Source organism: Aeromonas sp. FDAARGOS 1415, from assembly GCF_019048365.1.
Classification (GTDB): domain Bacteria; phylum Pseudomonadota; class Gammaproteobacteria; order Enterobacterales; family Aeromonadaceae; genus Aeromonas; species Aeromonas taiwanensis.
In genome coordinates this window covers 2,140,001-2,255,343 of the sequence record NZ_CP077363.1, presented here as the reverse complement: position 1 = coordinate 2,255,343, position 115,343 = coordinate 2,140,001, and the positions used below count along the sequence as shown (strand labels likewise).

The 115,343-nt window shown below is 62.9% G+C and carries 87 protein-coding genes, 14 tRNA genes, 2 rRNA genes, 1 pseudogene and 1 riboswitch (2 of these 105 running past the window's edge); of the genes and pseudogenes, 46 read left to right on the top strand and 58 right to left on the bottom strand.

Translation table 11 applies throughout. The features are described 5' to 3' along the window. On the top strand, nt 1-409 hold the 3' end of the coding sequence (locus I6L45_RS10770; RefSeq protein ID WP_043762385.1) for an aminoacyl-histidine dipeptidase. 1,043 nt of this gene lie to the left of the window's left edge; the window shows 409 of its 1,452 coding nt (coding positions 1,044-1,452); the start codon falls outside the window, past its left edge; its stop codon occupies nt 407-409. Nucleotides 410-1,028: 619 nt separating this feature from the next. Here the strand turns inward: I6L45_RS10770 and I6L45_RS10765 are convergent. The 5 genes from I6L45_RS10765 to I6L45_RS10745 all read right to left on the bottom strand — a co-directional run bounded on the left by I6L45_RS10765 (nt 1,029) and on the right by I6L45_RS10745 (nt 7,156). Further along, nucleotides 1,029-2,030, bottom strand: coding sequence for an ABC transporter ATP-binding protein (locus tag I6L45_RS10765; protein WP_216982053.1), 1,002 nt, complete (start codon nt 2,028-2,030; stop codon nt 1,029-1,031). A 100-nt stretch (nt 2,031-2,130) separates the two neighbouring features. Then, nucleotides 2,131-3,168, bottom strand: a complete 1,038-nt coding sequence (locus I6L45_RS10760; RefSeq protein ID WP_216982052.1) for an ABC transporter ATP-binding protein — start codon at nt 3,166-3,168, stop codon at nt 2,131-2,133. Between the two features lie 10 nt (nt 3,169-3,178). After that, nucleotides 3,179-4,996 carry an extracellular solute-binding protein gene (locus tag I6L45_RS10755; protein WP_216982051.1) on the bottom strand — a complete coding sequence of 606 codons (1,818 nt, stop codon included), beginning with the start codon at nt 4,994-4,996 and terminating at the stop codon, nt 3,179-3,181. Between the two features lie 82 nt (nt 4,997-5,078). Beyond that, nucleotides 5,079-6,122, bottom strand: coding sequence for an ABC transporter permease (locus tag I6L45_RS10750; protein ID WP_216984199.1), 1,044 nt, complete (start codon nt 6,120-6,122; stop codon nt 5,079-5,081). An 8-nt stretch (nt 6,123-6,130) separates the two neighbouring features. Beyond that, complete coding sequence (locus tag I6L45_RS10745; RefSeq protein WP_043762394.1) at nt 6,131-7,156, bottom strand: ABC transporter permease subunit; 1,026 nt, start codon at nt 7,154-7,156, stop codon at nt 6,131-6,133. Nucleotides 7,157-7,893: 737 nt separating this feature from the next. On the opposite strand from I6L45_RS10745, the gene I6L45_RS10740 reads away from it, so the two are divergent. From I6L45_RS10740 to I6L45_RS10710, 7 genes are all read left to right on the top strand, one after another. Continuing rightward, nucleotides 7,894-10,500 carry a TonB-dependent siderophore receptor gene (locus tag I6L45_RS10740; protein ID WP_216982050.1) on the top strand — a complete coding sequence of 869 codons (2,607 nt, stop codon included), beginning with the start codon at nt 7,894-7,896 and terminating at the stop codon, nt 10,498-10,500. Nucleotides 10,501-10,602: 102 nt separating this feature from the next. After that, complete coding sequence (locus I6L45_RS10735) at nt 10,603-11,367, top strand: DUF3450 domain-containing protein (RefSeq protein ID WP_216982049.1); 765 nt, start codon at nt 10,603-10,605, stop codon at nt 11,365-11,367. Beyond that, nucleotides 11,364-12,737, top strand: a complete 1,374-nt coding sequence (locus I6L45_RS10730) for a MotA/TolQ/ExbB proton channel family protein (protein WP_043762400.1) — start codon at nt 11,364-11,366, stop codon at nt 12,735-12,737. Before I6L45_RS10735 ends, I6L45_RS10730 begins: the two co-directional genes overlap by 4 nt. A 10-nt stretch (nt 12,738-12,747) precedes the next feature. Beyond that, nucleotides 12,748-13,275 (top strand): MotA/TolQ/ExbB proton channel family protein, encoded by a 528-nt coding sequence (locus I6L45_RS10725; RefSeq protein ID WP_043762401.1) that lies wholly within the window; start codon nt 12,748-12,750, stop codon nt 13,273-13,275. Between the two features lie 67 nt (nt 13,276-13,342). Continuing rightward, nucleotides 13,343-13,750, top strand: coding sequence for a biopolymer transporter ExbD (locus tag I6L45_RS10720; RefSeq protein WP_005327075.1), 408 nt, complete (start codon nt 13,343-13,345; stop codon nt 13,748-13,750). A gap of 16 nt (nt 13,751-13,766) precedes the next feature. After that, on the top strand, nt 13,767-14,402 hold the full coding sequence (locus tag I6L45_RS10715) for an energy transducer TonB (protein ID WP_043808277.1): 636 nt from the start codon (nt 13,767-13,769) through the stop codon (nt 14,400-14,402). Nucleotides 14,403-14,413: 11 nt separating this feature from the next. Beyond that, nucleotides 14,414-15,649 (top strand): lipopolysaccharide assembly protein LapB, encoded by a 1,236-nt coding sequence (locus tag I6L45_RS10710; protein ID WP_043762404.1) that lies wholly within the window; start codon nt 14,414-14,416, stop codon nt 15,647-15,649. Nucleotides 15,650-16,133: 484 nt separating this feature from the next. Here I6L45_RS10710 and I6L45_RS10705 read toward each other — a convergent pair whose 3' ends face one another. The 7 genes from I6L45_RS10705 to gltX all read right to left on the bottom strand — a co-directional run bounded on the left by I6L45_RS10705 (nt 16,134) and on the right by gltX (nt 22,082). After that, nucleotides 16,134-19,139 (bottom strand): glycosyl hydrolase family 18 protein, encoded by a 3,006-nt coding sequence (locus I6L45_RS10705; RefSeq protein ID WP_216984198.1) that lies wholly within the window; start codon nt 19,137-19,139, stop codon nt 16,134-16,136. A 144-nt stretch (nt 19,140-19,283) separates the two neighbouring features. Next, a riboswitch (cyclic di-GMP riboswitch) is annotated at nt 19,284-19,368 on the bottom strand. Nucleotides 19,369-19,810: 442 nt separating this feature from the next. After that, a tRNA-Ala gene (locus I6L45_RS10700) sits at nt 19,811-19,886 on the bottom strand. Between the two features lie 66 nt (nt 19,887-19,952). Beyond that, a tRNA-Ala gene (locus I6L45_RS10695) sits at nt 19,953-20,028 on the bottom strand. 67 nt (nt 20,029-20,095) lie between these two features. Beyond that, nucleotides 20,096-20,171, bottom strand: a tRNA-Ala gene (locus I6L45_RS10690). 63 nt (nt 20,172-20,234) lie between these two features. Continuing rightward, nucleotides 20,235-20,310: transfer RNA gene (locus I6L45_RS10685), tRNA-Ala, on the bottom strand. Between the two features lie 28 nt (nt 20,311-20,338). Continuing rightward, nucleotides 20,339-20,414 (bottom strand) — tRNA-Ala (locus tag I6L45_RS10680). 252 nt (nt 20,415-20,666) lie between these two features. Beyond that, the gene (gene gltX / locus I6L45_RS10675; RefSeq protein ID WP_134697158.1) at nt 20,667-22,082 is read right to left on the bottom strand and encodes a glutamate--tRNA ligase; all 1,416 of its coding nucleotides are present in this window, start codon (nt 22,080-22,082) and stop codon (nt 20,667-20,669) included. Nucleotides 22,083-22,333: 251 nt separating this feature from the next. Between gltX and I6L45_RS10670 the strand changes: the two genes are divergently transcribed. The 3 genes from I6L45_RS10670 to I6L45_RS10660 all read left to right on the top strand — a co-directional run bounded on the left by I6L45_RS10670 (nt 22,334) and on the right by I6L45_RS10660 (nt 25,707). Further along, the gene (locus I6L45_RS10670) at nt 22,334-24,436 is read left to right on the top strand and encodes a methyl-accepting chemotaxis protein (protein WP_216982048.1); all 2,103 of its coding nucleotides are present in this window, start codon (nt 22,334-22,336) and stop codon (nt 24,434-24,436) included. Nucleotides 24,437-24,535: 99 nt separating this feature from the next. After that, the gene (locus I6L45_RS10665; protein WP_216982047.1) at nt 24,536-25,204 is read left to right on the top strand and encodes a LysM-like peptidoglycan-binding domain-containing protein; all 669 of its coding nucleotides are present in this window, start codon (nt 24,536-24,538) and stop codon (nt 25,202-25,204) included. 293 nt (nt 25,205-25,497) lie between these two features. After that, nucleotides 25,498-25,707, top strand: coding sequence for a cold-shock protein (locus tag I6L45_RS10660; protein ID WP_005297820.1), 210 nt, complete (start codon nt 25,498-25,500; stop codon nt 25,705-25,707). Between the two features lie 373 nt (nt 25,708-26,080). On the opposite strand, the gene I6L45_RS10655 is transcribed toward I6L45_RS10660, so the two are convergent. From I6L45_RS10655 to orn, 8 genes are all read right to left on the bottom strand, one after another. Further along, a tRNA-Gly gene (locus I6L45_RS10655) sits at nt 26,081-26,156 on the bottom strand. Nucleotides 26,157-26,180: 24 nt separating this feature from the next. After that, nucleotides 26,181-26,256: transfer RNA gene (locus tag I6L45_RS10650), tRNA-Gly, on the bottom strand. A 26-nt stretch (nt 26,257-26,282) separates the two neighbouring features. Then, nucleotides 26,283-26,358: transfer RNA gene (locus I6L45_RS10645), tRNA-Gly, on the bottom strand. A 24-nt stretch (nt 26,359-26,382) separates the two neighbouring features. Continuing rightward, nucleotides 26,383-26,458, bottom strand: a tRNA-Gly gene (locus I6L45_RS10640). Between the two features lie 26 nt (nt 26,459-26,484). Beyond that, nucleotides 26,485-26,560: transfer RNA gene (locus I6L45_RS10635), tRNA-Gly, on the bottom strand. Nucleotides 26,561-26,592: 32 nt separating this feature from the next. Beyond that, nucleotides 26,593-26,668: transfer RNA gene (locus I6L45_RS10630), tRNA-Gly, on the bottom strand. Nucleotides 26,669-26,704: 36 nt separating this feature from the next. After that, a tRNA-Gly gene (locus tag I6L45_RS10625) sits at nt 26,705-26,780 on the bottom strand. Between the two features lie 177 nt (nt 26,781-26,957). Then, a complete protein-coding gene (gene orn / locus I6L45_RS10620) occupies nt 26,958-27,503 on the bottom strand; it encodes an oligoribonuclease (RefSeq protein WP_043762411.1) in 546 nt (181 codons plus the stop codon). A gap of 91 nt (nt 27,504-27,594) precedes the next feature. On the opposite strand from orn, the gene rsgA reads away from it, so the two are divergent. The 6 genes and pseudogenes from rsgA (at nt 27,595) to I6L45_RS10590 (ending at nt 30,547) form a co-directional block, all read left to right on the top strand. Then, nucleotides 27,595-28,629: a small ribosomal subunit biogenesis GTPase RsgA gene (gene rsgA, locus I6L45_RS10615; protein ID WP_216982046.1), complete on the top strand. Its 1,035-nt coding sequence runs from the start codon at nt 27,595-27,597 to the stop codon at nt 28,627-28,629. A 28-nt stretch (nt 28,630-28,657) separates the two neighbouring features. Beyond that, nucleotides 28,658-29,530, top strand: coding sequence for an archaetidylserine decarboxylase (asd, locus tag I6L45_RS10610; RefSeq protein ID WP_216982045.1), 873 nt, complete (start codon nt 28,658-28,660; stop codon nt 29,528-29,530). Further along, nucleotides 29,527-29,790: a VF530 family DNA-binding protein gene (locus tag I6L45_RS10605; RefSeq protein WP_216982044.1), complete on the top strand. Its 264-nt coding sequence runs from the start codon at nt 29,527-29,529 to the stop codon at nt 29,788-29,790. Before asd ends, I6L45_RS10605 begins: the two co-directional genes overlap by 4 nt. Further along, nucleotides 29,789-29,890, top strand: a pseudogene (locus I6L45_RS10600) (VF530 family DNA-binding protein); the annotation flags it as partial. The gene I6L45_RS10605 and the pseudogene I6L45_RS10600, both read left to right, overlap by 2 nt. A 4-nt stretch (nt 29,891-29,894) precedes the next feature. After that, on the top strand, nt 29,895-30,146 hold the full coding sequence (locus tag I6L45_RS10595) for a DUF2960 domain-containing protein (protein WP_043762415.1): 252 nt from the start codon (nt 29,895-29,897) through the stop codon (nt 30,144-30,146). 2 nt (nt 30,147-30,148) lie between these two features. Next, nucleotides 30,149-30,547: a hypothetical protein gene (locus I6L45_RS10590; RefSeq protein WP_216982043.1), complete on the top strand. Its 399-nt coding sequence runs from the start codon at nt 30,149-30,151 to the stop codon at nt 30,545-30,547. Nucleotides 30,548-30,614: 67 nt separating this feature from the next. Here the strand turns inward: I6L45_RS10590 and I6L45_RS10585 are convergent, their stop codons facing one another. Further along, a complete protein-coding gene (locus I6L45_RS10585) occupies nt 30,615-31,109 on the bottom strand; it encodes a hypothetical protein (RefSeq protein WP_025325936.1) in 495 nt (164 codons plus the stop codon). 166 nt (nt 31,110-31,275) lie between these two features. Here I6L45_RS10585 and I6L45_RS10580 point away from each other — a divergent pair, with 166 nt between their 5' ends. Beyond that, a complete protein-coding gene (locus tag I6L45_RS10580; RefSeq protein ID WP_216982042.1) occupies nt 31,276-33,249 on the top strand; it encodes a bifunctional diguanylate cyclase/phosphodiesterase in 1,974 nt (657 codons plus the stop codon). A 122-nt stretch (nt 33,250-33,371) separates the two neighbouring features. On the opposite strand, the gene rraB is transcribed toward I6L45_RS10580, so the two are convergent. Then, a complete protein-coding gene (gene rraB / locus I6L45_RS10575) occupies nt 33,372-33,719 on the bottom strand; it encodes a ribonuclease E inhibitor RraB (RefSeq protein WP_197068428.1) in 348 nt (115 codons plus the stop codon). A gap of 419 nt (nt 33,720-34,138) precedes the next feature. On the opposite strand from rraB, the gene I6L45_RS10570 reads away from it, so the two are divergent. From I6L45_RS10570 to I6L45_RS10555, 4 genes are all read left to right on the top strand, one after another. After that, nucleotides 34,139-36,415: an immune inhibitor A domain-containing protein gene (locus I6L45_RS10570; RefSeq protein WP_216982041.1), complete on the top strand. Its 2,277-nt coding sequence runs from the start codon at nt 34,139-34,141 to the stop codon at nt 36,413-36,415. A 201-nt stretch (nt 36,416-36,616) separates the two neighbouring features. Then, nucleotides 36,617-37,081, top strand: a complete 465-nt coding sequence (locus I6L45_RS10565) for a hypothetical protein (RefSeq protein ID WP_216982040.1) — start codon at nt 36,617-36,619, stop codon at nt 37,079-37,081. A 156-nt stretch (nt 37,082-37,237) separates the two neighbouring features. Further along, nucleotides 37,238-37,313: transfer RNA gene (locus I6L45_RS10560), tRNA-Phe, on the top strand. A gap of 7 nt (nt 37,314-37,320) precedes the next feature. Continuing rightward, nucleotides 37,321-37,396 (top strand) — tRNA-Asn (locus I6L45_RS10555). Between the two features lie 59 nt (nt 37,397-37,455). Here the strand turns inward: I6L45_RS10555 and I6L45_RS10550 are convergent. Then, entirely contained in the window at nt 37,456-37,677 is a 222-nt protein-coding gene (locus I6L45_RS10550) for a hypothetical protein (protein WP_081843829.1), read from the bottom strand. 165 nt (nt 37,678-37,842) lie between these two features. After that, complete coding sequence (locus I6L45_RS20140; RefSeq protein WP_081843827.1) at nt 37,843-37,977, bottom strand: hypothetical protein; 135 nt, start codon at nt 37,975-37,977, stop codon at nt 37,843-37,845. Nucleotides 37,978-38,219: 242 nt separating this feature from the next. On the opposite strand from I6L45_RS20140, the gene I6L45_RS10545 reads away from it, so the two are divergent. After that, nucleotides 38,220-39,497 carry an alpha/beta hydrolase gene (locus tag I6L45_RS10545; RefSeq protein WP_216982039.1) on the top strand — a complete coding sequence of 426 codons (1,278 nt, stop codon included), beginning with the start codon at nt 38,220-38,222 and terminating at the stop codon, nt 39,495-39,497. Nucleotides 39,498-39,590: 93 nt separating this feature from the next. Further along, nucleotides 39,591-43,154 carry an ATP-binding cassette domain-containing protein gene (locus I6L45_RS10540; RefSeq protein WP_216982038.1) on the top strand — a complete coding sequence of 1,188 codons (3,564 nt, stop codon included), beginning with the start codon at nt 39,591-39,593 and terminating at the stop codon, nt 43,152-43,154. Nucleotides 43,155-43,290: 136 nt separating this feature from the next. Here the strand turns inward: I6L45_RS10540 and I6L45_RS10535 are convergent, their stop codons facing one another. The 6 genes from I6L45_RS10535 to trmB form a co-directional block, all read right to left on the bottom strand. Continuing rightward, nucleotides 43,291-43,500, bottom strand: a complete 210-nt coding sequence (locus tag I6L45_RS10535; protein WP_043762427.1) for a YgdI/YgdR family lipoprotein — start codon at nt 43,498-43,500, stop codon at nt 43,291-43,293. 109 nt (nt 43,501-43,609) lie between these two features. Next, on the bottom strand, nt 43,610-44,791 hold the full coding sequence (locus I6L45_RS10530) for a S8 family peptidase (protein WP_216982037.1): 1,182 nt from the start codon (nt 44,789-44,791) through the stop codon (nt 43,610-43,612). Nucleotides 44,792-44,915: 124 nt separating this feature from the next. Beyond that, nucleotides 44,916-46,208: a rhodanese-like domain-containing protein gene (locus I6L45_RS10525; RefSeq protein WP_210549006.1), complete on the bottom strand. Its 1,293-nt coding sequence runs from the start codon at nt 46,206-46,208 to the stop codon at nt 44,916-44,918. 26 nt (nt 46,209-46,234) lie between these two features. After that, nucleotides 46,235-47,155 (bottom strand): glutaminase B, encoded by a 921-nt coding sequence (gene glsB / locus I6L45_RS10520; RefSeq protein ID WP_167576899.1) that lies wholly within the window; start codon nt 47,153-47,155, stop codon nt 46,235-46,237. A 95-nt stretch (nt 47,156-47,250) separates the two neighbouring features. Continuing rightward, complete coding sequence (locus tag I6L45_RS10515; RefSeq protein ID WP_043762434.1) at nt 47,251-47,583, bottom strand: YggL family protein; 333 nt, start codon at nt 47,581-47,583, stop codon at nt 47,251-47,253. A 26-nt stretch (nt 47,584-47,609) separates the two neighbouring features. Then, nucleotides 47,610-48,323: a tRNA (guanosine(46)-N7)-methyltransferase TrmB gene (gene trmB, locus I6L45_RS10510; RefSeq protein WP_043762435.1), complete on the bottom strand. Its 714-nt coding sequence runs from the start codon at nt 48,321-48,323 to the stop codon at nt 47,610-47,612. A 260-nt stretch (nt 48,324-48,583) separates the two neighbouring features. On the opposite strand from trmB, the gene I6L45_RS10505 reads away from it, so the two are divergent. Further along, on the top strand, nt 48,584-49,651 hold the full coding sequence (locus I6L45_RS10505; RefSeq protein WP_216982036.1) for a M28 family metallopeptidase: 1,068 nt from the start codon (nt 48,584-48,586) through the stop codon (nt 49,649-49,651). A gap of 188 nt (nt 49,652-49,839) precedes the next feature. Further along, complete coding sequence (locus I6L45_RS10500; RefSeq protein WP_043762438.1) at nt 49,840-51,021, top strand: PLP-dependent aminotransferase family protein; 1,182 nt, start codon at nt 49,840-49,842, stop codon at nt 51,019-51,021. A 64-nt stretch (nt 51,022-51,085) separates the two neighbouring features. Here I6L45_RS10500 and I6L45_RS10495 read toward each other — a convergent pair whose 3' ends face one another. Then, nucleotides 51,086-52,627 (bottom strand): cyclic diguanylate phosphodiesterase, encoded by a 1,542-nt coding sequence (locus I6L45_RS10495; protein ID WP_216982035.1) that lies wholly within the window; start codon nt 52,625-52,627, stop codon nt 51,086-51,088. Nucleotides 52,628-52,815: 188 nt separating this feature from the next. Here I6L45_RS10495 and I6L45_RS10490 point away from each other — a divergent pair, with 188 nt between their 5' ends. Continuing rightward, a complete protein-coding gene (locus tag I6L45_RS10490) occupies nt 52,816-53,730 on the top strand; it encodes a TIGR01777 family oxidoreductase (RefSeq protein WP_216982034.1) in 915 nt (304 codons plus the stop codon). Between the two features lie 43 nt (nt 53,731-53,773). On the opposite strand, the gene I6L45_RS10485 is transcribed toward I6L45_RS10490, so the two are convergent. Both I6L45_RS10485 and I6L45_RS10480 read right to left on the bottom strand, forming a co-directional pair. Beyond that, nucleotides 53,774-56,227 (bottom strand): ABC transporter permease, encoded by a 2,454-nt coding sequence (locus I6L45_RS10485; protein WP_216982033.1) that lies wholly within the window; start codon nt 56,225-56,227, stop codon nt 53,774-53,776. Nucleotides 56,228-56,389: 162 nt separating this feature from the next. Further along, nucleotides 56,390-57,109: an ABC transporter ATP-binding protein gene (locus I6L45_RS10480; protein WP_043762443.1), complete on the bottom strand. Its 720-nt coding sequence runs from the start codon at nt 57,107-57,109 to the stop codon at nt 56,390-56,392. Between the two features lie 57 nt (nt 57,110-57,166). Between I6L45_RS10480 and I6L45_RS10475 the strand changes: the two genes are divergently transcribed. Further along, entirely contained in the window at nt 57,167-57,775 is a 609-nt protein-coding gene (locus I6L45_RS10475) for an arylesterase (protein WP_216982032.1), read from the top strand. A gap of 53 nt (nt 57,776-57,828) precedes the next feature. Here I6L45_RS10475 and I6L45_RS10470 read toward each other — a convergent pair whose 3' ends face one another. From I6L45_RS10470 to I6L45_RS10460, 3 genes are all read right to left on the bottom strand, one after another. Further along, nucleotides 57,829-58,773, bottom strand: a complete 945-nt coding sequence (locus tag I6L45_RS10470) for a chemotaxis protein CheV (protein ID WP_216982031.1) — start codon at nt 58,771-58,773, stop codon at nt 57,829-57,831. Between the two features lie 331 nt (nt 58,774-59,104). Beyond that, nucleotides 59,105-60,205 (bottom strand): porin, encoded by a 1,101-nt coding sequence (locus tag I6L45_RS10465; protein ID WP_043762447.1) that lies wholly within the window; start codon nt 60,203-60,205, stop codon nt 59,105-59,107. 315 nt (nt 60,206-60,520) lie between these two features. Beyond that, the gene (locus I6L45_RS10460) at nt 60,521-60,931 is read right to left on the bottom strand and encodes a CBS domain-containing protein (RefSeq protein WP_043762448.1); all 411 of its coding nucleotides are present in this window, start codon (nt 60,929-60,931) and stop codon (nt 60,521-60,523) included. A 146-nt stretch (nt 60,932-61,077) separates the two neighbouring features. Between I6L45_RS10460 and I6L45_RS10455 the strand changes: the two genes are divergently transcribed. From I6L45_RS10455 to I6L45_RS10445, 3 genes are read left to right on the top strand one after another with little or no spacing between them, the layout of a single operon-like run. After that, entirely contained in the window at nt 61,078-62,988 is a 1,911-nt protein-coding gene (locus tag I6L45_RS10455) for an ABC transporter ATP-binding protein (RefSeq protein ID WP_043762450.1), read from the top strand. Further along, nucleotides 62,981-63,442: a DUF2390 domain-containing protein gene (locus I6L45_RS10450; protein WP_216982030.1), complete on the top strand. Its 462-nt coding sequence runs from the start codon at nt 62,981-62,983 to the stop codon at nt 63,440-63,442. The genes I6L45_RS10455 and I6L45_RS10450 overlap by 8 nt, the downstream gene beginning before the upstream one ends. Next, nucleotides 63,436-64,290, top strand: coding sequence for a 23S rRNA (adenine(2030)-N(6))-methyltransferase RlmJ (locus I6L45_RS10445; RefSeq protein WP_216982029.1), 855 nt, complete (start codon nt 63,436-63,438; stop codon nt 64,288-64,290). The genes I6L45_RS10450 and I6L45_RS10445 overlap by 7 nt, the downstream gene beginning before the upstream one ends. 46 nt (nt 64,291-64,336) lie before the next feature. Here I6L45_RS10445 and I6L45_RS10440 read toward each other — a convergent pair whose 3' ends face one another. Then, nucleotides 64,337-64,579, bottom strand: coding sequence for a hypothetical protein (locus I6L45_RS10440; protein ID WP_216982028.1), 243 nt, complete (start codon nt 64,577-64,579; stop codon nt 64,337-64,339). A 180-nt stretch (nt 64,580-64,759) separates the two neighbouring features. Here I6L45_RS10440 and I6L45_RS10435 point away from each other — a divergent pair, with 180 nt between their 5' ends. Beyond that, the gene (locus tag I6L45_RS10435) at nt 64,760-65,122 is read left to right on the top strand and encodes a DUF2061 domain-containing protein (RefSeq protein WP_043762456.1); all 363 of its coding nucleotides are present in this window, start codon (nt 64,760-64,762) and stop codon (nt 65,120-65,122) included. Between the two features lie 114 nt (nt 65,123-65,236). After that, the gene (locus tag I6L45_RS10430) at nt 65,237-65,839 is read left to right on the top strand and encodes an MliC family protein (protein WP_043762457.1); all 603 of its coding nucleotides are present in this window, start codon (nt 65,237-65,239) and stop codon (nt 65,837-65,839) included. Nucleotides 65,840-65,903: 64 nt separating this feature from the next. Here I6L45_RS10430 and putP read toward each other — a convergent pair whose 3' ends face one another. The 8 genes from putP to I6L45_RS10390 all read right to left on the bottom strand — a co-directional run bounded on the left by putP (nt 65,904) and on the right by I6L45_RS10390 (nt 74,764). Beyond that, complete coding sequence (gene putP, locus I6L45_RS10425) at nt 65,904-67,412, bottom strand: sodium/proline symporter PutP (RefSeq protein ID WP_216982027.1); 1,509 nt, start codon at nt 67,410-67,412, stop codon at nt 65,904-65,906. A 274-nt stretch (nt 67,413-67,686) separates the two neighbouring features. Continuing rightward, entirely contained in the window at nt 67,687-68,613 is a 927-nt protein-coding gene (locus tag I6L45_RS10420) for a L,D-transpeptidase family protein (RefSeq protein WP_216982026.1), read from the bottom strand. A 182-nt stretch (nt 68,614-68,795) separates the two neighbouring features. Next, entirely contained in the window at nt 68,796-70,037 is a 1,242-nt protein-coding gene (locus tag I6L45_RS10415; RefSeq protein ID WP_216982025.1) for a mechanosensitive ion channel family protein, read from the bottom strand. A gap of 133 nt (nt 70,038-70,170) precedes the next feature. Next, the gene (locus tag I6L45_RS10410; protein WP_216982024.1) at nt 70,171-71,370 is read right to left on the bottom strand and encodes an acetate kinase; all 1,200 of its coding nucleotides are present in this window, start codon (nt 71,368-71,370) and stop codon (nt 70,171-70,173) included. Between the two features lie 164 nt (nt 71,371-71,534). Then, nucleotides 71,535-72,005: a YhcH/YjgK/YiaL family protein gene (locus I6L45_RS10405; RefSeq protein ID WP_216982023.1), complete on the bottom strand. Its 471-nt coding sequence runs from the start codon at nt 72,003-72,005 to the stop codon at nt 71,535-71,537. 306 nt (nt 72,006-72,311) lie between these two features. After that, nucleotides 72,312-73,418, bottom strand: coding sequence for a 1-acyl-sn-glycerol-3-phosphate acyltransferase (locus I6L45_RS10400; RefSeq protein ID WP_134697276.1), 1,107 nt, complete (start codon nt 73,416-73,418; stop codon nt 72,312-72,314). Nucleotides 73,419-73,617: 199 nt separating this feature from the next. Further along, complete coding sequence (gene rimJ, locus I6L45_RS10395; RefSeq protein WP_216982022.1) at nt 73,618-74,172, bottom strand: ribosomal protein S5-alanine N-acetyltransferase; 555 nt, start codon at nt 74,170-74,172, stop codon at nt 73,618-73,620. Nucleotides 74,173-74,209: 37 nt separating this feature from the next. Then, nucleotides 74,210-74,764, bottom strand: a complete 555-nt coding sequence (locus I6L45_RS10390; protein WP_216982021.1) for a GNAT family N-acetyltransferase — start codon at nt 74,762-74,764, stop codon at nt 74,210-74,212. A 349-nt stretch (nt 74,765-75,113) separates the two neighbouring features. Between I6L45_RS10390 and I6L45_RS10385 the strand changes: the two genes are divergently transcribed. Then, entirely contained in the window at nt 75,114-76,880 is a 1,767-nt protein-coding gene (locus I6L45_RS10385; RefSeq protein WP_216982020.1) for a M4 family metallopeptidase, read from the top strand. Nucleotides 76,881-76,931: 51 nt separating this feature from the next. Here I6L45_RS10385 and I6L45_RS10380 read toward each other — a convergent pair whose 3' ends face one another. Next, entirely contained in the window at nt 76,932-77,831 is a 900-nt protein-coding gene (locus tag I6L45_RS10380; RefSeq protein ID WP_216982019.1) for a LysR family transcriptional regulator, read from the bottom strand. 209 nt (nt 77,832-78,040) lie between these two features. On the opposite strand from I6L45_RS10380, the gene mdtH reads away from it, so the two are divergent. After that, a complete protein-coding gene (mdtH, locus tag I6L45_RS10375) occupies nt 78,041-79,234 on the top strand; it encodes a multidrug efflux MFS transporter MdtH (protein ID WP_043762477.1) in 1,194 nt (397 codons plus the stop codon). Between the two features lie 167 nt (nt 79,235-79,401). On the opposite strand, the gene I6L45_RS10370 is transcribed toward mdtH, so the two are convergent. The 3 genes from I6L45_RS10370 to I6L45_RS10360 all read right to left on the bottom strand — a co-directional run bounded on the left by I6L45_RS10370 (nt 79,402) and on the right by I6L45_RS10360 (nt 96,295). Next, on the bottom strand, nt 79,402-93,528 hold the full coding sequence (locus tag I6L45_RS10370) for an Ig-like domain-containing protein (protein ID WP_216984148.1): 14,127 nt from the start codon (nt 93,526-93,528) through the stop codon (nt 79,402-79,404). A 222-nt stretch (nt 93,529-93,750) separates the two neighbouring features. Beyond that, nucleotides 93,751-95,412, bottom strand: coding sequence for a putative transporter (locus tag I6L45_RS10365; RefSeq protein WP_216984147.1), 1,662 nt, complete (start codon nt 95,410-95,412; stop codon nt 93,751-93,753). A gap of 250 nt (nt 95,413-95,662) precedes the next feature. Then, nucleotides 95,663-96,295, bottom strand: a complete 633-nt coding sequence (locus tag I6L45_RS10360) for a hemolysin III family protein (RefSeq protein ID WP_216984146.1) — start codon at nt 96,293-96,295, stop codon at nt 95,663-95,665. A gap of 194 nt (nt 96,296-96,489) precedes the next feature. Between I6L45_RS10360 and I6L45_RS10355 the strand changes: the two genes are divergently transcribed. From I6L45_RS10355 to I6L45_RS10345, 3 genes are all read left to right on the top strand, one after another. Then, nucleotides 96,490-98,025, top strand: coding sequence for an aminotransferase class V-fold PLP-dependent enzyme (locus I6L45_RS10355; protein WP_216984145.1), 1,536 nt, complete (start codon nt 96,490-96,492; stop codon nt 98,023-98,025). Nucleotides 98,026-98,102: 77 nt separating this feature from the next. Continuing rightward, nucleotides 98,103-98,654, top strand: a complete 552-nt coding sequence (locus I6L45_RS10350; protein ID WP_210549763.1) for a septation protein A — start codon at nt 98,103-98,105, stop codon at nt 98,652-98,654. Between the two features lie 24 nt (nt 98,655-98,678). After that, nucleotides 98,679-98,975 (top strand): YciI family protein, encoded by a 297-nt coding sequence (locus tag I6L45_RS10345; RefSeq protein ID WP_043764228.1) that lies wholly within the window; start codon nt 98,679-98,681, stop codon nt 98,973-98,975. A gap of 83 nt (nt 98,976-99,058) precedes the next feature. Here I6L45_RS10345 and cysQ read toward each other — a convergent pair whose 3' ends face one another. Next, nucleotides 99,059-99,829: a 3'(2'),5'-bisphosphate nucleotidase CysQ gene (gene cysQ / locus I6L45_RS10340; RefSeq protein ID WP_216984144.1), complete on the bottom strand. Its 771-nt coding sequence runs from the start codon at nt 99,827-99,829 to the stop codon at nt 99,059-99,061. Nucleotides 99,830-99,995: 166 nt separating this feature from the next. Here cysQ and I6L45_RS10335 point away from each other — a divergent pair, with 166 nt between their 5' ends. The 3 genes from I6L45_RS10335 (at nt 99,996) to I6L45_RS10325 (ending at nt 102,930) form a co-directional block, all read left to right on the top strand. Continuing rightward, on the top strand, nt 99,996-100,316 hold the full coding sequence (locus I6L45_RS10335) for a helix-hairpin-helix domain-containing protein (RefSeq protein WP_216984143.1): 321 nt from the start codon (nt 99,996-99,998) through the stop codon (nt 100,314-100,316). Between the two features lie 94 nt (nt 100,317-100,410). Beyond that, entirely contained in the window at nt 100,411-101,322 is a 912-nt protein-coding gene (gene galU, locus I6L45_RS10330) for a UTP--glucose-1-phosphate uridylyltransferase GalU (RefSeq protein WP_210549766.1), read from the top strand. Nucleotides 101,323-101,535: 213 nt separating this feature from the next. Continuing rightward, the gene (locus tag I6L45_RS10325) at nt 101,536-102,930 is read left to right on the top strand and encodes a peptide MFS transporter (RefSeq protein WP_134697108.1); all 1,395 of its coding nucleotides are present in this window, start codon (nt 101,536-101,538) and stop codon (nt 102,928-102,930) included. A gap of 71 nt (nt 102,931-103,001) precedes the next feature. On the opposite strand, the gene I6L45_RS10320 is transcribed toward I6L45_RS10325, so the two are convergent. Then, nucleotides 103,002-103,973, bottom strand: a complete 972-nt coding sequence (locus I6L45_RS10320) for a response regulator (protein WP_216984142.1) — start codon at nt 103,971-103,973, stop codon at nt 103,002-103,004. 278 nt (nt 103,974-104,251) lie between these two features. On the opposite strand from I6L45_RS10320, the gene I6L45_RS10315 reads away from it, so the two are divergent. The 3 genes from I6L45_RS10315 (at nt 104,252) to I6L45_RS10305 (ending at nt 106,619) form a co-directional block, all read left to right on the top strand. Continuing rightward, nucleotides 104,252-104,926 (top strand): DnaT-like ssDNA-binding domain-containing protein, encoded by a 675-nt coding sequence (locus I6L45_RS10315; RefSeq protein WP_216984197.1) that lies wholly within the window; start codon nt 104,252-104,254, stop codon nt 104,924-104,926. Between the two features lie 72 nt (nt 104,927-104,998). Continuing rightward, a complete protein-coding gene (locus tag I6L45_RS10310) occupies nt 104,999-105,853 on the top strand; it encodes a DnaA/Hda family protein (protein ID WP_216984141.1) in 855 nt (284 codons plus the stop codon). A 130-nt stretch (nt 105,854-105,983) separates the two neighbouring features. Beyond that, nucleotides 105,984-106,619, top strand: coding sequence for an SDR family oxidoreductase (locus tag I6L45_RS10305; protein ID WP_216984140.1), 636 nt, complete (start codon nt 105,984-105,986; stop codon nt 106,617-106,619). Nucleotides 106,620-106,686: 67 nt separating this feature from the next. Here the strand turns inward: I6L45_RS10305 and I6L45_RS10300 are convergent, their stop codons facing one another. The 4 genes from I6L45_RS10300 to I6L45_RS10285 all read right to left on the bottom strand — a co-directional run bounded on the left by I6L45_RS10300 (nt 106,687) and on the right by I6L45_RS10285 (nt 111,518). Continuing rightward, complete coding sequence (locus I6L45_RS10300; protein ID WP_254204385.1) at nt 106,687-107,901, bottom strand: ABC transporter permease; 1,215 nt, start codon at nt 107,899-107,901, stop codon at nt 106,687-106,689. Further along, a complete protein-coding gene (locus I6L45_RS10295; RefSeq protein WP_216984139.1) occupies nt 107,898-109,034 on the bottom strand; it encodes an ABC transporter permease in 1,137 nt (378 codons plus the stop codon). The genes I6L45_RS10300 and I6L45_RS10295 overlap by 4 nt, the downstream gene beginning before the upstream one ends. Continuing rightward, on the bottom strand, nt 109,034-110,038 hold the full coding sequence (locus I6L45_RS10290; RefSeq protein WP_216984138.1) for an HlyD family secretion protein: 1,005 nt from the start codon (nt 110,036-110,038) through the stop codon (nt 109,034-109,036). The genes I6L45_RS10295 and I6L45_RS10290 overlap by 1 nt, the downstream gene beginning before the upstream one ends. Before the next feature lie 73 nt (nt 110,039-110,111). Beyond that, complete coding sequence (locus I6L45_RS10285; RefSeq protein WP_216984137.1) at nt 110,112-111,518, bottom strand: TolC family protein; 1,407 nt, start codon at nt 111,516-111,518, stop codon at nt 110,112-110,114. Between the two features lie 292 nt (nt 111,519-111,810). Here I6L45_RS10285 and dusB point away from each other — a divergent pair, with 292 nt between their 5' ends. Both dusB and fis read left to right on the top strand, forming a co-directional pair. Further along, the gene (gene dusB, locus I6L45_RS10280; protein ID WP_043764217.1) at nt 111,811-112,776 is read left to right on the top strand and encodes a tRNA dihydrouridine synthase DusB; all 966 of its coding nucleotides are present in this window, start codon (nt 111,811-111,813) and stop codon (nt 112,774-112,776) included. A gap of 25 nt (nt 112,777-112,801) precedes the next feature. After that, nucleotides 112,802-113,098, top strand: coding sequence for a DNA-binding transcriptional regulator Fis (fis, locus tag I6L45_RS10275; protein ID WP_005309538.1), 297 nt, complete (start codon nt 112,802-112,804; stop codon nt 113,096-113,098). An 82-nt stretch (nt 113,099-113,180) separates the two neighbouring features. On the opposite strand, the gene I6L45_RS10270 is transcribed toward fis, so the two are convergent. The 3 genes from I6L45_RS10270 to I6L45_RS10260 all read right to left on the bottom strand — a co-directional run. After that, a complete protein-coding gene (locus I6L45_RS10270; protein ID WP_216984136.1) occupies nt 113,181-113,813 on the bottom strand; it encodes a LysE family translocator in 633 nt (210 codons plus the stop codon). Nucleotides 113,814-114,112: 299 nt separating this feature from the next. Next, a 5S ribosomal RNA gene (rrf, locus tag I6L45_RS10265) occupies nt 114,113-114,227 on the bottom strand. A 125-nt stretch (nt 114,228-114,352) separates the two neighbouring features. Next, nucleotides 114,353-115,343: ribosomal RNA gene (locus I6L45_RS10260) — 23S ribosomal RNA — on the bottom strand; it runs 1,898 nt beyond the window's last position.

The following is a 115,343-nucleotide window of genomic DNA, read 5'->3' as shown; positions in this document are numbered from 1 at the left end:
CATCAAGACGCTCGAGGGGGAAGTCTATGTGCAGTGCCTGATCCGCTCACTCATCGACTCCGGCCGCGAGAACATCGAGCAGATGACCCGCTCCCTGTTCACCCTGGCCGGCGCCAGCTGCGAATTCACCGGCGCCTACCCGGGCTGGGCCCCGAATGTGGACTCCCCTGTGATGGCGCTGGTACGCAACAGCTACCAGACCCTGTTCGGCGAGATGCCGAACGTCATGGTGATCCATGCCGGTCTCGAGTGCGGTCTGTTCAAGAGCGCCTACCCGGAGTGGGACATGGTCTCCTTCGGTCCCACCATTCGCGGCGCCCACGCGCCGGGCGAGAAGGTGCACATCCCGGCGGTCGAACGCTTCTGGCAGCTGCTGGTCCACGTGCTGGAACATATCCCGGCCAAATAAGCGTTTTGGTCACGCCTCAAGATGCCCCGCCCCGTGCGGGGCATCTCGTTTCTGCCTCCCTCTCCGTCCGCTTCCTCCCGCCAGCCTCTCCTCCCTCTTCTCAACACCGGGGCTTGAAAGCGTATCCATAAGCAACCCTGAAATTGAAAACCTTTTCCATGATTTATGTAAATTTACAACACAAAAAGTTGATCCATGTCACACAAACCCCTAGGATCAAACCGTGACCCAGGTCACACACAACCCATGATGACCAATGATGAGGTGAATATATGTTTGAGAACCTGGCAGTGCTGTTCCACCTGAAGGGTGCCACCAGCAAGAAAGGCGTTGAAGAGAAAGTCACTTATGCGCCTGCAACCCGCAACTACTACTTCCGCTATGGCGCCTGATTTCGTTCGCCCGGAAGTTGAAGTTAGCAACGTAAATAAATTACAAAACAATCCAGCAATCCACACTACAGCTACCCCTTCGGGGCGCTGTCCCGCCCGGGCCAGATGTTCCACGGCCAAACCTGAACTCCAACCATGAAGATGGGGCCCACAGGCCCCATTTTTTTATTCCGTCTCCTCGATGTCGCCGGGTTTCGATACCGGCCGTGACGAGGTGGACACCGGTATCACACCGCCTTTCCCAGTGGTGCCGCCTCCGCCGGAGGCAAGGGGAAATGGCAGGCCACCTGGTGGCTCACCCCGCCGCATGACTCGAGCCCGGGTGAGGTGCTGCGGCACAGATCCGTCGCATAGGGGCAACGCTGATGAAAGTGGCAGCCACTCGGCGGCGAGATAGGGGACGGCACGTCCCCGGTCAGCAGGATACGCTGGTTGCGCCTGCGGGGATCCGGCACCGGAATGGCCGAGATCAGCGCCTGGGTATAGGGGTGACGGGGGGCCAGATAGAGTTCCTGGGCCTCGGCCAGCTCCACGATCCGTCCCAGGTACATGACCGCAATCCGGTCGGAGATGTGTTTGACCACCGACAGATCGTGGGCGATGAAGATGATGGCCAGGTTCATCTCCCGCTGCAGGGTGAGCAGCAGATTCACTATCTGGGACTGCACCGAGACGTCGAGGGCCGACACCGCCTCGTCACACACCAGCAGCTTGGGCTTGAGGGCGATGGCGCGGGCGATGCCGATACGCTGGCGCTGACCGCCGGAAAACTCGTGGGGGTAGCGATCCGCCGCACTGCCGGGCAGCCCCACCTTGTCCAGCAGATCCCGGACCCACTCCCGCCGCTGCGCCGCCGTGCCCTTGCCGTGGATGATGAAGGGCTCTTCCAGGATCTGCCCCACGGTGTGGCGGCCGTTGAGGGATTCTGCAGGATCCTGAAACACGATCTGCATCTCCTGGCGCAGGGAGCGCATCTCCCTGGGCGAGAGGTGGGTGATGTCTTTCCCCTCGAAGGTGATGGAGCCAGCGGTCGGCTCGAACAGCTTGAGCAGCGAGCGCCCCAGAGTGGATTTGCCGCACCCCGACTCCCCCACCAGGCCGAGCGTCTCCCCCTGCCTGAGATCGAAGCTGATGCCATCCACCGCATAGACGGTGTATTGCTTGCGCAGGAAGCCGCCCCCCATCTTGAAGTGCTGCTTCAGGTCCCGTATGGATAATAACATGCTCATCGTGCACGCCCCCGCTCGCCCGGGCCGAAGGATGGCCATGATTCCATGCCCTCCCCGCAGCCGAGCTGCCGTTTCCCATCCCGAACCGACAACAAGATGCTCATATGCTCAACTCCTTCCAGTGGTGGCAGGCCACGGCGTGGCGTTCGGTCAACGACTCGGTCACCGGTATGGTCTCCACGCAGAGTGCGGTGGCGTGGGGGCAGCGGTTGGAGAAGCGGCACCCCGCCGGCATCTCGTGCAGGGCGGGTACCTGGCCCTTGATGGTCTTGAGCAGGCTCTTTGGCACATCTTCCAGACGCGGGATCGAGGCCATCAGACCATGAGTATAGGGATGGCGCGGGTGGTCAAACAGCTCGAAGATGTCTGCCCGCTCCACCGCCCGGCCCGCATACATCACCACCACCTCGTCGCATAGCTCCGCTACCACCCCGAGATCATGGGTGATGAAGATGATGGCCATGCCGGTCTGGGCCTGCAGCGCCTTCATCAGATCCAGGATCTGGGCCTGGATGGTGACGTCCAGCGCCGTGGTCGGCTCGTCACAGATGAGCAGGTCGGGCTCACAGGCCAGGGCCATGGCGATCATCACCCGCTGGCGCATTCCCCCCGACAGGTTGTGGGGGTAGGCCGCGAAACGCTGGGCCGGCTCCGGAATGCCCACCTTCTGCAGCATGGCGATGGCGGCCTCCCGGCGCTGGGCCTTGCTGTAGTCGGGTCTGTGCAGCGAAAACACCTCCATCAGCTGATCCCCGACCGTCTGCACCGGGTTGAGCGCCGTCATGGGCTCCTGGAAGATCATGGAGATGCGGTTGCCGCGCACCCTGTACATCTGATCCGGCGGCAGGGAGAGCAGCTCCTCCCCCTGAAAGCGGATGGAACCCGCCACCACCTGGCCATGGGGCTTGGGCAGCAGGCCCATGATGGCGAGCGAGGTGACGCTCTTGCCACAGCCGGACTCGCCGACTATCCCCAGGGTCTGGCCGGGGGCGACCTGGAAACTGACCCCGTCGAGCACCTTTATCTTGCCGTCGTCGACGGCGAACTCCACCTCGAGATCGCGCACCTCGAGGATGGGGGCCTGGTGCGACCCCTCACGACCCCGGGTGCCGAGCAGAGGAGACTCTGTCGCTGCCATCGTCTCTCCCTCAATGATGTGCATAGGTCTTGTCGATCAGGGTGATGGGGGCAAGCGCCTTGTCCGCTTCCTTGGCTTGGCGGGTCTCCTCCTTCACCTTGGGATCGATCCAGAGCAGGCCGCCACTGCTGTGGGGGTAGCCGTCCATGGGCCAGTAGAGCTGATCCGGGGTGTTGCGGGTGGCGGGTACCTCGGGCAACATCACGTAGCGCCAGCTGCTGGCCCGCACATAGTTGAGCTGAACCCCGGGCACGAAGATGGCGAGATCATAGATGCGCTGCTGGATCTGGCGGGAGATCTCCGCACGCTTGCCCATGTCGAACTCGACGTTGTAGGCGTCGATAAGATTATCCAGCTCCTTGTCGGCCACGTTGAACAGGTTGTTGGTCTGGGGCTTGTTGGCGTTGTCCGAGTGGAACGACTCCCAATACTGCGGATAGAGGCCGCCCCCCCCCCAGCCGAGCCAGGCCGCCTCGTGTTTCTTCTCCAGCATCACCTTGAAGCCGGTGGCGCCGTCCACCAGGTTGAGCTCCAGATCCAGGCCAGCCTTCTTGGCCTCTTCCTTGAGCACAGTCAGTCGCTTGGAGTGCTCCTGGCTGGTGTAGGTGAGGGCCAGGGTCAGCCGCTCCCCCTTGTCATTCTGCAGTATGCCGTCCGGCCCCGGCTTGGCGTAGCCGCCCTTGGCGAAGTACTCCCGCGCCTTGGCGATGTCGTAGGCGCGCTCGGGCAGGGTCATGTCGGTGAACTCGCCAAAACCCGAGCCGAAGGTGGTGGCCCTGTCATAGTCGCCGCGCAGCACCGTCTCGATCATCTTGTCGAGGTTCATGGCGTGCTGGATGCCGAGGCGCACGTTGATGTCAGCAAGCTTGGGGTTGCTAACGTTGAGGTGAACCCCCTGCCCCCCCTGCTTGGTGTCGGTCATGGCCATCACCTTCTGCACATAGCCCTTCTTGTACTCCGGGGTCACGGCCTTCTCATGCCACCAGTTCGGCAGGATCATCTCGAAGGTGTCCAGCTCCCCCTTCAGGAAGTGGCGGAACGCGATGTTGTGGTCCCGGATCACCTGCACCTTGATGGTGTCGAGGTTGAACCTGTGCTGGTTGTAGCGATCGTCTTTTGCCCACCACTCCTTCTGCTTGCTGAAGGTCACGGACTTGCCCTTCTTCACGTCGCTCATCACATAGGGACCCGTGGTCGGCACCACGGCCCAGTTGTACTGCTTCACCCAGTTCGGGCCCATCTTGTAGTAGTGCTTGGGCTGGGGCCAGAGCTCTGTGGTGTTGAGGAGATCCAGCTTGGCCTTGCGGCTGCCCGCCTTCACCAGGATGGTGTGGTCGTCAATCTTCTCCACCGCCACCACCTCTGTGGTGTAGTAGTTGTTGAACCAGGGGCCCTTGATGTCCTTGGAGCGCATCATCTCGTAGCCGAAGGTGTAGTCATCGGCGGTGACGGGCTTGCCGTCCGACCATTTGGCGCGCGGGTCGAGCTTGAAGTAGACGGTCTGGCTGTCCGGCGCGATGGCCCAGGCACTCGCGAGGGAGGGGATGGGATTGCCCGTATTGGGGTGGAAGCTGATGAGCCTCAGCTGGTTGTCCAGGATGAAGGAGCGGAACGCGCCGTTGGAGTCGGGGCCCACGGTGCGAAACGTCAGCGGGAAGCTGTCCACGAACATGGTGATGCTGCCGCCAGGCAGCGCCTTGGGGGAGGCGAACACGGGGTCGGTGTCGTTGGTCTCCCACTTGAGATCCGCAGGCAGGCTGGCCGCCCACACCCAGGTCCCGTTAACCAGCAGAAAAAGTGCACCTATCCATTTGATTTTATTGTTCATATTTGACTTCCTGGTCATACCCCTTCACTGGGGGCTTCTCGATTAAGGGTCATCACTGTGCGGCCATACCTGGCGCCGCACCTCACTGATAGCGGGTAAACTTGCGCGGGTCGAACGCCTCCCGGATGGCCTCGCCGATGAAGGAGACCATGATGAGCACCAGACTCACCGCCGCCACCACCGAGCTCACGATCCAGATGGCGTCCAGGTTGTTGATCCCCTGGGAGAGCAGTTCTCCCCAGCTCGGGGTCGGCGGCGCCAGACCAAAGCCCAGATAATCCAGCGCCGTCAGGGTGGAGATGTTCCCCACCACGGCAAAGGGCGCCAGGGTGACGATCATCATCAGGGTGTTGGGCAGGATGTGGTTGAAGATGATGCGCCCCGTGCCCGCGCCCTGGGCCCGCGCCGCCATCACATAGTCCCGCGCCCGCTCCTTGTAGGTAAGGGTGCGCATGTACCAGGTGATCCCCATCCAGCCGAACAGCACGTTGATGCCCACAAACAGGCCGAAGTTCGGCTTGGCCAGGGAGACCAGGATCATGATGACGTAGAGGAAGGGCACCTGGGACCAGATCTCGATGAAGCGCTGCATCAGGAGGTCAAAACGACCGCCGAGGAAGCCCATCATGCAGCCGATGGTGACCCCGATGACATAGCTCGCCACCAGGGCGATGAAGGCAAAGCCGATGGCGATGCGAAAGCCGTAGACCAGGCGCGCCAGCACGTCGCGACCGCTGGTGTCGGTGCCGAGGAAGTGACGCTCCTCAAGGCTCGGGGCATAGGGCGGATAGGCCTCCTCCTTGAAGTCCTGCTCATAGGGATTCCAGGGCACCAGCGGCAGCAGCACCCAGTCCCCCTTCCCTTCCTGCTCAAGCTTGGCTTTCAGTTGGCGATAGTTGGTCTCGTACTCGTAGTCGAGCCCGAACTGCTGACCCGGGATCACGTCGCCATAGGTGGGGAAGTAGAGCTCCCCCTGATAGCTCACCGCCAGCGCCCGGCTGTTGACCAGGAGCTCCGCCAAGAGGGAGATGATCACCAGGGCCGAGAAGATGATGAAGGAGTAGTAACCGCGTTTTATCGATTTGAAACGCTTGAGTTTTTTTAGCGTTACCGGATTCAGGTTCATGTTCATGCTCACTCTCCAAACCGCACGCGTGGATCGACCAGGGCCACGCAGATGTCGGAGACGATATTGCCCACCAGCATCAGCAGGGAGGTGATGGCCAGAATGCCCATGACGGTGGGGTAATCCCGCTCCACGATGGCCTCGTAGCCGAGCAGGCCGATGCCGTCGATGTTGAAGATGGTCTCGATGAGGAAGGAGCCGCCGAAGAAGACGGTGAGCACTGACCCCAGGTGGCTCGCGATGGGGATCAGGCTGTTGCGCATGGCGTGATCGGTGACCGCCTTGCGAAACGGCAACCCCTTGGCCACGGCGGTGCGCACGTAATCCGCCGACAGGTTCTCCATCAGGCTGTTCTTCATGGTCATGGTGAGGATGGCGAAATCCCCGATGGCGTAGGCGATGAGGGGCAGCAGGGCGTGGGCGAAGACGGTGCGGATCTGATCCCAGCTGCTCTCCATGTATTCGAAATCGTCCCCGGGGAAGCCCCCCATGGGCAGCCACTCCAGATGGAAGGCGAAGACGGTGATGAGGAAGATCCCCACCACGTAGGCGGGCAGCGCATAGGCCATGTAGATGAGCATGGAACTGAGCGAATCGAAGCGGCTGTTGTGCCTGAGCGCCTTCGCCACCCCGAGCGGGATGGAGACGGCGTAGCTCAGCAGGAAGGTCGCGAGCCCGAAGAAGGCGGTCACAGGCAGGCGATCCTTGATGAGATCCCACACCGGCTCGTAGTAGCGGGTCGACTCGCCGAGATCCAGCACCGCCAGCTTCTGCAACCACTCCCAATAGGCGATCAGCATGGGCTTGTCGAGACCGTAGAACGCCTTGAGCTCCTCGATCTGCTCATCGGAGAGCGCCTGTGCCCCCTTGCTGCCACTGGAGCGACCGCTCTCGTTTTGCGAGACCTGTGCCTGGAGCAGCATGCGCTCGACCGGGCCGCCCGGCACGAAGCGGGTGATGGTGAAGACGAGCAGGGTGATACCGAGAAACGTCGGGATGATCAAAAGCATCCGACGTAGGAAATACGACAGCATGGTGGAACCTCGTCCTTGTTGTTCTTTTATGGCCAGTCACATCCGATGACGAGCCTATCCTTCCTGGCATTACTCACTGAATTGCCTGTTATCGGCAGACAATCCGGCTCGGTCACTGTAAAAGCTCTGCAACAAAAATCAAGTAGAACCAGGTCATTGCTCCTGGGAGTCACTTGCAGCACAACCCGCTGATATTTTTTTCCAAAAAAGCCAACTTCAATATAAAAAACTGCTACGCCCTGTCATGAAACTTGTTTTTAATAATTAAAATAATAATTAAATGCCTGTTTAAACAAACAAAAAACCAATACAAATCAATCACATAGCCATGGTGACATCCGGTGCCATTTTTACCTATATAGAGAAGAAGGGGAATGCCGGAACCTCCTGGCTGAACCCATACTGACTCCTTCGCCAATATAGATAAAAACACTGTAAAAATGTCGTTTTACGATATCGAACCAGACCCGACAGACGCCTTATCGATAAGTTCAAAAATAATAAATAAAATCGCAAAGAAGGGCCTTAACAACATCTTTACAAAACACGAGGCATTTCTTTCGGAATAAAACACCAAAAACAATCAAACAATTGCCCATAGTCATCTAATTAGTTCCGTCGCCCCCATCCTTGCCGCTCCATTTGACGTCAATCATCAAACCTTGATAAGCCTTACGCACCGCTCCAACGAGGGCGGTATGGAAGCAAACAAAAAACAATCAGGAAGGATACTAGCGATGCTTAGGAAAAGCAGACTCTCTGCTGCCGTCGCGTTTGCCTTGGCGAGCGCGGCAGTAGTGGCTACCCCTGTCCTGGCCGAAGAGGGCCAGAACGTCGAAAAACTGCAAAAAATCAAGGTCACCGGCTCGCGGATCTCCCGTGTCGATGTGGAAGGCGCCACCCCGGTCGTCTCCGTGACCAAGGCAAAAATCGAACAGTCCGGTCAGCAGACCGTCGCCGATTACCTCAAGCAGGCCTCCTACAACTCCTTTGGTGGCGTCTCCCCGGCTTCCGGCAGCTCCTTCCAGTCCCAATCCACCGTCGGCCTGCGCGGCCTGGGTTCAGAGCGTACCCTGGTCCTGCTGAACGGCAAACGGGTGGCGGGCTCCCCCACCATGGGCGGTACCTCCATCAACCTGAACACCATCCCCATGGCTGCCGTTGAGCGGGTCGAAGTCAACCTGGACGGCGGCTCCGCCATCTACGGTTCCGACGCCATCGGTGGTGTCATCAACGTGGTGCTCAAAGAGGGCTATGAAGGCCTGACCTTCCAGGGACGTCTCGGCTCCCCGACCGAAGAGGGTGGTGACGAGAAGAGCGGCTCCATCGTCGCGGGCGTTGCCGGCGAGAAGGGCTCCCTGATGGCGGTCTACGAGCACGACAAGAAGGACGTCATCTACAGCCGGGATCGCGATTATCTCTCCAAACAGGGCAACGATGCCCCCAGCGCCTATGGCCGCAACGTGGAAGGGATCACCGGCCTCGATGCAAACGGGGATCCCATCTGGAAATACGGTCCCCTGGCCGGCGCCACCAATGCCGATGGCACCTGTAAGTCCCCCTTCGTCGGGTTCGAGGACGGCTGTAACTTCAACTACGGCCAGGTGGCGGCTACCACGGCCTCCCGCAGCCGCGACACCCTGTACGTGAACGGTCGCTATCACATCAACGACAACGTCGACTTCGTGCCGCAGCTCATCGGCTCCCGGGTCGAGAGTTTCGGCCGCTTCGCCCCTGCCGCCGGCGCCTTCACCATCGATCCGGCCAACCCGAAGAACGCCCAGTTCTTCGCCGACAACGGCCTGGATGCCGCCGCCACCCAGGGGCTGGGTGAGGCAGCCTATGCCTACTACCGCTTCAACAACGTCGGCCCCCGCGACAACCTGGTCACCGACATGACCGGCAGCATGAACCTGGGCTTCGAGGGTACCATCACCACCGAAAGCGTCGGCGACATGCAGTGGAACGCCGGCTACATGTACTCCAAGACCGACAACAAGGAGAACGGCACCGGTTACGTCCTGAAGTCCGCTGCCCAGCAGGCAGTGGCCGACGGCAAGTTCGTCGGTGGCGAGTTTGATCCCAAGACAACGGCCTCCATGGCCGCCGACACCAGCCGCCGCTCCACCATGGACTTCTACCAGTGGTACGCCGGTGTCCAGTGGGACATGGGTGAACTGCCGGCCGGTCCGGTCAGCTGGTATGCGGGCGCCGAGTACAACGACTGGGTCTATACCGACAAGTACGATGCTCAGTCCGAGGCCGGCAACATCATCGGCTCCTCCGGCAACTCCTCCGGTGGTGTCCGGGATGTGACCGCCGCCTACATCGAGTCCCTGGTGCCCATCACCGAGCAGATCGAGCTGAACGTGGCCGGTCGCTTCGATGACTACAGCGACTTCGGCAGCGCCTTCTCCCCCAAGGCGAGCCTGCGCTACCAGCCGCTGGACAACCTGATGCTGCGCACCTCCTGGTCCCGTTCGTTCCGCGCCCCGAGCCTGAGCGACCTCTATGCGGCTGACTCCTTCTCCGCCGACTGGGCCAAGGACTATGTCTACTGCGAGGCCAACGGCATCTCCGCCGCCGACTGCCCGAACCGTCAGTACAATACCACCCGTACCTCCAACGAAGAGCTGAAGGAAGAGACCGCGGATACCTGGAACTTCGGTGTGGCTTACAGCCCGCTGGATGACCTGAACTTCTCCCTGGACTACTACACGATCAAGATCGACGACGTGATCCAGCTGAACTCCCTGCAGTCCGTCATCTATGACGAGCTCAACAGCGGCGGCTCCAGCTACATCACCCGCAACAGCCAGGGCAAGATCAGCGGCGCCATCGCGCCCATGGTCAACCTGGGCACCCTCAAGACCTCGGGTCTTGATCTGAAGGTGGACTACAAGTACGACCTGAACTACGCCACCATCCGCTACGACCTGGGCGGTACCTACATCCTCGAGTACGAGGAAGGTCTGTACGCCGGTGGCCCCGTCATCGACAAGATCGGCCAGAACGGTCTGCCGCAGCTGCGCTTCAGCTCCGGTGTCGGCGTCAATGTTCCCCAATGGTGGAACATGGATACCTACCTGAGCGCGAACTACATCGACTCCCAGAGCCAGGACTATATCGCCGATACCGGTGAGGAAGTGGGCCACATCGCGTCCCAGACCACCTGGAACCTGAACGTCGGCGTGGATGCACCCTGGGATGGCAAGATCCAGGTCGGCGTGAAGAACATGTTCAACGCGGGCCCGTCCCTCGAGAGCGATGGCTTCACCTACGACGAAGACCTCTACAGCATCGACGGTCGCATCTACTACCTCGACTACAGCCAGAAGTTCTAATTCACCTGCAGATGACAAGCCGGCCCGTTCGGGCCGGCTTTGCCCCATGCCCCAAGGAAGTTACGGAGATAGGGTAATCCTATGAAAACAAGGACAATTACAATGAAGAAAGCGCTCCTCGGCAGCCTGGTTTCGGCTGCCTTGCTGACCAGCTTCAATCTGAGCGCCGCCTCTGCCGGTCAGGCAGTGGACGCTCAAGCCGCCACCGACAATGCATCCAAAGTTTCCCAGCAGAAGATCGACAACTACGCCGAGTCTGCCGAGTCTGCCCTGGCCCAGTACAAGGCCGCCCTGCGTCAGGTCGACAGCCTGCGCACCTACAACGAGCAAGTGGGCAAGATGGTCGAGTCCCAGAGCGCCGAGCTCGCTTCCATGCAGAAGCAGATCGCCCAGATCGACCAGACCAGCACCGAAGTGGTGCCCCTGATGCTCAAGATGATCGACTCCCTCGATCAGTTCGTCTCCCTCGACCTGCCGTTCCAGAAGGTGGAGCGTGAGGACCGCGTGGCGGCCCTGACCGACCTGATGAACCGGGCCGACGTCACCATCTCCGAGAAGTACCGCAAGATCCTCGAGGCCTACCAGATCGAGGAGGGCTTCAGCCGCACCATCGAGTCCTACAAGGCGAGCCTGGACAAGGATGGCAGCGAGAAGACCTACGAGTTCCTGCGCGTGGGCCGCATCGCCCTGCTCTACCAGTCCCCGGATGGCAACGAGACCGGCATGTGGAACAAGAAGACCCGCCAGTGGGAAGAACTGCCCCAGGAGTATCGCAGCGCCGTCGAACAGGGCCTTCGCATCGCCAAGAAGCAGGCGCCCCCCGCCCTCATCAAGCTGCCGGTTCAAACTGCGGAGAAAGCATCATGAAAGGAATCAAACTCGCCATTGCCTCCCTGATTGCGGGGGCCACCCTGGTCACCTTGCCGGTGACCGCCGCCGAGAAGCCGGTGGATCTCAATGCCCTGCTGAGCCAGGTGAAAGCCGCCAGCGCCAGCGAATCCCAGATAAACAAGGAGCGGGAAGCCCGCTTCCTGGCTGACAAGAACGAGCAGGGCGCCCTGCTGGCCAAGGCCAAGGCCGAGCTCGCCGCCGAGACCGCCCGAGGTGAACAGCTCAAGGCCACCTTCGATGCCAACGACAAGCAGCTCACCGAGCTGACCGAGACCCTGCGCCAGCGCTCCGGCAACATGGGCGAGATGTTTGGCGTGCTGCGCCAGTTCGCCGGTGAGTTCAAGGGGATCTTCAACGCCTCTGCCCGCCGGGTCGAGCACCCCGAGCAATCCGCCCTGCTGACCCGCCTGGCCGAGAGCAAGGAGCTCCCCTCCAGCGATGACCTGACCGCCTTCTGGACCACCACCCTCAGCCGCATGGTCGACGGTGGCAAGGTGAGCCAGCTCCCGGCCACCGTGGTCTATGGCGAGGGCAACCAGGCCGAGAAGACAGTGACACAGATCGGCGAGTTCAACACCGTCTCCGAGGGCAAGTACCTCACCTTCGTGCCGGAGACCGGCAAGTTCGAACAGCTGCCCCGCCAGCCGGACAAGGCGGTGCTGGAGCCCGTTGCCGACTTTGAGCAGGGCGACGGCAGCATCAAACCCGTGTTCATCGACCCGTCCCGCGGCGTGATCCTCTCCCTGCTGGTACAGTCTCCGACCCTGAAAGAACGGATCGATCAGGGGGGTGAAGTGGGCTACGTCATCATGGTACTCGGCGTGCTTGGTACCCTGCTGGCCCTGTTCTGCGGTGCCCGCCTCTCCCTCATCGGCGGTTCCATGCGCAAGCAGCTGAAGTCCGAGCAAGTCATCAAGGGCAACCCCATCGGCGAGATGCTGGTGGCCTACCAGGAGCACCGCGGTGACAACATCGAGGATCTGGAGTCCAAGCTCGACGAGATCATCTTGCGCAACGTGCCCAAGTTCGAGAAGGGCATCAGCATCATCAAGCTGATCGCCTCGGTCGCCCCGCTGCTGGGTCTGCTGGGGACAGTGGTCGGGATGATCGCCACCTTCCAGGCCATCACCCTGTTCGGTACCGGCGATCCCAAGCTAATGGCGGGCGGTATCTCCGAAGCCCTGGTGACCACCATGCAGGGTCTGGTCGTGGCCGTGCCCATGCTGTTCCTCTACACCATAGTGCAGACCCAGAGCCGCCGTCTCATCCAGGTCCTGGAAGAACAGAGCGCCGGCTTCGTCGCCCGCTATCAGGAACGTCTGCACGCCGCCAAGGCCGCAGCCTAAGGAGTCACCCATGTGGTTCTGGTTGATTGAAGAAGTCGAGTCGGTCCGCCGGTTTCTGGGATTGGGGGGCGACGTGCTGGTCGCCCTGTTCTTCCTGACCCTGATGATGTGGGCCCTGCTGCTGGAGCGCTGGTTCTACTTCATGGCGGTCTACCCCAAACAGGTGAAGCAGACCAAGGCGGCCTGGCTGGCCCGCACCGATCATCTCTCCTGGTCCGCCAAGCAGATCCGCCGCGAGCTGGTCTCCCGGGTCTCCATGGCCGTGGACAAGGGGATGCCGGTCATCAAGGTGCTGATCGCCCTCTGTCCGCTGATGGGGCTGCTGGGCACCGTGGTCGGCATGGTGCAGGTGTTCGACACCCTGGCCATCACCGGCACCGGCTCCCCCAGGGCGATGGCCTCGGGGATCTCCAAGGCGACGGTACCGACCATGGCGGGCATGATTGCCGCCCTTTCCGGCCTGTTTTTTGTCAACCAGCTCGATCACAAGGCCAAGCTGGCCGTGCAGAAGCTGGAAGACAACCTGAAACACGGCTGATGCAGGATGCACATCCCCGGCCGGGCCTGGCCCGCCGGGGCACAGAACAAGCAAGGAGTTTTTTGCCATGAGAAAACGTCACAGCGACAGCGGTGCGGACGAGGCGGCCATCGATTTGACCCCCATGCTGGACATCGTGTTCATCATGCTGATCTTCTTCATCGTCACCACCTCGTTCGTCAAGGAGTCCGGCGTGGAGATCAACCGCCCGAGCGCCAGCACGGCCGAGACGGTGAAGAAGGGGAACATCATGGTCGCGGTCCGCGAGAACGGTCAGGTCTGGGTCGACAAACGGGTCGTCGAGGTGGGCGCGGTGCGTGCCAACATCGAGCGGCTGCGGGCGGAGAACCCGGAGAGCGCCGTGGTGATCCAGGCCGATACCGAGTCCCGTTCCGGGCTGGTGGTCCAGGTCATGGATCAGATCCGCATGGCCGGTGTCCAGAACATCTCCATCGCGGCGAGCAAGAGCAGCTGATGCCGGAGCGAGCCCTATGAGATACCTGATATCGTTAGCGGTCTCCTGCGTGGTGGTGTTCTTCCTGTTCCTGGGAATGAACAAGCTCATCACGCCGGATCACCGGGAGCTGACGGAGCGGGAGGACGTCACCATGACCGACTTCATTCGCCTCAAGCCTCAGGAGACCTTGCAAGAGAAGCAACGGGAACTGCCCAAGCCGCCGCCCCCGAACCGTCCGCCCCCCCCGCCCGAGATGGAGGTGGCGAGCACGGACAGGCCGCAGATGGAGAGCTCCCCCATGGACATGCCCAAACTCGACATCCCGGTCAACATCGGTGGCGGCAACGCCCTGGGTGCCTACAGCACCGGCGGTGGCGGTGGTGGCATCGGCGGCAACAACGGCGCCATCCCGATGGCGACCTTCGAGCCCATGATGCCCCGTAAGGCGGCGCTGGCCGGCCTCGCCTCCGGCAAGGTACTGGTGGAGTTCACCGTCACCGAGCGCGGCACCGTCAGCAACATCCGGATCGTCAAGGAAGAGCCCCGCAGCTATGACCTCGGCAAGGCAGCGCGCCAGACCATAGCCAAGTGGACCTTCAAGCCGGCCATGGTGGACGGCAAGCCGCAGGCCAGTCGCATGCAGCAAGAGATCGAGTTTGCGACCAACTAAGGAAGGTGGCGATGAAAAAGTTACACACCCTGATCCTCGCCCCGGTAGCCATGGCGGTGCTGCTCAGCACCGCCAGCTGGGCCGCCGAGCAGCCCGCCCTGTCTGACCGCGCCTACCGCGCGGTCAACAAGGCCCAGGCGTTGATCACCGAGAAGAAATACGGCGAGGCCAATGCCAAGCTGCAGGAGGCGCTGTCAGGCGCAGGCGAGCGGGTCTACGACAAGGGGGTCATTCTGCAGACCCTGGGCTTCGTGGCGGCGCAGCAGGAGAAGTACGGTCAGGCGACCAAGTACTTCGCCGACGCCATCGCCACCGGCGGCCTGCCGCCTCCCGTGGCCCAGCAGGTGCGCTACAACCTGGCCCAGCTCTACATGGCCGAGGGGAACTTCAAGGGCTCCATCAGCACCATGAAGGAGTGGTTCGCGAACCTCGGCAAGGACGAGAAACCGACCCCGCACGCCTACATCACCCTGGCCAACGCCCATGTGCAGCTCAAGCAGTACCGGGAAGCCATTCCGGCGGTGGACAGCGCGATCAAGCTCTCTGCGGGCAAGGCACCGGAGTCCTGGTACCTGCTGAAGATGGCGGCCCACTACGAGCTGAAACAGTACAAGCCGGCCACCGAGGTGCTGACCGCGCTGGTCGACCGCTATCCTGAGAAGAAGAAGTACTGGACCCAGCTCTCGGCCATGCACATGCAGGCGGGCAACGATGCCAAGGCCCTGGCGGCACTGGAAGGGGCCTACAACCTCGGCATGCTGACCGAAGCCAACGAGTTGCAGCGGCTCGCCAACTACCTCGCCTTCGCCGGCATTCCCCACCGCGCTGCCCGCGTGATGGAGAAGGCCATGAAGGAGGGGCAGATCGAGAGCAATGCGGCCAACTACAAGACGCTCGCCAACTACTGGCATCAGGCCAAGGAGCTGGACCCGGCCATCGACACCCTGGCCAAGTCCTACAAGCTGGCCCCCAATGCCGAGCTGCAGCTCAAGATGGCGCGCATGATGATCCAGAGCAAACGCTATCAGGATCTGGTGGCGCTGGCCGCCAAGCCAGCCGCCAACGCCAGCGGGGAGCAGCGGGCAGATCTGAAGTTCCTGACCGGGGTCGCCTATTTTGAGCAGCAAAAGCCCAAGGAGGCGCTCAACGCCTTCACCCAGGCCGCCCAGAATGGCAACGTCAGCGGTCGTGCCACCCCCTGGATCAGCTTCTTGAAGGAGCAGCAGGGCGGCGCCGTCACCCAGTAAGCGACAACAACGGGCCGCCCCGGACGTTCGGGGCGGCCACCCGGCCGAGGGAAGCGCCTTCCCGCCCGGTCGGCAAGCACAAGGGGACCTGCCCCGCAGATTGCCTTGGTGGCAATTGGCCGCTCTTCGGAGCGGTCTTTTTTATGGCACCTCCCCTGCCCTTTTTCCCCTCCTTCTCCTTATACAAGGCACAAAAAAATCCGGAGCCTGGGCTCCGGATTGAGTCATTGCGTTGAGACGGGGTTGCCCCCTCAACCTGTCATCAGTAGTTGCACACCAGCTTCCAGCTACCGTCGCCCGCTCTGAGTTCGCTGCGGGTACAGCAGCCGGGACAACTCAGTAGTTGCACACCAGTTTCCAGCTGCCATCGCCCGCTCTGAGTTCGCGGCTGGTACAGCAGCCGGGGCAACTCAGTAGCTGCACACCAGCTTCCAGCTGCCATCGCCCGCTCTGAGTTCGCTGCTGGTACAGCAGCCGGGACAACTCAGTAGTTGCACACCAGCTTCCAGCTGCCATCGCCCGCCTTGGGCTCGCTGCTGGTCCACCAGTTGGCCTGCCACACCGCCTTGCCGTTGGTCATGCGGTCGTTGCCATTGGCGTGATCCCCGCGCGGCCAGGTCGGATAGGCATTGTAGTCCGCCGGGTTGACGTTCTGGCTGGCGCAAGTAGTGCCACCACTGCCGCCGTCACCACCGCCACTGCTGCCCAGCACCGCCTCGGCCAGGGCCGGGAAGTCGGACTTCAGGCCTATGGTCTGGCTGCCCGCAATCAGGCGCATGCCGCTCGGCACGCCGGCGGCCGGCAGATAGTAGGTCATGGCCACTTCCACGTCGGTGCCCGGCGCCCAGGCCTTCCAGGCCGGCAGCGTCAGGGCCACCTTGTGGAAGTCCTTCTCGTTGGCGATGCCGTCCGAGTTCTGGTTGCCGCCGCTCTCCACCACTTTCAGCCCCATGCCGCTCTGGTCGGTGATGGTGTCTGAGGTGGAGGTGGGCACCAGAAACTCGATGCGGGTGCCGCCCGGAATGGTCTGGGTCGACTTGTTGGTGAGCTTGAGGGTCGGGTTGATCGGGTAGTTGGAGTCCCCTTCCTTGAAGCCGGAGAGGCTCACGCCGATGTCGAGCTGGGCGGCCGGAGCCGGCAGATCATTCTGCTTCAGGGCCGCCTTGTCGGCCTTGCTGAACTTCTCGTAGGCGAGGCTGGTGAGGGTGCTGCCCATCACGTACTCGTTCTTCGCGGCGTCGAAGTCATAGTCCCCCGCCATCTCCCAGAACATGACGCCCCCTAGGCCGCGCTTGACGATGTAGTCGAGCTTGTGACCCATGGACTCTTCATCTTCGGTAGAGAGGAACACCTTCTTCTGCTCGTTCCAGAGCCAGGGCGCATGGGCCTTGTCATCGTAGTAACGGACATACTGGCCTTGGATCACGTCTGCCGGGTTGTTGGGATCCAGACCCCAGGCCTGGCCGTAGCTCGGCAGGATGGTGATGCCGAGGCTGGCCGCGTGCTCCAGGTTCTTGGCATGCCACATGGGCACGGCGCCGCCGCCTATCTCCTTGCCGCTCTTGTCGAGGTCATGCCAGATGTTGTCGATGCCCACCGCCCCGTTGCCGCACGGAATGGTGCTCCCCCCCGTGCCCGGCTGGCAATCGCTCTGGCTCGGCAGCGCCGCCTTGCCACCCAGCCCCTGGGTGCCACCGGTGACCCCCTGCCAGCCACGGGTGTAATAGGGCACCCCTATGTTGATCTTGCCCGCCGCCAGGGCACCACGGAAGTAGTGGGCCGCCCAGGCGGAGTTGAGATAGCCGATGCCGCCAAACTGGGCCTGGGTGTAGACCCCCCACTGGGCCAGCTCGGGATCCGCCTTGTTGTCGAACAGGGCGGCGTTGTGGCCGACGAAGTGGTTCCAGGCGCCGTGGAAGTCATAGGTCATCAGGTTGACGTAGTCGAGGTACTGGGTGACCTGGAAGTTTTCCATGCCGCGCAGCAGATAGGCCGAGGCCGGCGAGGCGATGGTCAGCATGTACTTGCGACCGTCCTCGGTGCCGGCGCTGTCGAGCTTGTTGCGCAGGGTCTTCATCAGCACTTCATAGTTCGCAAAGAGCTTGCCGCGACACAGGTTGGAGAGCGGGAAGTCGTTCGGGTTGCCCGCATCCTTCATGGAGGTGGGGTACTCGTAGTCGATATCCACACCATCGAAGCCGTATTGGCGGATGAAGCCCACCGCCGAGTCGGCAAAGGCGTTGATGCCGGCGGTATTGACCGAGCAGTCGCCCTTGGTGGTGGCGGCGTAGAAGCCGCGGGTATCGGCCCAGCCCCCGACGGAGATGAGGGTCTTCACGTCCGGATACTGCTTCTTGTACTTGGACAGCAGGTTGAAGTGGCCCTGGTAGGCGAACTCGGGATCCATCTCGGCGCCCGGCACGCCGTTCCAGGTCATCTTGGTGGCCGAGTCGTCCACCTTGATGACGTGGCTCTGCTCGTCCACCGCCGCGAAGGCGTAGTTGATGTGGGTGATCTTGTCCCAGGGGATGTCGTTCACCAGGTAGGCGGGCAGGCCGTTCTTGCCGGTGCGCCAGGAGGTGAAGTAGCCGATGACACGGCGACCGTGATCATCCCCCATGCACTCGCTGCCGTCGGCGCGGTAGATCTGGCGCACGTCGCAGGAGAGGTTGCCGCCAGTGGGAGGCAGTGCGGCCTCTTCCACCTGCGCATCCACCTGGGCCGATTCGCCAGAGAGATTGGCCTTGTCGGTCGCCACCAGCTTGAGACCGGCCAGCCCCTTGTTCTGGGGCGTCCAGCTCACTTGCCAGGGGGCGCTGGTGTCTTCGCCCACCTTCTGGCCATTCACGAAGAGCTCGACCCTGGCGACGTCGTCATTGGCGTCGGTGACGTTGCCGCTCACCGCCACGCTGCGACCCAGGGTCACCCTGGCGCCGGCGGCCGGGCTCGCGATGCTCACTTTGGGCGCCTCGGGCGCGACCACGGCGGCGACCTTGAAGCTGGAGTCCGCCTCGCTCAGCACCTTGCCATCCTTGTCCAGCGCCCGAGCCTTGAGGGCGTGATTGCCCACACCGGCGGCAGACCAGCTCGCGCTCCAGGGGGAAGCCGTGGCGGTGGCGACCAGGGTACCGTCGATGAGGTACTCCACCTTGGCGAGCGCCGTGACCGGGCCGCTCAGGGTCACCGCCAGGGCAAGGCTGGTCCCCTCGCTGACGCTGGCACCCACGGCGGGGGAGCCGATGGCGACGACCAGGGCCGGTGGCGGTACCTCGCCGCCATAACGCTTCCAGGCATCGGCCCAGACGGTGCCGACCCCGGGCTCATAGTGGTAGGGGGACGCGCCGCACCAGCCGGAGTAGGGGAATTCCTTGCATTCATAGAGGGCGCCTGCGTTGCTGACGATGTCGCCAGCCTTGTAGGCGGTGCCGGCCTGGTAGGCGGGGTAAGCGGCCTGCGCCCAGGCAGGGACGGCCGCAAGGGCGACCAGCATGGCAAGCCTGCTGGGCCTCAAGATCTGTTGCATATTGTTATCTTCCTTGTTTGTCTTGGCTTCAACACCGGGAAAAGCGCAATCGCAACAGGGGGAAAGGGAACGACAACAGGCCATGGACGGGCCACAAACCCTCAAGTTACCCTGGGTAACCCCGCTGTCTGGCCCGTGGTCGGGCAGATCGGAGGCTTTGCGTCCCGGCATCACTGCCGGTTTGCCCTTGTCCTGGGTTCCGTGAGGAACAGCCCGAGTATAGGAAGCAAGTCTCGACCGCTCAATCTTTATTCTCGAAAGAAAATATGTGGGGACGTTCCCACACTTCATCCCTCATCGAACAGATGAGAAATAAATGATTAATATCAGTATCTTGAGCCTATCTAAACCTGGCAAACAGCCTCTTTTATTCCCTTTCTTGCACGCTGGACCACTGGTCCGAGTTGCCAGAAATGTGACAAGGCACGTCATTGGCCAGGGCCGAGAAGATGGATAGAAGGGTCAATTTAAAAGAGAGGAGTCCCTGTCTTGCTGGTGCCGTCCCTATGGATGTGACGCCTGAAAGACCCGCGCCGAGGCGGGCGAAGGATTGGCAGCCCGGCGGGATCCGGGACGATGCAAAACGACAAAACAAAAAGGCCACCGCAATGCGGTGGCCTTCTGTTGTCATCGAATGATGGTGGAGCTACGCGGGATCGAACCGCGGACCTCTTGCATGCCATGCAAGCGCTCTCCCAGCTGAGCTATAACCCCAAATTTTTACTCTTCAGACAACCGGTTCTGGCGGCCGGTCATCCTGGACGCTTGGCGTCCGAATCATGGTGGAGCTACGCGGGATCGAACCGCGGACCTCTTGCATGCCATGCAAGCGCTCTCCCAGCTGAGCTATAACCCCAAATTCTTTACTCTTTAGACAACCGCTTCTGGCGGTCGGTTGCCTTCGACGCATAACGTCTGAATGATGGTGGAGCTACGCGGGATCGAACCGCGGACCTCTTGCATGCCATGCAAGCGCTCTCCCAGCTGAGCTATAACCCCACAAAGGTCGGCCTGGGTGATACACACCGCACTGCCCTGGGTACTTCATTTCAATCAGGAACCTGGTGGAGCTACGCGGGATCGAACCGCGGACCTCTTGCATGCCATGCAAGCGCTCTCCCAGCTGAGCTATAACCCCTTGGATTCCAGATTGTGCGAGGAGAATTTGGTGGAGCTACGCGGGATCGAACCGCGGACCTCTTGCATGCCATGCAAGCGCTCTCCCAGCTGAGCTATAACCCCAACTCACCTCGGCGCTACCAAAGTTATCTCTGGCAACGGAGGCGCATGATAGGCATCGTCCGCTTTGCTGTCAACCCAAAATTCGCACCCGCTGGAGCGTTTAGTCAAAATTCAGTCAGTTAGCTGTTTTTACCGCCAACCTCATCGCTATGTCGCTGTTTTACGTCGTAAATCAGGTGGGGACTCAAAAAAAGAGGGCCCCCTCAGGGAGCCCTCTCATGCCATCTTGGGTACTGACCCGGCGAGCCTGAATTACTCGGCGGCCATGCGTGCTTCGATGTACGCCAGGGCGCGGTCGATGCGAGCGAGCACGCGCTCCTTGCCCACCAGCGCCATCACGGCGTCGATGGCAGGAGACTGGCCCTGGCCGGTCACGGCCACGCGCAGCGGCATGCCCACCTTGCCCATGCCCTGACCCAGCTCGGCAGCGGTGGCTTCAATCAGCTCGTGCAGCGCTTCTGTGGTCCAGGTCTCCAGGGCAGCCAGCTTGGTCTTGGCCAGGGTGAGCGGCTCGGCGGCAACACCACGCAGGTGCTTCTTGGCGGCCGCTTCGTCGATGGCCTCGTACTCTTCGAACAGGTAGCGGCTCTGGGCGGCCACTTCCACTAGCGTGTTGCAGCGCTCCGCCAGCAGGGTCACCACAGCAGGCAAAGCCGGGCCATTGCTGGTATCGATCTTCTGGTCGGCCATGTGCCAGGCCAGGTGCTTGGCCACATAAGCCGGATCCAGGCTGCGCATGTAGTGGTTGTTCAGCCACAAGAGCTTGTCGGTGTTGAAGGCGGAGGCGGACTTGGAGATGGCATCCAGGCTGAACAGCTTGATCATCTCCTCCAGGGTGAAGATCTCCTGATCGCCGTGGGACCAGCCCAGACGCACCAGGTAGTTCAGCAGGGCTTCCGGCAGGTAGCCGTCGTCGCGGTACTGCATGACGGACACGGCACCGTGGCGCTTGGAGAGCTTGGCACCGTCGTCACCCAGGATCATGGAGACGTGGGCAAACTCCGGCACCGGCGCGTTCAGGGCCTTGTAGATGTTGATCTGGCGCGGGGTGTTGTTGATGTGGTCTTCGCCACGCACCACGTGGGTGATCTCCATGTCCCAGTCGTCCACCACCACGCAGAAGTTGTAGGTGGGGGCGCCGTCGGTGCGACGGATGATGAGATCGTCGAGCTCGGTGTTGGCAAACTCGATGCGGCCGCGCACGTGGTCATCGAACACCACGGAGCCTTCGGTCGGGTTGCGGAAACGGATGACGTGGGGGGCGTCGGCAGGGTGATCGTGATCACCATGGCGGCACTTGCCGTCATAACGGGGCTTCTCGCCGTTGGCCATCTGGCCTTCGCGCAGCGCTTCCAGACGCTCCTTGGAGCAGTAGCACTTGTAGGCGCGGCCATCCGCCAGCATCTCGTCGATCAGGCCGTTGTAGCGATCAAAACGCTTGGTCTGGTAGTAGGGGCCCTCATCCCAGTTCAGCTCCAGCCATTCCATACCCTCGATGATGGCGTCGATGGCCTCCTGGGTGGAACGTTCCAGATCGGTATCCTCGATACGCAGCACGAACTCACCGCCCTGATTCTTTGCAAACAACCAGGAATAGAGTGCGGTACGGGCACCGCCGACATGCAAGAAGCCGGTCGGGCTGGGAGCAAAACGGGTTTTGACTTTCATCTTTAAGCCTTGTGTAGAGGGCCTTGGGCCAATTCGTTAAAAAAACCGTCGCATTTTAGCACCGACAATGACGGATGGGAAAACCATGGAAAGGCATAGGGTAAAATAGGGTTCAAACAGTTAATAACCACTGATTTTGAGTGGGATCGCAAAACTTTCCCTCTTTTTACGCTTAGCTAGGCAGGATTGCTGGAGAGATCTCCCGCCCTGCCGATAATTCGGACAACCGCCTACTACACAAGGAACGCAAGATGCAGTTTCGTTCTATCCAGAATCGCATCCTGGTGCTGGCCGGGATCGCCATGACCGCCGCCCTGGTCATCCTGATCCTGCTCAACCAATATTCGGGCCGGCAGACCCAGCAGCTGACCATCAGCTCCAGCCGTGACGCCCTGCAGCAGGAGGCGTGGCAGAAGGTCAGCGCCAACGCCCGCGCGGAGGCCGCCGCCATCACCCAGCTGCTGCAGAAGGGGCTCTCCTACACCCAGCAGATGGCCAGCGCCTTCGCCCTGCAGCAGGCGGGCAAACTGCCGCTGGATCGCCAGCAGGCCACCGAGCTGCTCAAGGCCCAGCTGGCCCTGGAACCCCAGCTCTATGGCGCCTTCGCCGGCTTCGAGCCGAACGGCTTCGATGGCCTGGACGCCAGCTTCGCCGGACAGACGCCCCTGGGCAGCGATGACAAGGGTCGCTTCGTCCCCTACTTCTATCGCGACAAGGATCAGATCGGCACGGACCTGCTGCTCTCCATCGAGAAGAGCGACCCGGATGAATTCGGCAACCCCGCCAACGACTACTACGCCTGCCCGAAGCGGGAGGGACGTTCCTGCCTCGTCGATCCCTTCAAGGTGGACATCAACGGCCAGCAGGTACTGGTCAGCACCATCACCACCCCCATCCTGGTGGATGGCCAGTTCAAGGGGATAGCCGCGCTCGATCTGGCGGTGGACTCCATCAGCCGGCAGGCCCAGTCCCTCAACAGCAACATCTATGACGGCAAGGGCGAGACCCTGATCGTCAGCGCCGCCGGTGTCATCACCGGCACCAGCGGCGATGCCGCCCTGCTTGGCAGCCGGGCCGACAAGGTGCTCGGCAACGGCTGGCAGCAGTACCTCAAGCCCGAGGTGCAGCGCCAGGAGCTCGACGATGCGTTTCGCATCTCGGTGCCCATCGCGGTGCCCGGCATGGCCCGCAACTGGGCCATCATCGTCACCCTGCCCTACAAGGTGGTGCTGGCAGGGGCGGACGAGCTGGAGCGCCAGCTCACCGACATGAACCGCACCGCCATGACCCAGCAGCTCATCGGAGCCCTGCTGGTGCTGGTGCTGGCGCTGGCCACCATGCTGGTGATCGCCCGCAGCATCACGGGCCCCATCCGTCAGATGGTCAGCCTGGTAGATGACATCGCCGATGGCGAGGGGGATCTCACCAAGCGCCTGGAGAGCCGCTCCCAGGATGAACTGGGGGCCCTCTCCCGGGGGATCAACCGCTTCATCGACAAGCTGCAGGCCCTGCTCGGCGACGTGCAGAAGACCGCGAGCGAGGTGCACCGCCATGCCGGCGACACCGATCGCATTGCCGGCCAGACCGACAGCAACCTGCAACACCACCAGGCGGAGATGGAGCAGATGCTGACCGCAGTGCAGGAGATGTCCTATGTCAGCCAGGAGGTGGCCACCCACGCCAACAACACCGCCGACTCCGCCAAACAGGCCCAGAGCGCGGCGGATCAGGGCAAGGTGCGCTTCCAGCAGGTGATCCACTCCATGCACAAGGTCGCCTCCGAAGCGGGCAAGGGGGCCGAGGTGGTGGAAGGGCTGGCCCACGACAGCGAGCAGATCACCAGCATCCTCACCGTCATCCAGGGTATCGCCGATCAGACCAACCTGCTGGCGCTCAACGCCGCCATCGAGGCGGCCCGGGCCGGCGAGCAGGGGCGCGGCTTTGCGGTGGTGGCCGACGAGGTGCGCAAGCTCGCGGGCAACACCCAGCAGGCGGTGCAGAATACCCAGGAGCTGATCGAGAAGATCCGCCACAGCTCGGCCAATGCGGTCAACGCCATCCAGCAGAGCCAGCAGCTGACCCATCAGGCAGTGGGTGAGGCGGATCTCGCGGAGGCGGCGCTGGACAGCATCTTCCAGGCCATCGCCACCATCAACGACATGACCTACCAGATCGCCTCCGCCGCCGAGGAGCAGAGCTCGGTCTCCGAGACGGTGTCGGGCAACCTGTCAAAAACCAGCGCACTGGCCAACGACATCGCCCGGGATGCCACCAGCACCGCTAACGCCAGCCAGGCCTTGCGTCAGGCGGCGGAACGTTTACAGCAATTGCTGGGACAATTCCGTCTCAGTTGATAATTTTCATGCTCTGGACTCTCCCCCTCGGGGGCGAGTCCGTTTACCATAGGCGGCATATTTGCCTGATGGCAGGCAATGTAGTGAGAGGTAAATGCCGTGCCCACCCCGGACCGTCGCCCACGTGGCCATAACAGACGAGCCCAGCAGCGTCGCCAAGACGAATCACAAGGAACCCTGCTCCAACGTATCAACGCGGCTACCCTGCCCCTGCGCCAGCGTCTCGGCCAGGGCATGAGTGGCCTGGGTCAACGCAAGCAGGAGCCGAAGGCGAGCTCCTTCAAGCTGGCGAGCCCGCTGCCCCGCAAGCACACCATAGGCCTGCTGGTGCTGATCCCGCTCTGGCTGCTGGTGCTGGCCTGGGAGCCCGCTCCTGCCGCCCCGACCGCAGCGCCCTCAGGTTCCCTGGCGGTGCCCCTGGCCGTGCCGACCCAGGCCCTGACCGTGGGTGCCGGCAACGCCGGCAGTGCGCCGGTTGCCGCCAAGCCGGTCGAGGAGAAGGTCGACGGTACCTGGCTGCAACACGAGGTGCAGGCGGGCGAGACGCTCTACTCCATCTGGCGCAAGTTCGAGTTGCCCGGGGCCGAGCTGAGCCGCCTCATCGCCATCGAGGGGCCGGATCGTCCGCTGACCCGTCTGCAGTCCGGCAAGTCGGTCTTCATCCTGGTGGATGACAGCCGTCGCATCCAGCGGGTCGAGATCCGCTCCTTCGGCCAGGCCAACTACCGCTACGACCGCCAGGGTGAGGGGTTCGCCCTCAAGGAGTGAGGCCTTCAAGGCAGCACCACGGATGAAACGGGAGGCCATGGCCTCCCGTTTTTTTGAGGTGAAGCATGAAACAAGCCGCTGACTTCACAATACTTTTAGCTTGCTCAAAAAACGAAAAGCACCAAATTGACAAGGGATCGGGCTCCAGTACAATCGGTCAGGCTTTAGACAGGGATTGTGCTACATGCTACTGGGACAAAGAGACGTGGTCAGTCATGCTTCAACCCCTGCCTTTCAGGCAAATGCTGCCCAACGAGGCTTAGTTTCATTTTGTTATAGATAGGACTTACCACATGTCTGACATTCGCACCGGCCAGGTAAAATGGTTCAACGAAACCAAGGGTTTTGGCTTCATCGAGCAATCCCAGGGTCCGGACGTTTTCGTTCACTTCTCCTCCATCCAGAGCGCAGGTTTCAAGACTCTGGCTGAAGGTCAAAAAGTACAGTTCACTGTGACCCAGGGCAAAAAAGGCCCTCAGGCCGAGAACGTCACCGTTATCTAAGCCCGCGCCAGTGAGCCTGTAGGAGGAGCCTTTGCCCCTCCTATTTTTTTGCCTGCCTTTCCCGCCACGATCATCAGCCTGCCCGCAGCCACCACCGCCCTCTCCGGCCCCTGGGTACGAAACAGATACAGAAAACAGGATCCTGACCTGGCTGAACGCCGGATACGGCAAATCATCGCAGCGCGATGTGATGGGCAATTCAAATGGATGATGAGGACTTCGAAGAGAGATTGGAGCGGGAAACGAGACTCGAACTCGCGACCCCAGCCTTGGCAAGCGCGGATCATGCTCTACCAGCTGAATGTGGCAGCGATTGTATTGAGAAACTGGATTCGTGAACTTGGGGGGAGAGATATTGAATTTGAAGAGAGATTGGAGCGGGAAACGAGACTCGAACTCGCGACCCCGACCTTGGCAAGGTCGTGCTCTACCAACTGAGCTATTCCCGCAACGGAATGTCATCTGCAAGTGATTGGAGCGGGAAACGAGACTCGAACTCGCGACCCCGACCTTGGCAAGGTCGTGCTCTACCAACTGAGCTATTCCCGCAACGGAATGTCACTTACAAATTTTTTTGGAGCGGGAAACGAGACTCGAACTCGCGACCCCGACCTTGGCAAGGTCGTGCTCTACCAACTGAGCTATTCCCGCAACAGGATGTCATCTGCAAGTGATTGGAGCGGGAAACGAGACTCGAACTCGCGACCCCGACCTTGGCAAGGTCGTGCTCTACCAACTGAGCTATTCCCGCATCGGAATATCACTCACAAATTTTTTTGGAGCGGGAAACGAGACTCGAACTCGCGACCCCGACCTTGGCAAGGTCGTGCTCTACCAACTGAGCTATTCCCGCAACATTGGTTGTCTTGAGGCTGTGCTGATGATTGGAGCGGGAAACGAGACTCGAACTCGCGACCCCGACCTTGGCAAGGTCGTGCTCTACCAACTGAGCTATTCCCGCATCGGGCTGGTTTGCACCAGTGTCATCATCAGATTTTGGAGCGGGAAACGAGACTCGAACTCGCGACCCCGACCTTGGCAAGGTCGTGCTCTACCAACTGAGCTATTCCCGCAAAACCTTAAAACAGGCCGTACAGCATTTGGTTGCTTGCGCTACTGTACGGGAGCCGAATTATAAGAGCAGACATTCCAATTGCAAGGGCTTTTTTGTCTGGTTGCAGCCGTTCGCTCAAAAGCTGGTCGAACTGCCGATTTTAGCAACCGGATGATGGCAAACCCCTGCCTGTCACTCAGATTTTGAACACCTGAGCACGGTAGAACTGCAGCTCGGCGATGGATTCGCGGATATCGTCCAGCGCCTGGTGGGAGCCGCTCTTCTTGAACTGATCCAGCAGCTCGGGCTGCCAGCGGCGCACCAGCTCCTTGATGGTGCTGACGTCCACGTTGCGATAGTGGAAGAAGGCCTCCAGCTCGCCCATGTGCTTGACCATGAAGCGGCGATCCTGGCCGATGCTGTTGCCGCACAGCGGGCTGGTGCGCTCCGGTACCCACTGGCGAATGAAGTCGAGGGTCTCGGCGACGGCTGCCGCCTCGTCGTGCTGGCTCGCCTTGACCCGGGCCACCAGGCCGCTCTTGGTGTGGGTGTTGACGTTCCACTCGTCCATCTTGGCCAGCTCTTCATCGCTCTGGTGAATGGCAATGACCGGCCCTTCGGCCAGCACGTTCAGGTCCTTGTCGGTGACGATGGTGGCGATCTCCAGTACCACATTCTCTTCGGGGTCCAGACCCGTCATCTCCATGTCGATCCATACCAAGTTCTGCGCGCTGACTGTCATGATTGCTCTCTCTATTGGGAGGAATGGCGGAATTTTGCCAATTTGCATGTATCATACTGGCTTTGGATCTGTTCATAAACTGGCAAACCCCGTGGCAAAGAAAGCAAAACTCAATCTGGGTCAACAAAGGCGCGTCCAGGCCAACCGCGAGCGGCGACTGCAAAAAGAGCACACCACTGTGGTGGATGACACCCTGTTCGGGCCCGCCATTGAGGGGGTGGTGATCAGCCGCTTCGGCCAGCATGCAGACGTGGAAGCGAGCGACGGTACCATCCACCGCAGCAACCTGCGGCGCAGCAGCATCAGCAGCCTGGTGTGCGGCGACAAGGTGGTATGGCGCCCCGGCCTCAATGCCGCGACCGCCGGCGTCATCGAGGCGGTGCACCCGCGTCACTCGGTACTGACCCGGCCGGACTTCTACGACGGGGTCAAACCCATCGCCGCCAACATCGACCAGATCATCATCGTCTCGGCGGTGATGCCCGAGTTCTCCACCAACATCGTCGACCGCTATCTGGTGGCGGCAGAAGACGTGGAGATACGCCCCCTCATCGTGCTGAACAAGGTCGACATGCTGGACGATGCCGCCCGCGTGCGCGTCGAAGGCCAGCTCGAGACCTACCGCAAACTCGGCTACGAAGTGCTGCTGGTGAGCTGCGAGAGCGGCGAAGGCCTCGATGCACTCAAGGCAGCGCTAACCGACAAGATCAGCATCTTCGTGGGCCAGTCCGGGGTGGGCAAGTCGTCCCTCACCAACGCCCTGATGCCGGGGCTCGACGTGCTCACCGGCGAGATCTCCGAGAACTCGGGGCTCGGCCAGCACACCACCACCACGGCGCGGCTCTATCACTTCCCGAGCGGCGGCGATCTCATCGACTCCCCCGGGATCCGCGAGTTTGCCCTCTGGCACCTTGAAGCCGACCGCATCACCTGGTGCTTCGTCGAGTTCCGTGACTACCTGGGTGGCTGCAAGTTCCGCGACTGTACCCACAAGGACGATCCCGGCTGCGCCCTGCGGGCCGCCGTCGACGGTGGCGCCATCAGCGCCGATCGCTTCCACAACTATCACCGCATCCTGGAAACCATGCAGGAAGCCCGCCACGGTCGCCAACAGGCGCGGCTGTGACCCTTATTCAACCAAATCGATGACGAACATGAGCATTACTGACAACCTGAAGATTGCCGGTCAATACTGTCTGCCCAAACACGCCCTCTCCCGCCTGATCGGCAAGCTGGCCGCCGCCGAAGCCGGCAGCCTCACCACCAGGGTGATCGAGGCCTTTATCAAGCAGTACCAGGTCGACATGAGCGAGGCGCTGCACGAGAGTCCGGCCCACTACAAGAGCTTCAACGCCTTCTTCACCCGCGAGCTCAAGCCCGGCATCCGCCCCGTGGTCGAGGACGCCATGACCCTGGCCCTGCCGGTGGATGGCACCGTCAGCCAGCTCGGCCCCATCCATCAGGGCCGCATCATCCAGGCCAAGGGCCACGACTACAGCGCCCGCGAGCTGCTCGGCGGCTATGAGGATCTGGTGGCACTGTTCAAGGATGGGGACTTCGCCACCATCTACCTAGCGCCCAAGGATTACCACCGCATCCACATGCCGCTGGACGGCGTGCTGGAGAGCATGGTGTTCGTGCCGGGGGATCTCTTCTCCGTCAACCCGCTCACCGCCGAGAACGTGCCGAACCTGTTTGCCCGCAACGAGCGCGTGGTCGCCACCTTCCGCACCCCCCATGGCCCCATGGCGCTGGTGCTGGTCGGTGCGACCATAGTCGCCAGCATCGAAACCATCTGGGCCGGCAATATCGCGCCGACCAAGCAGAAGGAAGTGGTGCGCTGGGACTACACCGGCGACGAGGCCATCACCTTGCAAAAAGGCGCCGAGATGGGGCTGTTCAAGCTCGGCAGCACAGTCGTCTGCCTGTTTGGCCCGGGCATGCTGGCGGGCTTCGAACCCCACCTGGCCAACGGGGTCACCACCCGCATGGGCCAACCCTTTGCCAAGCTGGCGGAGCAGGCATGAGCGATCAGCCCGTCTCTTCTCAGAAGAACAACCCGCTGCACGGGCTGACGCTGGAAGCCATCGTCACCGCCCTGGTTGCCCACTACGGCTGGGAAAAGCTGGGGCAGGAGATCGCTATCCGCTGCTTCACCCAGGATCCCAGCATCAAGTCCAGCCTGAAATTCTTGCGAAAAACTCCCTGGGCGCGGGAAAAGGTCGAGAGCCTCTATCTGTACGTCCAGCGCAAGCAGGCGAAACAGGCAGGCTCCCACAGTGTTTAAGTCCAGCCTGAAGTTCTTGCGCAAGACCCCCTGGGCACGGGAAAAAGTGGAGAGCCTCTACTTGTACGTTCAGCGCAAGCAGGCCAAAGAGAAGGAGTGACGCCATGGCGTTCAAGATTACCTACACCTACAAGAAGCAGGCCCGGGAGATTGGCTACGCCAACGACAAGTTCAACAGCATCTATGACGCCGTTGCCGCCGCCGAGGGGATAGACCTCTCCCGCTTCCACGCCATGGAAGAGCAGCTGGCCCAGGTGTGCCGCCGCGACAAGAAGAGCGTGAAGGATTACCGGGAGAACTACTTCAAGGAGCTGGGCTTCTCCAACATCGTCATCGAGCGGGATCCCAAGGAGTAAGCATGCGCACCCTGACCCTGATGGCCGCCTCCCTGCTGCTGGCGGCCTGCACCACAGCGCAGACCCCCACCGTGGGTGCAGACCGCGACAAGCACGGCTGCATCGGCAGTGCGGGCTACCAGTGGTCTGCCCTGACCGGCCAGTGCGTACGGCTGTTCGAGCAGGCGATGCGGCTGGCACCGCTCGACGCCAGCCAGACCGGCAGCGCCTTCGTGCTGTTCAGTGGCGATCAGAGCGAGGCCGAGCTGACCCTGCCTGGCGGCGAGCAGATCCGCCTGACCCGTCAGGGGGAAGAGGGAGGCTGGTCCTGGCAGGGCGGAGCCTATCAGCTCTATCCCTGGAAGGGCTATGTGCTCAAATCCGGCGAGCGGGCGCTGTTTCACGGCGACCTAACCCCCTGACCCCAGCGCCCGGAAACAAAAAACCCCGTTGCCTGCAACGGGGTTTTTTCATGGTGCCTGACAGAGATCAGTTGCCCAGCGTGGCGAACAGGCTCTGCTCCAGGCTGCCGCGGGAGACGCACACCGGAGTGATGGAGGGGGCCAGCACCCGCTCGCCGGAAGACTCGACGAAGTAGAGCTGGGTGTTGCCCTTGACGTTGACGGTCGCCACGCTGTTGTTGCCGCTCTGGGTGATGATCAGGTTGATCTGCAGGTTGGGGTTGCCCAGTGCGACCTTGGAACCCATGGTGCCGCAATCCAGCCACTCCAGCCCCTCGGCGGAGTTCTCGACGTTGGCAGTCATCAGGCCGGAACCGCGCTGACTGTTCTCGATGTTCAGACCATGATCGCCAAACCACTTCTCGGCGCGGGCCCATACCAGATCCACCGGGATCGCCATCTCCTGGGTGTTGTTGGTTGCCTTGGCAACCGGAGGGGTATAGCGGTACTGCTCGCCACCATTGTTGTCGCTGGCACAACCTACCATCAACAGGGCCAGGGCGCCCCCCATTATCTTCTTCATGCTGCTTCTCTCGTCCATAAGGCCATAGGCCAACCGGCGGCTATTATGGCGATCGCGACACAGACTGTCAGCAGGGATCGCTACAAATGACTGACTATTAACCCAAGCTTTACAAAACTGGCCTGTTATCATAGATTTGCTCGAAATCTCACCCGTGAGTGCTCACGTGAATTCTTTCCTGAACCTGGCGCTGCTGCAGCAGATCATCGACCAGCTACCCATGACTATCTTCTGCCGGGATACCAGCGGACGCTACCTGTTTGCCAACATGGCATTCGCCAGGGAAGCCGGTTTGCAGCACCCGGACGACGTCATCGGCAAGCGCGATGCCGAGATGCCCTGGGGGGATGTATTCCGCGAGGAAGATGACCGCCTGCTTGCCGAAGGCAGGCCCCTGCTGAATCAGCAGCTCCATTGCCACAACGGCGCCGGCGCCAACTGGATGGAGATCCACAAGGTCCCGCTCTATGACGAGCACGGCAACCCCATTGCCCTCTTCGCCATGATCAGTGCCATCGATCAGCGCAAGGAGCTGGAGCAGACCTACCGCCAGCAGCAGCTGCTGCAACGCCGCCTGCTGGATGCCATCCCGGATCTGATTCGCCTCGAGGATCACCAGGGCGTACTCATCGACTGCAATCAGGCCTTCCTCGATTTCATGGGGCTCATGGCCGGCGAGGCCCTCGGGCGGCGCGTGCCGCCCCGGCTGCCTGTCGAGCAGACCCTGGGACAGGGGGAGTACTGCGTGGTGGAAGCCCAGGGCAAGGGACGCCATCTGGAGATCACCCGGGTCGAAGTGCCGGACGACGAGGGCAACTCCCTCGGCATTCTCACCCTGAGCCGCGACATCACCGGACTGCGCACCACCCAGGCCCAGTTGCAGCAGGAGCAGCACTACGACAGCCTGACCGGTCTGCTCAAGCTCTCCCACTTCCTCCAGACCAGCCGCCACCTCGGTGCCCGCAAGGCCAGCCTGCTGCTGGTCGATCTGCAGCATTTTCGCGAGATCAACGATCGCTTCGGCATCCGGGTCGCCGACCGCCTGCTCAGCCAGGTCGCCCGCCGTCTGCAACGCCTGGCGCCGCCCCAGTCCCTGCTCTGCCGGGTGGCCGCCGATGACTTCGCCCTGCTGCTGCCCGAGCTCCCCCTCTCTCTGGACGAGTGGAGCCGCAACCTGCAAGAGGAGCTGATGGTTCCGTATCAGGTGGAGGAGCACAGGATCCAGATCCCGGTGTTCCTCGGCATCGCCCATGGCAAGGCCAAGGATGCCGAGCGGCTGCTGAGCCACGCCGAGGCCGCCCTGGCCCAGGGCAAGCGCCAGCAGCATCACTGCACCCTGTTCGATCCGGAACTCGACGCCAAGCTCAAGCGCCGCCAGCTCATCGCGGCCCAGCTGCCGCTTGCCATCAAGGCGGCCGAGCTGACCGCCGTCTACCAGCCCATCATCTGCACCCACAGCAATCGGCTGCACGGGGCCGAACTGCTCTGTCGCTGGCCCCATCCGGAATTCGGCATGATCTCCCCCGACGAGTTCATCCCGCTGGCGGAAGAGCTCGGGCTCATCGGCCAGCTCGGCCAGCTGATGCTGGAACTGGGCTGTGCCCAACTGGCCCGCTGGCAGGTGGCGGCGCCGGATCTGGTGCTCTCCGTCAACCTCTCGCCGCTGCAGTTCCGCGATCCCGAGCTCTGCCCGCAGATCTTCGACTGCATCGAGCGCCACGGGCTCGCCCCCTGGCAACTGGAGCTGGAGATCACCGAGGGGGTACTGATGGAGAACGCCGACGAGATAGAGAGCAACCTCGCCTGCCTGATCGAAGCGGGCTTCCAGCTCGCCATCGACGACTTCGGCACCGGCTACTGCTCCCTGGCATACCTGCCCAGACTCCAGGTGGCGACCCTGAAGCTGGACCGCAGCTTCACCCAGGGGCTGGCCACGAACCAGGCCACCACCGCCATCGTGCGCTCCGTCATCGGGCTTGGGCACGAGCTCGGCATCAAGATCACCGCCGAAGGGGTGGAAACGGCAGAGCAGCAGGCCTGGCTGGTGAAGGAGGGTTGTGATCACCTGCAGGGCTACCTGTTCAGCCGTCCCCTGCCCCCGGCCGAGTTCGCCCGCAACTATCAGTTGCCGACGGACTGACACGCCGGCAACGAACAAGGCCACCCTGAGGTGGCCTTGTTCGTTTTGCAAGGAGTGGCACTATGCACCGGGGCGGACGCAAGATCCGGGCCCCTCGCCCTGCTTTCCGTCCGCCGGGCGGTTTACTCCTGGAAGTAGGTGCCCCAGCCGTCGTAATCCACGCCGTATTTTTCCAGGATAGGCAGCATCTTCTCGATGTCGGCGACTATGGTCTCGATATCCAGCTTGCACTCCACCATGGCGTCGAAGCAGAAGATGGTGGCGCCGTCGTCCAGTTCCATCTCCTCGGCGTCGGTCACCTCGAAGCCAGCCTTGAACAGATCGACCGCCGCCTTCTCCAGCAGCTCGAACTTCTGGCAGGCAAAGTGGTGCTCAATCTCGTAATCCAGATCCGGATTGCTGCCATCGGCCAGCAACTCGTTGACGATGGCGGTGGTCTCTTCGCGCCACTCTTGCAGATTGGTATTCATATAAACCCCAGACGGTGTTGGATGGAGGTCAGCCCCTGCCGGTTGACGCGCCGTGGCGACGTCATTCCTGTTTCCGGGGCATGATTGCGGCAAAGCATACCCGCACAGCGCAGCAGGCTCAATCTATGGGGCAAGATAACTGTCCGCGCCCTTCCCTCCCAAATGGTGGTGACCGCCGACATCGTTAAAAAAGTGTAACCACCCAGCATCCGGATAGTTCCCAATGGATATGGCTACCTCACCGACCATCAGCCCCATTACCGCACCGCATTCAATTCCCATCCCAGTGTTTTCCTCCTCTCCTGCCAGGATGACAAGGCCGCCGTCCAGAGGTATCAAGGGACGCGGGTGAAACACCGCCCGCACGGAAAAGGAGCCCGCCAGGCTCCTTTTTGATCATGTGAAGGAGCACATTGATAATGCCTAATAAAACAATAATGAGCCTGCTTGTCGGCTCAACCCTTATGATTGGAAACCAGGCCATGGCCGCCCCGGTCCACGGTCCGTTCGATGCCCCCCTGGCCGACGAGGTGAAGGTGCTGGAGATGCTCAAGAAGAGCGGCCGCATTCCGACCCTGGCCTCCCCCGAGCAGGAGCAGGCCGCCCTGGCTCGCTTCTATCGCGAGAAGTCGCGAGCCTATCAGGGCAGCAGCGGCACCCTGGCGGTGAAAGAGGGCAAGGTGCGGGAGACCATCCTCAAGAAGATCCGCCTGAACGGCACCGCCCGTCCCGGCGATCGGGTGCCAACCCTGCTGCTCAAGGCTATCGAGCGGGAGCACTACCAGGGCAAGATGCGCAAGGACAAGATCCTCGCCATCCTGGTGGACTTCCCCGACTACCCGAAGAACAGCGTGCGCCCCGAGCTCACCAAGATGTACTACCCGGATTACACCCCGTCGCACTACAACGATCTGCTGTTCTCGTCCAAGGGCTATGTCGGCCCGAACGGCGAGCGGTTCACCTCCATGCGCCAGTTCTACGAGCAGCAGTCCGGCCAGAGCTACAGCGTGCGCGGCCAGGTGGCGGGCTGGTATACCGCCAGCAAGAACGCTGCTTACTACGGTGCCAACGCCACCCCTGACACCATCCGGGACCTGGTGAAGGGGGCGCTGATCCAGGTGGCGGGCGACCCCTCCATCGATCTCGCCCAGTTTGACCAGGAGGATCGCTACGATCTCAACGGCAACGGCAACCGGAACGAGCCGGACGGCCTCATCGACCACCTGATGATCTTCCACTCCAGCGTCGGCGAGGAGGCCGGGGGCGGCGATCTCGGCGAAGACGCCATCTGGGCCCATCGCTGGAACCTGGGGGCCCCCTACCCCATCCCGGGCACCAACAGCCCGAGCCAGAACTTCGGCGGCCAGTTTGCCGCCTACGACTACACCATCCAGCCCATCGATGCGGCAGCCGGGGTCTGTGCCCACGAATATGGTCACGATCTCGGGCTGCCGGACGAGTACGACACCAAGTACACCGGCAAGGGAGAGCCGGTGGCGACCTGGTCCATCATGTCCTCCGGCTCCTGGGCCGGGGTCATCGGCGGCACCGAGCCAACCGGTTTCTCCCCCTGGGCCAAGGAGTACCTGCAGGCCTCCCTCGGTGGCAACTGGCTGCACGGCAGCAATGTCCACGTCGACGATCTCGGCCCGCGCGGCAACGTCTACATGCTGGATCAGGCCAACGACAAGGGGCGCAACGACGACGTGGTGCGCATCAACCTGCCCGCCAAGCTGGTCCCCCTCAACCCGCCCTACGCCGGCCAGTACGAGTACCACGGCGGCAAGGGCAACAACCTCGACAACCGCATGAGCCTCACACTGGATCTGGGCGGCAAACAGAGCGCCAGCCTGAGCTTCAAGGCCTGGTACCAGATTGAAGAGGGGTACGACTACGCCAGGGTGCTGGTCAACGGCGAGCCCATCGCGGGCAACCTGACCACCAGCGACGATCCCAACGGGATCGGTTTCGGGGTCGGCATCACCGGCAACTCCAACGGCTGGACCGATGCCGAGTTCGACCTCACCCCCTGGGCCGGTCAGCAGGTCACCCTGACCCTGCAATACCTGAGCGACGGCGGCGTGGCCGAGAACGGGCTGTTTGTGGACGAGCTGCAGATCCTCGCCGATGGCGACACCCTGCTGAGCGACGGGGCCGAAGGCAACTCCCCCTTCACCCTCGCCGGCTTCGTGAAGAGCGACGGCAACGAGGCCAAGGATCACTACTACCTGGCCGAGTGGCGCAACCATGCGGGTGTGGACAAGGGGCTGGCCCACATCAACGTGGCCGACCAGCTGATGCGCTACGAGCCGGGCATGCTGCTCTGGTACGTGGACAGCAGCCAGGCCAACAACTGGGTGGGTGTCCACCCGGGTGAGGGCTTCCTCGGGGTGGTGGATGGGGATCAGCGTACCCTCAAGTGGAGCGACGGCGCCGTGGCCAGTACCCGCTACCAGATCCACGACGCCACCTTCAGCCTGGGCTTCCAGCAGCCGCTCAACCTCAAGCACCCGAGCGGCTCCCTGCTGCGCGACTTCTGGATCACCCCGAACCGGGTGTTCAAGGATTCTCGCAGCTACCAGAGCCAGGAGATACCGGATGCCGGTCGCCTGCTGCCCGAGTACAGGCTCAAGATCAGCGTCACCGGTCAGGCCCGTGACCTGAGCACGGGCCGGATCATCGTCAGCCGCCACTGAGCACGACACTCATGACAAGGGGGCCCTGGCCCCCTTTTTCATGCCGGCAGCACCACGACACCGGATGAGCCCTCCCTCGACACTCGCCCCTCCCGCCAGGCACATCCCCGTATCTGCCTATTCCCTCTTCAGATCAATTCATCAACGTGGCTGACGTGCTAGTCTTTTTCTCCCTGCAAATCCGCTGCAAGAAGGATTCCAATGACCACCAGCAAGAGGGTCACGACCGATGACCATCAGCCTAAACGCTTCCGTCCCCATGGCCTGGTGGAGTATGTGGTTCTGGATAACATCCTGGTATGTGAAGCGATTGGTCCATTTAATCTGGAGCTGATAGGTTCCGCAGTCTCTGTGGAGAGCCCGCTGATAGACACCCTGGTCAAACAGGGAAAGTGGGGGGATGTGGTCGTCTTCAAGCAAAGCGCCATGGCGGGCCTCGAAGTACTCTCCTCCCTCACCGGGTATCTGCGCTCGCTCTCCACGTCGATGAAAATGCCCTCGGCAACGGCGTTGGTCATCTCCCCCGAGATAGAAGGCTCGAGGATCATGACGCCCCATTATCGGAAGTGCTATGCCGATGCTGGTGTAGAGGTTGCGGTCTTCGATGACGTCGATGCCGCACTCGCGTGGATGCAGAACCGGCTGGGGTCATCACCCGCCCGATGAATCCCCCTGATTTTTCAGTTAGATGAATTGATGGCGCAGATCTCTCGCAGCTCTGGATATTATCTCGCCACTTGGTTCACCCTATGCAAAAACATGCCAGAAACTGGGGCTTCAAGGTTGACACCCCAGTCCAGAAAGGGTTTAATGCGCGCCGTTGCCCAGATAGCTCAGTCGGTAGAGCAGGGGATTGAAAATCCCCGTGTCGGCGGTTCGATTCCGTCTCTGGGCACCAAGACTCTTCCTCCGTAGTTCAGTCGGTAGAACGGCGGACTGTTAATCCGTATGTCACTGGTTCGAGTCCAGTCGGAGGAGCCAAATTCGAAAGGCCCGCTCATCGAGCGGGCCTTTCTGCATTCGTCATTCCCCATGTCAGGCTAATAATGGTTTTCGTCGCCGTGCCACACGTGACCGGCCGAGCAGGCACGGGCCACCTCGTGGCAAGGGTCATCCGCATGGCGGCGGAAGAAGTGCTGATCCTGTTGCAGCAGGTGCGAACTCATCGAGTGGCTAATGCCGGCCAGTGCCTCGCCAGCGGTCAATCCTGCAACCCGGTGATCTGTGGCCAAATGAGCCAAGACTTTTTCACGACTGTTCATGATCGCCTCCCTCTGTGGATCTCGTCGTAATTTGACCATAGCAGCAGCGCTCGGCATACCGCAAACCCGCGCCAGCAAAGGGCTCCAGGCTAGTCCTCACTATACTGACAGGCACCTGGCATGAAAAAAGCCCGCTCATCCTGAGCGGGCTTTTACGCCAATGTGCTAGCCGCCGTTGCAGGCCGCCAGCAGCAGGGTGGCCCCGCAGGTGGCGCTGAAAACCAGCAACCCCGCCTGCAACACCCCCTCCGGATCCGTCTGTTTCCTTTTCTTCCTGAACCTTGTCCATCTAGGCTTCATCGAGCCCGCTCCATCCTGTTTCATGCCCCTCGGGGCATATACCCCTGCCCGCTCGGCAGGCCGCTCATCTTTGTCCGGGGAGTGAACGCCGTCAATGACCCCGGCACAATAATCCTGCCCGCCTCTCCCGCCATCACAGTCACACATCAGCTTGTTAACAATCAGGAAAACTGGCGTGACCCGCCTGTGTACCAGGGCTATGATGAGGCCGACGATTTCCGCCGACCCCAGGGAGACCCCAGATGAGCAGCCCCTTGCACTATGTGCTGGATGGCATCCATTGCGAGCCACACTTCTTCACCGTACCCCTCGACCACCAGCGACCGGAGGACGAGGAGCCCCTTACCCTGTTTGGCCGCACCCTCTGTCGCAAGGACAAGCTGGACGATGACCTGCCCTGGCTGCTCTATCTGCAAGGGGGGCCGGGCTTCGGCGCCCCGCGTCCCACCGCAAACGGCGGCTGGATCAAGCGGGCCCTGCAGGAGTTTAGGGTGCTGCTGCTCGATCAGCGGGGCACGGGTCACTCCAGCCCCATCAACGCCGACGCTCTGGCGGGGATGACCCCCAGTGAGCAGGCGGACTACCTCGCCCATTTTCGCGCCGACAGCATAGTGCGGGATGCCGAATACATCCGCGAGGTGCTGAGCCCGGATCGCCCCTGGAGCCTGCTCGGCCAGAGCTTCGGCGGCTTTTGCAGCCTCACCTACCTCTCACTGTTCCCCAGGAGCCTGCACGAGGTCTACCTCACCGGCGGGGTGGCCCCCATCGGCCGCACGGCGGACGAGGTCTATCGCGCCACCTACCAGCGGGTGGCGGACAAGAACCGCGCCTTCTTCGAGCGTTTCCCCCATGCCCAGGCGCTGGCCAACCGGCTGGCGAACCACCTGCACCACCACGACGTGCGCCTGCCCAACGGCCAGCGCCTCACGGTGGAGCAGTTGCAGCAGCAGGGGCTGGATCTCGGCGCCACCGGCGCCTTCGAGGCGCTCTATTACCTGCTGGAAGACGCCTTCATCGGCGAGCGGCTCAACCCCGCCTTCCTCTATCAGGTGCAGGCCATGCAGCCGTTCAACACCAACCCGGTGTTCGCCATCCTGCACGAGCTCATCTATTGCGAAGGGAGCGCCAGCAACTGGGCGGCCGAGCGGGTCAGGGGCGAGTTCCCTGCCCTGGCCTGGTCACCGGGCAAGGACTTCGCCTTCACCGGCGAGATGATCTTCCCCTGGATGTTCGAGCAGTTCCGCGAGCTCATCCCCCTGAAGGAGGCCGCCCATCTGCTGGCCAAGAAAGCGGACTGGGGACCCCTCTACGACCCGGTGCAGCTGGCTCGCAACCGGGTGCCGGTGGCCTGCGCCGTCTATGCCGAGGACATGTACGTGGAGTTCGACTACAGCCGCGAGACCCTCAAGGGCCTGGGCAACAGCCGCGCCTGGATCACCAACGAGTACGAGCACAACGGCCTGCGGGTCGATGGCGAGCAGATCCTGGACAGGCTCATCCGCTTGAATCGGGATCGCTGATCCCGCGCGGGCACGACCCCGCACCCAACAAATCGAGGGCGGCCCATGAGCCGCCCCGCCCATGGAAGCAACACAAAATAATAAGGACACCCATTGGATCATCCGGAAATCTCGGCCGGCTGGCTGAGTCGCCTCTTCTATCACTGGACGGGCCCGCTGCTGCGCAAGGGGCTGATCCAGCCCCAGGTCAGTCTCGACGATCTCTATCCCCTGCTGCCGGAAGACAGGCGTGACGACCGCGCCGATGCCTTCCTCGCGCTCACCGCCCGCCAGCCGGTGCGCCCCTGGCCCGTCATGGCGTTCATCTGGCGCCACTATCGCGGCCGCATCGGCCTGCTCACCCTGCTGCAACTGCTCGGCATGCTGGCGACCCTGGCCAGCCCCTGGCTGCTCAACCACAGCATGACCCAGCTCGGCAGCGGAGCCGGCACAGGCCACAAGCTGCTGCTGGCCTTCGCCCTGTTTGCCTCGGTGCTCGCCGCCGGCATGCTGGCGGAGCACTCCCTCCAGCTGGCGCTCAAGATGCACGTCCCCATCCGCCGCCTGCTGGCCGAATCCCTGCTCGCCAAGGTGATGAAACAGGGGGGCAAGAGCTTCGACGACCGGGCCGGCGGCCGGGTGCAGAACCTCATCAACCGGGACGTCTGGGACATTACCTGGATCCTGGCGGACCCCGCCATGCCGCTCACCATGGCACTGCAGCTGGCCGGCACCATAGCACTGCTGGTGTGGCAGGTGGGCAGCGCCGGCCTGGTGGGCTTTGCGGTGCTGACCCTGCTGCTGCTCGTCTCCACCCGGGTGGTGCGCCGCATGAACCAGCAGGAGCAGCAGCTCAAGCGCCAGCAGGACGAGCGCAACGGCATCCTGGCAGAGTACATCAAGAAGCTGCGGCTGGTGCGCCAGAACGGGCTCGGCCCCTTCTTCACCCGGGCGGCCAACGCCAAGCGCCAGCAGGAGCTGGGAGTGCTGGGCCGGGTGCTCAGGCTCGATGCCATCAACGAGAGCCTGATGCTGAGCACCCCGCTGCTGGTGACGCTCGCCACCTTCACCACCTATCTGGCCTCGGGTCAGAACCTGACCCTGCCCCAGGTGTTCACCACCATTGCTCTGTTCGCAGTGCTGCGCATTCCCATGATGCGGCTGCCCTACCTCATCCGCACCCTGATCAACTTCAACACCGGCTTCAACCGGCTGTGCGACTTCCTCAACAGCCCGGAGCAGCACAGGGATCTCAACGACCCCAACCTGCCGACCGGCAGCCTGCACATGACAAACGTCACCGCCCTGCACCAGCAAAAACCGGTGCTGCAGGAGGCCAGCCTCGCCATCGAGCCGGGGGAGCTGGTGGGGATCACCGGCACCACCGGGGCGGGCAAGAGCTGCCTGCTGCACCTGGTCGCCGGTTTCGACAACGGCTTCGAAGGAAAGATCCGTCGCCACGGCCGGGTCGCCCATCTGGGTCACAAGCCCTGGCTGATGAACGACACCATCCGCAACAACATCCTGTTCGGCCAGCCCTGGCACGAGGGGCACTATCAGTGGGTGCTGGGGGCCTGTGCCCTCACCGCAGACCTCGAGCTGCTCGGCCACGGCGATCAGACCCTGGTGGGTGAACTCGGCACCCGCCTCTCCGGCGGCCAGCAACAGCGGGTCGCCCTGGCCCGCGCCCTCTACGCCCGGGCGGACATCCTGCTGCTGGATAACCCCTTGTCCGCGCTCGATCCCGTGGTCGCGGCCCAGGTGCTGGCGCAGGGGCTCGCCTTCAGACCGGGGCCGACCCGGCTGCTGGTGAGCCACGACCCGGATGTGCTGGCCCATTGCGATCGGGTGATCCGCATCGAGCAGGGGCGACTGGTGGAGCTCGATGCCCGTCAGCTGGCGGATCTCGCCGCACACCCGCAGCCCGCCCCTCCGATACCGCCTCAGGAGGCGGAGCAGTTCAGCGAGGAGAAGGTGGTGGAGGGCAAGGTGGACTGGGGCCTGTTCGGCTTCATGTGGCAGCGCCTGGCCGCCCCCGGTGCCATCCTGATCGCCCTGCTGCTCACCCTGGGCCAGGAGGGGCTGCGCATCGCCTCGGACCTCTGGCTCGGCGGTAAGGCCGAGGTGAGCGAGGTCGCGACCCTGCTCGGCATCTATGTGCTGCTGGGAGCGGGTTCCCTCGCCTGTATCATGGTGGTGCGGGTCATCAACTACAAGCTCGGCCTCAAGCTGGCCTGGACCCTGTTCGACGGCATGCTGGGGCGCATCAGCCGCGCTCCCATGGCCTTCTTCGACAAGGTGCCCCAGGGACGCATCCTCAACCGCTTCGACCGGGATCTGGGGGAGGCACAGGAGATCCTGCTCTCCATGCTGATGGGGCTGTTCGGCATGCTGGTGTCGGTGGCGCTGCAGGTGGTGGTCATCGGCATCAACATTCCCCTGCTGCTGCTCATCGCCCCCCTGGTCGGCTGGGCACTCTATGTGCTGCAGCGCCGCTACCGGGCGGTGCAGCTCAAGCTGCGGCGCCAGTCCTCGGTGCTGCGCTCCCCGCTCTACATCAGCATCAGCGAGACCATACGCGGCGCCCCCGCCCTGCGCCTGGCCGGGGCCGAGCGCTTCGCCCTGGATCAGGTGCTGTACCACTACGACAACAATCTGCGCAGCTGGTACACCACCACCTCCATCAACCGCTGGCTCGGCATGCACCAGACCCTGCTCTCCGCCTCCCTGGTGGGGGTCGTGGCGCTGATGGTGGCCTTTGGCAACAGCCCACTGCTGGGGGCCGTGGCCATCACCTACGCCTTCACCGCCTCGGCCATGCTCAACTCCCTCATCCGCACCTTCGCCGAGGTGGAGCAGGTGATGAACGCGGTGGAGCGAGTGCGCGAATACAGCGAGATAGAGAGCGAACGCCAGGGGGGGGAGCCGCTGGCCACCCCTCACCCTGCGGTGCGCTTCGACAACCTGGGGCTGCGCTATCCCCAGGCCAGCCAGTGGGCCCTGCACAGGGTCAACTTCGAGCTGGCCCCCGGCGTGAAGGTGGGGGTGTGCGGCCGCACCGGGGCGGGCAAGAGCTCCCTGCTCGGGGTGCTGCAGGCCATGTATCCCGCCACCCAGGGGGAGATCTTCTACGGCGAGCAGCCGCTCTCCCGGCTAGCCCCGGAGGCGGTGCGCGATCTCTACGACACCGTCTCCCAGATCCCGCTCACCTTCTTCGGTACCCTGCGGGCCAACCTGGCGCCCCTGACCGGGCATGACGACGCGGCACTGGAGCAGGCACTGGCCCGGGTGGGGCTCGGCGAGCGCTGCGCCGGCCGACTGGACGAGGAGCTCGACAAGCTGCAGCTCTCCGCCGGCGAGACCCAGCTGCTGGTGATCGCCCGCATCCTGCTGTCGCGCCGCCCGCTCATCGTGCTGGACGAGGCCACCTCGGATCTCGACCACGGCGGCATGCGCAAGATGGCGGAGCTGCTCTATCGCTACCGGCCCGAGGCCAGTTATCTGGTGATCGCCCACCATCTGGAGCCGCTGCTCTCGGTGGACAAGGTGGTGGTGATGGAGGCCGGTACCGTGGTGGAGCAAGGCTCGCCGGTCAGCCTGCTGGCCAACCCGGACTCCCGCTTCCACCGCCTGTTCGCCGGCCAGGTCAACCGCCAGGTGGAGGAGATCGATCTCTAGCGCGGATGCCGGTTTGGAGAGGGTGAGGGAAGCATGAGCGGGCGTTCTTCGTTCTTCGTCATTCACACGCCAGGCAATGGAAAGGGGCATCTCCTGCGAGATGCCCCTCATGACTCAATCGGGCAGACGGACCGGCTCAGCGCTCGATGATCTGGGTGATGTCGTCCTTGTTGATATGCATCTCCCTCCCTTCTTCATCGTAGTAACGATACATGCCTGTGCTGTCATCCAGCCTGGGCTTGCTGTCGGTGGTAATCATCTTCCCGTCCCGGGTACTCATGATGTATTGGGAGCTGCATCCCGCCAGCGCCAGGACACACACCAGGAACGTCATCAGTGGTTTCATCGCCTGTTTCGCCTCCCTGTTCACCCTCACCACGAGGGCCCTGACTGAAGTCTAGCCCAGCCAGATACACCCGGTTGCTGTGATGGTGGAATATAACGTAAAGGATCAACTACTTGCGCCCACCCGGCTTGCTGCTGCCTGTACCCCCCGTCCCCGGACCACAACCCAGCGCCAGCCTGTCTGCCGCGGCCTTCGCCTGCACCAGGCCGTAGCCATAGCTGTTGTCGCGCCCGAGCGTACCCAAGTCCTGGGCACTGCTGCGCAGGGTCTGGCGCAGCTGATCGTTGCTGCACTCCAGCTGCTGCGACCAGACCAGGGCGGCCACTCCGGTCACATGGGGCGTCGCCATCGAGGTGCCGCTGTAATAGGCATAGCCGGACGGCACGGTGGAGAGCACGGAGACGCCCGGAGCGGCCAGCTCCACCTGATCGTTGCGCTGGGAGAAATAGGCCAGCTGCGTGCTGGCATCCACGGCGGCCACGCTCACCACGCTGTTGTAGGAGGCGGGATAGGACTTGCTGGTGTTGCCCGCATTGCCCGCCGCCGCCACGCTCAGCACATTCTGGCCGTAGGCCTGGTTGAACGCCTGCTCCTCGGTCTTGCTCGGCACACTGCCCCCCAGGCTCATGTTGATGACCATGCGGGTGAAGCCGCGGCTGCTCATCCCTTTCTTGCAAGCATTGAGTGCCCCCACCAGGTTGGAGGAGTAGGCCCAGCCGTTGGCTCCGAACACCTTGACGATCTGCAGCGGCACGATCTGCTTCGGCAACACCCCGACCACGCCTGTCTCGTTGCCCCCCACGGCGGTGATGGTCCCCGCCACATGGGTACCGTGGCCGTTCTCGTCGCTGTTCCAGGTGCCGGTACCGGCATCGTCGTAGCCCTGTACCTGGTTTCCCTGGGGCAGGTCCGGGTGGCCGCTGCTGTAACCCGAGTCGATGATGCACACCAGCACCTCCCCGGCGGCGGCATCGCTCAGTTGCGGCGCCTGCACCATGGGAATGCCGTAGGGCAGGCTCTCTGCACTGGCATAGCGCTTGGCATCCGGTTCGACCCAGAGCACGTTGGGATTGCGCGCCAGTGCCGTGGCGGCCGCACCCGGCAACCAGAGCGCCAGCGCATGCTGCTCGGGCAGTTGCAATGCCAGCTCGCCCCCCAGTCCCTGGCTCTGGGCCAGCACGGCCGCCTCCGCTCCCGGCTTCAACTGCACCAGATAACGAGCCCGCTCGGCCGCCATGGCCCCCTGCCCCAGCATCCCTGCTATCAACAGACCAGTCCATATCCGTTTCATCAGCCACTCCTCACATCGATCTGAAGTCCCTGCGCCAAAAGTGTAGTGTTCCGCCGCCACCGGCACGCATGCGGCAATAAAAAAGGCCGGACAGGGGTCCGGCCTTGGCGACAGTGGCTGCCTGTCAGTGGGCGGGCTTGCGCTCGCCGGTGACGATGGGATTCTTGGGGTCCGAGCTCCACTCGTACCAACCGCCGTCATAGACGCTGATCCGTTTCCAGTCCATCAGCCAGGCGTAGAAGAAGGCTTCGGAGGCGCGCCAGCCGGTGCCGCAGTAGAAGGCGGCCTGCTGGGTCGGCTCGATGTGCCACTCATCCCACATGGCGAGGATCTCCCGGGCCGGCTTCATGGTGCCGTCAGGATTGTGGAAGTCGCTCATGCTGTTGGCGTCCACGCCACCACGACCCCACTTGGCCCCTGGGATGTCGCCCTTGGGCTTGATGTAGCTGTAGCCCGAGGTGTTGCCGATGAACTCGTCCCAGGTGCGCACGCTGACCAGGGCGCCGTCCGGCTGCTTGAGCAACTCTTTCGCCTGACTCAGGGTGGTGTAGTACTCGGGGTGGGCCGGGATGGCGACACCAAACTCCTTGGCCGGCTTGAAGGTGTTGGCCAGACCGGTCTCGGTACGCAGGTGCTGCACGAACCAGGCCTCCAGGCCGCCATCCAGCAGGCGCACGTCCTCGACGCCGGCATACATCATCAGGTGCGCGGCCCGGGCCGCCGCCATGGTGTTGCGGCCGTAGAGGATGACGGTGGTATCGTGACGGATGCCGTTCTCCAGCAGCAACGCCTTGAGCGCCTCGTCAGAGACCTTGTTCCACAGCGGCTCCGCTTCCAGCCGGTTGGTGTCGATGTAGCCCGCCCCCGGAATGTGGCTCAGCAGATAGGCCTTGGGAGAGCCCCAGTCCACTTCGAAGACCTTCCACTCCCCCTTGGGCGCGGCGACGACCGGCTTGCCCGCCTGCAAGTCCGCCAGCCAGAGCGGGTGGACCAGCTGCTGCCAGCGCGCCAGACGCTCGCGGGGGGCCTCCTTCCAGCCCTGCAGCTCGAACAGCTGCTTGATACCCTGCTGGCGCAGCAGGCGGGCCACCTCGGCCACTTCCCGCGGGGCGCCGTAAAGGGCGACCGGCAGATCCGCCTTCAGCCCCTTGCTCGCCAGGGCCTTGGGCCACTCCTCGTCACTGTATTTCCACTCGGCGGAGAGCTGCTCGGCGCCCGCCACATGGCCCCCCTGGGTCTCCCCTTCCATGGGCCAGCCCTGATAGAAGTAGCTGGCACGGGTATCCAGGATCACCGCCTGTTTCGCCTTGGCATCCGCCAGGGAGAGGGGGGGCAGTTCCGCGGCCAGGGCAGGCCAGGTACTCCAGAGCAGCAAGGCAGCCAGCGCGGCCCGCCACACACCTGTCATTCGTTTCATGATGTTGTCTCGATGCTAGTGAAAAATTAGAAGATGGAGCGACCCAGGCGCTCTGCCAGCAGCTCCAGCGCCGCCGTCCCCGCCAGGGAGTTGCCCGCCTTGTTGAGTTCGGGCGACCAGACACAGACGCACAGCTCCCCCGGGATCAGCGCCATGATGCCGCCCCCCACCCCGGACTTGCCCGGCATGCCGACCCGATAGGCGAAGTCGCCCGCCTCGTCATAGAGGCCACAGGTGGCGAGCAGGGCGTTGACCTGTTTGGTGGTGCGGGCCGGCAGCAGCGGCGCCGTCTCATTGAGCGGGACGCCGCGGTTGGCCAGATAGATGAACGTCCGGGCCAGGTCGACGCAGCTCATGCGGATGGCACAGGCATTGAAATAGCTCTGCAGCACCTTGTCCACCTCGTTTTCGAAGTTGCCATAGGCCTTCATCAGATAGGCGATGGCGGCGTTGCGGGCGGAGTGCTGGTACTCGGAGCGGGCGACCACCTGATCCGCCATGATAGCCGGGTTGCCCGAGAGCCGGCGCGCCAGCTCCAGGGTGCGCTGACGCGGGGCGGTGAGCCGGGTCTCCAGCAGATCGCTCACCACCAGGGCACCGGCGTTGATGAAGGGGTTGCGGGGAATGCCGTGCTCGAACTCCAGCTGGACGAGAGAGTTGAACGGCTGGCCGGAGGGCTCCTTGCCCACCCGGGCCCAGATCTCCTCCTCCTGATAGAGGGTGAGGGCCAGGGTCAGACTCAGGGCCTTGGAGATGCTCTGGATGGAGAAGGGCTCGAAGGCGTCACCTGCGGTGAACAGCTCCCCCTCCACGGTACAGACCGCGATACCGAGGCGGTCGGCCGGCACCTGGGCCAGGGCCGGAATGTAATCGGCCACCTTGCCCTGCCCGAGCAGCGGACGCACCTCTTCCAGGATGCTGGCCAGTAATTCGGATGACAACACCATTGGCAATTCCATGACGTGAGACGGGGTGAGACCAGCCCACCGACAAAAATCCCGCCGACGGCGGGATTTTTCTATCTGCCCGGGGCAGTCTGATATCAGGCCGGCTCGCCGTACCAGAGATCGAACAGTTCGGTGACCACCACGGCCTCCAGACCCTTGCCTTCCAGCCAGGATTTGACGGCGGTGCGGTCTTCCTCGGTGCACTTGCCGAGCTGCTGGGTGCAGATCATGCCTTCCCAGGCCAGGTGACCGGAGCCGGCGAAAGCCAGCTTGCGAGGTTCGATCACCTCGTCGATCAGCGCATCGACCACGGCATCAATGGTCTCTTCGGCGGTGCCGACCGGGAAGTTGAAACCGATGTCGAACCCCATTTCCTGGAATTCGTCGACGCGCAGTTTCTTACGCAGGCGGCGGCTACGATTGGCCATGCTAGCTCCTTAGTTGATACGTTGACTCAGTTGACTCGTTTGAAAATCAGATCCCAGACACCGTGGCCCAGACGGTGGCCACGTTGCTCGAATTTGGTCAGCGGGCGCCACTCGGGACGGGGCACCCAGTTGCCGGTGGCGGAGGTGTTCTCGTACCCCTCGGCGGCGCTCATCACCTCCAGCATGTGCTCGGCGTAGTTTTCCCAGTCGGTGGCCATGTGGAAGACACCACCGATGGCCAGCTTCTGGCGAATGGCCTGGGCAAAGGCCGGCTGGACGATGCGGCGCTTGTGGTGACGGCTCTTGTGCCAGGGATCCGGGAAGAAGAGCTGCAGGCAGGCGAGCGAGCCGTTCGGGATCATGTGCTCCAGCACTTCCACCGCGTCGTGGCAGAGAACGCGCAGGTTGGTGACACCCGCCTCCTGGGCGGTGCCGAGGCAGGCACCCACGCCCGGGGAATGCACCTCGATGCCGATGAAGTTCTTCTCGGGGGCATTCTTGGCCATCTCCACCAGGGAGGCACCCATGCCGAAGCCGATCTCCAGCACCACGGGGGCCTCGCGGCCAAACAGCGCGACCAGGTCGAGCTGCTTTTGCTCAAAATCGATGCCCATGACCGGCCAGAGATCTTCCAGGGCCTTCTCCTGCCCCTTGGTCAGGCGGCCTTCGCGACGGACGAAGCTGCGGATCTTGCGCATGAACTTGCCATCTTCGTTAAACACATCTTGGGTCACAGACATAGTAAATTGCTCGTTCTTTCATCGCTCTGGATCAGAGGCGACATAAATGGATCGCTCGTTATTGCATCAATCGGCAAAAACAGGGGAGCGAATTATCCCAAGATAGGCACGGGGTGCAAGTGTTTCCCGCAACAAATCCCCTCGAACTGACCACTTCCGCTGGCCAGGTTGACAAATGCCACCCCCTTCACAGAATCTGCCGGGCGTCAGGCGCATCCTGTTCACTCAGAATAAAACCATACACAACAAAGGATTGCAGTATGAAGAAAACCCTGTTGGCCTTCGCGATCCCGGCCCTGCTGGCCGGATGCAACCCCTCCGACAACGACTCCCAGCCCCCCTCACCCGCGACCCAGGCCTATGAGTATCTGGTGCAGCTGAGCTCGAGCGCCGAAGGCATAGGCGCCAGACCCACCGGCAGCGACGCCGAGACCCGGGCTGCCGCCTGGATCCAGGACCACCTGGCCGGCTGGGGCTACGAGGTGCAGAACCAGCCCTTCACCTACACCCGGGGCGGCACCGACAGGACCTCCCGGAACATCGTCGCCGAGCTCAAGGGCCAGAGCGACAAGGTGATCCTCATCGGTGCCCACTATGACAGCACCGGCGAGAAGAAGGGCTCGGAAGGGGCCACCGACAACGGGGCCGGCGTCGCCGCCCTGCTGGCGGTCGCCGAGGCGCTCAAGGGCCAGACCCTGCCCTACACGGTGCGCTTCGCCTTCTTCGGCGCCGAGGAGAACGGCCTCAACGGCTCCAAGGCCTATGTCGCCAGCCTCGACACCGCCGCCGTCGCCAAGCTGCTGGCCATGGTGAACTACGACACCATCGCCGGGGGCGACATCGTCTACGTCCACTCCGCTCACTCCGACGTGGCCGAGTACAGCTGCGCCGACCCGAGCCGCTACAGTTTTGATCCCAAGGTGCGCGACCGCCTGCTGGCCATCTCCCGGCAGACGTCCACCCCCTTCGCCATTCACCCCAGCTACGACGGCTACCCGGAGGGTGAGACCGGCAGTTGGTCCGATCACGCGCCGTTCGCCTGCCTGGGAGTACCCATCGCCTACGTGGAGGCCACCAACTTCACCATCAACGGGGAGGACGGCTACGACGGCTACTCCCAGAGCACCAACCCGGCGCTGTGGGACTGCTACGACGCCACCACGAAAAGCGCCTGCGATCGGGACAGCGAGACCCAGTGGGGCAAGATCTGGCATACCGGCAACGACCGTCTCGACAAGATGGCCGAGCTCTTCCCGGGCCGGATCGAGCAGCAGCTCGGGGCCAATACCGAGCTGATGATCCGTTTCCTGAAAGAACCCGGACTCTGAACTCAGGGCTCTCCGGCAGGGCTTTTTGCGCCCCCGGCCAGGGTTGAAGCGATAAAATTCGGGCAGGTGTCAAACCTGCCCTTTTTTATGGATTTTTGTGACAGCCATTGCCTCATTTCTGAAATCTGATACAAACGGATAACCTGGCGGTTGAATGGAGCGACCGCCACCTAGTCAGAGAGAACCCTATGCAGCCGTTTTTTGCCCAGCGCTTCGAGAAGGTCGAGCCTTCCTTTATCCGTGAAATCCTCAAAGTCGCCGCCAATCCGGAGATCATCTCCTTCGCCGGCGGCCTGCCCAACCCCCACCTGTTCCCGGTCAAGGCCATCGAGCAAGCGTGCCAGGATGTGCTGCGCGAGCAGGGCGCTGCGGCGCTGCAATATGCCACTACCGAGGGGTTTGCCCCGCTGCGCCAGTACATCGCCGATCGCTACCTGAGCCGCCACGGCATGGAGGTCAATCCGGACAACATCCTCATCACCAGCGGCTCCCAGCAGGCGCTGGATCTGCTGGGCAAGGTGCTGGTCAACGAGGGGCAGGATCTCATCATCGAAGAGCCGGGCTACCTCGGTGCCATCCAGGCGTTCTCCGTCTATCAACCGAACTTCAAGCCCATCACCCTGGGTGAAGAGGGGCTGGATCTGGCCGCGCTGGATGCGCTGCTGGAGCAGGGTACCAGTGCCAGGCTGCTGTACGGTGTACCGAACTTCCAGAACCCGAGCGGCGTCTCTTACAGCCGCGCCAACCGCGAGGCCCTGGCGGAGCGCCTGGTGCGCCACGATCTGCTGATGGTGGAAGACGACCCCTATGGCGAGCTGCGCTTCGAAGGGGAGCACCTGCCCCCCATCGCCAAGCTGGCCCCCCACAATACCGTGCTGCTCGGATCCTTCTCCAAGACGGTCGTGCCCGCCTTCCGCCTGGGCTGGATGGTGGTGCCGGACTGGCTGCGCAAGAAGGTCACCATCGCCAAGCAGGCCACCGACCTGCACAGCAACGCCTTCAGCCAGCAGGTACTGCACCGCTTCCTGACCGACAACTCCCTCGACGCTCACCTGGAGAAGATCAAGGAAGTCTATGGCCGCCAGCGTGCCGCCATGGAAGCCGCCCTGACGCGCCACTGCCCGCCTGGCGTCAGCTACACCCGCCCCGAAGGGGGCATGTTCCTCTGGCTGACCCTGCCGTCCAGCGTCAGCGCCATGGCCCTGTTCGACGAGGCGATCAAGGAGAAGGTGGCCTTCGTGCCCGGCGCCCCCTTCTACGTGCGCCCCGAGATCCAGAACACCCTGCGCCTGAGCTTCTCCTGCGTGGACGAGGCGACCACGGAAGAGGGCATCCAGCGTCTGTGCCGTGCCCTGGCCCGCATGCTCTAAGCGAGCCGGCCATAAAAAAACCAGCGACCCGGTCGCTGGTTTTTTTTCATCTCCCGCCCGGGCCTCAGGGACTGTCCTTCGCCAGCAGGCTGGCGAACGCCGTCATGGGCATGGGCCTGCCATAGAGGTATCCCTGCTGGAAGGTCACCCGGCGTGCATGCAGATAGTCCGCCTGGACCTGGTTCTCCACCCCCTCGGCCACCAGTTGCAGACCGAGGCGGGTCGCGAGATCGATGACGTTTTCCACGATGTGACTGGAGAGCGCGTCCGACCCTATCATGCCGACGAAGCTCTGATCGATCTTGAGGAAGTCGACCTGGAAGGCCTGCAGATAGGCGAGGCTCGAATGGCCCGTGCCGAAGTCGTCGATGGCGATGAAGACGCCGAGGGCGTGCAGCTCGGCAAACAGCCGGTCTGTGGTCTCATCCGCCACGATGAGCTCGCGCTCTGTCAGCTCCAGCACCAGCTTGACGGGGTTGTCCCGAAAGGCGTTGATGAAGTCCCGGCAATCCTCCACCAGGCTCAGGTCACGGCAGTGGCTGGCGCTGATGTTGAAGCCGAAGTGGAACCCCTTTGGCAGCGTCCGGGCCTGGGGCGAGAAGGCCTCCCGCACCTGCTTCATCAGGGAGCGGGTCATGGGCACGATGAGGCCGCACTCCTCCGCCATGGGGATGAAGCGATCCGGCGAGATCAGCCCGTGACGGGGGTGCTGCCAGCGCATCAGCACCTCGCAGCCGCTCCATGTCCCCTCCTCCCCCGTCACCACAGGCTGCAGATAGGGGATGAACTCCTGCTTCTCCAGAGCCCGCCGGAACTCTTGTAGCGGCGAGGCGGCCCGCCCCATCAGCCAGAAAGTGGCCAGCCCCATCAGCAGACCCACCAGGGGGTAGGCGATGATGCCGACCCTGGAGTAGTCCCAGATGTGGGCGCCGAACTCGTTGGTCGACACCGTGGTCACCACCTTGAACGGATACTTGCTCGACGCCAGCTCCAGGTAGCCGGGGCTGTCCGGGGGGATGAGGCGGTCGGTGAGCCGGCTCTCCCGCAGCAGCATCTCCTTGCCGACCACCAGCCCCAGGGGCGAGGTGCGGCTCAGCATGTCCAGGATGTTGAGCAGGTAGTAGCCATCGACCCCCACCAGCACGCTGAACTCCCCCACCCCTTGCCGGTAGACGATGAGCGGCCGGTTCGGGGTGACCGGGTTGCCCTTCATCAGATCGAGCATGCCATCCGTGTAGTCCCCCAGCTGGAAGCTCCCGCTCACCGGGCCATAGAGGGAGGTGCAGTAGATGGTCTCGCCCCTGGCGAGGTTGACGCTGCGCACATCCGGCACCGTCGCCACCTGATCCCGCAGCCCCTGGACCACCTCCAGGCAGGGCTTGTCCAGGCTGCTGCCCAGGGCCGATGCCGCCAGCCTGGCATTGTCCAGGGTGCGATCGAACATCAATATGGCGTGATCCAGCCGCGCCATCGCATCCTGCCTCACCCCTGTGGTGGTCTGCCAGACGACGATGACAGCGCCCAGCACCATGGGCAGCAGGCCAGCCAGCAAGGCGCACAGCAGCCTGATGTAGAATTGACGCACCCTTAATCGGCGTAATGGCATAGGAGCCCTCATGGTCAAGGCGAAAAAGCGCTCAAGTTTACTCGTTGAGGCTCGCTTGGCAAGCCTGGATGGCGCCATCCGGGCTCGGTCCTGGCCAGGCCACAAATCATAATGCTTATAAAAACAGGCGCTTGTCCATCAAGCGCCCAGCCTCTAGAGTAGAGCCAGAGGCAGCTGGGAGGCACAGCATGAAGATACTGATCACGGGAGGCACGGGTTTCATCGGTCGCCGCCTGGTGGCGCACCTCAAGGTGGCGCACGAGGTGGTGGTACTGACCCGCCAGGGCAGCGCAGCCTATGAGCTGCTCGGTCACGACGTCACCCTGCTCGACAGCCTGGACAGGCTGGATCACCTCAACGACGTGGACATCGTCATCAACCTGGCGGGTGAACCCATCGCCGCCGGGCGCTGGAGCGACGCCCGCAAGCAGCTGCTGTGCAACAGCCGCTGGTTGCTGACCGAGCAGCTGGTCGATCTCGTCAAGCTCTCCAGCACGCCCCCCAAATTGCTGCTCAATGCCTCCGCCATCGGCTGGTATGGGCGCCAGGACGACACCCCGCTGGACGAGCAGTGCCAGACCCCCCATGACGAGTTCACCCACCGCCTCTGTCAGCAGTGGGAGCAGCTGGCCCTGCAGGCCCGTTCGCCCCAGACCCGGGTCTGCATCCTGCGCATCGGCCTGGTGCTCGGCATGGAAGGGGGCGCCCTGCCCAGGATGCTGCCTCCCTACCGCCTCGGTCTCGGCGGCCCCATGGGCTCGGGGTCTCAGGTGATGAGCTGGATCCACGTGCAGGACCTGGTGCGCGCCATGCTGTTTCTCATCGAGCACGGCGAGAGCGACGGCATCTTCAACGGCACGGCACCGCAACCGGTCAGCAATCGCCAGTTCAGCCAGGCCCTCGCCGCCACCCTCCATCGCCCGCATCTCTTCTTCGTGCCGGCCCCCCTGCTGCGGCTCCTGATGGGGGAGGCGGCGGATCTGCTGCTCACCGGGCAGCGCGTGTTGCCCGCCCGCCTGCAACAGGCGGGCTTCCACTTCACCTATCCGGCGCTCCCCGAGGCCCTGGCCGACCTGCTGCGTCCCCGTCCCGGCCGCCCATGAAAAATCCCGACCTGGGTCGGGATTCTTGTCGTGCAACCTTGCCTCAGAGCAGCCCCTGCCCCAGGCCCCTGAGCCGGTCGCTCAGGGTGCCCGCCAGCAGCTGACGGCGCATGCCCTGCCCGGCCAGGGTGACCAGCAGGGCCCCCAGCAGAGGCAGGCTCCCCCAGATGGCCCAGTGGAACTGCCACTGCGCCCCCTGCCACCACCACTGCAGGCCGAAGGAGCAAAGCTCCACCACCATGGCGGCGCAGAGCCCGGCCAGGGCACCGCTGGCCACCAGCTCCCAGCGCAGCATCTTCTCGAGCAGGGCGCTGCCCGCTCCCAGGGTGCGCATCAGCAGCAGCTCCCGACGGCGGTGGGCCATGCTGGCCTGGGTCTGGGTCAGCAGCACCAGCAAGGCGGCCACCGTCACCAGCCCCAGCATCAGCCCCAGGGCCCGGCTCACCTGATCGGAGACCAGGGTCAGGCGGCCTATCAGATCTTCCACGTCGATGAGGCTCACCGTGGGATGGCGGCGGATGATCTCCACCTCGGCGCTGCGCCCCTGCTCCGACAGCTGGGCAGGCAACCGATAGCTGCCAAGCCAGGTCTGGGAGAAGGGGGCCAGCACATCCGGGGAGAAGATCATGTAGAAGTTGGGCCTCATGTTGTCCCACTTGATGGATCTCAGGCTGGTCACCCTGGCCTCGAAGGCGCGCCCCTCTATGGTGAAGCCGAGCACATCCCCCAGGGCGATGCCGAGCCGCTCCGCCAACGCCTCGTCGACGGAGACCTCCCCCTTGCCACCGAGCCATTGGCCGGACGTCACCTTGTTGTCGGGGGGCAGGGCCGCTGTGGTGGTGAAGTTGAGCTCCCTGTCCACCCCCTCACGGGCCGCGTCTTCCCCCACGGCCTCCCCCGCTATCCTGGTCAGGCGCCCGCGCACCATGGGATAGAAGTCCGAGGTGATGGCCCCAGCCCGGTGCAGGTCGGCCAGTATGCCTTCGCGCTCCGCATCAGCCACATTGACCAGGAAGCGGTTGGGGGCATCGTCGGGCAGACGGGTGGAGAAGTCCTCAAGCAGATCGACCCGGGCCGCCCACAGGAGCCCGAACAGCATCAGGGCCAGGGCGAAGCCCGCCAGCTGGAACAGGCCGCTGCTGCGCTCCCGAGAGAGGTGGCTGATGGCGAGGCGCAGGGCATGGGGCCCCTTGAGCCGGCTGCCGAGGCGAAGCAACCCGGAGGCGAGCAACGCCAGCAACAGCATCAGCACCCCCATGCCACCGATGAGGCCCACCGCCAGCCTGACGTCGGCAGTGAACCCCCACACCAGCGCAAACAGGCCGAGCAGACCCACAGGCACCATCAGCCAGGGGGGAATGCCGGCTTCCAGCTCCCGGCGCAGTACCCGCAGCGGCGGCACCTTGAGCAGCCGCAGGAAGGGCACGAACGCCAGCAACAGGGTGATGAAGAAGGCGACCGCCAGCCCCAGGGCGAAGGGACGCCAGGAGGGGGGTGGCAGATCCGCCGGCAGCAGATCCCCCAGCAGGTAGAGCGTCAGCCACTGCATGGCGCTCCCCGCCGCCAGTCCGATCAACGCCCCCGCCAGGGTGAGTGAGAACAGCAGGGTGCCCATCAGCTGCCAGAGGGTGTGCCGCGACGCACCGAGCGTCTTGAGCAGCGCCACCATGCTGGTCTGGCGCTCGGCAAAGTGGCGCACAGCGATACCCATGGCCAGCGCCCCCAGCAGCACACCGGCGAGGGACGCCAGGCGGAAGAAGCGTTCGGCATTGGCCAGGGGCTTGCCGACCTGGGAGCCCTCGTCGTCCGGCTTGATCAGCTTCTGCCCAGGCGTCAGCTGGGTACTCAGCCATGCCTCATAACGGGCGACATTCTCTCGCGGCCCCTTGATGAGGTAACGCCACTGCTGGCGACTGCCCGGCAAGAGGGCACCGGTCGCCTCCACGTCGGCGCTGTGGATCAGTGCCCGAGGCGCCATCTGGAAGGGGCTGAACCCCTGATCCGGTTCCTGGCCCAGCTCACCGGCCACCTTCAGGCGGGTGTTGCCGACCTCGAGCTCGTCCCCCGCTTTTGCACCCAGCAGCAGCATCACCCTGGCAGAGAGCCAGATCTCCCCCGGGGCCGGGGCGCGCTGGGGATTGAGCTCCAGCTTGCCGTAGAAGGGGAAGTCGCTTGGCACGGCGCGGATGGAGGCCAGCTGCAGGGCGTCGCCGTGAAACAGCATGCTGTTGAAGCTCACCGTGGTCTGGACAAGCAGCCCATCCTGCTTCGCCTGCGCCAGCCAGGCGGCCGGCGCCGGGGTCGCGGAGCGCAGCACCCGATCCGCCCCGATAAAGTCCCGTCCCGACGCCTTGAGCCCGGCATCCAGGCGATCCGCCACCAAGGCCACGCTCAGCACGCAGGCCACACTCAGCGCCAGCGCCAGCACAAACCAGCGCAGCTCGCCGCTGAACCCTTCCCGGCGCAGCAATTTCAATCCCAGTCGCCACTGACTCATGACGCCCCCCTCACAGACAACCCCAGCACAAGCCAACGCCGCAACTCGCCACTGAATCCTTCCCGGCGCAGCAGCTTCAATCCCAGTCGCCACTGACTCATGACATACACCTCCCACCCCGCACCGGCTTGCGCGATGGCGTGAATCCCTGCTCTCGCTGACTCATGACAGCTCCCCGACCCGGGCCGCCGCCACGGAACTCGGCGCATCCGGCATCAGCCGCCCCGCAGCCATCACCAGCTGGCGCTGACAGCGCTGGGCCAGCTCGTGATCATGGGTCACCACCACCAGGGTGGTGTTGTGCTCCCGGTTCAGGCGAAACAGCAGCTCGATCACCGTCTCCCCTGTCTTGCTGTCCAGGTTTCCGGTCGGTTCGTCCGCCAACAGCAGGCTGGGGCGGGTCATGAAGGCGCGGGCGATGGCGACCCGCTGCTGCTCCCCGCCGGAGAGGCGTGGCGGCAGATGGTGCAGTCGCTCGGCCAGTCCGACCTGGGCGAGCAGTTCCCGGGCGCGGGGCTCGCTGTCGGTCTCGCCGCGCAGCTCCGCCGGCAGCATGACGTTCTCCAGGGCGCTCAGGGTGGGGAGCAGCAGGAAGGACTGGAACACGAAGCCCACCTGCTCGGCGCGCAGCCTGGCGCGCCCCTCCTCGTCCAGCCGGGTGAGCGACTGGCCGAGGATCTCTATCTCGCCGCTGCTCGGCAGATCCAGGCCGGCCAGCAGGCCGAGCAGGGTGGACTTGCCGGAACCGGAGGCGCCGACCAGCGCCAGTGTCTCGCCGGTATTGACTTGCAGATCGATCCCTTCAAGGATGGTGAGACTTTCCTGGCCGAGGCGAACGGTCTTGCCGAGCCCCCTGACGGTGATAATGGGCGTTGAACTCATCTTGGGTTTCCTGTTTGCCAGAGCCTGTAATGACAATAGAACTTGGGAGTTGAATGCATGATGCGTCACTTGTTTGCCGTGAGCTGCCTGTGGTGCTGGGTCGCCTCTGTCCAGGCCCAGACCCTGCTGGTGCTGGGTGACAGCCTGAGTGCCGGCTACCAGATGCAGGCCGAGCAGAGCTGGCCGGCCCTGCTCAATGAAAAATGGCAGCAGCAGGGCGGCGGGCACACCCTCATCAACGCCAGCATCAGTGGTGAAACGACCCAGGGGGGGCTGGCCCGCCTGCCCGCCCTGCTCGAGACACACAAGCCGGACTGGGTGTTGATCGAACTCGGCGCCAACGACGGCCTGCGGGGGTTTGCCCCCGCCATCACCCGGGCCAACCTGGCCAAGATGGTGGAGCTGGCCAAGGCGAGCCAGGTGAAAACGGTGCTGACCCAGATCCAGCTGCCCCGCAACTACGGTGCGCGCTACCTGCAGCAGTTCGAGCAGATCTTCCCGGACCTGGCGCAGGCCAACGACCTGCCCCTGATGCCCTTTTTTCTGGATGATATTGCGCTTCGCCCTGAACTCATGATGAACGATGGACTGCACCCGACGGCCGAGGCCCAGCCCCAGATACGCGACCGGGTCGCCCGCTTCATCGAGCCCCTGCTGACCCAGTAGCCCAATGCGAAGCCCCCGCCATGGCGGGGGCTTCGTACTCGTCGGTTCCCGGCTCAACGCCCCAGGATCTGCCGCATCCGCTCCTGCACCACGTCCACCAGCAAGTCGGGCTGGAACTTGGAGATGAAGCGATTGCAGCCCACCTTCTTGACCATGGCCTCGTTGAAGTTGCCGCTCAGGGAGGTGTTGAGGGTGATGAAGAGATCCGCCATGCGCGGATCGCTGCGCACCTCGTGGGTGAGGCGATAGCCGTCCATCTCCGGCATCTCGGCGTCCGTGATCATCAGCATGATCTCGTCGGTCACCTTCTTGCCTCCGTCACACCATCCCTTGAGCAGCTTGAGAGCCTGCAATCCGTCCTGGCACTCCATCACCTCCAGCCCGAGCTGGGCCAGCGTCTCGCGCACCTGGTTGCGTGCCGTGCTGGAGTCGTCGACGATGAGCACCTTGCGCCCCTGCATCTGGGGCAGCATCTCCTCGTCCAGCACGTGGGCCGAGATGCGCACGTCATAGGTGATGATCTCGGCCAGCACCTTCTCCACGTCGATGATCTCGACGAGCTGATCGATGCCCCCTTCCGGGACGCGGGTAATGGCGGTCAGGTAGTTGGAGCGGCCCGCCGAGCGCGGCGGCGGCAGTATGTCCTTCCAGGTCATGTTGACGATGTGTGCGACCTGCCCCACCAGGAAGCCCTGGATGGTGCGGTTGTACTCGGTGATGATGAGGTTGGATTCCTGGTCGATGGTCATGGGGCGCATGCCGATGGCACCGCGCAGATTGATAACGGGGATGGAGACACCGCGGATGTTCGCCACGCCGCTGATGTTGTGATGGGCCCCCGGCATCTTGTTGAGATGGGGCAGCTTCACCACCTCCCGCACCTTGAAGACGTTGATCGCAAACAGCTGCTGCCCCCCCAAACGGAACATCAACAGCTCCAGGCGATTCTCACCCACCAGCTGGGTACGTTGATCCACCGAATCCAATATGCTCGCCATATAAAGCCCTTACGTCCGTTTCCCGAGTGCCGCCCCTTCGGGGTGCCACCTGCCAACCAGACTCGCCCTCCCCCGGCCGGGGCAACGCAAGTCCCTATAGAAATAATAAAAAGGATCGAGGAAAGATAGGCTCTTGACCACGGGGCGTGATCCCCGCCCCATCGCCACACCAGGAACGGAAAAACCGATCGCCCACTGCCCGACAACAAGGGTATCGACCAGGAAGGGGCAATGCTGAACCCCGGATCGGGTCTTTACCAAATCGCGCCCATAAAAAAACCGGCCGCAATGCGGCCGGTCAACAGGGTACAGCAGGCAGTCAGGGAATGACTTAGAAGTTGTACTGCAGGGCTACCGCCACGATGTCGTCGGTAGACTGGTTCAGGCTGTTCTTGCCGGTAGAGCCGACTTCGTCCAGCAGGTTCAGCTTGTAGTCAACATAGGCGTTGAAGTTGTCGGTGAAGTTGTACCAGACGCCCATGGAGACGTATTCGGTCGCGGTGTCATCGATGCCGTGCGCGCTGTCCTTCACGTCGGTGCGCAGGTAAGCCAGGGACGGCTTGAGCTTCGGCGTGATGTTGTACTGTACGACGGCTTCGTAACCATCCATCTTCTCGGCATAACCACTCATGGAGCCGGTGTTGACGAAGAGGTGATCTTCACCGTGGGAGTAGGTGGCAGCCATGTAGAGGTCGCCGACGGCGTACTTGGCACCCACACCGAACAGCTTGGCGTCGCTGTCGCCACCGAAGCTCACGTTCTCGGCCTGCTCGTCGGTCTTGCCAGCCTGGTTGTAGGCGGCACCCAGGCTCAGGCCCATGTCGAAGTCATAGTTGGCGGACAGGGCATAACCCTCGGAGGAACCCTTCGGAGTCCAGGTGCCGTTCGGGCCGATGCGCTCGCTGCGGCTCTCGTTCTGCGGATCGTTGTTACCGGTGAACTGGGCGCCCAGGGTCAGACCCTGCCAGTTGTAGATGTACTGGGCCAGGCCATTGGTACGACCGGTGCCGAACACCTCGGTCCCCTTGCCCAGGCCGTCACCGCCCCACTCAGGCAGCACGTCGGTATAATCGTTCACCGCCTTGGTGAACAGGCCGTCCTGACGACCGTAGCTGAAGGCACCGAAACGATCGTGCTTGATACCGGCGAACGCATAACGCAGCTCGTCATTGTCAGACCCGGAGACCGGCAGGTTGTACTCGGCGAAGCCGAACGCAGTCAGCTCTTCATCGACCTTGGTTTCACCCGCGATGTGCAGACGCAGATAGCTGGCATCGCCTTCGCTGTCGTTGTCATCGGTGCCGTAGTACATGCCCTGAGCGCGACCACCGATCTCCAGCTTGGAGCCATTCTGATCGTAAACGGTAGCGGCCTGTGCGCCACCGGCCAGCAGCAGGCTGGAGATGGCCATCGTCAATGCTGTCTTTTTCATTATTAGTTCCTCTGGTGTAAACACTCTCTGTCAGACCTGTGCTCGGTCGTTTGATCGGGTTTATGTTCCGATGGCCTAAGGTAGATCCGCAAACCTTGATGGGAACTGAAGCGATGTGAGATTAATTATAAAAACGCCAATTTCACCATTTCAGACGACACCAGATGTCGCAAGGTGGCAAAAACACAGAATTAATCACTATTGTTTATTACTTATCAGAACCATTCCAGTGCCATTGCTGAACAATACAGATGAATATATCAAAGAGGACGCATGAGAGGCTTGTCAGGATGGACAGCGCGCCCTCCCGGAGGGTCAGACAGGTTGCCAGCCTCTCATGATCCTGAGCAGGTCTTTCCAGCTCACGATGCCGACCAGGGCGCCATTCTCCAGCACCGGCAGACAGGAGATGTGCCGCTCCAGCATGATGGCAGCCGCTTCTTTCAGGGTGCAGTTGGGGGAGACGGTGATGGGATGGCGGCTCATGATCTGGTGGGCACGCCGGTTGAGGGTCTCGGTGTCGCGGTTCATTTCGGCATCCGTGTCCAGATAGGGGCTGAGGGCGCGCAGCAGATCCCGGTCCGAGATCACCCCCACCAGCTCCTCTTCCTCCACCACCAGCAGGTGGCGAAAGTTCGCCTGTTCGAAGATCTCCTTGATGACGCCCAGCCTGTCATCCATGGAGACGGTCGCAACCCGGGTCGTCATGATCTCTTTAATCAACATGGTCAGCCTCCTGCCACCAGATGTCTCTGTTATGACACGTTTTTCCGGCCGCAGCCATCCCCCCGCCCCTCAAGTGCAAATTTGTGCCATTTCACGTAAGATCCGCGCAAGATTCTCTCCTTCAATTGAGCCAAGCAGACCCATCCATGATAGTTGCCAGTCAAATCGAACTGATCCGCGGCGGCCGCACGCTGCTGGACAACGCGTCCGCCACCATACATCCCGGCCACAAGGTGGGCCTGGTGGGCAAGAACGGCTGTGGCAAGTCCACCTTCTTTGCGCTGGTGCGGGGCGAGCTGGCCATCGACAACGGCAGCTTCAGCCTGCCCGCCGGCTGGCAGATTGCCGGCGTTGCCCAGGAGACCCCGGCACTGGAGTGCTCCGCCCTCGACTACGTGATCGACGGCGACAAGGAGTTTCGCACCCTGGAGGCCGAGCTGGCCAAAGCCGAGGCGGATGACAACGGTCTGCTGGTGGCCGAGCTGCACGGCAGGCTCGATACCATAGGCGCCTACAGCATTCGCGCCCGCGCCGCCGAGCTGCTGCACGGCCTCGGCTTTGGCGGGGATCAGCTGAGCTCGCCGGTGCGCAGCTTCTCCGGTGGCTGGCGCATGCGCCTGAACCTCGCCCAGGCGCTGCTCTGCCGCTCCGATCTGCTGCTGCTCGATGAACCGACCAACCACCTGGATCTCGATGCCGTCATCTGGCTGGAGAAGTGGCTCAAGAGCTACCAGGGCACGCTCGTGCTGATCTCTCACGACCGGGACTTCCTCGACTCCGTGGTCGGGCGCATCATCCACATCGAGAACGGCAAGCTCAACGAATACACCGGCGGCTATTCCGACTTCGAGCTGCAGCGCGCCGAACAGCTCGCCCAGCAGCAGTCCATGTACGAGAAGCAGCAGCGGGAGATGGCCCACATGCAGTCCTATGTGGATCGCTTCCGTTACAAGGCCTCCAAGGCCCGCCAGGCGCAGAGCCGGTTGAAAGCCATGGAGCGGATGGAGAAGATCCTGCCCGCCCACGCCGATTCCGAGTTCAGCTTCGAGTTTCGCGAGCCCTCGGCCCTGCCGACCCCTCTCATCGCCATGGAGAACCTCAGTGCCGGCTACGGCGACAAGGTGATCCTGGAGAAGATCAAGCTCAACCTGGTGCCGGGCTCGCGCATCGGCCTGCTGGGGCGCAACGGTGCGGGCAAGTCCACCTTCATCAAGATGCTTGCGGGCTCCAATGCGCCGCTATCAGGCAAGCTGGAAGTGAGCGCCGGGGTCAGCATCGGTTACTTCGCCCAGCATCAGCTGGAGACCCTGCGTCTGGATGACTCTCCCCTCGATCATCTGGTGCGCCTCGCCCCGGACAAGACGGAGCAGGAGCTTCGCAACTACCTCGGCAGCTTCGGCTTCCACGGGGACAAGGTGCTGGACAAGGTGGCCCCCTTCTCCGGCGGCGAGAAGGCGCGCCTGGTGCTGGCCCTCATCACCTGGCAGCGCCCCAACCTGCTGCTGCTAGATGAACCGACCAACCACCTGGATCTGGAGATGCGCCACGCCCTGACCATGGCGCTGCAAGGGTTCGAAGGGGCCATGGTGGTGGTCTCCCACGACCGTCACCTGCTGCGCACCACCACGGATGACTTCTATCTGGTCCACGGCGGCCGGGTCGAGCCATTCGACGGCGACCTCGACGACTACCACAAGTGGCTCGGCGAGCAGGAGAGAGAGGCCAACGCCAAGCCGGCGGACGGCCCCGTCTCCGCCAACTCGGCTGTGGCGCGCAAGGATCAGAAACGGCTCGAGGCCCAGTTCCGCCAGCAGACCCGGCCGCTTCGCCAGAAGCTCGAGAAGCTCGAGGCTGGCATGGAGAAGCTGCAGGGGAAACTCGCCGACATCGAGCAGCAGCTGGCCGACCCCGCCATCTACGAGGAGAGCGCCAAGCAAAAGCTCTCCGAGCTGCTAAAGTCCCAGGGTCCCCTCAAGGAGGAGCTTGAGGAGATAGAACTGGAGTGGATGAACCTCTCCGAGGAGCTGGAAACCATGGAGCAAGCCTTCTTTGCGTGACGAACAGATGATGACAAGCGAGCGGATCGGCGCCGACGCGCTGCCCACTCCCCTCGACTTCTGGGTGTGGAGCAGCCAGGTCTATGGCCAGCGCAGCCAGGACTGGCTCCATGTGCAGAGCCTGGGCGGCAACGTCAACCTGGCCCTGCTGCTGCACTATCTGGACCAGTGCGGGATCCCGGTCGATCTCACCGATCTGCAGCCGGGCCTGGTGCAGACCGAAGCCGTGCTGCTCCCCTGGCGTGCCCTGCGTCAGCAGGCCAAGAGCCGGGTGGCCGACGAGGAGTATCAGGCCATGCTGGCCCACGAACTGGAACTGGAGCGGCTGCAGCAAGGCGTCTTGTTGCAGACCCTGCGCGAGCTTTCCCTCTCCCGGGGCAAGAGCCACAACCTGTCAAACTATCTATCGTTACTGGGTGCCCAACAGGGCCCCCTCAGAGATCTCATATGCTGAGCTACCGCCACGCCTTCCACGCAGGCAACCACGCCGACGTGCTGAAACACGCCGTCCAGGCCCTGATCATCGAGTCCCTCAAGAAGAAGGAGAAACCCTTCATCGTGCTGGATACCCATGCCGGTGGCGGTCTCTACGACCTGCGCGGCGACTGGTCCCAGAAGAAGGCCGAGTATGCCGACGGCATTGGCCGTCTTTGGAACGAGCGCGCCCAGTGGGTGGCCATGGCGCCGTATCTGGGTGTCATCGAGGAGATGAACCAGGGGGGCGATCTGCACTACTACCCGGGCTCCCCCGAGCTCTCCCGCCGCCTCATTCGCGAGCAGGACAAGCTGGCCTTGATGGAGCTGCACAACAACGAGGTGGAGGACCTGCGCGCCAATATGGGGTACGACCCGCGCGTCGCCGTCCACCATCGCGACGGCTTCGAGGGGCTGGTCGCCCTGCTGCCCCCCACCCCTCGCCGCGGCCTGGTGCTCATCGATCCCCCCTATGAGCTGAAAGAAGACTACTTCGCCGTGGTCGATACCCTTAAAAAAGCGCAAAAGCGCTGGGCCACCGGCATCTACGCCCTCTGGTATCCCATCCTCGGCCAGGAGGCGGACAAGTCCCGGGATATGCTCAAGGCGATCAAGCGGGAGAACTTCGGTAACGTCTTGGTCGCCGAGCTGGAAGTGGCCGGCCAGACTAGCGATTGGGGCATGAACGGTTCCGGGATGCTTATCGTCAGCCCCCCCTGGATGCTGGATGAGCAGATCGAAGCCTTCTTGAACCCCCTGTGCGCCAGGCTGGCCCAGGGCACTGGCGCCCAGTACAGGGTGGAGTGGCTGAACCAGGCCGAGGCCTGACCGCTCACCCGTTGCAAAAAACGACAAAGCCCCGCGAGGGGCTTTTCTATGACTGCGGCAGCGGCGGCTGAGGTTGCTCAGCGCCAGGTCTTGTGGGCAGATCCCGCCAGAGCGCCAGAATGAGCAACGCCAGCAGGGCGAAGGGCGGTGCCAGGCAGAGCAGCACGCACAGGAAGGTGACAAGCACCGGATGGCGGCTCTTGCGCCGGGCCAGTCGCCAGGCCACGACACCGACGATGATCATCAGCAGCAGGATGAACAGCACATAAATGTTGGCATTGATGGTCATGAAAGCTCCTTTTTCATGGCAAAAAGCACACTCTAACGCTGGTATGGCCCCATACAACTCCCTATTCGGTGGGTGAATGTCGATCGATAGGCTTTTTCTATTTCGCCAATAGATGAGAATAGTTTTCATTTAATGGTTTTCTGGGTGATACTGCCTTCATCGCCAGAGGGAGCCACCACCATGAAAAAGACCATCAGCTTTGCCGCCCTGCACTTCAGTGTCGCCTTCACCGTGGCTTACCTGCTGACCGGTGAACTGCTCACCGCCAGCCTGATCGCCCTGATCGAACCCGCCGTCAACACGGTCGCCTTCTACTTCCACGACCTTGGCTGGCGCAGGTTCAAACCCGAGCACAGCCTGCAGGCCAAGACCAGCAGCTTCGCACTGGTGCACTTCTCTGTGGCCTTCGGCGTCGCCTTCCTGCTGAGTGGCGAGCTGCTCACCGGTGGCGTAATGGCGCTGATCGAACCTTCCATCAACACAGTGGTGTTCTTCTTCCACGAGCGGCTGTGGCGCAGCCGCCAGCAACTGGCGCTGGCCTGATCTTCCTCCCTTCTTCCGGGGCGCCCGGCGTAAAAAGCGCTCGGCGTCCCTGCGCCATTATGTTGTAGAGTGTGCTCTAGTTATGGGGTATTCCCCTTTTGCTGGAGCCTTTCGATGAACAAGATGCTGTTTGCCACCCTCTCTCTCTCGCCGCTACTGGCCACGGCGGCCACTCCCTCCTTCGACTGCACCAAGGCCCACAGCACGGCCGAGCAGCTTGTCTGTCAGGATGCAGGGCTCGCCGCACTGGACAACGAACTGGCGACTCTCTACCCCAAGGCGCTGGCCAACTTCAATGACGAGCAGAAAAAGACGGAGAAGGCGATACAGCGCGGCTGGATCAAGGGACGCAACGAGTGCTGGAAAGAGAGTGACGCACGCCAATGCGTGGAGAAGAGCTACCAGATGCGGATCACCGAGCTGCAGATCAAGGGCGGCCAGTTGATGGTGCCAAGCCCGGTGGACTACCAGTGCGGCAACAAAGTGACCCTTTCGACCTATTTCTACAACGAGGCCAAACTGCCCGCCGCCGTGATCAACCTGAGCGAGGGGAACGACCAGCAGCAGGTACTCGCCTATGAAACCCCCAGCGCCAGCGGGGCCAGATATGAAGGGCAAAACCTCACCCTCTGGACCAAGGGAGATGACGCGACACTGGAGCGCTATGGCCAGCCTGCCCTCACCTGCCAGCCATTGGGCAAGGGGGGCAACGAATAGTCCCCTTCCCTTCGTGCAATGAAAAAGCCCCGCAGTTGCGGGGCTTTTTACTATCTGAGCGGAATTACTTCACCGCGATGGCGTCGGCCATGGGGCTCTGGAACTCCTGCTCGGCTTCTGCGAAGCGATCCTGCATGGCCTGGGAGGGGGCCTTGTCCAGCAGGCTGAACACCACGATCGCCACGGCAGCGAACAGGAAGCCCGGGATGATCTCGTACAGACCCAGCCAGCCGAACTGCTTCCAGACGATGACGGTCAGGGCACCGACCAGCATGCCCGCCAGGGCGCCGTTGCGGGTCATGCGGGACCAGAGCACGGAGAGCAGCACCACGGGGCCGAAGGCGGCACCGAAGCCGGCCCAGGCGTAGCTCACCAGACCCAGTACCCGGTTTTCCGGGTTCACGGCCACGGCGATGGCGATGAGGGAGATCAGCAGCACCATGGCACGGCCGACCCACACCAGCTCCTTCTGGGAGGCGTTCTTGCGCAGGAAGGGCTTGTAGAGATCCTCGGTGATGGCGCTGGAGCAGACCAGCAGCTGGCAGCTGAGGGTACTCATGACCGCCGCCAGGATGGCGGAGAGCAGAACGCCGGCGACCCAGGGGTTGAACAGGATCTTGGAGAGCTCGATGAAGACCCGCTCGGGGTTGCCGGTCACACCACTCGCCTGCTCGGTGAAGGTGGAGAAGTAGGAGAGGCCGAAGAAGCCGATGGCCACGGCGCCGCCCAGGCACAGCACCATCCAGGTCATGCTGATGCGACGGGCATTGGTCATGGAGTGGTGGGAGTCCGCCGCCATGAAGCGCGCCAGGATGTGGGGCTGGCCGAAGTACCCGAGGCCCCAGGCCATCAGGGAGATGATGGCGATGAAGTCCAGGTTCTTGAACATGTCGAGGTTGCTGGCATTCTGCGCCGCCACCTGCACCATGGCGGTGTCGATACCGCCCACGGCGATGATGACGAAGACCGGGGTCAGGATCAGGGCGAAGATCATCAGGGTCGCCTGCACGGTATCGGTCCAGCTTACCGCGAGGAAGCCACCGAAGAAGGTGTAGGTGATGGTGGCCGCGGCACCGACCCAAAGGGCGGTGTCATAGCTCATGCCGAAGGTGCTCTCGAACAGGCGGGCACCGGCCACCACGCCGGAGGCGCAGTAGATGGTGAAGAACAGCAGGATCACCAGGGCAGAGAGGATGCGCAGCACCCGGCTCTTGTCCTCGAAGCGGTAGGTGAAGTAGTCCGGCAGGGTCAGGGCGTTGCGGTTCTTCTCGGTATGAACCCGCAGTCGACCGGCGACCCAGCGCCAGTTGAGATAGGCGCCGATGACCAGACCGATGGCGATCCAGCTCTCGGAGATGCCGCCGATGAAGACGGCGCCGGGCAGGCCCATCAGGAGCCAGCCACTCATGTCGGAGGCACCGGCGGAGAGGGCGGTCACCCAGCTCCCCATACGGCGGCCGCCGAGAATGTAGTCGTCAAAGTTGCGGGTGGCGCGATAGGCGATGAAGCCGATCAGGACCATCCCGAGGATGTACACCAGAAAGGTGATGAGCATGGGGGTGCTAGCTGTCATTCAAAACTCCGTTATGTGACGTCTGTGCCCGTTCTTGTGACGGGCTCTTCCTTAAAAAAACCGGCCTAGAGTAATCAGCGGATCGCCTGATCACAACCACTTTTAACAAATAAAAAACACAAGAAAAACGTTTCACACCTAATCAAGTAACCACTCACTGCCATGAAGGCCGGATTTTATCCCAATACACCAAGGATTTACCCTGATGTTCCCCTTCCCGATGACATAAAAAAGCCCCGGCAGAAGCCGGGGCTCGAGTTCGACGAAAAAACGATCAGCGGTTGATGGCGATGGGCATGCCGCTGCGCTGCTCCAGGGCCTGCTTGACCAGCTGGGAGTCGCTGTCCGCGTGGGCGATGAAACGGGTCACGGCGGTGGACATGGGCAGCGGTGCCGGCAGGCTGGAGTCGAACTCCTCCTGGCTGCGGGAGAGCGGCTGGTGCACTTCCAGATAGCGGCGGCCATCCGGCTCGACAGAGGCCTTGATGGGCTGGTTCACGAACTGGACGCGAGTACCGACCGGGACCTGCTTGAACAGGTACTCGATGTCGTCGTTGCGCAGCCGCACGCAGCCGTGGCTCACTCGCAGGCCGATGCCGAACTGGGCGTTGGTGCCGTGGATGGCGTACATCTTGCCGATGTAGAGCGCGAACAGCCCCATGGGGTTGTCCGGACCGGCCGGCCAGACCGCAGGCAGGGTCTCGCCACGGGCGGCGTACTCGGCGTGCATCTTGGCGGTCGGGGTCCAGGTCGGGCCCGCCTTCTTGCGCTGCACGCTGGTCACCCAGTCTTCCGGGGTGTCGGTGCCAAGCTGGCCGATGCCGATGGGCAGCACTTCCACCACCTTCTTGCCCTTGGGATAGTAATAGAGGCGCATCTCGGCCACGTTCAGCACTATGCCCTCGCGGGGGGCATCCGGCAGGATCAGCTGGTGCGGAATGACCATCTTCTCGCCGGCCTGCAGCAGCAGGGGATCCGCCTTGGGGTTGGCTTCCAGCATGTTGGTCAAGCCCAGCTGGAACTTGGCCGCGGCCGCTTCCAGGGGTTGGCCCGCCTCTTCGGCCGACACCACGTAATCCAGGTTCTCACCCACCAGGCGGCTGTTGGCTGCGGGCAGGGCATATTCGATGGCGAGGGCGGGCATGGCGGCCAGGATTAGGGAGCAGCACAGTGCGGCCGCCGTGTTGTGGAGGAGCTTCATAACGTTCCTGTGATAAAGGGGATGGTTCAGTACTCTGGCCAGGCCGGGGGCTCAGGCCCCCGGGGCAAAGAGAAGGCCGCCATTTTTCTCTTCTGCCTGCCAAATTTCAACCGCTGCGTGATGACGGTCAGTGATTAAATAAGGTACAGCGCCACGTCCCCTCTTCCACGCCGGAAGCGGTATCAGCCAGCCTTCCAGGCGTGCATGTCATAACCGGTTGGAGATTGATGCAATCTCAGATGAAATTGCTCAATAATCGCAAATATGTGGTCGAATATGTCAGCCTGTATCCCTTCATACTCGGCCCAGGCGGTGGTCGCCGTGAAGCAGTAGATCTCCAGCGGCAGGCCGTCCGTGGTCGGCGCCAGTTGGCGCACCATCAGGGTCATGTCCTTGCGAATGCCCGGGTGGGCGCGCAGGTAGGCATCCAGATAGGCGCGCAGGGTGCCGAGGTTGGTGAGGTGGCGGCCGTTGATGGGGCAACTGATGGCGTCGCTCAGCTGCTGGTTGTAGCTGCTGAGCTCCTGCTCCTTGCGGCTCAGATAGGGCGCCAGCAACCTGGCCTGCTTGAGCCGCAGCTGCTCCTCCGAAGTCAGGAAGCGCACGCTGGTCATGTCGATGTTGACGCTGCGCTTGATGCGGCGGCCACCGGATTCGGTCATCCCCTGCCAGTTCTTGAAGGAGTCGGAGATGAGGGCATAGGTGGGGATGGTGGTGATGGTCTTGTCCCAGTTCGACACCTTGACCGTGGTGAGGCCGATGTCGGTCACCTCGCCATCCGCCCCGTATTTATCCATCTGCAGCCAGTCACCGACGCTCAGCATGCGGTTGGCGGAGAGCTGGATCCCGGCCACCAGGCCCAGGATGGGGTCCTTGAACACCAGCATCAGGACTGCGGTCATGGCCCCCAGGCCACTGAACAGGAAGAGCGGTGACTTGCCGAGCAGCAGGGCGATCATCAGGATGCCGACCAGGATGCTGGCCACCAGTTTCACCCCCTGGAAGATGCCGCGCAGGGGCAGATCCCGTCCGAGCCGGGTATGGCGGCTCACCGACAGCAGGCAGTCGAGCAGGGCAAACAGCGCCAGCAGCAGGAACAGCAGGATCCAGAGCTGGGCCACCAGTTCGATCAGCGCCAGGCTGTCGGACGCCTTGGGCAGCCAGATCTCCGCCTGGCCGAGCAGCACGGCCCCCTGCAACACGAAGGCGAGGCGATAGAAAAGACGCTGCTGCAACTGGGGGGGCAGCCACGCCTGCTGGGCCTTGCCAAGCAGACCCACCAGGCGCACCAGCAGGATGCGGTGCAGCACCAGGTGCAGCACCAGGGCGGTCAGCAGGATGAACCCCAGGGCGATCACCAGGGCCATCATGGGTGTCACCTCGACACCGAGCCCGGACAACCAGTTGAAAAACATCTCTTTCATCACTACCTCCGCAATATCACACTGCGGTCAGGGTACGTATCTGGTCCTTCATGTCAAATGACGGGGTACTCAGCAGGCGCCGAAAATGACAGCGCCCGGCAGGGCCGGGCGCTGGGTTCTAACCGGGGCGGTATCAGCCGACCAGGCTCAGGGCATCGCGGGCGATGACCAGCTCTTCGTTGGTGGGCATCACCAGGGCCAGACGGCTGTCAGCGGTGGTGATGGGGCCTTCCCCGCCGAGCACGGCGGCGTTGTTGGCTTCCTTGTCGACCTTGAAGCCGAACAGGGCCAGGCGTGCCAGCACCATCTCGCGCACCATGGCGGCGTTCTCGCCGATACCGCCGGTGAACACCAGGGCGTCCAGACGACCGTCCATGGCGGCGGCGTAGGCACCGACATACTTGGCCACCCGGTAGGTGAACACGTCAAGCGCACGCTTGGCACCGTCGTCGGTGGCGTAGTTGGAGGTGACATAGCGGCAGTCGCTGCTCGCCTCTGTCATGCCCAGCAGGCCGGATTCACGGGTCAGGGTGTGATTGATCTGCTCCACGCTGTTGCCGAGCTGGTCGTGCATGAAGAAAACTACAGCGGGGTCTATGTCGCCGGAGCGGGTGCCCATCGCCAGCCCTTCCAGCGGGGTCAGCCCCATGGAGGTGTCGACGGATTCGCCGCCACGGATGGCGCAGACGGAGGCGCCGTTACCCAGGTGACAGTTGATGATGTTGAGCTCTTCCAGCGGCTTGCCCAGCGCCTTGGCGGTCTCTTCGGCGATGAAGCGGTGGGAGGTGCCGTGGGCGCCGTAACGGCGGATGCCGTTCTCCTTGTAGAGCCTGTAGGGCAGCGCGTAGAGGTAGGCTTCCTGCGGCAAGGTCTGGTGGAAAGCGGTGTCGAACACGGCCACGTTCTTCTCGGCCAGGGCCGGGAAGACCTTGAGGGCGGCACGGATGCCGATGAGGTGTGCCGGGTTGTGCAGGGGGGCGAACGGGATGGCGGCCTCGATGCCGGCGATCACGCCCTCATCGATGCGCACGGAGCGGGAGAACTGCTCGCCGCCGTGCACGATGCGATGGCCAATGGCCACCAGTTGCTCGGCCAGGGCGGGATCCTGGGGCAGGATGTGACCCACGATGTGGTCGAGAGCTTCCTGGTGCGCGGCACCCGCGCCCAGCATGGCGTCGCCCTTGACCCCGTGGAGTTTCCATTTGATGCGTGCATCGTCCAGATTGAAGCATTCGGCCAGGCCGGACAGCATGTCCTCGCCCGTTTCGGCGTCCATTACGGCAAATTTCAGGGAAGAGCTACCGCAGTTAAGGATCAATACCAACTTGCTCATGTTCTACATCTTCCTGTGCGTCGGCGTGATGCCGACAGTGTCGTGTCATCCAGCGATGGATGGGATTCCCCTGCCGGGGGCGTATGGTCGCAGGAGGCTGCGTCCAATTTTTCGATTCGGCCTGCGCAGCGTGTTCACTGCCGCAGGAGGGCCGGTACGGGCGATCAGAGCCCGGCCAGCAGATCCCGATGCACCTTGACCACCAGCTTCTTCACCTGTGCCGGCGGTTGAGGAGTGCAGAGGGGGCGATGCAGTTCTCCCGGCCAGAAGATGGCAAAGTCGCCGGGCTGCAACGCCAGATAACTGGTCTGCTCGTCGTCGACGAACCAGAGGTCGGGGTAAGGATGATCGGCGCCGTCCCGGACATAGGCATGGGGTCCCACACCGATCCACTCCTCCCCGCGCAGCAGCAGCTGGATATCCAGGTACTGCTCGTGAAACTCGCCGCGACGATCCGCAGCCGGCTCGGTCAGATCCTCGCTCACCAGGCAGAACAGATTGAGACCGTCGATCTCCTGCTTGCCGAGGGGGGCATCCAGCCAGCGTCCGACGCTCTGCACCACCTCGGCCATGATGCGGTCCAGGGGAGCGGGCAAGGGGGTGCGTTGCAAGGTATCCAGGCTGCCGGTGATCATGGGGTTCGCATCCTTAGCTATATCTGTGGTCTATCTTTCTGCATCAATGAAAAAGGACCCCTGAAGGTCCTTGTCTGGTGTCGCCCGCCATCCGTGCGGACACGAACCGAGCCTCTCGCTACATAAGGCGTCGGGCGGCTGTTGCACAGCCCGTCCCTCGCCAGGAGATACCGCTCGTTCACCCGATTATCGTACCAGCTGAAACAATATTATTCACTACCCGATGGCCGCCAACTTTGACCAGACGCAAAAACGGGAGCATCTGCTCCCGTTTTTTTCGTATCAAGCTGTCATGACCGGTGCCATTCAAACCTTGTTGGCGTTCTCCACCGGCTTGGCATACATGGCGCGCCAGATGGCCTTGTGCTCTGCTGGCACCTCGGACTGGCGGGTCAGGAAGGCAGCCTGCTCGGTCGTGCTGGCCCGATTGGGGACATCCGCGGCCAGGTAATTGCCGGGGAAGAGGCGATAGCTGCTCCAGATGGCCTTGTCGATGAGCGCGGCCAGTTCGTCCGGATCGCTGAACCCCTCAGTGATGGGGGCGCCGAAGGAGACGTGTACCCGCCCCTTCTGGCCGACGATGCCCGCGACTATGCTCTCGATGTCCTCGAACTCGCCCTTCTCGTAGCTGCCGTTGACCGACTTCTCGTAGAGCTCGCGCGCCTTGGCCATGTCGGTGGGATCCAGCTCGTAGCTGATGCTGACCGGCACGATATTGAGGCTGCGCATGTAGTCGACGAACTCGATCTTCTGCTTCTTGCCGTCCACGTAGAACATCTTGAGGATGGCCGGATCCGTCTTGTCGTCCCCGTCCTTGGCGCGCCCTTCCTTCTGGGCGATCCAGATGGAGTGCCCCTCGTGTACCGACTGGCCGATGTAGGCCGACAGCTCGCCGAGCGCCTTCATCATCTCCCGCGGCCCCTTGGCGGAGCGCTTGACGATGAAGCTCTTGTTGAGCTTCATCAACTCGGTGGCGCAGGGTTTGCGCAGCAGGTTGTCACCGATGGCGATGCGCACGGTATCGAAACCGTGGGTGTGCAGTCCCCAGTTGACGAACGCCGGATCCATGGCGATGTCCCTGTGGTTGGAGACGAACAGATAGCCCTGCTCCTTCTTCAGGTGTTCGAGCCCGGAGAAGCTCACCCCCTGGGTGGAGGTGGCGATCATGCGGGTCATGTAGCGGGTCACCCCCATCTGCACCTGATGGATGGTGCTGACCTTGGCCCACTTGTGGCGCAGGAACTGGCGGATCAGCGGGCGGATGGCCCAGCCCAGCCAGCTCATCAGGGAACCGAAACGGTATTTGGCGATGGCACCGATAAACTCGTCATCCTGGATCAGCCGCTCGATGGCCGCTGGCACTTCATCATCGCGATAGGGGCGAATGTCCGCGAATCTGTCTACTTCAGTCACAATGTCTGCCTTGCATGTATGGAGTCGCGACCAGCAGCTGCCGGCCGGGAAAATTCAGGGCGCAATTTTACACGCTTTTGGGGTCTGGGGTATGAGGCGCATACAGATAGTGCGATCTTGCCGTGAAAAAGCGCCTCCCGTCGCCGGGCAACGCGTCAAGACGCTCCCTGCAACAAGCAGGCTGACAGGCAAATGTCACCTAGACGGCGGGGTTGAGGAGCGCGGTGAGGACGTGGTCCTCCCAGCGGCCGTTGATCATCAGGTAGTCCTTTGCGTACCCCTCCCGCTCGAAGCCGAGCCGTTCGAGCAGGGCGCCGCTGCGCAGGTTCGCCGGCATGTAGCCGGCCATAATGCGGTGCAGGCCGCGCTCACCGAACAGGTAGTCGATGCCGGCCGTCACCACCTCGTGCATCAGTCCCTGTCCCTGATGGGCATGGTCGATGGCATAACCCAGGTGGCACGCCTTGAACATGCCCATCATGATGTTGGTGAAGTTGCAGGTGGCGAGCACTCGCTCTCCCCGCAGATCCAGGGCCGCCAGCTGCACGGCGCTGCCATCGAAGAACTGGCCGTAGCCGTCGCGTAGCCGCGCCTGCCAGTGGGCCAGGGTATAGAAACTTTCATCCCGCCTGGGCTCCCAGGGGGCGAGGTGGGTGCGGTTGCGCAGATAGAAATCCAGCATCAGGTCGGCCCGTTCCGGGGGCAGCACGGTCAACAGGGTGCGAGCCGTGGTGATATGGGGCAGCGTCGTCATCTCTCCCCCCGGACGTTGGAAGCGGGCAGAAAGGCCATCAGAGATCCCTTAGCCTGAGCCACTCGTCCCGCAGCAGGCCGTAGTGCACGTGATCCACCACCCTGTCCGCCAGTCGCTCCGCCCGCCGGGTCACCCCCTCCTGCACCATGCCGAGCCGCTCGCACACCGCCCGGCTCGCGTCGTTCTCCTGGGCGGCGCTGATCTCCACCTTCTCCATCCCCATCTCCTCGAAGGCGTGGTGGATCAGGGCCTGGCAGGCCCGGGTGATGATGCCGTGCCCCTGCCAGCGTTCCGCCAGCCAGTAGCCGATGCTGACCTTGGCCAGCCCGTGATCGATCTGGTTGTAGCCGATGACGCCGACTACCTCCCCCTGATACTCGATGGCCGTGGTCAGCCCCTCCCCCCGGGCGAATTTCTCGATGGCGTGGCGAATGAAGGTGGCGCTGTCGGAGGGTTGCTGGATGTGGGGCACCCAGGGCAACCACTGGGAGAGGTAGTCGCGGTTGCGCTGGCAGAGGCGAAACAGCTCGCTGGCCATGTCGGGTTGCAGGAACAGGAGCGCCAGCTCGTCATCCAGTTGCCATGAAAACATCGCCACTCCTCCCTGCGTTGACTCGGCGTGCGCCGTCATGGGAGCCAATGTAGTCAATCAATCCCTTGTTTGCCAAGGACTTTCGGCCCGCTCTCCCCGCTGGCAACCCCCAAATGGAGCGCCCCGTCCGGTCGGCTTATTGGGCTTGTCATCAATCCCGCCCATTTTTGGTGAAACACTCTGCCAGCCAGGCATTTACTGGACGATTAACATCGTAGAAGTATGTTCTGCTGCCTGTTTTCGCCGATCTGTTACAAATGACAGGCAGCCATTTCGTCCCTTCCCACTAGTGTAAGAGCGCCGGGCAACAGACCCGGTGTGTAATCTTCATCGACTAAGGAAAGACGAGATGAACAAAGTCTATTTGGCCGTGGTACTGGCCTGCTGGGGAAGCGCCGCCATGGCGGCAGAACAGGTGGAAGTAAACCAGGTCGCCGGCCTGCTGGGGGCGCCGAGCGGTGCCGCCGGGGTCAGCGCCCTCGCAGGGGATGGCGAGTTTCGCCAGGTGCGGGCGGTCAAGCTGCCCAATGGCCAGCAGCGGGTGCGCTATGAGCAGACCTGGCACGGCATCCCGGTCTGGGGCCAGGTGCTCGTGGCCGAGCAGTCCCTCGGCGGCCAGATCAGCCAGGTCTCCGGCACCATGCTGCGCCAGATCGAGACCGATCTCGCGAGCCCGACCGCCTCCCTCTCTCCCGCCGATGCCGCCCGCAAGGCGCGGGCCGGCGCCAAGGGCAGCAACGAGCGGGTCAAGCTGTTCGTGATGCAGGATGACGCAGGGCAGGCCCGTCTGGTCTACCTTGTCTCCTGGCTCGCGGCGAGCGAGGAGCCAAGCCGCCCCTTCGTCATCATCGACGCCCAGAGCGGCAGCGAGATCAAGCGCTGGGAGGGGATCAACCACAAGGACGCCACAGGTCCGGGCGGCAACCTCAAGACCGGCAAGTATTTCTACGGCGCCGACTTCGGCCCGCTGCAGGTGGACGACAACTGCCGGATGACCAGCGCGAACGTCGATACCCTCAACATGAACCATGCCACCACGGGGGGCGCCATCCACCAGTTCACCTGCCCGGAGAACACGGTCAAGGAGATCAACGGCGCCTATTCGCCGCTCAACGATGCCCACTACTTCGGCAACGTGGTATTCGACATGTACCGCAACTGGTACAACACGGCGCCGCTGAGCTTCAAGCTCAAGATGCGGGTGCACTACAGCCGCAACTACGAAAACGCCTTCTGGGACGGTAGCCAGATGACCTTCGGTGACGGCGCCACCACCTTCTACCCCCTGGTGAGCCTGGACGTGGCAGCCCACGAGGTGAGCCACGGCTTCACCGAACAGAACTCGGGGCTGGTCTACTCCGGCCAGTCCGGCGGCATCAACGAGGCCTTCTCCGACATGGCGGGGGAAGCGGCCGAGAACTACATGAAGGGCAGCAACGACTGGCTGGTGGGGGCCCAGATCTTCAAGGGCAACGGCTCGCTGCGCTACTTCGAGGATCCGACCCGGGACGGCAAGTCCATCGGCCACGCCAGCGACTACTATGACGGCATCGACGTACACCACAGCTCCGGGGTCTACAACCGCGCCTTCTACCTGCTGGCCAACACCAGCGGCTGGAACACCCGCAAGGCGTTCGAGGTGTTCGTGCTGGCCAACCGCCTCTACTGGGGTGCCAACACCACCTTCGATCAGGGCGCCTGCGGCGTGACCAGGGCGGCCACCGATCTCGGCTACAGCCTGAGCGACGTGGCGGCCGCCTTCACCACGGTCGGCGTCAATGCCTCCTGCACTACCACGCCGCCGGCGGGCAACGTGCTGCAAAACGGGGTACCGGTGAGCAATCTCACCGCCGCCAAGGGGGGCAAGCTGAGCTACACCATAGAAGTGCCGGCCGGCAGGAGCCAGCTGGTGGTCGCCAGCAGCGGCGGCACAGGGGATGCGGACCTCTATGTGAAGTTCGGCTCGGCCCCGACCAGCACCAGCTATGACTGCCGCCCCTACAAGAGCGGCAACGCCGAGACCTGTACCCTGAACGCGCCCAAGGCAGGGACCTGGCACGTGCAGCTGAGCGGCTTCAGCGCCTTCTCCGGTGTGACCCTCAAGGCCAGCCACTGATACCGATACACAGCAACAACATGGAAAGCGCCGGCCTGAACCGGCGCTTTTTTATTCCCGTTTCCCCGACCAGCGCCGGGCCAGGGAACGCGCCGCCTCCAGCACCCGCTCCTTGGCGGGATTGGGACGCTTGCCACTGCGCCAGGCCATCATCACATCCCAGTGATCCGGCGGCAGATCCACCACATCCAGTTTCACCAGGCGACCGAACTCCAGATCCCGGGTGATGGCGAGCGCCGGCATCAGGGTGATGAAGCCGTGCTCCAGCGCCAGCTCTCGCGCCGCGCTGGCGGGCTGGATGGCGTGCAGCGGGCTGGCGACCTGGCGCAGCAGCCGTAGCTGCAGGATCAGCTCGTCACAGCCGGTGCCCCACTGCTGGGGGGCCAGCCGCTCGTTGGCGATGTCCTGCAGGGTCAGCCCCTGCCGACCGGCCAGGGGGTGGGTGGCGCAGGCCACGGCGATGATGGGGGAGCGATAGAGCAGCTCGAGCTGGATGCCGGCGATGGCGGGACACTTCAGGATGAAGCCGACATCGGTCTCCCCGGTCAGCAGCTCCTGCATGATGATGCCGGAGTGATCCGTGTTGCAGCGGATCTCGAAGGCCTCGTCCACCAGGGCCAGCAGCAGGGGGCCGAACACCGCCGTGGTCAGGGAAGGCAGGCAGGAGAGCCGGATCCGCGGCAAGGCGGGCGCCCCCTGCATCGCGAGCCGCCCCCCTTCCAGAGCACTCAGGGCAGCCATCGCCGCAGGCAGAAACTGCTCGCAGGCCGGGGTCGGGGTGGCCCCACGGCGGTGGCGGCGAAACAGGGACTGGCCCAGCTCCTGCTCCAGCACGGCGATCCGCTGGCTCACCATGGGCTGCGACCAGCCACGGATGGCCGCCACCTTGCTGAAGCTGCCACGGTTGGCCACATCCAGCAGCAATTGCAAATCGTCGAGTGTCATAGCCATAACCAAATCCAATATGAAATATAGCCAGTTGTCGGCTACCACTATATCTGGCGCCCCACCAGAATAGCAGCATCAATCGTCATCATATGGCAATACGCCATCGAGTCAGGGACCTGTCATCGTCCTTGACTCTCTTTTGTGACGGCGCCATTCGGCGATGAATACAACAACACAACAATATCAACGGAACGAACAGAGGTAACAGGATCATGGTGGAGCGGGCGAGGCGGTTGGGGCGGTGGTTCTTGGCATTGGATTCCCTCCTGGTGATCCTGGGATTCTTCGTGGTCATGCCCATGATCAGCCTGCGTTTCGTGGACCAGCTCGGCTGGGCCGCCGGGGTGGTCGGGCTGGCGCTGGGGCTGCGTCAGCTCACCCAGCAAGGGCTGGGGGTGTTTGGCGGCTCCCTGGCCGACAAGTTCGGGGCGCGCCCCCTCATCGTCTGCGGCATGCTGCTGCGGGCGCTGGGGTTCGCCAGCCTGGCCTATGCCGAAAGCGGGCTGGAACTCATCCTCTCCTGCATCATCTCCGGGCTCGGTGGCTGCCTGTTCGATCCCCCCCGCGCCGCCCTGGTCATCAAGTTCACCCGGCCACGGGAGCGGGGCCGCTACATCTCCCTGCTGATGATGCTGGAGAGCGCCGGCGCCGTGGTGGGGGCCCTGCTCGGCAGCTGGCTGCTGAACTTCGACTTCGAATATGTCTGCCTGCTGGGTGCCGGTCTCTTCGTCTGCGCCGCCCTGTGCAACCTGCTGATCCTACCCCCCTACAAGCTCTCCGTACGCCCGACCCCGATCCGCGACGGCCTCGGCCAGGTACTGGCGGACAAGGCCTTCTGCCGACTGGTGCTGATCCTGAGCGGCTACTACGCGCTCTGGGTTCAGGTGATGCTGATCTTCCCCATCCTGGTCAAGCAGATGGCGGGCAGCACCACAGCGGTGGGCTGGATGTATACCCTGGAGACCGCCATCTCCCTGGCCCTGCTCTACCCCCTCGCCCGCTTCGGCGAGCGCCACTTCAAGCTGGAGAATCGCCTGATGGCCGGGGTATTGCTGATGACCACGGGGATAGGCCTGGTCGCCTTCGCCACCACCCTGCCCGCGGTCTTCCTGCTGCTCGCCTGCTTCTACCTCGGCATCGTCATCGCCGAGCCGGCGCGGGAAACCCTCATGACCAAGCTCGCCCAGCCCGGTGCGCGCGGCAGCTACATGGGCTTCAGCCGCCTGGGGCTGGCGCTCGGCGGCATGACGGGTTACGTGGGTGGCGGCGCCCTGCACGACTACGCCATGGCCCAGGGGCAACCCTGGCTGCCCTGGCTGGTGCTCGGCACCGTCGGCGTCACCACCCTGCTGCTGCTGGCGAACTGCTTCCAGCGTGGCTCCCGCCTTGCCAGGGTCAGCGCCTGACCCCTTGGCCATCACGCCATTCAACCCGGGCGCCCCTCTCTTGAGGGGCGCCCTCTTTTTATCCTCTCGTTGAGTGGCCCTCCCTCTCTGCTCCGCCGCATTCATCCGAAAAGCGCCCATAAAAAAAGCGGCAGATTGCTCCGCCGCTTTTTGACCATCTGACCGGATTACTTGTCGATATCCAGCATGTTGTTTTGCAACATGAAATCGATGACCTGGTTGGCTGTCGTCCCCGAACCGCCCGTCAGGGTGTCGAAGGTGTGGTTCATCAGCACTATCTCCTGGGTCACCGGCGCCGCGCCGCTCTCCTTGACCTGCAGGTGCACCCCCTCGTTGTCCTGGAACACCGAGAGCAGGCTCTTCAGGGAGCTCTCGGTCTTGCTGCCATCGCTGTCGAGCAAGTCGCTGAGATCCAGCTTGTCCCCTTCCGACTTGCTGAAATCGACGATGTAGTCCTTGGCCACCTTGCCGGTCTCGGTATCCCCCTTCAGCCAGGTGAAGGTATCGGCTCCGGCATCCCCTTTGAGGATGTCGTCGCCAAGCCCGCCAACCAGGATGTCGTTGCCCAGACCACCACTCAGGGTATCGTTGCCGGTACCACCATAGAGGGTGTCGTTGCCTGCATCACCGGAGAGTTCATCGTTACCTCCCTGGCCGAAGAGGATGTCGTCTCCCAGGCCACCATACAGCTTGTCGTGGCCGCCACGAGTATCACCTGCCACATCAAATGACTTGGCGTTGTCTTTGATATATTCGTACAGCTCTACGGTGCTGGGCGCATACCCGTTCTTCAAGGTCAGGAACTGGGTCAAACCATCCAGTCCCTTCCCATTGACCCAGTCCGTCGGCTTGGCCGGATTGCCCGCCGCGCCCCAAGGCAGATAATCGGTGTTGATGGCATCGCCAAACAAGATGTCGTTTCCGGCACCGCCGTTGACCGTATCCGAGCCAACCTCTGCGGGAGTATTCGTCACCGAGCCACCCACAAGCACAGCATGAAGATCCTCGGCCTTGGTGATAATGTCGGGTTGACCGATCGGCGGGTACGTCACCTTGCCGAGGTTATCAATCACCAGCGTGGCTGATATGTTATCCCACCGCTTCTCCTGTACATCATTCAATGTAAAGACATAGCGATAATCACCAGCGGCCAGAGGACCACTGTTGATGGTCCCGGTCAAACTCGTGGCACTACCGATATTGACCCAGATCGAGCCATTCCAGCGTTGCAGTTGCATCGAGAAACTGTCACCGGAAGAAAAATCGCTATCTGTAGACAAATCAAAGCGGATGCCATTACCTGCCATCACCGCCAGCTTTGCACTGGTAAAGACCGACGAACCGCTGCCGTCATAATCGGTCAAGTAAAGCTTGCCGCCCGAAACAAAGACGTCACTATCACCGCTCTTGCTCCAGGTAGACGTACTCCAGGCACCACTATTGCCAGAGAAGTCGTTGATGGTTTGTACCAGAGCGTACAGACTGCCCGGACCTGTCACCTGGGTATTGTCGAAATACTTCAGGTTATCCTCCGTCACACCGGTACCGATACCAATCGCCTTGACCTCGCTCAATCCAGACAGCGATGCAAAGGCGTCGATGGCCTTCTGCATGTCGGCATCGTTAGTAGTACTACCGGACGAGGAGTCACCGTTGTGTACAGTGGGGTCGCCATCAGTCAGGAAGTAGGTCAGGTTTTCGAATTTCAGCCCTGTCCCGCTACCCGGCTTGGTATTGAACCACTCGGTCGCCTTGATGAAGGCATCCTCGTAGTTGGTCGCACCATTGGCAGACAGAGTCGTGATCTTGTTGATCAGCGTCTGCAGGTTTGCCGAGTTCAGATCTTCGATCTTCAGCATATTGCTGGCCGACCCGGCGAAACCGATCAGCGTCACGTTGACCACGCCATCGTGGCTGGCCAGCTGATTGGCCAACACTTTCAGTGCATTGATCGTCAATGTCATCCGATCCTGACCTGAGCTGGGATACTGACTCCCATTCAAGCCATATTTCATACTGCCTGAGGTATCCACGATCAGCGCAACATTGTAATTCTTGCCAGGCTCGACCGATGTCTTGATGCCACCTATATCACCCAGCAGTACATCATCGCCACCGCCGCCATCAACGGTGTTGTCACCATTCGGATTGGCTGGTTTGATCATGAAGCCGGCGTCTGCCTCGGTAAATTTCACTTCACCCGAGATAGGTTGGCCATTCATGTCATACTCTTGCGAACCCGCCACAACGGTAACCTTGATATTTTGGCTGCCGACCGGCAGTTCAACCTGCAGTGACAACTTGCCATCCTGATCCAGCATGCTGGCTGGCACCTTCCAACTGCCGTCGGCCTGCAGAGTACCACCGGAGAGCGTAGCCCCCTGTGGCAGTCCCTTGATGGTCAGCTCGGTAAAATGTTCGCTACCGTCGGTATCGATCAGATCGACATCAACCTTCAAGGTCGCCAGATCAGCCACTTTGGTCAGGTTGCCATCCTTGAACTCATACTTGCCATCTTGCAGATAGAGGGTTTCGACACTGTAAAAGTCATGGTTGGTCACCACCCCAGTGACAGGATCCGTATAGACGAGCCGGTAGTCGCAGCTGTTGGGCAAACCGGTCGTGACCAGTTTCAGCGCCTTCATCGAGCCGGGCATGTAGGCAACATCCTGGCCGTCACCGCCGTAATAGGAAGTGGTTGCCTTCAGGCTTTGAGAGATAAGCGTATCGTTGCCCCCATCCCCCTGCAGCTTGACCGAGGACGTTGCATTCTTGCCACCGATCAGAATGTCATCTCCGTCACCACCAATCAGGTGCTCATTGACGCTGGCCCCACCGATCAGGGTGTCGTTGCCAACCCCACCGATAGCCTGGAAGCTTGTACCACTGCCGAACTTGATGATGTCGTTGCCTGCTCCGCCATCTACCCAGTTGCCATTGCTGGAAACCAGATAATCATTCCCCTCAGTCGGGTTCGATGATGGATTTTTGCCTTGCAAGGAGTCCAGGATCTCTTCCACTTTCGCCGCACCCGGCGTCAAGCCGCCACTCACCAGCTCAATCTTGAGTGTCACGCCATCAACAACGGGCTTAATATCAATAACGAACTTGGCGCTGTCACTGGAATTGACACCATCGCTGACCTGGTAATCAAAGGCAGCATAATCGCCAAGCTTGTTGCCTGGAGCGCCGCCATTGTTGCCCGCAGCCGAGCTCGACTCATGACGGTCAGGCAAGAACTGCAGCTTGCCTGCATCAATATCCCCCTTGCTGAATGTCAGCCCGCTATTCACCAGGGCCAGTGTCACTGTCTGCCATTTACCGTCAGCATCCTTGTACTGGAGCAAGCCATCGGCTGGCAGTGAGATGATCTTGATCGACAGCTGAGCATCTGGTGTATCGGCATCACTGGCCTTGAAATCGCCCCATTTCAGGGAAAGAGGGCTGTCTTCGGCGCCACTGGCGTAGCCGCCGGAAGTGACGGGAACGGCCAATACCAGCGCAGTATCGCTGCCCGGCAGGGAGATGTTGCCCGCCTTGTCGGTTTGGGTCGCGGTCACCGTCAACGATGTTCCATTGCCAGGTGTCGCCTCCGTCCAAATGATGGTGCCGTTCTGATAGCCGTAGCTCTTGCCATTGCTCGATTGTAGGGTGCCGTCGGCTTTCAACGTCAGTTCAACCGTACTGCTGGCGACGCCATTGTTGATGATCAGCGTCACCTTGCCGCCCGCAACCAGGTCTGCGTGATTGATCCCGGCGCGTACCTGGATCTGATCATTGCCAATCTCGGCCTTGGTCAGCATCTGGTCATTGTTCGTATCGTCCATGATGACCACGGTCGGCGCCGCGGTGGCGGTGGTGTCGCCCATCACCGCGCTGTCCTGGCCTTCCGGCGAGACGTTGCCCGCCTTGTCGGTCAGCGTTGCCTTCACCTCGATGCTGCCGCCGTCCGCCGGACGCGGGTATTCGAAGGTCAGGTGCTGGCCGTCAATCTGCGCCTGGGTCAGGGTGATCGGCGCCTGGCCGGTGACGTTCAGCACATCCCCCGCCACCGCGCCCGCCGGCAGCGTGACCTGCACGCCCACGGTACCGCTGATCTCGGTGCGGCTGATGATGCCGTCGTTGTCGCTGTCTTCGGTGATGACCACGGTCGGCGCCGCGGTGGCGGTGGTGTCGCCCATGGTGGCGCTGTCGCTGCCCGGCAGCGAGACGTTGCCCGCCGCGTCCACGATGGTGGCGGTCACGGTCAGCTTCACGCCGTCCGCCGGACGGTCAAACTCGTAACCCACCTTGCCCGCCGTGATGTCGGCATCGGTCAACAGGCGGTCGGCCTGGCCGCTCACCTTGAGGGTGTCCCCGGCCTTGGCATCGCCCGGCAGGCTCACTTCCACGTCCACCTTGCCGCTGATCTCGGTGTTGCTGATGGTGCCGTCGTTGTTCACGTCTTCGGTGATGACCACGGTCGGCGCACCGGTCGCGGTGGTGTCGCCCATGGTGGCGCTGTCGCTGCCCGACAGCGAGACGTTGCCCGCCGCGTCCACGATGGTGGCGGTCACGGTCAGCTTCACGCCATCCGCCGGACGGTCAAACTCGTAACCCACCTTGCCCGCCGTGATGTCGGCATCGGTCAACAGGCGGTCGGCCTGGCCGCTCACCTTGAGGGTGTCCCCGGCCTTGGCATCGCCCGGCAGGCTCACTTCCACGTCCACCTTGCCGCTGATCTCGGTGTTGCTGATGGCGCCGTCGTTGTTCACGTCTTCGGTGATGACCACGGTCGGCGCACCGGTCGCGGTGGTGTCGCCCATGGTGGCGCTGTCGCTGCCCGGCAGCGAGACGTTGCCCGCCGCGTCCACGATGGTGGCGGTCACGGTCAGCTTCACGCCATCCGCCGGACGGTCAAACTCGTAACCCACCTTGCCCGCCGTGATGTCGGCATCGGTCAACAGGCGGTCGGCCTGGCCGCTCACCTTGAGGGTGTCCCCGGCCTTGGCATCGCCCGGCAGGCTCACTTCCACGTCCACCTTGCCGCTGATCTCGGTGTTGCTGATGGTGCCGTCGTTGTTCACGTCTTCGGTGATGACCACGGTCGGCGCCGCGGTGGCGGTGGTGTCTCCCATCACCGCGCTGTCGCTGCCTTCCGGCGAGACGTTGCCCGCCTTGTCGGTCAGGGTTGCCTTCACCTCGATGCTGTCGCCGTCCGCCGGACGCGGGTATTCGAAGGTCAGGTGCTGGCCGTCAATCTGCGCCTGGGTCAGGGTGATCGGCGCCTGGCCGGTGACGTTCAGCACATCCCCCGCCACCGCGCCCGCCGGCAGCGTGACCTGCACGCCCACGGTACCGCTGATCTCGGTGCGGCTGATGGTGCCGTCGTTGTCGCTGTCTTCGGTGATGACCACGGTCGGCGCCGCGGTGGCGGTGGTGTCGCCCATCACCGCGCTGTCCTGGCCTTCCGGCGAGACGTTGCCCGCCTTGTCGGTCAGGGTTGCCTTCACCTCGATGCTGCCGCCGTCCGCCGGACGCGGGTATTCGAAGGTCAGGTACTGGCCGTCAATCTGCGCCTGGGTCAGGGTGATCGGCGCCTGGCCGGTGACGTTCAGCACATCCCCCACCACCGCGCCCGCCGGCAGCGTGACCTGCACGCCCACGGTACCGCTGATCTCGGTGCGGCTGATGGTGCCGTCGTTGTCGCTGTCTTCGGTGATGACCACGGTCGGCGCCGCGGTGGCGGTGGTGTCGCCCATCACCGCGCTGTCCTGGCCTTCCGGCGAGACGTTGCCCGCCTTGTCGGTCAGGGTTGCCTTCACCTCGATGCTGCCGCCGTCCGCCGGACGCGGGTATTCGAAGGTCAGGTGCTGGCCGTCAATCTGCGCCTGGGTCAGGGTGATCGGCGCCTGGCCGGTGACGTTTAGCACATCCCCCGCCACCGCGCCCGCCGGCAGCGTGACCTGCACGCCCACGGTACCGCTGATCTCGGTGCGGCTGATGGTGCCGTCGTTGTCGGTGTCTTCGGTGATGACCACGGTCGGCGCCACAGTGGCGGTGGTGTCGCCCATCACCGCGCTGTCCTGGCCTTCCGGCGAGACGTTGCCCGCCTTGTCGGTCAGGGTTGCCTTCACCTCGATGCTGCCGCCGTCCGCCGGACGCGGGTATTCGAAGGTCAGGTGCTGGCCGTCAATCTGCGCCTGGGTCAGGGTGATCGGCGCCTGGCCGGTGACGTTCAGCACATCCCCCGCCACCGCGCCCGCCGGCAGCGTGACCTGCACGCCCACGGTACCGCTGATCTCGATGCGGCTGATGGTGCCGTCGTTGTTCACGTCTTCGGTGATGACCACGGTCGGCGCACCGGTCGCGGTGGTGTCGCCCATGGTGGCGCTGTCGCTGCCCGGCAGCGAGACGTTGCCCGCCGCGTCCACGATGGTGGCGGTCACGGTCAGCTTCACGCCGTCCGCCGGACGGTCAAACTCGTAACCCACCTTGCCCGCCGTGATGTCGGCATCGGTCAACAGGCGGTCGGCCTGGCCGCTCACCTTGAGGGTGTCCCCGGCCTTGGCATCGCCCGGCAGGCTCACTTCCACGTCCACCTTGCCGCTGATCTCGGTGTTGCTGATGGTGCCGTCGTTGTTCACGTCTTCGGTGATGACCACGGTCGGCGCACCGGTCGCGGTGGTGTCGCCCATGGTGGCGCTGTCGCTGCCCGGCAGCGAGACGTTGCCCGCCGCGTCCACGATGGTGGCGGTCACGGTCAGCTTCACGCCGTCCGCCGGACGGTCAAACTCGTAACCCACCTTGCCCGCCGTGATGTCGGCATCGGTCAACAGGCGGTCGGCCTGGCCGCTCACCTTGAGGGTGTCCCCGGCCTTGGCATCGCCCGGCAGGCTCACTTCCACGTCCACCTTGCCGCTGATCTCGGTGTTGCTGATGGTGCCGTCGTTGTTCACGTCTTCGGTGATGACCACGGTCGGCGCACCGGTCGCGGTGGTGTCGCCCATCACCGCGCTGTCGCTGCCTTCCGGCGAGACGTTGCCCGCCTTGTCGGTCAGGGTTGCCTTCACCTCGATGCTGCCGCCGTCCGCCGGACGCGGGTATTCGAAGGTCAGGTACTGGCCGTCAATCTGCGCCTGGGTCAGGGTGATCGGCGCCTGGCCGGTGACGTTCAGCACATCCCCCGCCACCGCGCCCGCCGGCAGCGTGACCTGCACGCCCACGGTACCGCTGATCTCGGTGCGGCTGATGGTGCCGTCGTTGTCGGTGTCTTCGGTGATGACCACGGTCGGCGCCGCGGTGGCGGTGGTGTCGCCCATCACCGCGCTGTCGCTGCCTTCCGGCGAGACGTTGCCCGCCGCGTCCACGATGGTGGCGGTCACGGTCAGCTTCACGCCGTCCGCCGGACGGTCAAACTCGTAACCCACCTTGCCCGCCGTGATGTCGGCATCGGTCAACAGGCGGTCGGCCTGGCCGCTCACCTTGAGGGTGTCCCCGGCCTTGGCATCGCCCGGCAGGCTCACTTCCACGTCCACCTTGCCGCTGATCTCGGTGCGGCTGATGGTGCCGTCGTTGTCGGTGTCTTCGGTGATGACCACGGTCGGCGCACCGGTCGCGGTGGTGTCGCCCATCACCGCGCTGTCGCTGCCTTCCGGCGAGACGTTGCCCGCCTTGTCGGTCAGGGTTGCCTTCACCTCGATGCTGCCGCCGTCCGCCGGACGCGGGTATTCGAAGGTCAGGTACTGGCCGTCAATCTGCGCCTGGGTCAGGGTGATCGGCGCCTGGCCGGTGACGTTCAGCACATCCCCCGCCACCGCGCCCGCCGGCAGCGTGACCTGCACGCCCACGGTACCGCTGATCTCGGTGCGGCTGATGGTGCCGTCGTTGTCGGTGTCTTCGGTGATGACCACGGTCGGCGCCGCGGTGGCGGTGGTGTCGCCCATCACCGCGCTGTCGCTGCCTTCCGGCGAGACGTTGCCCGCCGCGTCCACGATGGTGGCGGTCACGGTCAGCTTCACGCCGTCCGCCGGACGGTCAAACTCGTAACCCACCTTGCCCGCCGTGATGTCGGCATCGGTCAACAGGCGGTCGGCCTGGCCGCTCACCTTGAGGGTGTCCCCGGCCTTGGCATCGCCCGGCAGGCTCACTTCCACGTCCACCTTGCCGCTGATCTCGGTGCGGCTGATGGTGCCGTCGTTGTCGGTGTCTTCGGTGATGACCACGGTCGGCGCACCGGTCGCGGTGGTGTCGCCCATCACCGCGCTGTCGCTGCCTTCCGGCGAGACGTTGCCCGCCTTGTCGGTCAGGGTTGCCTTCACCTCGATGCTGCCGCCGTCCGCCGGACGCGGGTATTCGAAGGTCAGGTACTGGCCGTCAATCTGCGCCTGGGTCAGGGTGATCGGCGCCTGGCCGGTGACGTTCAGCACATCCCCCGCCACCGCGCCCGCCGGCAGCGTGACCTGCACGCCCACGGTACCGCTGATCTCGGTGCGGCTGATGGTGCCGTCGTTGTTCACGTCTTCGGTGATGACCACGGTCGGCGCACCGGTCGCGGTGGTGTCGCCCATGGTGGCGCTGTCGCTGCCCGGCAGCGAGACGTTGCCCGCCGCGTCCACGATGGTGGCGGTCACGGTCAGCTTCACGCCGTCCGCCGGACGGTCAAACTCGTAACCCACCTTGCCCGCCGTGATGTCGGCATCGGTCAACAGGCGGTCGGCCTGGCCGCTCACCTTGAGGGTGTCCCCGGCCTTGGCATCGCCCGGCAGGCTCACTTCCACGTCCACCTTGCCGCTGATCTCGGTGTTGCTGATGGTGCCGTCGTTGTTCACGTCTTCGGTGATGACCACGGTCGGCGCACCGGTCGCGGTGGTGTCGCCCATGGTGGCGCTGTCGCTGCCCGGCAGCGAGACGTTGCCCGCCGCGTCCACGATGGTGGCGGTCACGGTCAGCTTCACGCCGTCCGCCGGACGGTCAAACTCGTAACCCACCTTGCCCGCCGTGATGTCGGCATCGGTCAACAGGCGGTCGGCCTGGCCGCTCACCTTGAGGGTGTCCCCGGCCTTGGCATCGCCCGGCAGGCTCACTTCCACGTCCACCTTGCCGCTGATCTCGGTGTTGCTGATGGTGCCGTCGTTGTTCACGTCTTCGGTGATGACCACGGTCGGCGCACCGGTCGCGGTGGTGTCGCCCATGGTGGCGCTGTCGCTGCCCGGCAGCGAGACGTTGCCCGCCGCGTCCACGATGGTGGCGGTCACGGTCAGCTTCACGCCGTCCGCCGGACGGTCAAACTCGTAACCCACCTTGCCCGCCGTGATGTCGGCATCGGTCAACAGGCGGTCGGCCTGGCCGCTCACCTTGAGGGTGTCCCCGGCCTTGGCATCGCCCGGCAGGCTCACTTCCACGTCCACCTTGCCGCTGATCTCGGTGTTGCTGATGGTGCCGTCGTTGTTCACGTCTTCGGTGATGACCACGGTCGGCGCACCGGTCGCGGTGGTGTCGCCCATGGTGGCGCTGTCGCTGCCCGACAGCGAGACGTTGCCCGCCGCGTCCACGATGGTGGCGGTCACGGTCAGCTTCACGCCATCCGCCGGACGGTCAAACTCGTAACCCACCTTGCCCGCCGTGATGTCGTCATCGGTCAACAGGCGGTCGGCCTGGCCGCTCACCTTGAGGGTGTCCCCGGCCTTGGCATCGCCCGGCAGGCTCACTTCCACGTCCACCTTGCCGCTGATCTCGGTGTTGCTGATGGTGCCGTCGTTGTTCACGTCTTCGGTGATGACCACGGTCGGCGCACCGGTCGCGGTGGTGTCGCCCATGGTGGCGCTGTCGCTGCCCGGCAGCGAGACGTTGCCCGCCGCGTCCACGATGGTGGCGGTCACGGTCAGCTTCACGCCGTCCGCCGGACGGTCAAACTCGTAACCCACCTTGCCCGCCGTGATGTCGGCATCGGTCAACAGGCGGTCGGCCTGGCCGCTCACCTTGAGGGTGTCCCCGGCCTTGGCATCGCCCGGCAGGCTCACTTCCACGTCCACCTTGCCGCTGATCTCGGTGTTGCTGATGGTGCCGTCGTTGTTCACGTCTTCGGTGATGACCACGGTCGGCGCGCCGGTGGCGGTGGTGTCGCCCATGGTGGCGCTGTCGCTGCCCGGCAGCGAGACGTTGCCCGCCGCGTCCACGATGGTGGCGGTCACGGTCAGCTTCACGCCGTCCGCCGGACGGTCAAACTCGTAACCCACCTTGCCCGCCGTGATGTCGGCATCGGTCAACAGGCGGTCGGCCTGGCCGCTCACCTTGAGGGTGTCCCCGGCCTTGGCATCGCCCGGCAGGCTCACTTCCACGTCCACCTTGCCGCTGATCTCGGTGTTGCTGATGGTGCCGTCGTTGTTCACGTCTTCGGTGATGACCACGGTCGGCGCGCCGGTGGCGGTGGTGTCGCCCATGGTGGCGCTGTCGCTGCCCGGCAGCGAGACGTTGCCCGCCTTGTCGGTCAGGGTTGCCTTCACCTCGATGCTGCCGCCGTCCGCCGGACGCGGGTATTCGAAGGTCAGGTACTGGCCGTCAATCTGCGCCTGGGTCAGGGTGATCGGCGCCTGGCCGGTGACGTTCAGCACATCCCCCGCCACCGCGCCCGCCGGCAGCGTGACCTGCACGCCCACGGTACCGCTGATCTCGGTGCGGCTGATGGTGCCGTCGTTGTTCACGTCTTCGGTGATGACCACGGTCGGCGCGCCGGTCGCGGTGGTGTCGCCCATGGTGGCGCTGTCGCTGCCCGGCAGCGAGACGTTGCCCGCCGCGTCCACGATGGTGGCGGTCACGGTCAGCTTCATGCCGTCCGCCGGACGGTCAAACTCGTAACCCACCTTGCCCGCCGTGATGTCGGCATCGGTCAACAGGCGGTCGGCCTGGCCGCTCACCTTGAGGGTGTCCCCGGCCTTGGCATCGCCCGGCAGGCTCACTTCCACGTCCACCTTGCCGCTGATCTCGGTGCGGCTGATGGTGCCGTCGTTGTTCACGTCTTCGGTGATGACCACGGTCGGCGCGCCGGTCGCGGTGGTGTCGCCCATGGTGGCGCTGTCGCTGCCCGGCAGCGAGACGTTGCCCGCCGCGTCCACGATGGTGGCGGTCACGGTCAGCTTCACGCCGTCCGCCGGACGGTCAAACTCGTAACCCACCTTGCCCGCCGTGATGTCGGCATCGGTCAACAGGCGGTCGGCCTGGCCGCTCACCTTGAGGGTGTCCCCGGCCTTGGCATCGCCCGGCAGGCTCACTTCCACGTCCACCTTGCCGCTGATCTCGGTGTTGCTGATGGTGCCGTCGTTGTTCACGTCTTCGGTGATGACCACGGTCGGCGCACCGGTCGCGGTGGTGTCGCCCATGGTGGCGCTGTCGCTGCCCGGCAGCGAGACGTTGCCCGCCTTGTCGGTCAGGGTTGCCTTCACCTCGATGCTGCCGCCGTCCGCCGGACGCGGGTATTCGAAGGTCAGGTACTGGCCGTCAATCTGCGCCTGGGTCAGGGTGATCGGCGCCTGGCCGGTGACGTTCAGCACATCCCCCGCCACCGCGCCCGCCGGCAGCGTGACCTGCACGCCCACCGTACCGCTGATCTCGGTGCGGCTGATGGTGCCGTCGTTGTCGCTGTCTTCGGTGATGACCACGGTCGGCGCCGCGGTGGCGGTGGTGTCGCCCATCACCGCGCTGTCCTGGCCTTCCGGCGAGACGTTGCCCGCCTTGTCGGTCAGCGTTGCCTTCACCTCGATGCTGCCGCCGTCCGCCGGACGCGGGTATTCGAAGGTCAGGTGCTGGCCGTCAATCTGCGCCTGGGTCAGGGTGATCGGCGCCTGGCCGGTGACGTTCAGCACATCCCCCGCCACCGCGCCCGCCGGCAGCGTGACCTGCACGCCCACGGTACCGCTGATCTCGGTGCGGCTGATGATGCCGTCGTTGTCGCTGTCTTCGGTGATGACCACGGTCGGCGCCGCGGTGGCGGTGGTGTCGCCCATCACCGCGCTGTCCTGGCCTTCCGGCGAGACGTTGCCCGCCTTGTCGGTCAGGGTTGCCTTCACCTCGATGCTGCCGCCGTCCGCCGGACGCGGGTATTCGAAGGTCAGGTACTGGCCGTCAATCTGCGCCTGGGTCAGGGTGATCGGCGCCTGGCCGGTGACGTTCAGCACATCCCCCGCCACCGCGCCCGCCGGCAGCGTGACCTGCACGCCCACCGTACCGCTGATCTCGGTGCGGCTGATGGTGCCGTCGTTGTCGCTGTCTTCGGTGATGACCACGGTCGGCGCCGCGGTGGCGGTGGTGTCGCCCATCACCGCGCTGTCCTGGCCTTCCGGCGAGACGTTGCCCGCCTTGTCGGTCAGGGTTGCCTTCACCTCGATGCTGCCGCCGTCCGCCGGACGCGGGTATTCGAAGGTCAGGTGCTGGCCGTCAATCTGCGCCTGGGTCAGGGTGATCGGCGCCTGGCCGGTGACGTTCAGCACATCCCCCGCCACCGCGCCCGCCGGCAGCGTGACCTTCACGCCCACGGTACCGCTGATCTCGGTGCGGCTGATGGTGCCGTCGTTGTCGCTGTCTTCGGTGATGACCACGGTCGGCGCCGCAGTGGCGGTGGTGTCGCCCATCACCGCGCTGTCCTGGCCTTCCGGCGAGACGTTGCCCGCCTTGTCGGTCAGGGTTGCCTTCACCTCGATGCTGCCGCCGTCCGCCGGACGCGGGTATTCGAAGGTCAGGTGCTGGCCGTCAATCTGCGCCTGGGTCAGGGTGATCGGCGCCTGGCCGGTGACGTTCAGCACATCCCCCGCCACCGCGCCCGCCGGCAGCGTGACCTGCACGCCCACGGTACCGCTGATCTCGGTGCGGCTGATGGTGCCGTCGTTGTCGCTGTCTTCGGTGATGACCACGGTCGGCGCCGCAGTGGCGGTGGTGTCGCCCATCACCGCGCTGTCCTGGCCTTCCGGCGAGACGTTGCCCGCCTTGTCGGTCAGGGTTGCCTTCACCTCGATGCTGCCGCCGTCCGCCGGACGCGGGTATTCGAAGGTCAGGTGCTGGCCGTCAATCTGCGCCTGGGTCAGGGTGATCGGCGCCTGGCCGGTGACGTTCAGCACATCCCCCGCCACCGCGCCCGCCGGCAGCGTGACCTGCACGCCCACGGTACCGCTGATCTCGGTGCGGCTGATGGTGCCGTCGTTGTCGCTGTCTTCGGTGATGACCACGGTCGGCGCCGCGGTGGCGGTGGTGTCCAGCAAGGTAGTGTCGTCGGTGGCGCTGGCCGGGTTGCCCGCCGCGTCGGTGACGCTCGCCACCACCGTCAGGTTACCATCCGCCAACCCGCTCAGGTCTGCGGTGGTGCGGTAGTTGCCGTCGACATCGGTGACGGCGGTGACGGTCACCTTGTCGCCCTTGGCATCGCTGATCACCAGGGTCATGGTGCGGTTCGGGCCGACATCGGAGGTACCGCTGATGAGCGCGTTGGTCACATTGGCCGCGTTCACGTCATCCAGGCTCACCGTGATGTGCGCCGTGGTGTCCACGCTACCATCATCGCTCGCAGTGCCTCTGTTACCAGCAGGGTCAGTCACGCTGGCGGTCACGTCATAGCCACCATCCGGCAACGGCGTCACGATATCCGCGCTGTAGCTGCCATCCGGTTGTACCGTAGCGGTCAGGGTCTGCTGATTGCCGTTGCCATCGGTCACCACCAGGGTCACCGTACTGCCAGCGGGAGCATCCGTGGTACCGGTCAGGGTCGGCGTCCGATCATTGGTGTTATCGGGGGCAGAGACGGTGATGACGGGAGCGATGAGGTCAAGAAGTTCATCCTCGCCACCCTGGGCCTCGGCCAGTGGCGCAACAGCATCCGGGTTGGCACTCTCAAAGCCGGCGCTGGCGATGGTGGCATCGCCGGTTCTGTCGATGGTGATGAAGCCGCCATTGCCGCTGGTGCCCGCGACGCCGCCGACATTGCCCGCTGCGGGTGCACCGCCCGCCGCCGACGCTTCAAACGCCTGGGTCGGATCCGCCCCTTGCAGGATGGCCTGTTGCAGGGCCGCGATATCGTCAGGCACCCCGGCTTGTGCGCGCTGAGCGAGTTGCACCTCGCCCTCTTCGGAAGACTTGCTCGGGCTCAGGGTGAAGGTGGTATCCCCTCCCTGGAAGCTGGCGCCTTCCGGAGCAAGCAGCACGGCATCCTTGGGCAGCGTATCGCCTTCAGAAAGAAGCGTCTGGCTCCCGTCTGCCGCGACCAGATAGATCTTGCCTTGCAAATGGGTAACGACGACGTCCTGATCCAATACGATGCTCTTGCTGCTCATGGGCTCTCCTGACATAAAAATGGGCATAGCAATCCAGCCTCCAATGTGCCCGTTAATCAGACCAGAAACCAGTTAGAAAAATCGAATGAACAGACCAAAACGAAGCCCATTTTGGTAACTAAACCGAAGGGAACTAGAAGATGAATAAAATTAGTTAAATCAAGACCATCGATTATGACAGAACGGAGACGGGAGCCGTGGAAGCTCCCATCTCGGGACACATCAGGCGCCGGCCCAGAGCAAGATCGCCAGCAGTTGGGGAGAGATGATCCGCAGGAACATAACCAGGGGGTAGACAGTGGCGTAGGAGAGCGCACTGGCCCCGCTGGTCGGGTGCATGCCATTGGCGAAGGCCAGGGCGGGAGGGTCAGTCATGGAGCCGGCCAGCAGCCCGCACAGGGTGAGGTAATTGACCTTGCCATAGCGGCGCGCCAGCACCCCGACCACCAGCAGCGGGATCAGGGTGATCGCCACGCCGTACATTACCCAGGCGGGGCCGTCCCCGTTGATCAGGGTATCGATGAAACCGGCCCCCGACTTGAACCCGACCACCGCCAGAAACAGCACTATGCCGATCTCCCGCAACGCCAGGTTCGCACTCGGCGGCATGAACCAGTAGAGCTTGCCGATGCTGCCGATGCGCGACAGGATGAGGGCAACCACCAGGGGGCCCCCCGCCAGCCCCAGCTTGAGGGCCGCCGGGAACCCCGGCAGATAGAAGGGGATGGAGCCGAGCAGCACGCCAAGACCAATGCCGATGAAGACCGGCAGCATCTGCACCTGCTGCAGTTTCTGCTGTACGTTGCCGACCACGCTGGTCACCGACTCGATGGCATCGAGCCGCCCCACCAGATTCAGGATGTCCCCGAACTGCAGGCTGGTCTGGCTGGTCGGCACCAGCTCGATCCCGGCACGGTTGAGACGCGAGATCACCACGTCGTACTTCTGCTTGATGTCGAGATCGCGGATCCGCTTGCCGAGCACCTGCTCATTGGTGACCACCACCCGCTCGACCCGCAGATCCGTGCCCCGGGTGGAGAGGGAGGTATCCACCTCTTCCCCCAGTACCAGCAACACCTTGTGCAGGGCGTGACGCTCACCCACCAGATGCAGCAGATCGCCGAGCTCGATGCGCGAGTCAGGCCTCGGCACCATCAGTTCATCACCGCGCTTGAGACGCGAGCAGATGACGTCAGTCTCATCCAGGCTCGGGATCTCGCTCAACATCAGACCGTGCATGTTGGGGTTGCGCACCGCGATGTTGATGGTCTGCAGGCTCTCCTTGGTCTTGCCCGCCTGCTGCTCAAACTGGGCAGCTTCTTCGTCGATCTTGATGCGATAAAACATGCGGATGAGCCACATGGTCAGCAAGATGCCGCAGATCCCGAACGGGTAGGCCACCGCGTAGCCCATCCCCATCAGGCCGGTAGAGCCGGGCGCCGCCCCCAGTTCCGCCAGGATCTGCTGGCCCGCCCCGAGGGACGGGGTATTGGTCACGGCCCCGGAGAAGACCCCGAGGATCACCGGCAGCGGCACATCGAACAGCTGGTGCAGCGCCGCCGCCACCACGCAACCGAGCAGCACCAGCAGGGCCGCAAAACCATTGAGCTTGAGGCCCGAACTTCGCAGGGAGGAGAAGAAGCCGGGACCGACCTGGATGCCGATGGTGTAGACAAACAGGATCAGGCCAAATTCTTGAATAAAATGAAGTGTTTGCTCATCCAGCTTCAAGCCGGATAGCCCGGCGAAGTGGCCCACTATGATGCCGCCGAACAACACCCCGCCAATGCCCAGTCCCACGCCATAGACTCGCCAGTTTCCCAGCCAGAGCCCCAGCACCGCCACCAGCGACAACATGCTGATGGAAAGCGCGATTTCACTCATCGTTTGCATCCTTTCCAAGCTGAACTGACCCTAGCTTGTCAGCAAACGAAGAGGGCGACTGTGGGGTGCCGCACGAATTCGGGCATTCATGAGCGGAAAAATACCAATTAAGGGCTATAAGGCAGGCTTCTCATCACGAGGGAGACACCACCTCACACGAGACACAACCGGGAGCAAGACGGAGCCTCAGCGCCCGGACGTCCCCTTCTTCACCAACACTGATCACCGCAGAAACGGCGTATCGGCGCGATCAGACGTAGCCATAGATGGCCATGAAGTGGCACAGGCTGCCCCCCAGCACGAACAGATGCCAGATGGCGTGGTTATAAGGGATGCGCTTGGCCACGTAGAAAACCACCCCCAGGCTGTAGACGAGCCCCCCCAGCCCCAGCAGCAGGAGTCCGGCGCCCTCCAGATGCAGGTAGAGCTGATAGATGACCACCAGCGACAACCAGCCGAGCATCAGGTAGGTAAACAGCGACAGCTTCTTGAAGCGATTGATGAACAGCAGCTTGAATACCACTCCGGCCAGCGCCAGGCCCCAGATCACCACCATCAATCCCCTGGCCAGCGGTGTGTCCAGTACCACCAGCAGGAAGGGGGTATAGGTGCCGGCGATCAGCAGATAGATGGCACAATGATCGAACACCTTGCACCAGCGCCTGGCCGTCGCCGACGCCATGCTGTGATAGAGGGTCGAGGCGAGGTAGAGCAGTACCAGACTGGCACCATAGAGGCCGTAGCTCAGCAACACCCTGGGGCCCTGATCCCACCCTCTGTGCAGCAGCAGGGCCAGTCCCAGCCCGCCCAGCAGCAACCCCAGCCCATGGCTGAGGCGATTAGCCCACTCTTCCCGTGGGGAATACCCCGTCACATCCGTCATCAACACCTCCAGTCCTGATCCGGCTCACTCTAGCGGCCGGCGTTTCAGGCTACAAGTGTTAGCTCAAAATAAAACGACGACGGACCCGGGGGCAGGAGATGGCTGTGCCCCCCGCCCCTTTGGTGTATGCTCTGCCGCCGACGTCGCCCGCGTGGATAGCCGCGGCTGCCCGACAATCTGGTCTGGAGAACCTGATGAAGCTGACTGAACTGTTTACACAACCGGATCCCGACTTCGGCCAGGCCATGACGGCCCTGCTGGAGACCTTCCATCACTCCGACGACAGTCAGGCCCCCTATCAACGGGGCAGTTTCACTCACCAGCTCGACCAGTCTGCCATGCCCGACACCGGCATGAGCACCCAGGACTACCTGGCCCGCCTGGCCACCCTGGTCCCCGGCGCCTCCCACCTCACGTCGCCCCACTACATGGGGCACATGACGGCGCCCTTGCCGGCCTTCACCGCCGAGCTCTCCCGGCTGCTGGTAATGCTGAACCAGAATCCCATGAAGATGGAGTCCTCCCGCCTGTTGAGTTTTCTCGAGCGGGAGGTGCTGGCCAAATTGCACCGCCTCATCTATCGCGGGGAGGACGACTTCTATGGCGCGCAGATGCATGCCAAGGATGCGGCCCTCGGCGTCATGACCAGCGGGGGCACCATCGCCAACGTCACTGCCCTCTGGCTGGCCCGCAACCGGGCCTGTGGCGACAACCTGTTTTCGCTCTTTGAGCAGGGTTACTGCGGGGCCGTGATCCTGGGGTCGCGGCTGATGCACTACTCCTTCGACAAGGGGATGGACCTGCTGGGTCTGGGCGCCCGCAGCGTCTGGCGCCTCGACACGGACGAACACAACCGGCTATGCCTGGCGGCGCTGGAAAAGGCACTGGTCCAGTGCAAGGAGCAGAAACTCAAGGTACTGGCCCTGGTCGGCGTGGCAGGCAGCACGGACTTCGGCTCCATCGACCCCCTGCCCGAGCTCGCCGCCATCGCCCGGCGCGAGCAGATCCACTTTCACGTGGATGCCGCCTGGGGAGGACCGACGCTCTTCTCCCCACGCTATCAAAGCTTGCTGGACGGCATCGACCAGGCCGACACCGTGACTCTGGACGGCCACAAGCAGCTGCTGGTGCCGCTCGGTACCGGCATGCTGCTCTGTCGCCAGCCGGATCTGATGATGACGGTGAAACGCGAGGCGCCCTACGCCATTCGCGCCAGCTCCTTCGACCAGGGGCGCTTCACCCTGGAGGGCACCCGCCCCGCCAACGCCCTCTATCTGGATGCCGCCTTCCAGCTGCTGGGCCGTCAGGGCTATGCCCGGCTGATCGACGCCAACTACGACAGGGCACGGCGGATGGCAGAGCTCATCGACGCCAGCCCCGCCTTCGAGCTGATGTCAGCTCCGGTGATGAACCTGCTCTCCTATCGCTGCATTCCCCCTCACCTCCAGGGCAAGGTGCTGGATACGGCGGCCAACGACGAGATCAACGCCTTCAACGTCGCACTGCAGAAGGCGCAGCGCGCCGAGGGGCACAGCTTCGTCTCCCGAACCCAGCGTGCGGTGAGCCGCTACGGAGAGCAACCGCTCACTCTGCTGCGCGCCGTCCTGCTCAACCCCCTCATCGAGGAGCACCACATCCGCGCCCTGCTGGACGACCAGCTGCGCCTCGGGCGCCTCGTTGCCGATCAGCTGTTCGGCCAGGGGAGCTCATCCGGGGAAGGAACTGTGTGAAAGATGGGCAGTCTTATTCATTTGCCGTTGTCTGACAGGCAGGTACACTGAGTGAAATTTTGAGGTTAGAGCCCAGCATGAAGCAGTTTATCGAGTTTATCCCCCTGATCGTCTTCTTCGCGGTCTACAAGTTCTACGACATCTATACCGCCACCGGCGCCTTGGTCGTCGTCACCGGTTTGCAGCTGCTCTACAGCTGGCTGCGTTACCGCAAGGTCGAGAAGATGCAGCTGTTCACCTTCCTGCTGGTCGGTTTCTTTGGCGGCCTCACCGTCTTCTTCCATGACGACGCCTTCATCAAGTGGAAGGTGACCGTCATCAACGTGCTGTTTGCCCTCGCCCTGCTCATCAGCCGCTACGGCTTTGGCAAAAACCTCATCAAGCAGATGCTGGCCAAGGAGCTGCAGGCCCCCGACCGCATCTGGGACAACGTCAACCTCGGCTGGGTCGGTTTCTTCGCTCTCTGCGGCCTGCTCAACCTCTATGTGGCGTTCAACCTGTCACAGGAGATGTGGGTCAACTTCAAGGTCTTCGGCCTGCTGGGCATGACGCTGGTGTTCACCCTGCTCAGCGGCGTCTATCTCTATCGCCATCTGCCGGCAGAGCAGAAGGCCGAACAGAAAAAATAACCGCAACCAGAAAAGGATTCTCGCATGTGGTATCTCATCTATTCCGAAGACGTGGCCAACAGCCTGCCCCAGCGCAAGCTGGCACGCCCCGCCCACCTCGCCCGCCTGCAGGCCCTGCAGGATGAGGGACGCCTACTGACCGCAGGCCCCAACCCGGCCATCGACGCCGAAGATCCGGCCGATGCGGGCTTCACAGGCAGCACCGTCATCGCCGAGTTCGCCAGCCAGGCCGAGGCCAAGGCCTGGGCCGATGCCGATCCTTACGTGGCGGCCGGTGTCTACGCCAACGTGACCATCAAGCCGTTCAAGAAGGTCTTCTAGTATCACCTCCTGGTAGCTAGCGCCCATGAAAAAGGCCGGACTGTGTCCGGCCTTTTTGCATCTGTTCAGCCCCCCATGCTGGCTCAGGCCTTCGCCACGAACCAGGGGTTGAGGATATCCGGCTTGTTGTACGCCAGCGCGCTGCCATCGAGTTGCGTCACGCTGCCCCCCGCCCCTTCCAGCACCGCCTGGGCGGCGCCGGTATCCCACTCGCAGGTCGGGGCGAGGCGTGGGTAGAGGGCCGCGCCCCCCTCGGCAATGATGCAGAACTTGAGGGAGCTTCCCATGGAGACCAGCTCAATCTCCCCCCGCGCCATATCACCAAAGCGGGCCAGGTAATCCAGTGTTTCCCGGGAGAGGTGATTTCGGCTGCCCACGACCCGCAAGGGCTCCCCTTCCCGATGAGGACGAGTCTGGATGGCCTCATGCCGACCTTCCACAACACGCCAGGCGCCGAGCCCCTTTCCGCCATACCAGAGCTTGTCCAGTACAGGGGCATACACCAGCCCCCAGGTCGGGGTACCCTGTTCAATCAGGGCGATATTCACTGTGAACTCGCCGTTACGGGAGACAAACTCCTTGGTGCCATCCAGCGGGTCCACCAGCCAGTAGCGGGACCAGCCGAATCGCGCCACCATCACCTCGGGGGAAGACTCTTCCGACAGCACGGGAATGTCGGGGGTGAGCCGGGCCAGCGCCTGGACGATCACCTCGTGGGCCCCCTTGTCCGCCGCAGTCAGCGGGCTCTCGTCCTGCTTGTACTCCACCGCAAAGGGCTGACTGTAGATGGACATGATGGCGTCACCGGCGGCGCGGGCGATGGGCTCCAGCTCGGAAATGGCGGGTAGATACATAGAAAAGACATCTCTCTCAAAGGGTTAGTCAGTGTAACCGAGAGCCCCCTTGTCGGCTTATAGCCGATTCGCCTGAATTATTACCCTGCTACTTTTCACAGACGAAAAGTGACGTAATCCAGCTAGCTTTCTATAGCCACCCGGCATCCAACAAGGACGTGAAACCATGACCCCCAAAGCTCTCGTTGCAGCCCTGTTGCTGGGCTGCCTCCCCCTGTTGAGCCAACCCGTGCTGGCCGCCGACAAACCGGCCACCAAGCCCGCCGCGACCGTCGCGACCACCACGGAGACCGGCAAGATCAACCTCAATACCGCCAGCGCCGATGAGCTCGCCTCCCTGAAGGGCATAGGCGAGAAGAAGGCACAGGCCATCGTCGACCATCGCGAAAAACAGGGCAAGTTTACCTCTGTGGACCAGCTAGCAGACGTGAGTGGCATCGGGCCCGCCACCCTGGAAGCAAACCGGGACATGATTATCGTCAAGTAACCGGTTTTCATCCCCATCATCCCGAGGGCGGCCTGTGGCTGCCCTATTTTTCTTCGGGTATCATGAGCCCACTTCGTATTTTCGGATTCACTCCATGAAAAAGACACCGCTCGTTGTTCGCAAGGCCGTCCTGCCCGTCGCCGGCCTGGGTACCCGCATGCTGCCCGCCACCAAGGCCATCCCCAAGGAGATGCTGCCGGTCGTCGACAAGCCCCTGATCCAGTATGTGGTGCGCGAGGCCATCGCAGCCGGGATCAAGGAGATCATCTTGGTGACCCATTCGAGCAAGAACTCCATCGAGAACCACTTCGACAAGAGCTTCGAGCTGGAAGCGACCCTGGAGAAACGGGTCAAGCGCCAGCTGCTGGAAGAGGTACAGCACATCTGCCCCAAAGACGTCACCATCATGCACGTGCGCCAGGGTGAGGCAAAAGGCCTGGGCCACGCAGTTCTGTGCGCCCGCCCGCTGATCGGGGATCAACCCTTCGCCGTCCTGCTGCCGGACGTGCTCATCGACGAAGTGGCCAGCGATCTCAAGCAGGACAACCTGGCGGAGATGGTGCACCTGTTCGAAGAGAACCAGATCAGCCAGATCATGGTGGAGGCCGTTCCCGAGAGCGAGGTGGACAAGTACGGCATCGCCGACATCAAGGGCGAGGCGCTGAGTGCCGGCATGTCCCTGCCCATGCAGGCCATCGTCGAGAAGCCGCCCCGCGACGAGGCACCCTCCAATCTGGCCGTGGTCGGCCGCTACGTGCTCTCCGCCAATATCTGGCCTCTGCTGGAGAAAACCCCGGCTGGCGCCGGTGACGAGATCCAGCTGACCGATGCCATCGCCATGCTGATGGAGAAAGAGCAGGTCAACGCCTATTTCATGAAGGGACGCAGCCACGATTGCGGCAGCAAGCTAGGTTATATGAAAGCCAACGTGGAGTACGCCGTGCGCCACCGCGAGCTGGACGGCGATTTTACTGCCTGGCTGAAGCAGTTCGTCAAACAGTTGTAATCGCTGAATATTTACACAATAGGCAGAATAAAAGTCTGGGCATCATTCGATGCCCATTTTCATTTTATAAACAAATAATCAACCATAGATAGATAAAATATCGTCAAAACCTGTCATTGTAATTCAATCCTGCTTGTTTTATAAGGAATATGGCTTGTTCCTAGCCCTTGCATAAAATTTCTAAAAAAATATAAGACACAGGTGGAAGTTCCAATGAATAACCCGTCCAAAGGGACCTTCTTAGGTCACCCCAAAGGGCTTTTTTTGCTCTTTAGTACCGAACTCTGGGAGAGGTTCTCCTACTACGGCATGCGTGCCGTGCTCGTCCTCTATCTGACCGACATGACCGCCAACGGCGGCATGGGCTGGACCCAGGCGGATGCCCTCAAGCTGTATGGCATCTATACCGGTCTGGTCTACATCACGCCGATCATCGGCGGCTGGCTGGCAGATACCTTCCTGGGTCAACGCCGCGCCATCCTGTTTGGTGCCGTGCTCATGGCCGCCGGCCAGTTCACCCTGGCTCTGCCCCACGCCATGTTCCCGGACATGGTCAACACCGTCTTCTACGCGGGCCTCGGCCTGCTGATCGTGGGTAACGGCCTGTTCAAGCCGAACATCTCCACCATGGTGGGCGACCTGTATCAAACTGGTGATCACCGTCGTGACGGCGCCTTCACCATCTTCTACATGGGCATCAACCTAGGTTCCCTGTTGGCCGGTGTGATCTGCGGCGCCGCTGCCACCGCCTACGGCTGGCAGGCCGCCTTCGTCAGCGCCGGTATCGGCATGCTGCTCTCCCTGGTGGTACAGGCCACCATGGCCCAGCGCTTCCTCGGTGACATCGGCCGCGTGCCGGCCGCCAAGCGCGCCGCCGAGCAACGCTCCCAAGAGCAGAAGGCCCCGCTGACCAAGCAGGAAGTAGACCGCATCAAGGTCATCCTGGTGCTGGGTCTGTTCACCATCATCTTCTGGGCCGGCTTCGAGCAGGCCGGTGGCCTGATGAACCTGTATGCACAGGAATATACCGATCGCATGATCGGCAGCTTCGAAGTGCCGACCGCCTGGTTCCAGTCCCTGAACCCCTTCTTCATCATCACCCTGGCCCCCATAGTCGCCGCCATCTGGATCAAGCTCGGCAAGAAAGAGCCGAACTCCCCGGTGAAGTTCGCCATGGGCCTGCTGTTCCTCGCCGTCGGCTTCCTGTTCATGATCGGAGCCGTGCTGGAGCAGGGTGGTGATCAGGCCGTCAAGACCTCCATGTTCTGGCTGGTCGGCGCCTATCTGTTCCACACCCTGGGCGAGCTCTGCCTCTCCCCCATCGGCCTCTCCATGGTGACCAAGCTGGCTCCGCTGCGCCTGGCCTCCCTGATGATGGGTGCCTGGTTCGGCTTCGTGGCCCTGGCCAACTATGCCGCCGGCTTCATCGGCTCCTTCGTCGGCGAGTCCGGTGCCATGGCCATCTTCGGTGGCATCGCGCTGGCCGCGGTGATCAGCGCCCTGATCCTGCTGACCATGGCCAACCGCCTGGTCTACTGGATGCACGGTGCCGAAGGTCCGGCCAAAGAGCCGGAGCAAGAGAACAAGCTGCAGTCCGCCACCGTCTGATCGGCCAGGATGCTGCAACGCAAAGAGGGCGCCAACAGGCGCCCTCTTTGTTTCTATCTTCGCCACGCGGCTCAGTGATGGCGTACCTGCATCGTCAGGGCGCTACCACTGTCGCTGCGAAACAGCAGCTCGAACGGTTCGTGCCAGCTGCGCCTGTGCAGGGCATAGCGGCTGCTGCGCATCAGGCCGAGCGGCAACCCGCCACAACGCATCAGCCAGTGCGGCGAGGTGAGGCCCGCATTGGCAAAGGTCAGCCCGTCCTCCTGATCGAACAGCAGGGCCGCCATGGCAAAGGAGTGGCGCAGGCCCGACTCCAGCAGTTGCATATTGAGGTAATCCAGCAACCTATGCGGCTGGGCGAGCAACCGGCTCTCCTGCTGCTGAAACTGGCGATAGGGGCCGTTCATCAGGGAGCGCACCAGGGCCCCGCAAAACGCGGCGTCCACGCCGAGCACAGGCAGCTCCATTACCAGCACCAGCAGCTTGTCCTCCAGCTTGAAGGTATCGGGAATGAAGAGATTGCCCATGCCGGCAAAGGTTACCTGCCAGGGCCCCCACTCCTGCATCCCCGGCGGTGCCAGCCAGGCCAGCAGACGACTCGAGGCCAGATCGTGTCCCCGGAAGAAGTCGATGTGCTCCATCAACTCCAGCTGTTGGGTCTGATGAACATGGCTCGTCAGACACTGATCGATGCTGCGCCGGATCTGACCATAGTCAGTCACCGGCTTGATGAAAAAGTCTCTGGCACCCGCCCGCAGTGCCCGCTCGATCGCGGCCATCTGATCCTGGCCGGAGATGACGATCACCGGCACCTCGGGGTAGCGGGCCGTGAGGCAGGCGATCACCTCATGGCCATCCATGTTAGGCATATTGAGATCACACAACACGACGTCGGGATGATAGAGCGCCGCGGCAGAGAGTCCTTCTATTCCATCTTCAGCCTGGAAGACACAGGCCCCATCCTGCTCGAGATAAGATACCAGGGAGTGGCGAAAAACTGCTTCGTCTTCTACCACCAAGATCCGTAGTCCGGCTTTTGACATCTTGACAAAGCTCTTATTAGTCATATGGTTATTTGAATACTAAGACTAGATCATCGATCTTCGATCCCGCCACCCGATATTGTCGAGGCCCCCCCGAAATAGCCGACAAGTTTCCCAAGCATTTGAAAGGGGATGACTATTTTTCGGCTCTCAATCCGGGGCCATAGCCGCTTCGTAGTGACCATGGCCCACCCCACACTCGCATCCATGGGCACCACGAATTGTATGAGGCCCCTCCATGAGGGATAATGCCCCCACTCCAGATCGTGAAGCAAACCATGACGCCAGCCGAATACAGCGCCCTCGCCCATCCCAGACTCTCCCATCCGGCACGCAGCCTCTACACCCTGCAACTGCGCCGGCTGGTACTGGAGCATCGGCAGCCCAGGCTCAACTACCCCGAGCTCGGCCGCGCCTTGGCGGTCGTCGACCCAACCACGCCCGGCGGATTCAGCTACCAGGTCAACGCCCGCCAGCTGACCGAGCTGCTCGACGAGCTGATGGAGGCTGAGTTGTTGCAGGTCGAGGCCCAGGCTGACAGTGAGCACTACCATCAGTGCACCTTCCAGCTGCCTCTGCTGACCCAGCGGATACGCTCTCCCTTGCCGGAGCGCCCCTTCCAGATGCACCTGCAATGGCGACCAGACGAGGAGCTACCCGCCCTCGCCCGCCTGTGCGGCGTGATCGATGCCAGCTACAGCGAGGAGGATCTCGGGGAGTTCATCGCCTACTGGCTGGGCCGCCCCGAGGTATTCGACTCCCAGCACCAGTGGATGCTGAAGTTCATTCGCGCCCTCAAGAGTCGGCGCTACGCCCGCCGCCCGGCGACCGTGGTCACGGGGTACCAGCAGGTCGAGCCAACCCCCGTCGAGGCGGGTCCGAGCCGCCGGGCACAGGAGATGATCGATGAAGCCAAACGGCTGGCACAAGCTCAGGAGCCCGAGAATGATTGATACCAGGCGGCCACGAAGTGCACTATTGACGCCCTGCCCATCCAGCCACAGCCCTAGCAGAAGGAGCATTCCATGACAGATCCGCACGACCCGCTGCGCCAGGCACTGGAAGAGATCGAAGCCAGGCGCCAGAGGATCGCCAAGGCCAAGCAGGAGCAACAGGGACACGATCCCGAGCTCAAGCGCCACGTCAACAGCCTGCAGGAACGTATTCTTCGGCTGCGGGCCGCAACCGGCGGCAGCCAGTACGACTACGAGACACTGCGCAAGGAGTATGACGCCAAGGCCAACGCCGAGGTACGCGAGCTGCAGAAGGCGGCCCGCCAGGAGCGGATCCAGAAGCTGATCGCCCAGGCGGATCTCAATCCGGACTGGATCTTCGACAAGATGGATGCGAGCGACCCCGCACTGCAGTATCCCATCGAGACGGCTCGCTACTTCATCAGCGGCTTCGAGCACTGGGAGAAGAGCGGCGGCGGCTGCATGCTCATCTATGGCGACTATGGCACCGGCAAGTCCACCCTGGCGGGCGCCGTGGCCCACGAACTGATCGCGCGCCATCAGAAATCGGTGATCTTCCAGCAGTGGGCCTCCATCGTGGACCGGCTCTTCTTCAACGTCATCCAGGATCAGGAGGAGCGCAACCAGTACCGCCGCGCCCTAGAAGAGGTGGATCTGCTCATCGTCGACGAGGTGGCGGCCAACCGCGCCAAGATGGCGGAGAGCCAGTCCAGCTTCCTCGGCCACTTGCTGCGCCGCCGTCGCAACCTGTCCAAAAGCGTCATCATCATCACCAACCACAATCCCCAGAGCCTGCATCAGGCCATAGGTGACTTCAGCTTCGAGGCGATCAAGGCGTTCAACCCGGTGGACATCCACCTGAGCGGCCCCAGCCGTCGCCCCAGCATCGGCAACTATCAGGGCTGACGCCTGCGGGCCGGCGTCCTCGACGTCCGGCCCCTCCTTCCTCTCTCCCGCCTCACAAATAAAAACAACTCTCATTTACATGAGGCATGCGACCCCCTAGGCTAACCGTTTTGCCCAAGGAGGCTCTCACATGCCAACCACTCTCATCTTCGGCGCCAGCCGCGGGCTGGGCCGTGCCTTCACCGAGCAGGCCCTGCTGCTGGGTCACAGGGTCGTCGCCCTGGTGCGCCATGTCGACATGGCAACCGAGCTGCAAACTCAGGGCGTTGACGTCGTCATCGGGGATGCCCTGGATCCACAAGCCGTGGCCCAGGCTTGCCTGCTGGCAGGCAGCGGCGCCCTGGTGGTCTCCACCCTCGGCAGCTTCCGCCAGGCCGAGCCCGTCGACTACCTTGGCAATCGCCAGGTGATCGACGAGATGGAGCGTGCCGGGCTCAGGCGCCTGCTGCTGGTTACCTCCCTCGGCTGTGGCGACAGCTGGCAATACCTGCCCGAGCGGGCCCGGGCCGCCTTCGGTCACGAGGTGAGGCTCAAGAGCCTGGCGGAGAGCTGGCTGCAGACCAGCCCCCTTGACTGGACCATCTTGCGGCCCGCCGGCTTGCAGGATGGGGAGGCCGGCGGCCAGGCCGTGTTGAGTCAGGGAGAAGAGGTGCACGGCCTGGTCAGGCGCCAGGACGTGGCGATACGGGGTTTGCGACTGCTCACCGACCCGCAGGCCCTAGGCCAGATCTACGCCATCGCCGACCCCAGCCTCAGTCGGGGGTGAGCTGCGGAAAACAAGACGGTCAGCCCAGAGGCTGACCGTTTTGTTGTTCACCTTGTTTCGATGGCCTCTAGCGAGAAGCAGATTCCCCCTCTCCCGCTGCGGCCGGCACGTCCTGCATGACCTCGTTGCCCTCGGGGCTCGGTTGTCGCCGATGCAGCAACCAGCACGCCAGTACGCCATACAGCAGCGCCAACCCCCACAGCCGCCACCAATAGGCAGAGACCTGGGCAAAGTCGGCCCCCATCTGGTTGAGGCGCAGGAACCCTTCGATGGCCGCCGTGCTCGGCACCCACTGCCCCAGCCAGTTGAGCGGCGCCGGGATCAGCTCCAGTGGCCAGATAAAGCCTGCGAGGAACACCAGCGGCAGGGAGGAGAGCAACACCACCTGGGTCGGCAGATCGCGACGGTTGGCCAGGGCCCCCAGCACCACTCCAAACCAGGTGGTCGCGAGCAGGAACGGCAGGGTGAACAGCCAGAGCGCTCCGGGCGCTGCGGTGCGGGCGATGCCGTAGTGATCGAAGCAGAAGCCGAAGAAGTAGGTCACCGGCAGCACGAAGAGGCCGCCCACCACCAGGGTTCGCGCCAGCAACAAGGCCAGCACGGGGGCCCGCTGCCAATAGCCCTGCTCGCCACGGCGAGTGCGCTGGTTCTGGGTTGCCCCCAGAATGCCGGTCCCCATCAGCAGCACCTGGTGCAGGATCAGCACGAACACCGCCGGTACCACGTAGTTCACATAGCCCATGGTGGGGTTGAACACCGGCACCACGTTGAGGGCCACCGCATTCCAGCCCTGGGCGGCCTGGGGCAGCGCCTCCCCGTGGCTCAGCAGCCGTGCCACCTTGACTTGGGCGGCGAGCGTTCCCCCCGCCTGGGCCAGGCCTTCGGCAATGGTGCCATAGACCAGGAAGTAGGAGGCGTCGCCGGCATACCCCAGGGTCACGCTCCTGCCCAGCATCAGGTCCCGGTAGAAGTGGCGGGGAATGTGCAGGATGCCGCTCCCCTTGCCAGTCAGCAGCCACTGGCGCGCCTCATCCAGGCTGCCCACCCGCGCCACCAGTTTCACCTGGGGGGTGGCATCGGCCATGAACTCCAGCTGGCGGGAGAGCTGGCTGCCATCCTCGTTGACCACCACCACGGGCTCTTCCCGCGGCAGCTGGTGCAGGTAGGGCTGCGGATAGAGGAAGGAGTAGAAGAAGACGCCGCCAAACAGGGTCAGCATGATGGCGCGATCCGCCAGGAGCGTACGCAGCTCGAGGCGCACCAGATCCCAGAATCCCATCATGGTTTGGGCTCCTCATGAACAGGGGTCGCACTCGCCTGCCCCTGATAGCGGCGCACCACCAGCAGCAAGGGCAGCAGGAAGAGCAGCAGGGCCCCGAGCTGGGGCAGGGCCGCCGCCAGCGGCTGGCCGTAGTTGCTCTGCCCTATCTGCAGCTCCACATAGTGGGAGATAGGCAGGAGGCTGCGCCAGAACTGGGCCACGTCCCCCATGGCGCTGACCGGGAAGGTGACCCCCATGAAGGCGAAGCCTGGCGCCGTGTAAGCACCCGCCAGAGACAGGGCCCTCGCCGGATCCCGGATGATGGCGTAGAAGAAGGCCCCCATGATGACGCAAGCGGCCGAGGCCAGCCCCAATCCCGTCATCAGCACCAACCAGCTGCCTTCCATGGGATACCCCAGCCCCTTGAAGAGCAGCAGGCTCCACCCCAGCCCCCAGCCCCAGCCGATGAGCACATGGGGCAACAGGGTGCGCCAGAGGCCGAACCAGACCCCTCTGGTGGTCCAGTCCAGCCCCAAGCGATCGGTGCGGGCCAGGGCGTTGAGGCCGTAGAGCACCACCAGGATCTGCCACACCGCCGGCAACAGGGCGCTCAACAGAAACTGGGCGTAGCTGGAGTTGAGGTTGTAAAGCGCGGTCACCTGGCTCTCAATGGGCACCGACTGCCCCAGGGCGCCGGGCAGCGCCTTGCCGTCTGCCATTGCCTCCAGTACTCCTACCTGACCGTTGAGGGTGCCCACCACCTGCGCCAGCGCCGAATTGACCAGCTTGGCGATCAAAATGAACTGGCCGTTGTTGAACACTGTCACCCTGGGCTGGGTCCCCTCACGGGCGTCCCGCTCCAGATGGTTCGGGATCACCACCAGGGCGTAGATGTCCCCTCCCCGCAACGCCCAGGCCCCCTCGTCGATGGAATCAAACTGCTGCGCGACCTTGAGCCCGGCGGACGCATCCAGAGAAAACGCCAGTTGCCGGGAGAGGGTGCTCCGGTCGAGATCCACCAGACCCACCTTGAGATCCCGTGCCAGCCCGGCCGAGAAGATCCAGCACAGCAACCCGATCAGCAGCAGGGGCACCCAGCTCACGAGCGCCCGACTGAACGAGTCCTGCCACAGCAGCCGCCATTCGCGCCCCATCAGAGCTCGACCAGCACGCTCATGCCGACCCGCAAGCCTTCAACCGGCTGCAAGGGGCGTGCCTCCACCTGGAAGCTCTTCATGTCGAACCCCTGGCGGGTATCGGTGGCGCGCCAGGTGGCGAAGTCCCCCATCGCGGCCACATGGGTCACCTTGAGGCGCACCGTCTGGTCACCGAGGCCGGGGATGCGGGCGTCGAACTCGGTCCCGACCGCGAAGCGGGGCAGCAGATCCTCGCGGATGTGGAACTGGGCCCAGGCATCCTTCATGTCGAGCAGGGTGACCACGGGGAAACCCTGGGGTGCCAGCTCGCCGCTGCGCAGCAGCACCTGGGCGACTTCCCCCTCGTGGGGGCTGGTGATGCGGGTGTCGGCCAGGTAGGCCTCGACCTCGGCCACCGAACCGGCCGCCATCTTGGCCTGCTCGCGTGCAGCCACCTTGGTCTCTTCCCTCGCCCCTTCCAGAGCCATCTGGTATTGCTGCCAGGCCATGCCTTCGCTGTATCTGGCCGCCTGCCAGGCAGTCCAGGCCTCATCGCGCTTTTGCAGCGGCATGACGCCGTCGCGGTGCAGGCTGGCGATACGCTCGTAGGTTTTGCCACGGAGCAGGGCGGCCGCCTTGGCCTGCTGCCACTGATCCTTGGCGGCGGCGATCTGCTGGACCCGCGCTCCCTTCTCGGCCTCTTCGGCCATGGCACCTGCCGCCGCCTGACCCGCCTTGGCCTGGCTCAGCTTGGCCTCAATCTCGGGGCTCGCCAGGGTAAAGGCCAGCTGCCCCTTGGCAAGCTGCTCCCCTTTCTTCACCAGCACCTCGTCGATGCGGCCCGCCACCTTGGAGGAGACGGAGTACTGCTGCGCCTCTATCTGCCCCTGCAGGCGCACCGGCTCGGGCTGATAGGCCAGCCAGAAGCGCCAGCCGAGCCAGATGACCAGCAACACCAGCACCAATGGCAGCAACAGCGGCTTGCCCTGGCTCATCTTCTTCTTGATGGGGGGATGACTCATGAATTCACCTCGGCAGACGGGCGACCCTTGGCGGTCGACACGGACATGAATAACGGAGTGGAAGAGAGCGCGATCATGAGTTCACCTCTATGGCCTGGCCATGCTGATACTGGTTGAAGCTGTTCATCTGACCGGAGAGTGCCAACAGGCGGGCCAGGGAGATCACGTATTGATAGGCGGCGGCGGCGCGCTGGGTCTTGACCCCGGCAAGCTGGGTCTGGGCATCGACCACATCGAGGGAAGTGGAGAGCCCCTGACCGAATGCCTTGTCACGCAGCCGCACGTTCTCCTCGGCCAGGGCCTGGGTCGAGGAGAGGGAGTGATACTCCTCCAGCCCCTGGGCCGCCTCGCGCCACGTCTTCTCGACCAGCAACTCCAGATCCTGGCGGGTCTTGGCTTGCAGCAGGTTGACCTGGAGTTCGGCGCTCTTGGCCGCCTGGACCGTCTCTGAGCGGCCATCACGGCTCACCAGCGGCATGCTGACCCCGACCCCGACCAGCCAGTCCGGCGTGGTCTTGGAGACGATGGAGTCATCTTCATAAAGGTTGTAGTTGCCGAACAGGAACAGCTCGGGCGCGTACTTGCCCTTCTCCAGCTTGATCATGCCCTGGGCCTGCTCCTTCTTGGCAGCCAGCAGCTTGAGGCCGGGGTGCACCGTCAGGGTCTCCTGCACGAAGGGATCGAGCTGGGGCATACCCTCGTTGATGAAGAGACGGGTATTGGGCTCCGCCTGCTTGAGCTTGAGCATGTGGCCGAGGGCCAGCTGGGCGATCTCCAGGCTGCGCCGCGCCTTCTGGGTATCGATACGCGCCCTGTCATAGGCCGACTGGGCGGAGAGCCGCTCCACCCTGGCGATCTGGCCCTGGGCTTCCAGCTTCTTGGCGTGATCCAGATGATGAGCCAGTCCCTCCTCTATCCCCTGCTTGGTCTGCACCACCTGGGCCGCCAGCACCACCCCGAAGTAGGTCTGGGAGAGGCTCTCGAAAGTGGACTGCTGCTTGAGCACCAGCAGTTGCTGCGCCTCGCTCACCTGGGCCTCGCGAATGTCCTGGGCCGCATCGATGCGCCCGCCCGTGAACAATGGCCACAACATCTTGACCGAGCTGGTCACCACGTTCTGCTTGGTGAGGGGGGTAACGAAGTCGCTCGGGCTGAGATTGAGCGCCTGCATGACGGGCCCCAGCACCTTGCCAAATTCGGGGTGATTGGCGATGGGATTGAGATCCAGCATGTCGAGTTCCATCGGCTGATCGAGGTGGGTATAGCTGGCCCCCACATCCACCTTGGGCAGGTACATGGCCTTGGCCGCCTCCCGCAGTTGCTGGGCACGTTCCACTCCGGCCTGCTCCGCCGCCAAGCCATCATCCTGCTGGATGACCCGACTCCAGGCTTCGGTGAAACTGACGGTCTGTGCCTGGGCAGAGCCCAGAATGGCTCCCAGCAGGCATGGACAGAGCGATTTGATGAACCTTGACGTCATACATCCCCAATTCACGTTTGTAATGAAATTGTGTGGAGCCTTTGCTCGATCCCGGCCCGCTATCATAGCCTAAAGCGGCTTGGGAAGGAGACTCACAAATCACCGCGCCCCCCATTCGTTTGACCCTGAACATGCTCCCAGACAATATGTCCGATTTTCAAGCACTCCTGAATTTGCAAGCCTTGGCGCGACGTTTTTTTCAGAAAAAAATGGCTGACGCTCAAATACTAACCTTTTCTCCTGACTAAAAAATGCGTAATATACGCCGCCCTAAGCCGATGGTAACCGTGGAATGCAGATAGGTCCCCACACGCTTGAAACTCCCCTGATCGTGGCCCCCATGGCCGGTGTAACAGACCGACCATTTCGTGAACTTTGTTTACGTTTGGGAGCCGGCATGGCCGTTTCCGAGATGCTGCTGGCCAACCCGGATGTCTGGGATACCCAGAAAACCCGGATGAGAATGGATCACTCTGCTGAAGGCGGCTTGCGATCGGTCCAGATTGCCGGTTCCGACCCCGAGATGATGGCGTTTGCTGCCCGCTACAACGTGGAGCAGGGCGCTCAGATCGTCGACATCAACATGGGATGTCCGGCAAAAAAAGTGAATAAAAAGCTGGCAGGTTCCGCCCTGCTGCGTCAACCCGATCTGGTCAGAACCATCTGTCGGGCCGTGGTGGATGCGGTGGACGTGCCTGTCACCTTGAAGATCCGCACAGGATGGGATCCGGATAACCGCAATGGCGAGGAGATCGCCCGAATCGCCGAAGATTGCGGTATCGCGGCCCTTGCCGTGCATGGTCGTACCCGCGCCTGCCTCTACAAGGGGGAAGCGGAGTACGACACTATCAGGGCGATTAAGCAGGCCGTATCGATTCCTGTTGTCGCCAATGGCGACATCAACAGCCCGGAGAAGGCCCGGTATGTCCTCGACTATACCGGTGTCGATGCCGTGATGATCGGCCGTGCTGCGCAAGGACGACCCTGGATTTTCCGGGAAATCCGCCATTTTCTTGAGACGGGCACCAAGCTGCCGCCTCCCGACAGGGAAGAGGTTCGCACCCTGATGAACGAGCATGTTACCAATCTGCACCAGTTTTACGGTGCATATCTGGGAGCGCGCATTGCCCGTAAACACGTGGGCTGGTATCTGGATGAAGAAGAGGCGGGCCGAGAATTCCGTAAGCACTTCAATGCCCTGGATTGTGCAGACGCACAGCTTGAGGCACTCGAAGCGTATTTCGATGGATTAGGTTAACGCATAACTAAAGAGCCGACCGAATATGTTCGAACAAACCCTGACTTCTGATGCATTGGTAACAACTACTCACAATCACGCTGCCGAGCCGACCCAGCGCCCCCTGCGTGACTCTGTGCAACAGGCCCTGCGTAACTACTTGGCCCAGTTGAACGGTCAGGAAGTGATTGATCTGTACGATATGGTTCTCTCCGAAGTCGAAGCTCCCATGCTGGACGTGATCATGCAGTACACCCGTGGCAACCAGACTCGCGCCGCCGTGATGATGGGGATCAACCGCGGTACCCTGCGCAAGAAACTCAAGCGCTACGGCATGAACTGATTTCAGTCAGCCTGCTGCAGTGCAGACGAAGGCGTATCCCAGCGATGGGATGCGCCTTTTTCTATGCCCGGTGTTTACCTTCTCACTCCACCGCCAGCTTGATGCCGAGCCCCACGAACAAACCTCCCATCACGCGCTTGAGCCAGGTCGCCACTCGGGCAGGCAGACGCACCTTGCTGCTCGCAAACGCGGTGGAGAAGGCTAGCAGATGGCACCAGATCATGCCGTTGAAGTTGAAGATGCAGCCCAGCACGATAAAGGCCAGCGCCTTCTGCGGCGCCGCCGGATCGATGAACTGGGGCACGAAGGCGAGGAAGAAGAGCGCGACCTTGGGATTGAGCACATTGGTGAGCAGCCCTTGCCGGAAGATCCGGCCATAAGAGAGCCTGGACAGTGCCACAGTCTCATTCGCAGCGGCTGCAGCGCCAGGCCTCTGCCTGAGCAGTGAAATCCCCAGATAAACCAGATAGAGCGCCCCCATCAGCTTGATGACGGCAAACAGCTCGGCCGATGCACTCAGCAGGGCCGACAGCCCCAGGGCTGCGGCCAGCACGTGCACCATGGTGCCCGTGCCGATACCCAATGCCGCCATGGAGCCCGCCCGCCATCCCTGGGAACCGCTGCGCAGCATGATGAGCAGGGAATCGGGCCCGGGCATCATGTTCAGCAATAGCCCGGATACTATAAACAACGCCAGATCGTGGATCCCCAACATACACAGTTCCCTTGTCAATGAAGTTCACAGTCTAAGGATCCGGCAACGCTTGTCACTCCCTCCCGCCGCAATAGTGATCATCAGAAAAAGGAATGGCAACTCATTGCGCTCAGAGTCATCACCCCCCAGGACGATTGGAAACAACCTTGGCAAGTAGACTCTTTATTCGATGGAAAGGGATGGCAGATACAGTAGAAGTAGCAGGAACAGCAGGTGTAAAGGAAAGCAAGGCTACCGGGAGCCGAATATCAGGCAATAAAAAAAGCCCGCTCGGATGAGCGGGCTTTTTTTTGTTGGGTGCCTGGCAGTGTCCTACTCTCGCATGGCGAATGCCACACTACCATCGGCGCTACAGCGTTTCACTTCTGAGTTCGGCATGGGGTCAGGTGGTTCCACTGCGCTATTGCCGCCAGGCAAAATCTTCAATCTTGGAAAGCTGACGTGAATAACGACTTGGCTAGTGTGCTGCCTCGCTATCACTGAATTTGTAAGTAGTTCATGCACTTGCTACAAGGCCCAGAACACTTCTTGGGTGTTGTATGGTTAAGCCTCACGGGTAATTAGTATGGGTTAGCTCAACACGTCGCCGCGCTTACACACCCCACCTATCAACGTTGTGGTCTCCAACGGCCCTTTAGGACCCTCAAGGGGTCAGGGATGACTCATCTCAGGGCTCGCTTCCCGCTTAGATGCTTTCAGCGGTTATCGATTCCGAACTTAGCTACCGGGCAGTGCCACTGGCGTGACAACCCGAACACCAGAGGTTCGTTCACTCCGGTCCTCTCGTACTAGGAGCAACTCCCTTCAATCATCCAACGCCCACGGCAGATAGGGACCGAACTGTCTCACGACGTTCTGAACCCAGCTCGCGTACCACTTTAAATGGCGAACAGCCATACCCTTGGGACCGACTTCAGCCCCAGGATGTGATGAGCCGACATCGAGGTGCCAAACACCGCCGTCGATATGAACTCTTGGGCGGTATCAGCCTGTTATCCCCGGAGTACCTTTTATCCGTTGAGCGATGGCCCTTCCATTCAGAACCACCGGATCACTATGACCTACTTTCGTACCTGCTCGACCTGTCCGTCTCGCAGTTAAGCTGGCTTATGCCATTGCACTAACCTCCTGATGTCCGACCAGGATTAGCCAACCTTCGTGCTCCTCCGTTACTCTTTGGGAGGAGACCGCCCCAGTCAAACTACCCACCAGGCACTGTCCGCGAGCCCGATTCAGGGCCCTGCGTTAGAACATCAAACATACAAGGGTGGTATTTCAAGGACGGCTCCAGCGCAACTGGCGTCACGCCTTCAAAGCCTCCCACCTATCCTACACATGTAGGTTCAATGTTCAGTGCCAAGCTGTAGTAAAGGTTCACGGGGTCTTTCCGTCTAGCCGCGGGTACACCGCATCTTCACGGCGAATTCGATTTCACTGAGTCTCGGGTGGAGACAGCATGGCCATGGTTACACCATTCGTGCAGGTCGGAACTTACCCGACAAGGAATTTCGCTACCTTAGGACCGTTATA

Bases quoted from the DNA above. Each gene is read 5' to 3' on its own strand.
- I6L45_RS10765 (WP_216982053.1), bottom strand. From the start codon at position 2,030: ATGAGCATGTTATTATCCATACGGGACCTGAAGCAGCACTTCAAGATG.
- I6L45_RS10760 (WP_216982052.1), bottom strand. From the start codon at position 3,168: ATGGCAGCGACAGAGTCTCCTCTGCTCGGCACCCGGGGTCGTGAGGGG.
- I6L45_RS10755 (WP_216982051.1), bottom strand. From the start codon at position 4,996: ATGAACAATAAAATCAAATGGATAGGTGCACTTTTTCTGCTGGTTAAC.
- I6L45_RS10750 (WP_216984199.1), bottom strand. From the start codon at position 6,122: ATGAACCTGAATCCGGTAACGCTAAAAAAACTCAAGCGTTTCAAATCG.
- I6L45_RS10745 (WP_043762394.1), bottom strand. From the start codon at position 7,156: ATGCTGTCGTATTTCCTACGTCGGATGCTTTTGATCATCCCGACGTTT.
- I6L45_RS10740 (WP_216982050.1), top strand. From the start codon at position 7,894: ATGCTTAGGAAAAGCAGACTCTCTGCTGCCGTCGCGTTTGCCTTGGCG.
- I6L45_RS10735 (WP_216982049.1), top strand. From the start codon at position 10,603: ATGAAGAAAGCGCTCCTCGGCAGCCTGGTTTCGGCTGCCTTGCTGACC.
- I6L45_RS10730 (WP_043762400.1), top strand. From the start codon at position 11,364: ATGAAAGGAATCAAACTCGCCATTGCCTCCCTGATTGCGGGGGCCACC.
- I6L45_RS10725 (WP_043762401.1), top strand. From the start codon at position 12,748: ATGTGGTTCTGGTTGATTGAAGAAGTCGAGTCGGTCCGCCGGTTTCTG.
- I6L45_RS10720 (WP_005327075.1), top strand. From the start codon at position 13,343: ATGAGAAAACGTCACAGCGACAGCGGTGCGGACGAGGCGGCCATCGAT.
- I6L45_RS10715 (WP_043808277.1), top strand. From the start codon at position 13,767: ATGAGATACCTGATATCGTTAGCGGTCTCCTGCGTGGTGGTGTTCTTC.
- I6L45_RS10710 (WP_043762404.1), top strand. From the start codon at position 14,414: ATGAAAAAGTTACACACCCTGATCCTCGCCCCGGTAGCCATGGCGGTG.
- I6L45_RS10705 (WP_216984198.1), bottom strand. From the start codon at position 19,139: ATGCTGGTCGCCCTTGCGGCCGTCCCTGCCTGGGCGCAGGCCGCTTAC.
- gltX (WP_134697158.1), bottom strand. From the start codon at position 22,082: ATGAAAGTCAAAACCCGTTTTGCTCCCAGCCCGACCGGCTTCTTGCAT.
- I6L45_RS10670 (WP_216982048.1), top strand. From the start codon at position 22,334: ATGCAGTTTCGTTCTATCCAGAATCGCATCCTGGTGCTGGCCGGGATC.
- I6L45_RS10660 (WP_005297820.1), top strand. From the start codon at position 25,498: ATGTCTGACATTCGCACCGGCCAGGTAAAATGGTTCAACGAAACCAAG.
- orn (WP_043762411.1), bottom strand. From the start codon at position 27,503: ATGACAGTCAGCGCGCAGAACTTGGTATGGATCGACATGGAGATGACG.
- asd (WP_216982045.1), top strand. From the start codon at position 28,658: ATGAGCATTACTGACAACCTGAAGATTGCCGGTCAATACTGTCTGCCC.
- I6L45_RS10605 (WP_216982044.1), top strand. From the start codon at position 29,527: ATGAGCGATCAGCCCGTCTCTTCTCAGAAGAACAACCCGCTGCACGGG.
- I6L45_RS10595 (WP_043762415.1), top strand. From the start codon at position 29,895: ATGGCGTTCAAGATTACCTACACCTACAAGAAGCAGGCCCGGGAGATT.
- I6L45_RS10590 (WP_216982043.1), top strand. From the start codon at position 30,149: ATGCGCACCCTGACCCTGATGGCCGCCTCCCTGCTGCTGGCGGCCTGC.
- I6L45_RS10585 (WP_025325936.1), bottom strand. From the start codon at position 31,109: ATGAAGAAGATAATGGGGGGCGCCCTGGCCCTGTTGATGGTAGGTTGT.
- rraB (WP_197068428.1), bottom strand. From the start codon at position 33,719: ATGAATACCAATCTGCAAGAGTGGCGCGAAGAGACCACCGCCATCGTC.
- I6L45_RS10570 (WP_216982041.1), top strand. From the start codon at position 34,139: ATGCCTAATAAAACAATAATGAGCCTGCTTGTCGGCTCAACCCTTATG.
- I6L45_RS10565 (WP_216982040.1), top strand. From the start codon at position 36,617: ATGACCACCAGCAAGAGGGTCACGACCGATGACCATCAGCCTAAACGC.
- I6L45_RS10550 (WP_081843829.1), bottom strand. From the start codon at position 37,677: ATGAACAGTCGTGAAAAAGTCTTGGCTCATTTGGCCACAGATCACCGG.
- I6L45_RS20140 (WP_081843827.1), bottom strand. From the start codon at position 37,977: ATGAAGCCTAGATGGACAAGGTTCAGGAAGAAAAGGAAACAGACGGAT.
- I6L45_RS10545 (WP_216982039.1), top strand. From the start codon at position 38,220: ATGAGCAGCCCCTTGCACTATGTGCTGGATGGCATCCATTGCGAGCCA.
- I6L45_RS10535 (WP_043762427.1), bottom strand. From the start codon at position 43,500: ATGAAACCACTGATGACGTTCCTGGTGTGTGTCCTGGCGCTGGCGGGA.
- I6L45_RS10530 (WP_216982037.1), bottom strand. From the start codon at position 44,791: ATGAAACGGATATGGACTGGTCTGTTGATAGCAGGGATGCTGGGGCAG.
- I6L45_RS10525 (WP_210549006.1), bottom strand. From the start codon at position 46,208: ATGAAACGAATGACAGGTGTGTGGCGGGCCGCGCTGGCTGCCTTGCTG.
- glsB (WP_167576899.1), bottom strand. From the start codon at position 47,155: ATGGTGTTGTCATCCGAATTACTGGCCAGCATCCTGGAAGAGGTGCGT.
- I6L45_RS10515 (WP_043762434.1), bottom strand. From the start codon at position 47,583: ATGGCCAATCGTAGCCGCCGCCTGCGTAAGAAACTGCGCGTCGACGAA.
- trmB (WP_043762435.1), bottom strand. From the start codon at position 48,323: ATGTCTGTGACCCAAGATGTGTTTAACGAAGATGGCAAGTTCATGCGC.
- I6L45_RS10505 (WP_216982036.1), top strand. From the start codon at position 48,584: ATGAAGAAAACCCTGTTGGCCTTCGCGATCCCGGCCCTGCTGGCCGGA.
- I6L45_RS10500 (WP_043762438.1), top strand. From the start codon at position 49,840: ATGCAGCCGTTTTTTGCCCAGCGCTTCGAGAAGGTCGAGCCTTCCTTT.
- I6L45_RS10495 (WP_216982035.1), bottom strand. From the start codon at position 52,627: ATGCCATTACGCCGATTAAGGGTGCGTCAATTCTACATCAGGCTGCTG.
- I6L45_RS10490 (WP_216982034.1), top strand. From the start codon at position 52,816: ATGAAGATACTGATCACGGGAGGCACGGGTTTCATCGGTCGCCGCCTG.
- I6L45_RS10485 (WP_216982033.1), bottom strand. From the start codon at position 56,227: ATGAGTCAGTGGCGACTGGGATTGAAATTGCTGCGCCGGGAAGGGTTC.
- I6L45_RS10480 (WP_043762443.1), bottom strand. From the start codon at position 57,109: ATGAGTTCAACGCCCATTATCACCGTCAGGGGGCTCGGCAAGACCGTT.
- I6L45_RS10475 (WP_216982032.1), top strand. From the start codon at position 57,167: ATGATGCGTCACTTGTTTGCCGTGAGCTGCCTGTGGTGCTGGGTCGCC.
- I6L45_RS10470 (WP_216982031.1), bottom strand. From the start codon at position 58,773: ATGGCGAGCATATTGGATTCGGTGGATCAACGTACCCAGCTGGTGGGT.
- I6L45_RS10465 (WP_043762447.1), bottom strand. From the start codon at position 60,205: ATGAAAAAGACAGCATTGACGATGGCCATCTCCAGCCTGCTGCTGGCC.
- I6L45_RS10460 (WP_043762448.1), bottom strand. From the start codon at position 60,931: ATGTTGATTAAAGAGATCATGACGACCCGGGTTGCGACCGTCTCCATG.
- I6L45_RS10455 (WP_043762450.1), top strand. From the start codon at position 61,078: ATGATAGTTGCCAGTCAAATCGAACTGATCCGCGGCGGCCGCACGCTG.
- I6L45_RS10445 (WP_216982029.1), top strand. From the start codon at position 63,436: ATGCTGAGCTACCGCCACGCCTTCCACGCAGGCAACCACGCCGACGTG.
- I6L45_RS10440 (WP_216982028.1), bottom strand. From the start codon at position 64,579: ATGACCATCAATGCCAACATTTATGTGCTGTTCATCCTGCTGCTGATG.
- I6L45_RS10435 (WP_043762456.1), top strand. From the start codon at position 64,760: ATGAAAAAGACCATCAGCTTTGCCGCCCTGCACTTCAGTGTCGCCTTC.
- I6L45_RS10430 (WP_043762457.1), top strand. From the start codon at position 65,237: ATGAACAAGATGCTGTTTGCCACCCTCTCTCTCTCGCCGCTACTGGCC.
- putP (WP_216982027.1), bottom strand. From the start codon at position 67,412: ATGACAGCTAGCACCCCCATGCTCATCACCTTTCTGGTGTACATCCTC.
- I6L45_RS10420 (WP_216982026.1), bottom strand. From the start codon at position 68,613: ATGAAGCTCCTCCACAACACGGCGGCCGCACTGTGCTGCTCCCTAATC.
- I6L45_RS10415 (WP_216982025.1), bottom strand. From the start codon at position 70,037: ATGAAAGAGATGTTTTTCAACTGGTTGTCCGGGCTCGGTGTCGAGGTG.
- I6L45_RS10410 (WP_216982024.1), bottom strand. From the start codon at position 71,370: ATGAGCAAGTTGGTATTGATCCTTAACTGCGGTAGCTCTTCCCTGAAA.
- I6L45_RS10405 (WP_216982023.1), bottom strand. From the start codon at position 72,005: ATGATCACCGGCAGCCTGGATACCTTGCAACGCACCCCCTTGCCCGCT.
- rimJ (WP_216982022.1), bottom strand. From the start codon at position 74,172: ATGACGACGCTGCCCCATATCACCACGGCTCGCACCCTGTTGACCGTG.
- I6L45_RS10390 (WP_216982021.1), bottom strand. From the start codon at position 74,764: ATGTTTTCATGGCAACTGGATGACGAGCTGGCGCTCCTGTTCCTGCAA.
- I6L45_RS10385 (WP_216982020.1), top strand. From the start codon at position 75,114: ATGAACAAAGTCTATTTGGCCGTGGTACTGGCCTGCTGGGGAAGCGCC.
- I6L45_RS10380 (WP_216982019.1), bottom strand. From the start codon at position 77,831: ATGGCTATGACACTCGACGATTTGCAATTGCTGCTGGATGTGGCCAAC.
- mdtH (WP_043762477.1), top strand. From the start codon at position 78,041: ATGGTGGAGCGGGCGAGGCGGTTGGGGCGGTGGTTCTTGGCATTGGAT.
- I6L45_RS10370 (WP_216984148.1), bottom strand. From the start codon at position 93,528: ATGAGCAGCAAGAGCATCGTATTGGATCAGGACGTCGTCGTTACCCAT.
- I6L45_RS10365 (WP_216984147.1), bottom strand. From the start codon at position 95,412: ATGAGTGAAATCGCGCTTTCCATCAGCATGTTGTCGCTGGTGGCGGTG.
- I6L45_RS10360 (WP_216984146.1), bottom strand. From the start codon at position 96,295: ATGACGGATGTGACGGGGTATTCCCCACGGGAAGAGTGGGCTAATCGC.
- I6L45_RS10355 (WP_216984145.1), top strand. From the start codon at position 96,490: ATGAAGCTGACTGAACTGTTTACACAACCGGATCCCGACTTCGGCCAG.
- I6L45_RS10350 (WP_210549763.1), top strand. From the start codon at position 98,103: ATGAAGCAGTTTATCGAGTTTATCCCCCTGATCGTCTTCTTCGCGGTC.
- I6L45_RS10345 (WP_043764228.1), top strand. From the start codon at position 98,679: ATGTGGTATCTCATCTATTCCGAAGACGTGGCCAACAGCCTGCCCCAG.
- cysQ (WP_216984144.1), bottom strand. From the start codon at position 99,829: ATGTATCTACCCGCCATTTCCGAGCTGGAGCCCATCGCCCGCGCCGCC.
- I6L45_RS10335 (WP_216984143.1), top strand. From the start codon at position 99,996: ATGACCCCCAAAGCTCTCGTTGCAGCCCTGTTGCTGGGCTGCCTCCCC.
- galU (WP_210549766.1), top strand. From the start codon at position 100,411: ATGAAAAAGACACCGCTCGTTGTTCGCAAGGCCGTCCTGCCCGTCGCC.
- I6L45_RS10325 (WP_134697108.1), top strand. From the start codon at position 101,536: ATGAATAACCCGTCCAAAGGGACCTTCTTAGGTCACCCCAAAGGGCTT.
- I6L45_RS10320 (WP_216984142.1), bottom strand. From the start codon at position 103,973: ATGTCAAAAGCCGGACTACGGATCTTGGTGGTAGAAGACGAAGCAGTT.
- I6L45_RS10315 (WP_216984197.1), top strand. From the start codon at position 104,252: ATGACGCCAGCCGAATACAGCGCCCTCGCCCATCCCAGACTCTCCCAT.
- I6L45_RS10310 (WP_216984141.1), top strand. From the start codon at position 104,999: ATGACAGATCCGCACGACCCGCTGCGCCAGGCACTGGAAGAGATCGAA.
- I6L45_RS10305 (WP_216984140.1), top strand. From the start codon at position 105,984: ATGCCAACCACTCTCATCTTCGGCGCCAGCCGCGGGCTGGGCCGTGCC.
- I6L45_RS10300 (WP_254204385.1), bottom strand. From the start codon at position 107,901: ATGATGGGATTCTGGGATCTGGTGCGCCTCGAGCTGCGTACGCTCCTG.
- I6L45_RS10295 (WP_216984139.1), bottom strand. From the start codon at position 109,034: ATGGGGCGCGAATGGCGGCTGCTGTGGCAGGACTCGTTCAGTCGGGCG.
- I6L45_RS10290 (WP_216984138.1), bottom strand. From the start codon at position 110,038: ATGAGTCATCCCCCCATCAAGAAGAAGATGAGCCAGGGCAAGCCGCTG.
- I6L45_RS10285 (WP_216984137.1), bottom strand. From the start codon at position 111,518: ATGACGTCAAGGTTCATCAAATCGCTCTGTCCATGCCTGCTGGGAGCC.
- dusB (WP_043764217.1), top strand. From the start codon at position 111,811: ATGCAGATAGGTCCCCACACGCTTGAAACTCCCCTGATCGTGGCCCCC.
- fis (WP_005309538.1), top strand. From the start codon at position 112,802: ATGTTCGAACAAACCCTGACTTCTGATGCATTGGTAACAACTACTCAC.
- I6L45_RS10270 (WP_216984136.1), bottom strand. From the start codon at position 113,813: ATGTTGGGGATCCACGATCTGGCGTTGTTTATAGTATCCGGGCTATTG.